Here is a 115,091-nt window from a genome sequence, read left to right on the forward strand (position 1 = left end):
CCCCGGGGCGGGGGGCGTCCGACGTCAGCGGGTCACCCTGGTCGGCGGCGGGTAGACGGATCCGTCCTGCGGGTCGAGCAGCAGCAGCCCGTGCTCACCGGCCAGCCGTTCGATGTCGAGCAGGACCTGGTCCGGGCAGGACTCGTCGAGGTTCATCTCCACGTGGTCCGGGGCGACGTGCAGCGGCGTCACCGCCCAGGGCGTCCGGGGGCCCGGCCGGTCCGGATAGCCGGCGGTCACCGCGCGGTAGAACGACAAGATCCTTGGCTCCGGGGCGCCGGCCACGTGGACGCCCTGCCGGCACCGGTTGTGGGCCGCCCGGACGTCCGCCGCCGAGGCGCCGTGCCGGAGGGCCCAAACGCTCAGATCAAAAGTCACGGTGGTACAGCGTGCCATCCCGGTGTCGGGTCGTTGCCGCATACCCGGCCGACACGCGGAACGGTGGCTCTTGCGGGGACTCACGTCCGGTCGATAGCGTATTGACGCGGATACCCGGCGAGTTCCTGGGCGTGGACTCGTCTTCGGGTGATGAGGCGTCGCGCCGGCCGGGTAGCCAGCACCCCCGTGTGCGCGAGCCACGCGCACTCGTCGCTGATCGGCCCCCGCGATCGTTGCCGAGACCGCGGGGGCCGATCGCGTCCGCCGGGGCGACCATCAGCCGGTGCGACCGGCGTCCGGGCAATCGTCGGCCGGTGCGACCGGCGTCCGGTCGCGCGCATGATTCACCCGGTCGCGGGGCATCCGGTGCCCGTCGGTCCCGGGTGGACGGTGGACGGTGGACGGTCAGCGTGGGGCGGCGAAGAGCACCCGGTAGCCGTCGCGGGTCGGAAACCAGTCGAGTCCGGCCTGGCCGGCGGCGTAGAGTGCGGTGGCGTACCCGTCGGCGACGGTCAGGTCGGGGCCGGTCACGGTCGCCGCGGCCAGACGGTTCGCCGGCTCACCCGTGTGCGGGTCGACCACGTGGTCACGCCGGCCGGCGACGCCGGAGGTGCCGACCGCACCCGAGGTGAGTTCCAGCAGCATCGGTGGGCGGGCGCCGTCGGTCGGGTGGTGCACCGCGATCCGCCACGGTCCGCCGTGCGGCGCGTGTCCCCGTACCGTGAGGTCGGCTCCGCTGACCACGGCGTAGTTCCCGACACCGGCGGCGCGCAACCGGGCCGCCGCCCGTTCGACCGCCCAGCCGCCCAGCAGCCCACCGGGGTCGAAGCCGCCGGGGACCGCCCAGGCGTCGAACCAGCCGTCGGTCGCGGCCCGCATCGCCGCGCAGCGCGCCACGATGTCGGCCAACGGCGGGTACGCCTCGGCGGAGACCTCACCCCGGCGGAGCCGGGAGACCAGGCTCGCCGGCCGGGCCGGACTGTAGGTGAGGTCGATCGCCCGCAGTTCGGCGACCGCGTCCTGGAGTGCGTCACTGATCTCCCGCCGGTCGACCACACCGGCGCCGTTCAGGATCATCGTGTACTCACCGATCGAGGTCTGCACGGTGTGCCGGGCCACCACCCGGTCGGTCAGCGTCGCGCCGGGTCGTTCGTGGCGTCGGCCGACCCCGAGCCGTAGGTCCGGCCGGCCGCGCCCGCCGAGCGGGGCCGGAAGACCGTTACGGCGGCGTTGGTCACGGCCGCGTCCACCACCGCCCGGGACCCGCATGTTCGCCCCCTGGAACCGCATCTTCCCCCCTGGATACCAGCTCGGCCGGCCCCCTGGCGGTCCTGCGTCGACCGGCCCCGCCGGGCCCCTGCGGCTCACCATAGGCAGCGAAGATGGTTGCCCCATGAGTGCTTCCTGAGAAGGTCCTGTGCGCAGGAATTCTCAGAATGTGAGAGCGTCGTACCGGGAGCCGGGACGGTACCTTAACGTTCCCTAGACACGTACGAGGCAGCGAAGGAGCTGGACAGTGGCGGTGGCCCGGATCGCGGTGGTGGCTGGTGACGGCATCGGGCCGGAGGTGGTCGCGCAGGCCCGCAAGGTGATCGACGCGGTGCTGCCCGGCGTCGAGGCCACCGAATACGACCTCGGCGCGGCGCGTTACCACCGGACCGGCGAGGTGCTGCCCGACTCCGTACTCGCCGAACTCGCGGAGCACGACGCGATCCTGCTCGGCGCGGTCGGCGACCCCACGGTGCCGCCGGGCGTCCTGGAGCGCGGCCTGCTGCTCAAGCTCCGCTTCGACTTCGACCAGTACGTCAACCTCCGGCCCGCCCGACTCTGGCCGGGCACCACCGGCCCGCTGGCGAGCGTGAAGCCGGGTGAGATCGACCTGGTGGTGGTCCGGGAGGGCACCGAGGGGCTCTACGCCGGCGCCGGCGGCACCCTGCACCGGGACACCCCCGCCGAGGTCGCCACCGAGGAGAGCCTGAACACCCGGCACGGCGTCGAGCGGGTGATCCGGGACGCCTTCGCCCGCGCCGCCCGCCGGGAACGCCGCAAGGTCACCCTGGTGCACAAGACGAACGTGCTGGCCAACGCCGGTTCGCTCTGGTCCCGGACGTTCGCCGCGGTCGCCGCCGAGCACCCGGACATCGAGACCGAGTACCAGCACGTCGACGCCGCCGCGATGTTCCTGGTCACCCAGCCCCAGCGGTACGACGTGGTGGTCACCGACAACCTGTTCGGCGACATCCTCACCGACATCGCCGCCGCGGTCACCGGCGGGATCGGTCTGGCCGCCAGCGGCAGCATCAACCCGGAACGGACCCGCCCGTCGATGTTCGAGCCGGTGCACGGCTCCGCCCCGGACATCGCCGGCCAGGGCGTGGCCGACCCGGCCGCGGCGGTGCTCTCCGCCGCGCTGCTCCTCGACCACCTCGGCCACCCCGAGGAGGCCCGTCGAGTAACCGAGGCGGTCGCCGCCGAACTGGCGTCCCGTACCCCGGGCACGCCGCGGCGTACCGCCGACATCGGAGACCGGCTCGCCGCGCACGCGTCGGCCTGACCCGTCACCCACGTCCGGGCCGAGCCGGCGTACCCGTCGTCCGGCCCGAGCCGGCGGGTGTCGACGGCCCTCGGCCGGCACCGCAAACCGCCGTTCGCTGACGGATCTGGGTGAACGTGCGCCTGGTGCGGGGTGGCCGGACGACCAGAGGGTCGAGGTGAACGACCGTTCGGGGTAAGTTTCAGGCACAATTCCACTCCGGCACGCCAGCCCGGGTGCCCGGATTCCTTCCTTGGAGGTCAACGCGATGAGCGGTGGTGACAAGCTCGACTTCGAGATCCGTCCGAATCCTCAGCCGGTAGCCGCCGCCGAGCGCGAGGCGCTCATGGCCAATCCGGGATTCGGCCGGGTCTTCACCGACCACATGGTCACGATCCGGTACGCCGACGGAAAGGGCTGGTACGACGCCCGGGTGGAGGCGCGGGCGCCGATCCCGATGGACCCGGCGAGCGCGGTACTGCACTACGCCCAGGAGATCTTCGAGGGGTTAAAGGCGTACCACGCCGTCGACGGCGGGGTGACGATGTTCCGGCCGGACGCCAACGCCGCCCGGTTCGCCGAGTCGGCCCGCCGGATGGCCATGCCGGCCCTGCCGGAGCAGGCGTTCCTCGACTCGCTGCGGCACCTGATCGAGATCGACCGGGCCTGGCTGCCCACCTCCGACGAGGGCAGCCTCTACCTGCGGCCGTTCATGTTCGCCAACGAGGTCTTCCTCGGGGTGCGCCCGGCCCGGGAGTACCTCTACGCGGTGATCGCCTCGCCGGTCGGGTCGTACTTCTCCGGCGGGGTGAAGCCGGTGGCGGTCTGGGTGTCGCCGACGTACACCCGGGCGGCGCCGGGCGGCACCGGCGCGGCGAAGTGCGGCGGTAACTACGCCGCGTCGCTGGCTGCCCAGGCCGAGGGGGCCGAACACGGCTGTGAGCAGGTCGTCTTCCTCGACGCCGTCCAGCGGCGGTACGTCGACGAGCTGGGCGGCATGAACATCTTCTTCGTCTACGACGACGGCACGCTTGTCACACCGCCGCTCGGCGGCACGATCCTGCCCGGCATCACCCGGGACGCCCTGATCACCCTGGCGCAGCAGCAGGGACGGGCCGTGGTCGAGCGGCCGGTGGCGTTCGACGAGTGGCGGGCCGACGCGGCCAGCGGACGGCTCCGGGAGGTTTTCGCCTGCGGCACCGCCGCCGTGATCACCCCGATCGGCCAGGTGCGGTTCCCGGACGGCGAGTTCACCATGGCCGACGGCAACCCGGGCGAGGTCACCATGGGCCTGCGCCAGCAGCTGCTGGACATCCAGCGTGGGCGGGCCGAGGACGTCAACGGCTGGATCCACCACATCGCCTGACCGGCGCCGACTCCCGGTGGCCCGCGGTCCGGCCCGACGACCGGACGGCGGGCCACCGGCCTGCGGCGGGGTGGTCGTTCAGCCACGGCGGGTCACCGGTTTGTGGCGCGCGCCTGTCGTGGGTGGGCGAGAGGTCAGCTGAGCAGGTGGGCGCGGAGCGCGTCGATCCGCTCCGGGGCGAGGCCGGCGCCGGTCAGATACCGCGCGACCGAGCCGTGCCGTTCGCGTAGTTCGGTGAGGAAGATCTGGATGGCCTCGGCCGGGCAGGCCAGGAACGGTGCCGGCACCGGGGTCCCCTCGGGCAGCGTGGTGGCGACCCACCTGCTGAACCGGGCCGAGGCCTCGGCGCTGAGCGCGTAGTCCGCCGCGATCTGCTCGTCGGCCACCCCGAGCAGGGAGAGGGTCAGGGCGCAGACCACGCCGGTGCGGTCCTTGCCAGCCACGCAGTGCACCAGCACCGGGGCGGCGTCGGCGTCGGCGATCACCCCGACCGCGTCGGCCAGCCCGGCGGCTCCGGTCTCGGCCAGGTCCCGGTACCGGTCGGCCAGGTAGCGGGCCAGCCCGAGTTCCTCGACGTACGCGGTCTCCTCCCAGAGCGCGTGCTCGGGGTGGATGTGCCGGTAGACCAGGCCCGGATGGTCCGGCACCCGACCGTCGCGGTGCACCTCGGAGGGGCGTCGCAGGTCGAGCACGGTACGGACACCGAGGGCGCGGAACGCCGTACGGTCGAGGTCGTCCAGCCGGTGGAGCGAGTCGGAGCGGTACAACCGCCCTCGGTGGACCGTACGACCGTCGTCCCCGGGGACACCACCGACGTCCCGGAAGTTGAAGAGCGTGCTGAAGGAAGCCGTAGGTGGTGCCGGTGCCACGTCCACGCCGATCACCCTAGCGCGGTCGGCAAGGGGCCCTGCCGATCCGGAGAACGGACCGGCAGGGCCCCGCTGCTTCGTACCGTCAGAGCGCGCGGCCCGGCGGGATCGTCCAGCCGGTGGCGCCGTACGTGCCGCCGTAGTAGCTACCGATCTTGTCCCGGTACGTCGGGTCCTCGTGACCGGTGTCGTCGAACTCCGGAGCGGCCTTGATCTGGTCCTTGCTCCGGTCGACGTACACCTTCCGGTCGTCGTGGTCGACGTGGTTCACCACGCCGGCCGGCAGCATGACCTTCTTGCCGAAGATCCACGGGCCGGTGTCGACGACGAGGTAGCTGGCATCCACCTCGTGGCTGGCGCTGTCGATCTTGCCGATGCCGCCGTCGGTCGCCTCGACCTTGTAGCCGACCAGGTCGGCGCCGGTCACCCCGGCATCGTCCCGGTAACGCCACGGGTCGAACTCGCCCGACGGCGCGCCGCCCAGGACCGCTCCGCCCGGGTCGGGCGCCAACGGATCCGTCGCGTACCGCTGCTCGGTCGGGTACTGCTGCGGGGGCTGCTCGGTCGGGTACTGCTGCGGGGTCGACTGAGGATCGAGCCTGTCCATGGGCAGTCACTCCTCTTCTCGACTGTTCGAGGTTGTTCTCCCTGTCCCGGAAGGTCGTACCCAGTCGGCTTGATCGACACACCACCGGTTCCGACACCACGGTCGGTCCCGGCATGTGGATTTTCCCTCCCAGATACTCGACAAGGTGGCAGAGTACGTTGCGTGACCTGCTCCGCACTCATTATTGGCAGCTAGCGCGCCGGCATCCTTCTCCGCCGAGCGCGCAGACCTCCCGCATCCGCGGGGGGTCATTTTGTTTGTCGGGCCGAACACGGTCCGCCGGGCGCAACGGTGCCCGCCGGACCGGAGGCGGGTTCGCGCCGGGGGCGACGGAGCAGGGGCTGCGCCACATCCGAAGGGAATCAGATGACGTACCAGGTCTACGACACGACGCTGCGGGACGGGGCGCAGCGTGAGGGGATCAGCTACTCGGTCGTCGACAAGCTGGCGGTGGCCCGGCTGCTCGACGAGTTCGGAGTCGGCTTCATCGAGGGCGGCTGGCCGGGGGCGATGCCGAAGGACACCGAGTTCTTCCGGCGGGCCCGTACCGAACTCGACCTGAAGCACGCCATCCTGGTCGCCTTCGGCGCGACCCGTAAGGCCGGCCTCGACGTCGCCGCCGATCCGCAGGTACGCGCACTGCTCGACGCCGAGACCCCGGCGGTCTGCCTGGTCGCCAAGTCCGACCTCCGGCACGTCGAACGGGCGTTGCGGACCACCGCCGGGGAGAACCTGGCGATGGTCCGGGACAGCGTGAAGCACTTCGCCGCCGAGGGACGCCGGGTCTTCATCGACTGTGAGCACTTCTTCGACGGGTTCCGCCATGATCCGTCGTACACCTCGGCGGTGGTCGAGACGGCGCTGGAGGCCGGCGCGGAGGTCGTGGTCCTCTGCGACACCAACGGCGGGATGCTGCCGTCCCAGGTGACGGCGGCGATCGGCGACCTGACCGAGCGGCTCGGCGTCCCACCGGCCCGGCTCGGCATCCACACCCAGAACGACACCGGCTGCGCGGTGGCCAACACGATCGCCGCGGTCGAGGCCGGGGTACGCCACTTCCAGGGCACCGCCAACGGCTACGGCGAACGGCCCGGCAACGCCGACCTCTTCGCGGTGGTCGGCAACCTGCAACTCAAGCTCGGGCTGCCTGTCCTACCGGACGGCTGCCTGGAACAGATGGTGCGCGTCTCGCACGCCATCGCAGAGATCGCGAACATCGCCCCCGACACCCACCAGGCCTACGTCGGGGCCGCCGCCTTCGCCCACAAGGCGGGGCTGCACGCGAGTGCGATCAAGGTGGATCCGCTGCTCTACAACCACGTGGACCCCGCGGTGGTGGGGAACGACATGCGGATCCTGGTGACGGAGATGGCCGGCCGGGCCAGCATCGAGCTGAAGAGCCGCGAGCTGGGACTGGATCTGGCCGGCCATCCCGACGCCGCCGCCCGGGTGACGAAGCGGGTGAAGGAACTGGAGGCCGGTGGTTGGTCGTTCGAGGCCGCTGACGCCTCGTTCGAACTGCTGGTCCGTAGCGAGCTGCCCGGGCAGGGCCCGGTCCGGCCGTTCGCGCTGGAGTCGTACCGGGTGCTGGTCGAGCACCGGGAGGACGGCGCGGTGGTCTCGGAGGCGACCGTCAAACTCCGGGTACGCGGCGAGCGGGTGATCGCCACGGCGGAGGGGAACGGCCCGGTCAACGCCCTGGACGAGGCGCTGCGGGTGGCGCTGCTCCGGCACTATCCGGAACTGCGCGGGTTCGAGCTCGCCGACTACAAGGTGCGGATCCTGGAGGGGAGCCACGGCACCGGGGCGATCACCCGGGTCCTGGTGGAGACGGCCGACAACGGGGGCCGGGACTGGACCACCGTCGGCGTACACCCGAACGTGGTGGAGGCGAGCTGGCACGCCCTGGTCGACGCCCTCACCTACGGTGTCGCCCGGACGGTCGCGGAGGTGTAGGCGGCAGGCGGCCCTGTGGACGGCCCCGTTCCCGGTTTTCGGCCGGTGAACGGGGCCGTTTTCCCGTACCGCTCGGGAACGCGAACGAAAAGTGAGATCCGAACCGAGATTCGCATTTTTGACGCTTGTCCGTCGCCTGTTGTCATCGGTTTCTCGGGCCCCTCGACCGGGTGATACCGCTATTGACCTGCGGGTTTGCTGAATGCTATGTTCCCTCATGGTTGTTGAGTGGCCACTCTGAGTAGTAACCGCTGGTAAATGTGATGACGGTCGGCGCCGATCGTACGTTCTCCAGCGGCCCTATCCCTGCACCGATCATTCAACTCAGTGCTCGCCAGTCCGACGGAAGACAACGTGGCCAAACCCTGTCGAATCACGGGGGAAAAGCTGCTGTCAATTTCGACCGGACTGGGCGTGAGCGTGCCGGAGCGGTCACAGGACAACGCCGTCGCAGGCAAGACCATCACCATTTCGGTCACAAGGAAAGAGATGACGTCATGGCCAAGAAGTTCGGGCGCAAGTCCATCCTGCTCGTCGTCGGAGCACTTGCGCTGACCCTCGTGGGCGGCAGCATCGCGGTCGCCGCACCGGGCGGCGGCGTCGATCCGTCCGCCGTCCGGGTCAACGGCAAGGTGGTCCAGCAGCCACCGGTCACCCAGGCCGACATCGACGCGGCGAAGGCCGCGGCGGCGAAGGCCGGCACCCAGGCGTCGAGCGCGCAGCTCTTCGCGGTGGTCAGCGCCAACGGCGGTCTGGTCCGCGGCAGCCAGGCCGTCTCGGTCACCCTGGTCGGCCTGGGGCAGTACCAGGTGGTCTTCAACACGCCGGTGGACACCGGCGCGTTCGTCGCCACCATCGGGCTGACCGGCAGCGTCGGGGTCTCGCCCTCCGGCCTGATCTCCGTGGTCGGCCGGACCAACCTGGCCCAGGGGGTCTTCGTGCAGACCTGGAACGCCGCCAACCAGCCGGCGAACCGGAGCTTCCACCTCGCGGTGTTCCTTCCCTGACCCTGGTTGACCACCGCCGGCCTCCGCGTCCGCCACGACGCGGAGGCCGGCGGCCGCAGGGAAGAGGCCCTATCGTGTCGCCGGAGCGGTGGCCGACGGCCCGGAAGAGCCCCTTCCGGGCCGTCGGGCGCCCCTCACCGGCCGCCAGGCGCGGGAAGGGTCAACTCGGCCAGCACCGGGCGGTGGTCCGAGCCGGGCAGCGGGAAGACGGCCACCCGTCGTACCCCGATCCGCCGGTCCACCAGCACGTGGTCGATGGTCACCGGCGGGATCAGGTCGCCGTCGTACGGGCCCCAGGTGCCGATGAGCCCGGACCCGACCGTGGCGGCGGCGTCGACGTACCCGGTGTCGAGCAGTGTCCGCAGCGGCTGGTGGTCGAGCGTGGCGTTGAAGTCCCCGGCCAGGATCCGCAGCGGCCCGTCCGGCGTCGCCGGCGGCTGCGCCGCCAGGTCGGTGCGCCACAACACAATGGTGCGCAGCGCGAAGGGCGCCATCGGGTGGACCGACTCGACCAGCACCGGTGGCCCGCCGTCCGGCCGGACTGTGCCGTACGCCTGGGTGAAGCCGCCGTGGTTGTGCCGCGTCCCGACATCGGCCAGCGGAAGCCGCGAGTAGAGCGCCGAACCGGTCGTGCCCACCTCGGGATTGACCTGCCGGTGCGGCAGCAGGTCGGCCAGGCCGAGCCGGTCCAGCGCCGCCTCCGCGCCCGGGGTGAACTCCTGCAGCGCCAGCACGTCGACCCGGTGGGTCCGGACCAGGTCGACCAGCGGTTCCGGCGCGGCGGCTCCGGCCAGCAGGTTCGCGGTCAGCACCCGCAGCCGTGGCCCGTCGGCGGCCGGTGCCCCGTCGGCCAGCGCCCGGGGCGCGACCAGGCCCAGCAGCACGATCGCACAGAGTGCCGCGACGCCCGCCGCCCACCAGCGCCGTACGGCGAGGGTCAGCCCGAGCAGCGGCAACGTCCACGCCGCCACGTACGGGGTGAAGGCCAGCAGCTGCACCAGGGGTCCCCGGTCCAGCCCGCCGACCCGGACCACCACCCAGCCGAGCGTCGGTACGACGAACAGCCAGCACAGCCCGGTCAGCCACCGGCCGCCGGGGCGCCCGGGACGGGTCGACGGTTCGGGACCGGGGTCGATCGCGAGATCCACGCTCATGTCGGCAGGCTAGCCGTCGACTGTGGAGGACCTGTGGAGAAGCCGTACGCGGACGGCGGCCGGCTCGGCCCGAGTCGGCCCGACGGCGGGCGGCCCGGGTCGGCTCGGGTCGACGGCGGGCGGCTCGGCCCGGCCCGACGGCGGGCGGTCAGGACCGGGCGAGCACCCCGGTCAGCGCGTCGTAGCGGTGGATGGTCGTCCGGTGGGGCGCGGTCGAGCCGGTCCGGCGGACCTGCACCACCAGTACGCCGAGCTTGACGTCGTCCCGGGTGGCGAACGAACGCCACGGCGTACCGTCGCGCAGGACGTCGACGCCGTCGCCGAAGTGCCCGTCCGGGGCGACGATCGAGTAACGCGGACCGTTCGGGGCGACCAGGTCCAGCCCGCCGTCCGCCCGGATGGTGAGGGTGAGGACCGGGTTGCCGGCGGCGTCGCGGATCCGGGCCGGCTCGCCCGCCCGGAACGCCTGTCGGCCCTGCCCCTGGACGTCCATGCCGTTGTAGAAGGTGCGACCCCGCTCGTCGACCCAGAGGTGCGGTACGTGTGCCCGGGGCGCGGACCGGTCCCGCCCGGGGTAGTAGGCCAGGTGCCAGTGCGGTGGATTGTCCGGGTGCAGCGGGTTGTTGGTCTCGAAGCCCATCAGGGAGAAGAAGTGTCCCCGGCGGCGGGCCTCGGCGATCAGCCCCGAATCCCGCAACACCGCCTCGGCGGCGACCATCCAGTTGACCACCGCGGCGGCCTGTGGCGCCGGCCACGGCACGTCGGCCCAGGGCCCGGCCGCCCGGTCCGGGTCGTTGTGTTCGACCCGCCAGTGCAGTCCGCTCGCCGTCGAACGGCTGAGCACACTCCACACCTGGATCGTCGCCTGGTTGGCGTCCGGGGACGACGAGACGACCGGGAGCAGGAAACCCACCCGGTGCGGATCGTCGGTGAAGCGGCGTACCGGAAGTCGGGTGTCGGTGGCGACGACCGAACCGACGTACACGTCGGGCCAGTGGACCGTGACCGGGACGCCGTGTTCGGCCCGCGGTCCCTTGACGAAGGCGGTGAACTCGGCGCGGCTCGCCACCTGGTGCCGGGCTCCGGCGACCAGGGTGTAACCGGGCGGCAGGGAGAACCGGGGGGTGCTCGGCTGGCCGGGAACCGCCCGGACGATCCGTACCCCCGCGTAGTGCGGCGCGGGACTGTTGTCCGGGGCCGCCGCGGCGGGGGTGCCGAACCGGCCGTCCCCGGCCACGCCGAACACCGCCGCGTCGACCGCCGTCGTGCCGATTCCGCCGACCAGTGCCGCGACCAGCAGTGCCGCCAGCGATCGTCGGATCCGCACCGGCGCCTCCCCGTTTCGACCGTCCCCGACCCCGGTGACGGTTTTGCCGTACCCGATTCTATTGGGACGGTCGAGGTGACCCGGTAGCTCTGTGCCGGGATGGACCGGCACCCGGGGGACCGGCCAGGTTTGTCGGGAACGAGGCCGGGAAGCCCGCACCGTGACGGACATGTCAGACACCGTGACCAGCCGCCCCAGGCCGGTCGAGAACGAGTCGGCCGGACCGGAGTTGGAGCAGGCGCTCTTCGAGGTCAAACGCGTCATCGTCGGACAGGACCGGCTGGTCGAGCGGCTCTTCACCGCGTTGCTCGCCGACGGGCACTGCCTGCTGGAGGGCGTACCGGGAGTGGCCAAGACCCTCGCCGCGCAGACCCTCGCCACCACCGTCGGCGGCAGCTTCTCCCGGATCCAGTTCACTCCGGACCTGGTGCCGTCGGACATCGTCGGCACCCGGATCTACCGGGCGTCCTCGGAGAGCTTCGACGTCGAACTCGGGCCCGTGATGGCGAACCTGGTCCTCGCCGACGAGATCAACCGGGCGCCGGCGAAGGTACAGTCCGCGCTGCTGGAGGCGATGGCCGAGCGGCAGGTCTCCATCGGCGGGCGCAGCTATCCGGTCCCGGAACCGTTCCTCGTGCTGGCCACCCAGAACCCGATCGAGTCGGAGGGGGTCTACCAGCTTCCCGAGGCGCAACGTGACCGGTTCCTGATGAAGGTGCTTGTCGACTATCCGAACGACGTCGACGAACTCGCCATCCTCTACCGGATGAGTGCGGAGCGGCCCCGGGCCCGCCAGGTCCTCGACCCGGACCGGCTGCGGGCGTTGCAGGAGCGGGCCGCCGGGGTCTTCGTCCACCACGCCCTCGCCGAGTACGTCGTCCGGCTGATCCTCGCCACCCGGGATCCCGCCCGGTTCGGCGTGCCGGACGTGGCGCCGTACCTGGCGTACGGGGCGAGTCCCCGGGCCACCCTCGGACTGGTCGCCGCCGCCCGGGCCCAGGCCCTGCTCCGCGGCCGGGACTACGTGCTCCCCGACGACGTACGGGAACTGGCCCCGGACGTCATCTCGCACCGACTGGTCCTCTCCTTCGACGCGGTCGCCGACGGGGTGCCCGCCGACTTCGTGGTACGTCGACTCGTCGACGCCGTGCCCCCACCCCGGATCGCGCCGAGCCGGGGCGAGCCGCACCGGGCCAACCTGGCGGTCGCGTGATCCGCCGACTCCACCGCGCCGGTCGGCGTACGGCACCCGCACCCCCGGCCGACGGTCGGAGCTGGCCGGGCCCGGGGGAGCCGACGCTGCGACAGTTGGCGCCCGAACAGCGCCTGCGCCGGCTGGAACTGCTGGTCACCCGCCGGCTCGACGGGCTGCTGCACGGCCAGTACCTGGGGTTGCTGCCCGGTCCGGGCAGCGAGTTCGCCGGCAGCCGGGAGTACCGCCCGGGTGAGGACGAGGTACGTCGGATGGACTGGGCGGTGACCGCCCGGACCACACTGCCGCACGTCAAGGAGGTCGACGCCGACCGGGAACTCTCCACCTGGCTGCTGGTCGACTCGACGCCGAGCATGGACTTCGGCACCGCCGAGCTGGAGAAGCGCGAACTCGCCGTCGCGGCGGTCGCGGCGGTCGGCTTCCTGACCGCCGGGATCGGCAACCGACTCGGCGCGTACCTGCTGGACGGGACCGGGCTGCGGCGGGTGCCGGCCCGCAGCGGCCGGGCGCACCTACTCGGCCTGCTCGGCACGCTGCTCGCCGCCCCGCGCGGCGAGGCCGGCGGTTACCCGCAGCCGCTCGCCGAGGCGGTCACCGCCCTGCACCGGGCCGCTCCGAAGCGGGGCCTGGTGGTGGTCGTCTCCGACTTCCTCGACGGCCTGCCGGACGACAGCACCGGTACGCCGGCCTGGGAGGTGCCGATCCGCCGCCTCGCCGCCCGGCACCAGGTGCTCGCGGTCGAGGTCGTCGACCCGCGCGAACTGGAGCTTCCGGACGTCGGTGTGATCACCCTGGTCGACCCGGAGACCGGGCGCCGCCGGGAGGTCGCCACCTCCGACCGGCGGCTCCGCCGACGGTTCGCCGAGGCCGCCGCCCGGCAGTCCGACCTGGTCCGGCACGCGTTGCGCCGCAGCGGCGCCGCCCACCTGCCGCTGCGTACCGACCGGGACTGGACCGCGGACATCGTCCGCCACGTCCACCTCCAGCGTCGACTCGCCGGCGCGCCCCGGGCCCCGGCCCGTCCGGCGGCGCCGAGGGGAGCGGCATGAGCGAGCGGAGCGAGGAGATGACGTGAGCGAGCGAATCGGCTGGTCGAAGGGGGAGGCATGAGCTGGGAGTCGCCGGAGCGGCTACTGCTGCTCCTCGGGGTGCTGGGGCTCGGCATCTGGTACGTCTTCCTCCAGCGGCGTCGCAGCCGGTACGCCGTACGGTTCACCAACCTGCGGTTGCTGGACCGGGTCGCTCCGGACCGGCCGAACTGGCGACGCCACCTGCCGGCGGGACTCTTCCTGGTCATGCTGGGGCTGCTCGTCGTCGGCTTCGCCCGACCGCAGGCCGACGTACGGGTGCCGAGGGAACGGGCCACCGTGATGGTGGCGGTCGACGTCTCCACCTCGATGCTCGCCACCGACGTGGACCCGGACCGGCTGGCGGCGGCGAAGGGGGCGGCCCACCGGTTCGTCGACAGTCTCCCCGACGAGTTCAACGTCGGGCTGGTCGCCTTCGCCGGCAGCGCGGCGGTGCTGGTGCCGCCGGGAACCGACCGTTCGACGCTGCACGCCGGGATCCGGCGGCTCGCCGAGGGGAGCACCGGGGTGCAGGGGACCGCGATCGGCGAGGCGATCGGCGCCTCGTTGGAGGCGATCCGGACGTTCGACGTACCGGGGGCGCAGGACCCGCCGCCGGCCCGGATCGTGCTGCTCTCCGACGGGGCGAACACCTCCGGGCGGGATCCGATGAGCGCGGCGGACGAGGCGGTGCAGGACGGCGTACCGGTGCACACCATCTCGTTCGGCACCCCGTCGGGGTACGTGGCCCGGGGCGGTCGGCCGATCCGGGTGCCGGTCGACGGCCAGACCCTGCGGGCCGTCGCCGAGCAGACCAAGGGCGGGTACCACGAGGCGGGCAGTAGCGAGGAGTTGCGGGCCGTCTACGAGGACATCGGCACCTCGGTCGGCTACCGGACCGAGAAGCAGGACATCTCCGCCCGGTTCATCGGCATCGGGCTGCTGTTCGCCCTGGCGGCCGCGGGCGGCTCGATGCTCTGGTTCTCCCGGTTGCCGTGACCACCGCCGGCGCATCCGGTGGATCCGACGAGCTGTCGAGTTGCCTGACCCGACGAGGAGCGAGCTGACGAGGAGTGAGTCATGGCAGTGCAGACCGGGCTCGGTGAACCCCGCGGCCCATGGTTCATCTCACCGGATCTCGGCCCGAACGGGCGGCCCGGCGGCGTACCCGAGGGGTCGTTCGACCCGACCAGGCCGCCGAATCGGCGGCGCTGGCTGCTCGCCGCGCTCACCGTGGTCGCCCTCGCCATCGTCTCCGGCGGGCTCGCCGGCGGCTACGTCGCCAGCCGGGAACTGCCGGGCGAGCAGACGAAGGCCCAGGCTGCCGTACCGGCCGACCTGGTCGCCGCCGCCGCGCAGGTGGTCCCGGGCGTGGTGTCGGTGATGGTGGCCGGCGGCGGGAAGTCCGCCGGCGGATCCGGCTTCGCCCTCGACGACCTGCACCACGTCGTCACCAACGACCACATCGTGGCCCGGGGTGGCGGCGGGGAGAGCGGCGGCGCGGTGATGGTGGAGACCTCGGACGGACGGCAGTTCCCGGCCCGACTCGTCGGCCGGGACTCCCGCAGCGACATCGCGGTGCTCCGGGTGCCACCGGCCGCCAACCTGACCGCACTGGTGCTGGCCAAACCGGGCACCACCCGGGTCGGCGAGCCGGTGTTGGCGGTCGGCTCCCCGCTCGGGCTGAACGGCACGGTCACCGCCGGGATCGTCAGCGCCCTGGACCGTGAGGTCCGGCTCGGCAACAACCGGCACACGGCGGTGCAGACCGACGCCTCGATCAATCCCGGCAACTCCGGCGGACCGTTGGTCAACGCCCGTGGCGAGGTGGTCGGGGTGAACACCGCGATCGCCACCATCGACGGCAGCGGGTCGATCGGGATCGGGTTCGCCATCCCGATCGAGCAGGTGCAGCACACCGCGGACACCATCATCGGCAAGGGCGGCTGAACGCCGTACGGTGACCACATGGTTGTGACCATCCGACCGGGCCTCGTCATCCCGGACGCCGAGCTGAACTGGCGGTTCTCCCGGTCCAGCGGGCCGGGCGGGCAGGGCGTGAACACCACCGACTCCCGGGCCGAGCTCTCCTTCGACGTGGCCCGGTCGGCGGTGCTGCCGGAGCGGCTGCGGACCCGCGCGGTGGAGCGGCTCGGCGACCGGCTGGTCGACGGCGTGCTGACCGTCACCGCCTCGGAGCACCGGGCCCAACTACGCAACCGGGAGGCGGCCCAGGCCCGGATGGCCGCCCTGCTGGCCGACGCGATCGCGCCACCGCCGCCGCCCCGGCGGGCGACCAAGCCGAGCCGGGGCGCGAAGGAACGGCGGCTGGCCGACAAGAAACGTCGGGGACAGATCAAGCAGATGCGTCGCGGGGACGCCGACTGACCCCGGGCGCCCTCAGCTCAGGGCGGCCAGCGCCAGGTCGACGTCGTGTTCGGTGCTGTAGAGGTGGAACGAGGCGCGGACCCGACCGGCCCGGACCGCCGCCCGGACTCCGGCGGCGGCCAGCCGCTCCGCCGCGTCCGGCACGTCGACGGTGACGATCGCACTGTCGCCGGGCGGCTGGCCGAGCCCGGTGCGGAACCGGTTCGCCAGTCGTACGTTGTGCGCGTACACCGCCGGCAGGCCGATCTCGACGAGCAGTTCCATCGCCGGTGCCGCGCCGACGAAACAGAACCAGGCGGGGGAGAGGTCGAACCGGCGGGCGTCGTCGGCGAGCCGCAGCGGCGGCCCGTAGTACGCGGCGTGCGGGTCCTGCCCGGCGTACCAGTTGGCGGCGTGCGGGATCATCCGCTCGCGGACCCGGGCGGAGAGGTAGCCGAAGGCGGCGCCGCGCGGTGCCATCAGCCACTTGTACGCGCCGACCGCGACCACGTCGGCCCGGCCCGCCTCGAACGGCAGCCAGCCGCAGGCCTGGGTGGCGTCGACCACCACCAGCGCGTCGTGCGGCTCGGCGGCGGCCAGGACGTCCGCGTACCGGGCGATCCGGCCGTCGGCGGACTGCACCAGACTGAACGCCACCAGGTCGGTGTTCCTGTCGACGGCGTCGGCGAGGTCGTCGAGGGGGACGGTCCGGACCCGTACCCCACGTCCGGTCTGGGCCAGCCAGGGGAAGAGGTTCGAGGTGAACTCGACCTCCGGCACCAGGACGGTGGCACCGGCCGGCAGGGCCGCCGCGACCGGGGCGAGCAGCTGGGAGACGGTGGCGCCGACGGTGACGTCGGTCGCCGCCACCCGGAGCAGGGCGGCGAAGGCGGCCCGGGACCGTCGGGTCGAGGCGTCCCAGCCCTCCCACGAGGTACGGCCGGCCCGCCAGTCGTCGAGCGCGTTCTGTAAGGCGTCCCAGGCCGGCCGGGGCGGTAGCCCGTAGCTCGCGGTGTTCAGCCAGCCCGGCTCCGGGTCCCAGAGGTCCTGCGCCGTCCCGAGATCCATCGGGCCAGGGTAGTTCGGGTGGTCGGGCAGGGCTTGCCCGGTCAGCCGAGGGCGCTGAGCAGGCGGGTACGCAGCAGGGCGGCCCGCTCGGCGAAGCCGCGCTGCGCGGCGGCGTACTCGGCCCGGCCTTCCGGGGTCTCGATCCGTACCGGCGGATAGCCGAGATCGGCGAGGTCGTACGGCGAGGCCCGCATGTCGAGGGTGCGGATCTGTCTCGCCAACTCGAAGCAGTCGGCGACGAGCTCCGACGGAATCAGGGGCGAGAGCTTGTAGGACCATTTGTAGAGATCCATGTTCGCGTGCAAACAGCCGGGCTGCTCGAAGGCGTGCTGGGTTTCCCGGGTCGGGACGAGCAGGTTCAGCGGCCGGGCCGGTGCGGTGAAGAACCGGTACGCGTCGAAGTGGCTGCACCGGATCCGGGCGTTCTCCACCACCTCGGCGGTCCGGTCCGGGTCCAGCCGCAGCGGCCAGGCGTTGTGCCGTACCTCCTCCTGGGTCTGCCGGTAGACCATCGCCCACTCGTGCATCCCGAAGCAGCCGAAGTGCCCGGGCCGCTGGGCGGTCCGGGTCAGCAGGGTACGGATCCACTCGACCGACTCGGCCCGCCGGGCGCGTACCGCCCCGGTGTCGAGGGTCAGCCCGGCGGGTCCGGCGGTGTAGTCGGCGCCGAACTCCGCCGGGTCGGCGTCGCGCAGCAGCACCCCGGCGCCCGGGTGCCAGCGGCGCAGCTGGGCCGGGCGGTGCGAGTAGTAGGTGAAGAGGAAGTCCTCGACGGGGTGTCGGACTCCGGCCCGGCGGCGGGCCAGGTGCGGGGTGAGCCACTCGTCGACGCGTCGTTCGTGGGCGGCCCGCCGGGCCTGCCAGTCGGCCGCGTCGAGCACGGCGGGCGTGCCGTGGGCGAGGGCGCTGGTCACCGGTCAAGGGTACGACCGGCTTCCGGCTCTCCCGGCCGGTGGGGATCCGGCTCTCCCGGCCCGGCGGTGTCCGGTTTTCCCGGCCGGCGGGGGCGTCGTGCGCTAGGCGGGGCGGCGGTAGGCGCCGTGCCACCAGATCAGCGCGAGTTCGCGGGCGAAGGCCGCGTCGCCGCTGGTGTCGGGGCCGGTCGCCGCGACGTGTTCGGAGATGGCCCGGTCGCCGCCGAGCACGATGATCCGGGCGGCGTGCCCCGCGTCGAGGTCGGCGGGGACGGTGCCGGACTCCTGGTCGGCGGTCAGCAGCCGGACGGTGTTCTCGACGAACCGGTTGAGCGCGGCGGCCCAGAACTCCCGCACCGTCGGGTCGTACGACGCCACCTCGTTGAGCGCGGTGAGCACCGGCGCGTACTCGCGGTAGATCCCGACGATCTCGCCGAAGACCTCAGCCAGGCCTTGTGCGCCGGCCGTCGGGTTCCATTCGCTGGCGACGTCGAACGCGGTGGTCCGCATGGTGTTGGCAAGCCGCATCAGCAACTCGGACTTGTCCCGGAAGTGGGTGTAGAAGGTCGACCGGGCCACTCCCGCCTCGGTCGCGATCCGCTGTACTCCCAGGTCGGTGAAGCTCGTGCCCTGGGCGAGCAGGCGCTCCGTGGCGGCCAGGATCTGTGCCTCGACCAGGGCGTGGCGGGCAGGGTCGGGCGCACGGCGCCGGGTGACCGAAGGCATGTGCCGATCCTAGGGCGGCGGGTGGGACGAGCCGGCCGACCACGGTGCCGGCGCCCGGTCTGTCACTACCGGGGCACGTTGACGCTGACCCCGGCCGAGAAGACCGCGCTGCGCAGTTCGATCCGGTCGGGTGTGGTCGTCCCGGTCGGGGCGAAGACCACCGGCACGATCAGACGTTCCCCGGCGGGCAGCGGTTCGGCGAACGGGTCCCGGCCGGCGTTGGCGATCCGGGTGGCGGGTACGTCCGCGCCGACCCAGTCGCCGCCGGGCAGGTACGCCCGCTGGAGTTGGGCGTGCCAGCGCTGGCTCCTGTCCGTGACGTTGCGCACCCCGACGACCGCCTCACACCCCTGCGCGCCGGACGGGCAGCCCAACCGGTACACGGTGAACTCGAAGGCGCTCTCCCGCAGGCTGGTGCCCAGCGGTCCGGCCACCGTCCGGCCCACCCATGCCCCGCTGGACGGCTGTCGGTCGCCACTGATCGCGCTCACCTGGCTGGAACCGGTCCAGGCGGTGACGGTGGCCAGGGCGACGGCGGCCAGGGCGGCGATCCCGACCGCGGTCCAGGCGGGCGGTCGTTGTCGTCGTACGCCCTTGATCGGCGGCGACGTACGCGGTCGCGGTGCCCGTGCCGTCACCCGGCTCGGCGCCTCGACCGGCTCCTCCTCGGGCCGCTGATCCGTCGCCACCGTGTCGTCGGGCTCGTCCGTCGCCGGCTCGTCGTCGAAACCGGGCACCGGGGTACGGGGCGGGATCGCCGCCCGGCCGACGTACCGGGCACCACCGGCGATTCCCACCAGCCCACCCTCCTGACCGGCGCCGCTCCCCCGTTCCGCCGGGGCTGCCGCGTCTTTCCGGAGCACGTCGTCCCGGTCCGTGGTGTCCGAGCCCGGGGACGTGGTGTCCGAGCCCGGGGACGGAGCGTCCGAGCTTGGGGACGGGCCGCTCCGGTGGCCGGTCGTGGCCAGCACCTCGGCCGGGGCCGGGATCTTCGCGTCGCCCCGTACCCGGGCGGTGGCCCGGGCGATCGGTCGTCCCACCCGGCGGATGATCCGACTGTCCCGGGTGGTGGCGCGGCCGCTGCCGGTGTCGTCCGGTACGTCGCGGTTGACGTCCGCGGCGGCGCGGCGGCGGCGGAGCCGGCGGGCCCAGAACACCGCGGCGGCCACGCTGAGCAGCAGGAGCAGGCCGAGTCCGCCGCCCCACACGGTGGCGCCGCCCCACCAGGGGCCGGAGTCGGCCGATTCGGCCGCGACCCCGCCACCACCGGAGCCGCCCGCAGCGGCGCCGTCTGGGCGCCAGGTGGCGGTGGCGCAGTCGTACGGCAGGTTGCCGTTGGCGACGAACGCGCAGGCGGGGGCGCTGACGGCGGTGTTGCCGGGCGGCCTGGCGAGGGTGGTGTTCAGCGTCGCCACGGCCCGGGCGCCGAGCTGCACCTGCCAGACGACCTCGGTCCCGGTCCGGCCCGGGCCGGGTGGGCCGGCCTGTCCGCCCTCGCTGACACTGGCCGGGACGGTGCCCGGCGGCAGGTCCTGCCGCACGGTGGTCTTGACGGTGCCGTCCGTTTCGTTGGTCACCCGGATCTCGTAGCGTGGCGCACCCGTTCCGGAGCTGGCCATCGCGACGCTGATCGGTGGGGTGTCGGCGAGCGCGGGTGCGCCGGGCGTGGCGGTGGCGAACAGGCAACCGGCGAGCACCGCTCCGGCGGTGCGGAGTGGGGTCGATGCAGGCATCACGAGGACTCCTCCCATTTCTCCCGCTTCCGACGCTAGGCGGGCCGTCGCGCGGGACGGTGGGGAAGGAACGAATCGCTGACCGGGGACGCCACCTGCGGTATCGTGCGCCGCCGGCGGATAGATTGGCCGGGTGCGTATCGCTCGTTTCGCTCATGGAAAAGGAATGTCGTTCGGCGTCGTCGAGGGTGACCCGGACGCCGGCCCGGAAGGTTTGACGGTGGCCGAGATCGACGGTCATCCGTTCGGTCAGATCCGGTTCACCGGTGGTCGGTGGGCGCTGGCGGACGTCCGGCTGCTCTCGCCGATCCTGCCCAGCAAGGTGGTCTGCGTCGGCCGCAACTACGTGGAACACGCCGCGGAGCACGGGGCCGAGGTGCCGGCCGAGCCGCTGCTCTTCCTCAAGCCGTCCACCTCGGTGATCGGCCCCCGGGACGCGATCCGGTTGCCGTTGCAGTCGAAGCGGGTCGAGCACGAGGCCGAGCTGGCCGTCGTGATCGGCCCTCCCGGTGCCCGGCGGGCTGACCGGAACCAGGCCGCGCAGGCGATTTTCGGCTACACCTGCGCCAACGACGTGACCGCGCGGGACCTGCAGCGGTCGGACGGGCAGTGGACCCGGGCCAAGGGCTTCGACTCGTTCTGCCCGATCGGGCCGTGGATCACCACCGGGATCGACGTCAGCGACCTGGAGGTCCGCTGTGAGGTGGGTCGCAACGCCGACGAGATGGAGGTACGCCAGCTCGGGCGGACCAAGGACATGGTCTTCGACGTTCCGACCCTGGTGTCCTACATCTCACACGTGATGACGCTGCTTCCGGGTGACGTGGTGCTGACCGGAACGCCGGCGGGGGTTAGTCCGATCGTCGCGGGGGATACCGTCACGGTGCGTGTCGAAGGGGTTGGCGAACTGTCGAATCCGGTGGTCGCGCTGGACTGAGTTGTGGTGCCGGAGCGGGGCTTTCCGCCCCGGCACCCACCTGATTTGGTCTCCACCACCGGGTCCGGTAAAGTTCTCTTCCGGTGCGACAAGCACCGATGGGGTATGGGGTAATTGGCAGCCCAACTGATTCTGGTTCAGTTAGTCTAGGTTCGAGTCCTGGTACCCCAGCTTCCGATGCCCGAAAGGGTGTCGGCTGCTGGATCTGGTAGAGTTCAGCTCCGTTGGCCGCCAAGGTCAACAAGGGCTGGATCTGGTAGAGTTCAGCGCGGTCGACCGAGAGGTCGACAAAGGCAACAAAGGCAACAAAGGGAAGTTCCTGGCCCCGTCGTCTAGCGGCCTAGGACGCCGCCCTCTCAAGGCGGTAGCGCCGGTTCGAATCCGGTCGGGGCTACAGACAGCGGCCCGCGTCACCAACGGTGACGCGGGCCGTTTGCCGTCTCGGCGGACGTTCCGCCGGGCCGGCAGGGTTCCTGTCCGACCGGTCACCTCCGCCGGTCACCGCGCCGGGTCTGCGCCGGCCCGGGGCGCAGTCGGGGGCGGTTTCTCACTCGCTGCGGTTACCGCCTGAGCATGGCACACCGAGGCGGGACCGACCGGCGAAACGGAAGACTTCCGGCCAGGTCGGGCCAGCACAGGTCGGCACACGCCACGGCCGGGCCAGGCCGGGCCAGGCCACGCAGCAAACGTCATCGCCAGACCGGCACACCCGCGCCAGGCCGGTCACCGGCCGGCGAGGTACTCACCGGCCGGTAGCGGCGGGAGTGGGTGGCGGTCGCCCGCCCGGACCACCGCCTCCGGCCGGCGGCCATGGCTCACCACCGCCCCGGCCGGAGGGTACGGCTCACCACCGCCCCGGCCGGAGGGTACGGCTCACAGGCCGGAGAGGCGTTGCCCGGCCCGGACCACCGCCATGGCGTGCCGGTCGCCGGGGCGACGGCCGAGACGCTCGATCGGGCCGGAGATGCTGATCGCCGCGATGACCCGGCCGGTCCGGTCCCGGATCGGTGCGGAGACGCTCGCCACACCCGCCTCCCGCTCGGCGACGCTCTGCGCCCAGCCACGCCGGCGTACCTCGGCCAGGGTGCGGCCGGTGAACTTGCAGCGGGGGAGCAGTGGCATGACCGCCTCCGGCGGCTCCCAGGCGAGCAGGATCTGCGCGGCCGAGCCGGCGGTCATCGGCAGCACCGAACCGACCGGCACGGTGTCCCGCAACCCACTGGCCCGCTCGGCGGCGGCGACGCAGATCCGTTCGTCCGCCCGGCGCAGATAGAGCTGGGCGCTCTCACCGGTGGCGTCCCGGAGCGCGGAGAGCAGCGGCTCGGCCGCGGTCAGCAGTACGTCCGGGGCGGCGTTCGCCAGCTCACCCAGACGAGGGCCGGGGCGCCACCGCCCCTGGGTGTCCCGGACCAGCATCCGGTGGATCTCCAGGGCCTGGGCCAGGCGATGTGCCGTGGCCCGGGGAAGCTTGGTGCGATCGACGAGTTCGGCCAGGCTGGCGCCATCGACGCAGGCCGCGAGGATGACCACCGCCTTGTCGAGAACGCCGACACCGCTCATACTGTGTCCCACAAGCCGAAACCTACCTCCCAGAATTTAGGATGTCCAGATGGTGGGAGTCACTCCAGAGCCGTCCTCGCCGAGGACCTTGGCCGAGAAGGTCTGGGACGCTCACGTCGTGCGATCCGCTGACGGTGAGCCGGATCTGCTCTACATCGACCTGCACCTGCTGCACGAGGTCACCAGCCCACAGGCCTTCGACGGTCTGCGGATGGCCGGGCGCCCGGTCCGCCGCCCCGACCTCACGCTCGCGACCGAGGACCACAACACCCCGACCGGGTACGACGACCCGTCGTTTCGGTCCCGGCGCGGCGACCTGCTCACCATCGCCGACCCGACGTCCCGGACCCAGATCGAGACGCTGCGTCGCAACTGCGCCGAGTTCGGCGTCAAGCTGCACCCGCTCGGCGACGACAACCAGGGCATCGTGCACGTGATCGGGCCCCAGCTCGGGCTCACCCAGCCGGGTCTGACGATCGTCTGCGGCGACTCGCACACCGCCACCCACGGCGCGTTCGGCGCGCTGGCGTTCGGGATCGGGACCAGCGAGGTCGAGCACGTCCTCGCCACCCAGACCCTGCCGCAGAGCCGGCCGAAGACGATGGCGGTCACGGTCACCGGCGAACTGGCTCCCGGGGTCACCGCCAAGGACCTGGTCCTGGCACTCATCGCCCAGGTGGGCACCGGCGGCGGACGCGGCCACATCGTGGAGTACCGGGGCGAGGCGATCAGCCGACTCTCCATGGAGGGGCGGATGACCATCGCCAACATGTCCATCGAGTGGGGTGCCAAGGCCGGCATGATCGCGCCGGACGAGACCACCTTCGCCTACCTCAGGGACCGTCCGTACGCCCCCAAGGGCGCGGACTGGGACGCGGCGGTGGAGTACTGGCGCACCCTGCCGACCGACCCGGGCGCGACGTTCGACACCGAGGTGCTGCTCGACGCCAGCCGGATCACCCCGTTCGTCACCTGGGGCACCAACCCCGGGCAGGGCGCGGCGCTCAGCGAGGTCGTACCGGACCCGGAGGAGTTCGTCAGCGAGGCGGAGCGGACCGCCGCCCGTCGCGCGCTGGAGTACATGGACCTCAAGCCCGGCACCCGGCTGCGGGACGTACCGGTGGACGTGGTCTTCGTCGGCTCCTGCACCAACGGCCGGCTGGAGGACCTCCGGTCCGCCGCCGACGTGCTGCGCGGGCACAGGGTGGCCGACGGGGTACGGATGCTTGTCGTCCCCGGTTCCGCCGCGGTGCGCGAGGCGGCCGAGCAGGAGGGCCTCGACAAGATCTTCACCGAGGCCGGGGCGGAGTGGCGGTTCGCCGGCTGCTCCATGTGTCTCGGGATGAACCCGGACACCCTCAAGCCGGGGCAGCGCTCGGCCTCCACCTCCAACCGAAACTTCGAGGGCCGGCAGGGCCGGGGTGGGCGTACCCATCTCGTCTCGCCACCGGTCGCCGCCGCCACCGCAGTGGCCGGCCGACTGGCCGCTCCCGCCGACCTGTGAAGGGGCTGACCTGACATGGAGAAGTTCACCGTGCACACCGGTACGGCGGTTCCGCTGCGCCGGTCCAACGTGGATACCGATCAGATCATTCCGGCCGTGTACCTCAAGCGGGTGACCCGAACCGGCTTCGCCGACGGCCTCTTCAGCGCCTGGCGAGAAGACCCGACATTCGTTCTCAACGATTCTTCATATTCTGGGGCGTCGATTCTTGTCGCCGGTCCGGAGTTCGGTACGGGGTCGTCTCGGGAGCACGCGGTGTGGGCCCTGAGGGACTGGGGGTTCCGGGTCGTCATCGCCCCCGGCTTCGGTGACATCTTCCGGGGCAACGCCCTCAAGGAAGGGCTCCTCCCGGTTGAGCTCGAATTGAAGGCCGTCGAGACTCTGTGGGAGTTGGCGGAGTCCGACGCGACCGCCTCCATCGATGTCGACCTGACCGCCCGGGAGGTCCGGGCCGGCGGGCACACCTGGTCGTTCCCGCTCGACGACTTCAGTCGGTGGCGCCTCATGGAGGGCTTGGACGACATTGGACTGACCCTCCGCCATGAGGCGGAGATCACCGCGTACGAGGGACAAAGATCACCCTTCCGGCCCGTGGTGGCATAGCCAGAACGCCAGCCCGTACAGTCGTTTTCGCCCCCGTCGGTTCGCCGACGGGGGCGAATCCGTTGCGACACAATGGGTTTTTTCCAGCAGATGTTTGTGTCCCGGTGGCACAGGGCATACCGTGCGCGCAGAATGGCTCGCGTTGAGTCCAGTTGCACATTGGGAGGGAAGTCGTGAACAAGGCCGAGCTCATCGAGGCTCTCGCCGCTCGTCTGGGAGACCGGAAGACGGCGACGTCGGCGCTCGACGCGGTCCTCGCGGAGGTCCAGGCGGCGGTCACCAAGGGGGATCGGGTGGCCATCACCGGGTTCGGGGTGTTCGAAAAGCGCGTACGCGGTGCCCGAACAGCCCGCAACCCTCGCACCGGCGAGTCGGTGAAGGTGAAGAAGACATCCGTTCCGGCCTTCCGGCCGGGGGCCGGGTTCAAGGAGATGGTCGCCAGCGGTAAGGCCCCGAAGAACACGGTCGCGGCGAAGAAGACCGCCACGACCACGGCCACCACCACGAAGGCGGCGCCGGCCAAGAAGGCGGCGACCAAGAAGACGGCGCCGGCCAAGGCCGCCACGGCCAAGAAGACGGCTCCGGCGAAGAAGGCCACGGCGACCAAGAAGGCGACCACGGCCAAGGCGACCACGGCCAAGGCGACCACGGCCAAGGCGACGGCGGCGAAGAAGTCGGCCGCGGCCAAGAGCACGTCCACCCGCGCGACGGCGACCAAGAAGGCCACCACGGCCAAGAAGGCCCCGGCCAAGAAGGCCGCCAAGCGCTGACACCACACCGCTGAGGGCGCTCTCCGTTCGTACCGGAGGCGCCCTCAACGCTGTCCGGGCCCGGACCGGCGGATCCGCGACGGGATCCGCCGGGCCCGCGTCGGGTCAGCGTGCCGCCGGCTGGAGGTCGGAGCCGTCCAGGTGGCTGAGCGCGACCAGTCGGTCGCCACTGAAGGCGAGCAGCCAAGCCGCACCCTTGGCGGTCCGGAAGCCGTTCCCGGCGTCCACGTCCGCGAACCGGGGCCCGTTCCGGGCGCTCAGCCGCACGAGCGCGGGCGAAATCACCTTGCCCTGACTGCAGACCACGGTCGGGGCGCCGGCGGCCGCCAGGTCCAGCAGGCGTCCGGCGGCGACCAGGGCGTTCTCCACCGGATCCTGACCGGGCAACGGCTCGGTGAAGGCGGAGTCGACCTCGACCGGCTGGTCGAGCAGCTCGGCGAGCGGCTGCAACGTCTGCACACAGCGCCGGGGTCCGGCGGCGAGCAGACGTACCGGGCGGATCAGGGCGAGCAGCCCGGCCAGCGACCGGGCCTGACCCCAGCCGTCGTCGTCCAACGGGCGGGCGTCATCCGGCCCCGACCAGGTGCCACGCTGACCGGCGTGGGCGTGCCGGACCAGCCCCAGCACCGCCGTCACCGGTGGCAGCGCGGCGAAATCCCGCAGCACCCGGGCGTCGTGCGGATAGCTGACCCGTCCGAGCGCCTCGTCGAGCGGCAGCCACCGTACGTCGTCGACCTCGGTGTCCGGCTGGAAACCACCGGCACCGGCGGCCCGCATCGACCAGAACTCGACCACCTTCGGTACGCCGTCGCGCATCAGGTACCGCACCGGGGGAAGGCGTACCTGCGGCACCGCCCGGACGTCGGACTCCTCGGCGACCTCGCGTACCGCCGCGGTCAACGGGTGTTCACCCGGATCCAGCTTGCCCTTCGGCAGCGACCAGTCGTCGTACCGGGGACGGTGCACCACCGCCACCTCGACCCGGTCGCCGGAGTGCCGCCAGACCACCCCACCGGCCGCCCGGACCGGCCGTCCCGCCGCTCCGCCCGCCGCCGCCCCGTTCGCCGCAGCCCCGTTCGCCGTCACCGTAACCACGCCGTCCGACGTCCGCGCACCGTCCGGCGCCACGCTCGTGGGAAGGCGGCCCGGGCGGCGCGTACGCTCGCCCGTTCCCGTTCGACGAGCCGCCCGGCGGTCACCGCCAGTTGGTGGTCGCCCGGATCCGACGCCGCGATCGACAGCCAGGTCTCGGCGGCGACCGCCGCGTCCTGGTGCTCGCCGAGCAGTTCCTGCACCTTCGCCAGCGCCCGGGCCAGTTTCGCCGCGTCGCCGCCGAGCACCGGGGCGACCGCGTCCAGGGCGTACCGGGCCCGTTTGCCGTTGATCCGCACCGCGTGCCACCGTTCGTCCGGTGCCGCCGGGTCCAGGTCCCCGGCGGCGTCGACGGTGTCGTCGCCGTCGGTGAGCCGGTGCCACGGCCGGGCCACCAGCCGGGGCAGCACCCGGGCGGCCGGGCGTTCCGCCCGGGCGGTCAGCTGCGGCTCACGCGTCGCGTCCAGCAGCGTCTCGACCAGCGCCAGGTAACGCGGCGAGCGGAGCGCCTCGTCCACGGCGGCCAGCGCGGTCTCGTGCCGGTCGGCGAGGACCCGGTCGATCCGGTCCACCACGGCCGTGTCGAGCGGACTGACCGGGTCGGCCGCCGCGGTCCGGCGCAACCGTTTCCGCAGCACCTCGACGTCGCGGGCCTGGCCGAGCACGCCGGCGAGCCAGCGCAGTTCGTCGCGGACCGGCCGGGCCCACTCCCTGCGGACCAGTGGCCCGAACGTCCGCAGGTCACTGCGGAGCCGCCGGCAGCCGACCCGCATCTGGTGTACGGCGGTGTCGTCGCGGCCGACCGGGGCGCGGAGCCGGACCAGCGGATCGTGGGCGAGGATCCGGCCCGCGGAGCGGCGCACCGCGGCGACGACCACCTCGCCGGCGGTCGGCCGGTCGGGCAGGTCCCCCGGGGGGACCAGGTCGGGGGCGGCGCCGGCGGCCGCGCCGAGCGCCCGGACGTGTTTGGGGACGAACTCCCCGGTCCGGGCTCCCGCCCCGGTCAGCGCGGTCGCCAACCGGTCGAGCAGCTTCCGGTCGCCGGCCTTCCGTTCGACCTCGATCTCGCGGAAGGTCGACCGGATCCGCTTGCCGTCCAGCACCGACACCGCGTCGTCGGCCACCTCGGCCAGCAGCCGGTCGGCGTCGTCGCGTACCTCGTGGATCCGGCGCACCGTGCGGACCACCGTCGCCGGTCGCAGTCCGGCGCCGCGGGTGACAGCGGTGAGCAGGGCGACCAGGTCGTCCGGCGGGTGCTTCGCCCGGCCGGCCCGGGAGATCTCGTGGCGCACACCCGGGGCGTCGGTCGGCAGCTTGACCGTCCACGGCAGGTCGTCGCCCCGGCGGTGCCGGAACGACGCACCGGCCCGGGCCAGCCGGAGGTCGGCGGTGTCGAGGTACGTCGCGGTGAGCGTCACCGGGGGGAGCTCCACCACCCGCCCACCGGGTGGGGCGAGGTCGGCGAGGTCGGGCAGCACGAACTCCGGTGGTACGTCGTACTTGCGCTCCTCCTCGACCATCGCGCCAGCCTAGTCCCGGGACCGGTCCACGCGTCGGTGCCGCGGTCCGGACGGCGTGGCCGTACCGCGCGTCCTCCGGTGTGCCACCGGCCGGTCGGCCCGGGGCGTCCCGGACGGGCCGGCGGTCACTTCGCGGTCCCGGCGAACCGGCCCAGCAGCGCCTCCTGCAGGTGCACCAGCGGCTCCCCCGAACCGCCGGTACGTCGACTCCAGCAGCCGTCCGGGGCCAGTTCGAACGCCTCGACCTCGTCGCCCATCGAAGTCGTCAGCAGGTCGTCGAGTTCCGCCCGGGCGGTCGGGTCGGTCACCTGCACCAGTGCCTCCACCCGACGGTCGAGGTTGCGGTGCATCAGGTCGGCCGAGCCGATCCAGAACTCGACGCCGTCCAGCCGTCCCCGCCCGTCGGCCCCGGCCGTCCCGCCGTGGCCGAACCGGAACACCCGGGAGTGCTCGAGGAACCGGCCCAGGATCGACCGCACCCGGATGTTCTCGGACAGCCCCGGAACGCCGGGCCGCAGGGTGCACATCCCACGGATCAGCAGGTCGACGTGCACCCCGGCCTGGGAGGCCCGGTAGAGCGCGTCGACGATCGCCTCGTCGACCAGAGAGTTGACCTTGAACTGCACCAGTGCCGGTCGGCCCTGCCGGGCGTGCGTCATCTCCCGTTCGATCCGCTCGATCAGCCCACGCCGGATCCCCTGCGGCGCCACCAGCAACCGGCGGTACGACGTCTGCCGGCTGTAGCCGGTGAGGACGTTGAACAGGTCGGTGAGGTCGGCACCGACCTCCGGGTCGGCGGTGAGCATGCCGAAGTCCTCGTAGAGCCGGGCGGTCTTCGGGTGGTAGTTGCCGGTGCCGATGTGGCAGTAGCGGCGGATCTGGTTGCCCTCCTGCCGGACCACAAGCGCGGTCTTGCAGTGGGTCTTCAGACCGACCAGGCCGTACACGACGTGGCAGCCGGCCCGTTCCAGCATCCGTGCCCAGCCGATGTTGGCCACCTCGTCGAACCGTGCCTTGATCTCCACCAGGACCACCACCTGCTTGCCGGCGGCGGCGGCGTCGATCAGCGCGTCCACGATCGGCGAGTCGCCGCTGGTGCGGTAGAGGGTCTGCTTGATGGCCAGCACGTTCGGGTCGGCGGCGGCCTGCTCGATGAACCGCTGCACGCTGGTGGCGAACGAGTGGTACGGATGGTGCACCAGGATGTCGCCGTCGCGCAGGGTGGCGAAGACGCTGCGCGGCACCTCGCCCTCGACCAGCCGGGGGTGGGTCGCCGGTACGAACGGCGGATCCTTCAGGTCGGGCCGGTCGCACTCGTTGTAGACCTGCCAGAGCGCGGTCAGGTCGAGCAACCCGGGCACCCGCAGCACGTCCTGGCTGTCCATGTCGAGTTCCCGGGTCAGCAGCTCCAGGACGTGGTCGGAGGCCGAGGCGGCGACCTCCAGGCGTACCGGGGGGCCGAACCGGCGGCGGGCCAGTTCCCGTTCCAGGGCCTGCAGCAGGTCCTCGTCGCGGTCCTCGTCGACCTCGACCTCGGCGTTACGGGTCACCCGGAACAGGTGGCACTCGACCACCTGCATGCCGGAGAAGAGCTGGTCGAGGTGGGCGGCGATCAGCTCCTCCACCGGCAGGAACCGGGCACCGGGCGCGTCCCGGACCACCCGGACGAACCGGGGTACGTTGTTCGGCACCTTGACCCGGGCGAACAGCTCCGAGCCGGCGTCGGAGTCCCGGACCACCACGGCCAGGTTCAGCGACCGGCTGGAGATGTACGGGAACGGGTGTGCCGGGTCCACCGCCAGCGGGGTCAGCACCGGGAAGATCTGGTCCCGGAAGTAGGCACTGAGCCGGTGCCGTTCCGGCTCCGGCAGTTCGCCCCAGTGCAGCAGTTCGATGTTCTCGCCGGCGAGCTTCGGCGCCACCTCGTCGACGAAGCAGGCGGAGTGGCGGGCGACCAGTTGGGCGGCGGTCTCGGAGACGAGTTCCAGCTGGGTGGTGAGCGGCATCTGGTCGCCGCCGCGGACCGGCAGTCCGGCCTGCAGCCGGCGTTTCAGCCCGGCGACCCGGACCATGTAGAACTCGTCGAGGTTGTTCGCGAAGATGGCCAGGAACTTGGCCCGTTCCAGCAGCGGGGTGGCGGGGTCCTCGGCCAGGGCGAGCACCCGGGCGTTGAAGTCCAGCCAGGAGAGTTCCCGGTTGAGGAACCGGTCCGCCGGCAGCGGCTCCGTGGTCCGGCTGTCGCCGGTCCGGCTGTCACCGACCCGGCCGTCGCGGGTGCGGGAGGGGATGCCGGTGTCCGGGGCGGCGCTGCCGGGTGCGGCGGCGGAGATCCCGGGTCGTTCCGCCAGCGGGTTGCGGCCCGGTTCGGTGAGCGGAGCCCGGGGCGACCCGACGGGTCCCTCGGAGACCGTCTCCGGCAGCCGTTCCGAATCCGCCGTGCGATCCGCGTCGGCCGCCGTCCCGGCGTCGTCGCTGGTCGGGGTGGGCGGGGCGGAACGCTTCGGGGCACGGGACCGGGTGCTGCGGGGGGACGCGGGGCGGCGGGACGAAGGGCTGCTCACACCCTCATCATTCCCCGGGTCGGGTGAACGGAAAATGAACTTGCCCGGACCGGATCACTGGAAGGTGGGCAACGTTATCCGTACCAGCGCGCCGGCCGCGTCGTGTTCGAGACGTACCCGTTGACCGAGGCGGAGCAGCCGTAACCCGGAGGCGTCGAACGCCTCGGCCGGGAAGGCGACCCTGCTGCCGTCGTCGAGCAGCAGCGTGCCGGTCCGGGTCCGCGGATCGTAGTCGGCCACCGTGCCCTGCATGTCCAGCACCGTACACCGGCCCGGCCCCCGGTCCGCTCCCGGAGGGACCGGGGCGGTGTCGACGGGTGGCCGTCAGGTCGCGGCCGGTGCGTGGCGTCGGGTCAGCGCGGCGGTGTGCGGGCCCAGGCCGAGCACGGTCGCGGCGACGAGGTCCGCCGGGGTGTCGACGTCCCGACGCAACGTCGGCCAACCAGCGGTGAGTGGACGGGCCCCCGAGGCGGCGTGCGCGGCCGCCGAGCCCGGGCCGAACCGGGGATCCAGTGCGACGGTGGGCGGCGCGGTGAGCAGCACCGTGCCGGTGCCGGGGGCGTCGGCGACGAATCGTCGTACCGGACCGTGGTCGGGACCGGCGTCCGGGGGGAGGGCGTCACCGATCGGTTCCGCGGCGGCCCGCAGCGCCTCGGCCAGCTCGGCCGGACGCAGGGCCGGCAGGTCCGCGGTCAACGCGGCCACCCATCCGGTGCCCGACCGGCCGGCCCCGTGCACGAACGCGGGGTTCAGGCCGGCGACCGTCGGCTCCGGCACGATCCGGGCCCCGAGCCGGGCCAGCACCCGGCGCGCCTCGGGGTCGCCGGTCACCACCAGCACCTCGGCCACCACCGGGCAGTCGAGTACGGCGTGCACGGTGTCCGTCGCCAGAGCCAGGGCGAGCGCCTCGTGGCGTACCCCGGTCAGCGCCCCCCGCAGCCGGCTCTTGGCCCCGGTCAGGCGCTTGACCGGGACCACCACGGTCCAGTTGGGGTCAGGCACACGGCAATCCTGCCAGCCGTCCGGGGGCGGCGGCGTGTGGCGTCGCCGCCCCCGGCGCACCCCTCGCTGGTAGTACCCCGGACGAGCAGGCATGATTTCGCTGCGGGCGGTGAGGCGCCGGCCGGTCGGCGAGCACCGGCCGGGCCGGGGCGGGAAGTACGAGGAGGCAGAGTGGCGCGGCGCAGGCTGGGATTCTGGCGACGGTTCGCCGTCTCCGTGGTGAAGCCGGTGATGAAGGTCTGGACGCGCCGGGACTGGCGGGGCATGGAGAACGTACCGGCCTCCGGCGGGGTGATCATCGTCCCGAACCATCTCTCGCACGCCGACCCCCTGGTCTCCGCGCACTTCATCTACGACTCCGGACGCTGGCCGCAGTACCTGGGCAAGGCGAGCGTGTTCCGGGTCCCGGTCGTCGGCCGGATTCTGCTCTGGTGCCGGCAGATCCCGGTGGAACGGGGCACCGTCGACGCGGCCCGGTCACTGGAGACCCTGGAACGGGCGATCCGGGACGGTGGCGCGGTGGTGATCTACCCGGAGGGCACCACCACCCGGCAACCCGACATGTGGCCGATGCGCGGCAAGACCGGAGCGGCCCGGCTGGCGCTGGCCACCGGTGCCCCGGTGGTCCCGGTGGCGATGTGGGGGCCGCAGGAGATCTTCGACCCGCGTACCAAGAAGGTCGGCCTCCGGCCCCGGATCCCGGTGACCGTGGTGGCCGGGCCACCGGTCGACCTGAGCCGGTGGGCCGGTGCGGCGCCGAGCCGGGCGGTCCTGGACGAGATGACCGAGACCATCATGCTCCGGCTGCGTGACATGCTCGCGGAGATCCGCGACGAGACCCCGCCGCCGCTCTGGTCGGCCCCGGCGAAGCGCGGCGGGCAGAGGTCGTGATCCGGTCGATCGGGCGGGACGGGACGAGGGGCCGGGACGCCGGCGGGCGCAGCGAGGAGAGAACATGACGCACGCGGTGGTGCTCGGCGCCGGTTCCTGGGGTACGGCGTTCGCGAAGGTGCTCGCCGACGCCGGCCGGGAGGTGGTGATCTGGGCCCGCCGACCGGAGGTCGCCGAGGCGCTCGACCGCACCCGGACGAACCCCGACTACCTGCCGAACCTGCGGCTGCCGGCGACGGTACGGGCCACCGCCGACGCCGCCGGGGCGCTCTCCGGTGCCGACCTCGTGGTGCTGGCCGTGCCGTCACAGACCCTGCGCGGCAACCTCGCCGACTGGGCCGGTCACCTTGCCCCCGACTCCACCCTGGTCTCCCTGATGAAGGGGATCGAGCTGGGCACCACCAAGCGGATGAGCGAGGTGATCGTGGAGACCGCCGGGGTCGCGGCCGACCGGGTGGTGGTGGTCACCGGACCGAACCTGGCTCCGGAGATCGCCGACGGGCAGATCGCCGCGACCGTGGTGGCCTGCACCGACATGGACCGGGCGACGCTGGTGCAGTCGGCGATCAGTACGCCCTACCTGCGGCCGTACACGAACGACGACGTGATCGGGTGCGAGCTGGGCGGGGCGGTGAAGAACGTGATCGCACTGGCCGCCGGGATCGCCGCCGGGATGGGCCTGGGCGACAACACCAAGGCCACCCTGATCACCCGGGGGCTGGCCGAGACCGCCCGGCTCGGGGTAGCGCTCGGCGCCGACCCGCTCACCTTCGCCGGCCTGGCCGGGATGGGTGACCTGGTCGCCACCTGCACCTCGCCGCTGTCCCGGAACCGGACCTTCGGTGCACACCTGGGCCGCGGCGAGACCCTGGAGCAGGCCCAGCGGGCGACCCGGCAGACCGCCGAGGGCGTGAAGAGCTGCCTCGCCATCCGCGACCTGTCCCGGGCGCACGGCGTGGAGATGCCGATCACCGAGCAGGTCGAGCGGATCTGTCACGAGGGCGCCGACCCCCGCGCCGCGATGGCGGTGCTGATGAGCCGCAAGCCCCGGCCCGAGTAGCCCCGCAGTATCCGAGGAGCACGATGTCCGACGAGTCGAAGTTCGGCGACGGTACCCGGTCCGTCCACGCCGGGCTGCCGGAGCCGACGCCCGGTGAGCCCTTCCTGCCCGGCCCGGTTTTCGCCGCCCCGTACCACCTGGATCCGGTGCGCGGCCCGGAGGCGACCCCGAACGGGTACGGCCGACCGGACAATCCGACCCGGCGGCGGCTGGAGAGCGCCATCGGCGAGCTGGAGGGCGGTGACGCGCTCGCCTTCGCCACCGGGCAGGCGGCGATCACGGCGGTGCTGCTGCCGCTGCTCCGCCCCGGGGACACCGTGCTGCTCCCCACCGACGGCTACTTCCCGGTACGGGCGTTCGCCAGCGAGACCCTGGCCGGACTCGGGGTGAACGTCCGGTTCGTACCCACCGCCGGACCGTATCCGGCGTTCGACGGCGTACGGCTGGTCGTGGTCGAGACGCCGGCCAACCCGGGCCTGGACGTCTGCGACGTGGCCGGGTTGGCGGAGCGGGCACACGCGGCCGGCGCGCTGCTGGCGGTCGACAACACCACCGCCACCCCGCTCGGACAGCGACCGCTGGACCTCGGGGCCGACCTGGTCGTCGCCTCCGGCACCAAAGCGCTCACCGGCCACTCCGACCTGCTCCTCGGTTACGTCGCCAGTCGTTCCGCCGAGTTGCTGGAGCCGATCCGGGGCTGGCGGACCACCACCGGGTCGGTGCCGGGCGCCTTCGACGCCTGGCTGGCCCACCGCTCGCTGGCCACCCTGGACCTGAGGCTGGCCCGGCAGAGCGCCAACGCGGCGGCGGTCGCGGCCGCGTTGGCGGCCCGTTCCGACGTCTCCGGTCTACGGTGGCCGGGGCTTCCGGACGACCCGGCGTTCGCGGTGGCGAGCCGGCAGATGCGACGTTTCCCGGGGCTCGTCTCGTTCGACCTCGGCAGCGCCGACCGGGTGGCCCGCTTCCTCGCCGCCAGCGAACTCGTCTTCGCCGCGACCTCCTTCGGCGGGCTGCACACCACCGCCGACCGGCGGGCGCAGTGGGGGGACGACGTCTCCGCCGGCTTCGTACGCCTCTCCTGCGGCATCGAGGACACCGCCGACCTGGTCGCCGACCTGACGACGGCGCTGGACGTCGCCGCTGGGAAGTGAGCCGGGCGCGGTGCTGGGAGCAGCTGGGCTGAGGCGGTCCTGCGCGATGGGTGGATGCGGGATTCCCCGAGGTGCGGAAGGGTAAGGAAATCCGGCTCGACGGTGGTTGTCGGGTCCGGTTCCGGCTCGTGCCGACCGTCGTACCGGGGAGGCAGGACAATGGCGAACTCGGACATACCGGTCGTCGTCGGACTCGACAACGGCGGTAACAGCAACAACGCGACCGTGCTCGACCTCAACGGGCGGTTCCTGGTCGACACCCTGGTCGAAACCCCGTGCCAGGTGCTGAAGGGGCCGGAGGCGGCGGTCGAGGCGCTCGCCGACGCGCTGGCGCAGGTTCTCGCCCGCACCGGCACCCCCCGCGACCGGGTCCGGGCGGTCGGCCTCGACACCCCGGGCCCGGCCAGCGCCACCGGGGTGATCTCCTCGCGGGGGTCGACAAACTTCTCCCAGCCCGGCTGGCGTGGTTACGACATCCGGGGCGCCCTGGAACGCCGGCTCGACCTGCCGGTGGTCTACCACAACGACGGCAACGCGGCCGCGCTCTACGCCCACCACACCTACTTCCAGGACGAGGCGATGCACCGCTCCTCGGTCTCCGCCATCGTCGGTACCGGGCTCGGCGGCGGCGTGGTCGAACGCGGACAGGTGGTGACCGGCGCGGCCGGAATGGCCGGCGAACTCGGCCACGTGCACATCCCGCTCTTCGGCCTGCTCGCCGAGGGGCAGCCGGTGCCGCTGTGCAACTGCGGGTTCGTCGGGGACGCGGAGAGCGTCGCCTCGCTCACCGGGATCCGACGCAACCTGCTGCCGTACTGGCTGACCCGGTTCGTCGGGCATCCGCTCGGTGACCTGGACCCGGTCGAGGCGGCCAGGCAGGTCCGCTCGTACGGTGTGGACGGCGACCCGATGGCAGTACGGATCTTCGAGCAGCAGGCGATGGCGCTTGGCCGGCTCTTCACCATCGTGGCCAACTTCACCGACCCGGACGCCTACTTCGTCGGCGGTGGGGTGGTGGAGGCGTCACCGGAGTTCCGGGAGTGGTTCCTGGCCACCGTCCGGGCACACACCACGCTCCGTACCGAGCAGGAGGAACGGGCCCGGTTCGCGCTGGTGCCGGACCTCGACATGGCCGGTGCGCGCGGCTCCGCCATCGCCGCTCTGACGTTCGTGAACGGCCGGGGCGACGCGGGCTAGCACTCCGGCCGACTCCGCCGCGTACCGATCACCACCTACGGCCGGCCGCGGTCGCCGTGCGGCGGGCCGTCGGCGGACCGCGATGTCTCCGTGTCGCCTCTGCTTCGTGCTCTACCGCCATGTGGGGTTGGCACGGGCGCCTGCCGGTACTCGATCGCGCTCGCCATCCCCATGCCGAGCAGGATGACCACGACGACGATGGCCACCGTGACCGGAGGCAGCAGGGCAGTGGCCGGTGCCAGGCCGCCGAGCAGCACCAGCGCGCCGACCAGGGACCAGTTGATCTGGGTGAACACGACGTACGCGAGCGCGACGCGGCCGATCAGGAACACGGCCGGGCCGCCGATGATGACCGCGGCCCAGGCGGTCGGGGTGTCGCCGAAGGGACGATCGATGACAAGCCGACTGGTGGTGGCCATGCCGACGATGCCGGCCACCATGACCAGGTGCAGGAAGGCGGTGATCTTGTTGAGTTGGGCCGGGTCGGCGGAGCCGGCGATGGTGGTGGCCATCATCTCACCCGCGCGGTAGCTGTAGATCCGCCATATCAGCACCTTGATCAGGAAGACCGCGACGAGTGCCTCGGCGTGCCCGATGGTGTGCTCGGGGGTCCGGGCGTAGGCGTTGCCGGTGACCAGGATCGACACGCCGAGCGCGATGATGACGAACTGCCGGTAGCGCTCGGCGACCCGCTCACCGACGATCCGCTGGTCGCGCCCGGGGAGCGGGCGCCAGGACCCGGGCGCGGGCCAGTCGAGAATCGTCCCGACGTACTCCAGCACGATCGCCGCCGCCCACAGCACCTCACGGGTGGTGCCCGTCTCGACTCCTCCGACGAGCCAGCCCACCCCGGTGAGGGCGAACCAGAACAGGATCCGGAGGTTTCGGGTCCGCAGCGTGGGAGGGGCGAAGAGCAGCATGTAGAGACCCGTGCCGAGGTGGATCGCCACGTACGTGAGCGCGAACTGCAGGCCCCGCGACCCGTACGCCTCGCCCGCCATGGCGCCCATCACCAGCACGCCCACCATGACCCAGAGGACCCGCGGCAGGAGGATCGTCGGACCCACCAGGTCACCCGCCCACGAGGTCTGCGCCCAGAGCAACGTGAACGCGAGCAGCAGCACCAGGGTCTGACCGGCGCCCGACCAGCTCAACTGAGCGAACAACTTCTCCGCCAGCGCGGTCAGCACGAAGACGAACGCCAGGTCGAAGAAGAGTTCCAGGAACGCGGGCCGGTTCTGCGCCTCGTGTGGGTCCGCCGATCCGCCGCCCTTGTCCGCCGCCATTGGTCAGCCCATCTCGATCCGCGCACCCACGGGAGAGCCGGCGCGGCCGGGCGGGAGGTGGGCCGCGCCCCGCCCACGCGCCACGCGAGCACCGGTACGACGCTCCGCACGCCTCGTTCACTCCGAGGGTAGGAGGTCGGCAGGGGGACGCACCGGCGTTTGGCCGCCGAACCCGGCCCCGTTTTGTACCGTTCAGGAGACAGGTACGCAGGAGGCCGAAGCCGTGACGACCGCCGAGTTGCCCCGGATCCTCCGTAAGCCCGGCGAGCCCCAGGTTCCGGCCTTCCTCGAACTCTTCTTCGACCTGGTCTACATCTTCATGCTCTCCCGGCTCGCCGCCGGGCTGGCCGACGACCTCAGCGCCCGCAACCTGCTCCAGACCGCGGTGCTGCTCTCCGCCGCCTGGTGGGTCTGGGTGCTGACCGCCTGGCTCACCGACATCTTCGACCCCCGGTTGGCGATCATCCAGGCCACGACGCTGGCGGTCATGTTCGGCGCCCTGGTGATGGCGATCGCCGTGCCGCACGCCTTCGGCGCGCAGGGCTATCTCTTCGTCGCGGCGTACTTCGCCATCCACGTCGTCCGGGACGCGGTGCTCGTCCCCGGCACCCGGGTCAACCGGGACGTCCAGGCCCGGAGTGCCCGGGTCTTCTTCTGGTTCCTGGTCACCGCCCCGCTCTGGGTCGCCGGGGTCTTCGTGGACGGGACCGCCCGGCTGGTGTTCTGGGCGGTCGCGGTGGCGATCGACCTCGGCTCGGCCCGGCTCGGGTGGCCCACCCCGAGACTCGGCCGCACGGAACTCGCCAGCCGGGTCTTCACCCGGGAGCACCTCTCCGAACGGCACCGGCAGATCTTCGTCGTCGCGCTCGGCGAGCTGGTGCTCACCGCCGGCACCGGACTTCAGGCCCGGGACTTCGCCGGCGTCGTGGTGGCCACCGGCGCGGCGGGGTTCGGCGGCGCGGTGCTGCTGTTCCTGCTCTACCTCTTGCGGGTACGGCGCCTGATCGGGCCGGACGGGGGCGGTCCGGTGGACCGGGTACGGCCGAGCATCTACACCTCGTACACCCACCTGGTGATGGTGAGCGGGGTGTTGCTGATGTCCACCGGTACCACCCTCGCGGCCGACCGCCCGTACAACTACTCGCGGGTCTCCTGGGTTCTTGTCATCTTCGGCGGCCCCGCGCTCTTCCTCCTCGGCAGCTGCCTCTTCGATCACCTGGTGACCGGTCGGTTCCTCTGGCCCCGGGCGATCGCGATCGTCGTCCTGGTCGCGATCGGGCCGGCGATGCCGCTGCTGTCACCGTTGAACGTCATGCTCGTGGCGAACGTGGTTCTGCTGGGCACCCTCGGCGTCGAACTGGTCGGCGGCCGGCGACGCCGCGCCGCCCGCCGGTAGCGCGGCGAGACCGGCGGCCGGCGGGGTCAGCCGGAGCACGGCCGGTGGAGGTAGCCCCACCCTGAGCCGGCTCAGGGTGCCGGAACTGGGGGAGGGGTCGGGGATCACGCCGGATTCCCTGTCCCCGGTACGCGACCAGGCTGGTCGCATGGCCTTCCCCTCCGCACGCTCGTCGCCCACCACCCGCCCGTTCACCCTGGTCGCCGCCGGCGGGCTGGGCCTGACCGCGTTCCTCGGGGTCGTCGCCCACCTCGCCCCCGACCCCGGGATGAGTCCGTTGTCGCTGACCATCAGCGACTACGCCGTCTCGAACAACGGATGGCCGATGAACCTGGCCATCTTCGTCCTCGGGGCCAGCTCGCTCGCCGTACCGCTGGCGCTGCGGGCGGCCCGGGTCGGCGCGGGGCGGCTCGTCGAGGGCCTGCTGCTGGTCTGGTGCCTGGGACTGGTCGCCTCGGCGCTGGTGCCGACCGACCCGATCGGCACGCTCGAACTGACCACCCGGGGATACGTACACCGGTACGTCTCGGTCGCCGCCTTCGTCGCCCTGCCCGTCGCCGCGTTCCTGGCCGCACGGCGGCTCGCCGCCGACCCGCGCTGGCACCCCACCGTACGCCGGTTGCGGCTGCTGGCGGCGGTGAGCGTGCTCGGTCTGGCGGGGCTCTACTACGTCGCCTTCCCCGGCGAGCGGGTGATGATGGGCCTGGTCGAACGGATCCTGGTCGTCACCGAACTGGCGCTGCTCGCCGTCCTCGTCGGACAACTGCGTCGGCTGGCCGTGGCCGACCTGCCGGCCCGTACCCCGGTTGGAGCGGTGGCGGAGCCCGGCTGCGGGCGCGCGGCGGCCCGCTCAGTCCTGGCCGGTCGCGATCCGTTCGACCAGGTCGCGGTAGTCGCCCTTCATCGGTAGTTCGCGGTCGACGACGAGCCGGCGACGGGTGCTGGTCACCTCGAGACCGTGCACCGGATCCCGGCCGGTGTGCGGGTACGACTCCCAGCGCAGCCCGATGCCGCGACGCTGCCAGGTCGGCAACCCGGCGAAGTTGATCCCGTGCCGGAACAGCAGCTCGTTCTTGTCCGAGGTGCTGGTCCCGGCCAGGGCACGGCTCGCCTGGCTGGCGGTGTGCCCGCCGTGCCGCAGGGTCCAGTAGCACCAACCGTTCAGCGCGCACCGGGCCGCGTCCGACTGCCGCCAGGAGAAGTAGTCCACCACGTCGGTGACGCCGGTGCCGAGCCACAGGCGGGAGTCGAAGTGCGCCGCCTCGCCGCACGCCCGGGTGAACGTCGCGCTGGCGATGCCGGCCGAGATGGAGACGAGCTTCTCCACACCGCGTCCGAAGAGGTGGAACCCGGGATCGAGCAGTACGGAGATCTCGTCGCTCTCGGTGTACGCGTACCGGCCGCCGAGTTCGGTGAGCAGCGCGCCGGTGGCACGGTCAGCCCGTGGAAGTACTCCCGGGCCCGTTGCCGGGCCTCGAACTCGTCGCTGTGCACCGTCAGCCGGCCACGGTGGGGTAGCGGGCCTGGAAGGCGAGTCGGGCGTCGGCGTCCTCGGCGATCCGACCGACGACGTCGTCGAGGGCGAGGAACGCCTGCCACGGCTGTTCGTCGCCGGCGGCGGCGAGCCGCTCCACGACCAGCTGTTCGAGGTCCGGCACCCGGGCGCCCTTCCAGATCTTGTCGGCGAGGCTGACCAGGAGTTCCTCGGTGCTCGCCTCGGGATGGTCCCAGTTCGCGTGGCTCCCGGCGAACCGGGCGAACTCCTCGCCGACGCCGTACGAGAGCAGGAGCCGGTGCCCGGCGGACTCGTGCCGGCTGCCCGGGCCGGAGAGTTCGGCCGGATGCTCGATCTTGCCGATGTCGTGGGTGGCGGCCCCGAACAGCACCGCGACCGGGTTCACGGCCAGCCGGGGATACCGTTCGGCGAGCCAGTCGAGCAGTTGGGCGGCGACGTCGTGTACGGCACGCAGGTGGGCGGCGAGTCGGGGTGGGGCGGCACAGGCCAGCAGCAGTTCGGCGGCGGGGGCGGGAAGCGGCCGGAGCACCGGGTCGCCCTGGTCGGTGAGGGCTCGGTGCAGCGCGCTGGTCGTCATGCTGAGCAACGGTAGCGGTGGCGGCGTACGGCGTCGCCGCTGCGGACCCGCCACGCCCCCTGTCCGCCGACCCGGACCGGCGGAGCAGGGGACGTGGGGCACCGTGGCTGGGCGGGCCGAGCGTTGCCGGGGGACGCGGCTCGGGACCGCCAACCTCCCTTCGGTCAGGGGAGAATGGGGGAGGCGGGCAGCGCGGTGGTGAATGCGGTCCAGGCGGTCGGTGCGAAGAGCAGCACCGGGCCGGCGGTGTCCTTGGAGTCGCGGATCGCGATGGTGCGGGCGGTGCCGTCGTGGGCGAGCAGGGCGAACTCGACACAGGCGCCCTGGTCGCCGCTGCGGGTGCTCTTGCGCCAGCTGGCCCGGGCCAGCAGCGCGGTCGTCTCCGGTGACATCTCACAGTCCTTTCAGGAGGCGGTTGATGGTGTCGCGGCTCTCCGCCGGGCTCAGCGCGACGGCCCGTAGGTGTTCCATGATCTTGGCGCAGGTCCGCAGGTCGTACGGCCGGTCGAGGATCAGCTGACCGGCGACGGTCTCGACCGAGGCGAGGATCGGGTCCTCCGGGTCGGCGAACTCGAGGATGTGCAGTGAACCGCGGGTGCCCCGGTGGTAGCCGGCCCTCAGCGGGACGACCTGGATGGTCACGTTCGGCAGTTCCGAGGTTTTGAGCAGGGCGTGGAGTTGCGCGGCCATCACCGGCTCCCCGCCGACCGGACGCAGCAGCGCGCCCTCGTCGACGATGGCGTCGTAGATCGGCGGGTCGGACTCCTTGAGGCGTTGTTGTCGGCCGAGCCGGATCTGCACCCGCTGCTCGACCTCGTCGTCGCCGAGGGTGTGCGGGCCTCCGCGCATGATCGCGCGGATGTACTCCGGGGTCTGGAGCAGGCCCGGCACCACGGACGGCTCGAAGTTGGCGATCGCCGTCGCCTCGGCCTCGACGGCGATGAAGTCGATCGTCCGGCGGTCCAGGATGTACGAGTAGGAGACCCACCAGCCCGGTTTGCGGGCCTCCTTCGCGAGTTGGACCATGTCCTCGATCTCGCTCTCCGGTCGCCGGTAGAGGGTCAGCAGTGCGCGTACCGAGGCGGGACTGACCATGGTCTGCGCGTTCTCGTAACGGGAGAGCGTGCTGCGGGTGCTGTTGATCTCGTCAGCTGCCTGCTCGAGGGTGAGCCCGGTCGCCTCGCGGGCATGGCGCAGAGCGATGCCGAGTCGGCGGGCGCGGAATGACTTCGGAGCCATGCATCGATCCTGTCATATGGAGACGGGAATGCGTGCATGAGAGAAGACCCATGAGAGTTGCATTCACGCGTTCACAACTGGCAATCTGTTGTCACGTCCTCACTGCCGGTGGTCGTGTCGACGGTGGCTGTGGGTGACCGAAGGGGAATGAGGCGCACGGCGATCGGACCTTCCCGTACCCGATCGCCGTGTTCCTTCCGCCAGCTGCGGACCTGGAGGCGACAGATGACCGCGACCCCCTGCTGGCCCCGGATCTCCCGATGTCGCTGGTGCGCCCGACCGGTGCTCCGGGACAACGACGGGGCGTGGATCCACGCCGACCTGGCCTACGTCTGCCGGGACCGCGGAGGTGGACTGGCCGGCACGACCGCCGAGCCGGAAGCAGCCCGCCGTGTGGGCTGACGTGTGGGCTGACGTGTGGGCTGACGTGTGGGCTGACGGGTCCACGGGGTGTCGCCGGGACGGAGGCGACAGCCGTCACCCCGACCGGTGGCTGGGACTGTCCTGATGACCCGCTACCTCGTTGTCCTCACCGATGTACGGCCGCTGACAAAGGAGGGTCGGGACGAGCGGATCGAACCCGAGCGGCGGCGTCAGGTGGTCGGCGCGACCAGCCGCGAGGCGGCGGACCGGATCGCCGCCGCCTTCGCCGCGCTCGGCATGGTCCGGGCGGGCCGACAACGGGTCAAGGTGCTCGCCGTCGGCCGCCGCCGGGCCGAGGTGTGAGGAGGGACCTGCGGCGCCGGGGCTCGACGAATTGCGGTGCAACCGGAATCAGCCGGGCCTCGACGAACGGCGGTGCAACCGGAACCAGCCGGGCCTCGACGAACGGCGGTGCAACCGGAACCAGCACCGACGTACCAACCAGAGGAACTCGCGGACGGGCCGGCTCCACCAGCGGAGCAGCAGGGTCGTCAGCATCACCGTGAAGAGGATCGAGCCGACCTCCTCGACCTCCTCGGGCAGATACCCGCCGAGGCTGATCAGCGACGCTCCGACGACCAGCGCCGCGAGCCGCAGCGGGGCCGCGACGACGCCGGGCCGGTAGCGGTCCGCCCGGAGCGGGGCGCGGATTGGTGCGGGCAGCCTGGCCAGTTGCCGGCGGAGCAGTACGGCGACGCCGGCACCGGCCGTGACAGTCACCGTCATCCCGAGGGCCGTCGCGAGGAGTCCGGACGGGAGCAGTTCCGCAATCGTCACCACGACGAGGTTCGCGAGCAGGAGCAGCACGCAACCGAGGTCGGTGAGCAGCCAGAGCGTCTGCCGGGCGCCGACCGCCGCGGTTCGTGACGCGCCCGGGGCGTTCGGTACCGCCTGGAGCACCCCGCCCAGAAACGGAGTGCCGCGTGCCCACCGCCCCCGCTCGGCGTCGAGCTTCGCCAGGCCGTACAGCGCCTGCGGGTTGTCGGGAGCGAGGCGTAGGGCCTCCAGGTACGCCGTCCGGGCCCGCCCGAACTCGGCCATCCGGTGCTGCACCCTGCCCTCGGTCACCTGCGCCCAGACACTCTCCGGGTCGAGATCCCGGGCCCGCCCGGTGGCGGCCAGCGCGGCGAGTACGGCCCGGGTGCCGCGCTGGCACAGCAGCGCCTCGGCCCGGATGAGCTCGTAGTCGGCGTCGTCCGGGGCGAGCCTGCGGCCCTGTTCGGCGGCGGCCACCGCCTCGGGGATGCGGCCCAGTTCGCGCAGCGCGACAGACCGGTTGCCGTGGACCCGAGGGTTGTCCGGAGTGCGTGCAGCGGCCAGGTCGAGCGCGGTCAGCATCTCGGACCAGCGGGCCTCCAGCTGGTGGCAGTGGGCGAGCACCTGAAGGGCGTCACTGTCCTCCGGGTCCTCCCGCAGCGCCTCCGCGACCAGCCGGTACGCCGCCTCGACCCGATCGACCTGGGTTAGCTGCAAGGCCCGGTGGAGCAGGGCCGTCCGGCCGCTTCCGGCGGTGCCCGTCCCCGCCGCACCGGTCCCGGCCCCGCCACCCGCCCCGTCGGCCATCAGAGCAGCTTCCGCCGCTTCAGGTACGCCACCAGGTCGTCGTACGCGCCACCCTCGTTGGCGAACATCGCCACGTTGCGGGCGGTGGCGAACCACGGCTTCGTCGACGGACGGATCTCCTTCAACGCCCGGTCGAAGTCGCGCTGCTCGATCATGCGTACCTCGCCCCGGCGGATCGAGTCGGCCATCGCGTACTCGGCCGCGGACTCGCAGAGGTGGGCCAGGTCGGCGCCGGAGAAGTCCTCCGTGCTCTTCACGATCCGCGGCAGGTCGATGTTGGCGATCGGGCGCTCCCGCAGGTGGTACTGCAGGATCGAGGTCCGGGCCGGGGCGTCCGGCGGCAGCACCAGCACCACCCGGTCCAGCCGGCCGGGCCGGCGCAGCGCCGGGTCGACGTCCCACGGCGTGTTGGTCGCGGCGAGGACGAAGACCCCCTCGTTGTTGCCCTCCACGCCGTCGAGTTCGGCCAGCAACTGGTTGCCGATGGTCCGCATGTTGCTCGACGTGACCTTGGAACGCTTGTGCCCGAGCGCGTCGACCTCGTCGAGGAAGAGCACACACGGCGCGCTGCGCCGGGCGGCCTCGAACAGCTCGTGCAGGTTCCGCTCCGAGTTGCCGATCCACATGTCCAGCACGTCCACGATGGAGAGCGAGATGAACTTTGCCCCCATCTCGCCGGCGATCGCCCGGGCCAGGAAGGTCTTGCCGCAGCCCGGCGGCCCGTACAGCATCAGACCGCCGCGCAGGCTCTTGCCGTACAGCTTGCGCAACTCCGGGTTGCGCAGCGGGCCGAGGAAGGCGAGCTCGAGCCGTTCCTTGACGTCGGTCATCCCACCGACGTCGGCGAGCCGGATCGTGGAGGTCTCCACGTCGAACATCCGGTCCGCCTCGCCGGCCACCGGCTCCGGCTCGTCCCCGGCAGCGAACCGCGGCGGTACGACGTCCGCGAGTTCCTGCTCGTAGGCGGCGAGCGGATCGTCCGCCGACGACCCGGCGGAGGGCGCCGACGGCCCGGTGGAGGGCGCCGACGGCGGCCCGGCCGGCTGCCCCGGCCCCGAGGTCGCCGGCGTGCCGGAGGAGGCGGCGTCCGCCGCGTCGGGCGCCGGGGTGGTGGCGGGTGCCGGGTCGGCCGGCGGTACCCCGAGCGCCCGCTGCATCAGCCGCTGCGCCTCCTGGTCCGAGGGGTTCCGGGCGAGCGCCTGCCCGATGTGCGCGATCGCCTCGCCGGACCGGCCCCCGTCCAGCAGCAGCCCGGCCAGGTGCAGCCGCAGCGGTACGTCGTCCGGATTCGCCTCGACGGCGGTGGTGAGACTGGTGATGACCGAATCGGAACTCACAAGACGTGCAGCCTAGACGTCGACCGCCACACTGGCGACGCCTCGCCACCCGACCCCTCGTCAGCCACTGCCGTCACCGCGATCCCGCTGTCACCGACCGTATCCGGGATGCTTACCCCGTCGAGGTTTCCCATTGCTGAAAAGGGGTGTGGACCCGGACGGTGGCCACGCAGAGTAGGGTCACCCGGAAAGGCGCAGGCGGTGCCCGGGCGGCGGTTCCTCCCCGTCGCGCCGGTGGCCGGGCGCGGCCGGGACGCGGGAGGTACGGTGCCGCGAACGAACGGTGACGCGAAGGAAAGGTGACCGAAGTGACCACCCCAGGCAAGACCCGCGTGGCCGTCGTCTTCGGCGGTCGCAGCACGGAACACGCCATCTCCTGTGTCAGCGCGGGAGGCATTCTCGGCGCCCTCGACCCGGACGAGTACGAGGTGGTTCCGGTCGGCATCACCCGGGCCGGCCAGTGGGTGCTGACCGACGGCGATCCGAGCGTCTTCGCGATCGCGGACCGTCGACTGCCGGAGGTCACCGCCGCTGCCGGATCCGCGGTCGTACTGCCGGCCGACCCGACCGGCAACGGGCTGATGGTGCTGGACCCGACCGAGGGGGCGCAGGCGCTCGCCGACGTCGACGTGGTCTTCCCCGCCCTGCACGGCGCCTACGGCGAGGACGGCACCATCCAGGGGCTGCTGGAAATGGCCGGCATCCCGTACGTGGGGGCGAACGTCTTCGCCTCGGCGGCGGCGATGGACAAGGAGTTCACCAAGAAGCTCGCGGCCGCCGAGGGGATCCCGGTCGGCCCGTACGTCGTGCTGCGCAGCGGGGTCAGCCTGACCGAGGAGGACAAGGAGCGGCTCGGGCTGCCGGTTTTCGTCAAGCCGTCCCGGGCCGGTTCGTCGGTCGGCGTGAGCAAGGTCTCCGACTGGGCCGACCTGGAGGCGGCGGTCGCCGCCGCCCGGCAGATCGACCCGAAGGTGCTGGTCGAGGCGGCGATCGTCGGTCGTGAGGTGGAGTGCGGGGTGCTGGAGGCGGAGGCCGGCGGCGGTCCCGAGGCCTCGGTGCTGGCCGAGGTCCGGGTCGCCGAGCACGACTTCTACGACTTCGAGGCCAAGTATCTCGACGACGACTGCGAGTACGACATTCCGGCCGACCTGCCGGAGCGGGTCACCCGCCAGATCCAGGAGTACGCCTGCCGTACCTTCACCGCGCTGGACTGCGCCGGCCTGGCCCGGGCCGACTTCTTCGTCACCCCGGAACTGGACGTCTACCTCAACGAGATCAACACCATGCCCGGCTTCACCCCGAGGTCGATGTTCCCGCAGATGTGGGCGGCGAGCGGCCTGGAGTACCCGAAGCTGGTCAGTCGACTGATCCGGACCGCGTTGCGCCGGGGCACCGGCCTGCGCTGACGGTGACCCGGCGCGACGAGGATCAGCGGCGGCCGGCCGGCACCCGCGGCGTCCCGCGCCAGCCGGCCAGCGGGCGCGGCGTGCGGTCGGCCGGCAGGCGCGGGGTTCAGTTGGCCGGCAGGCGCGGCGCTCAGCCGCAGCCGCCCGGCGCCTCCGGCAGCGACGGCACCGAGGCGACGATCGACTCGGAGACCGGTGCCGCCCACTCCACCGTCTGGGGCTGGCCGGTCGGCACGGTGAGCCGTACCGGCACCTCGCGGTCCACGGTGGTCAGTGCGAGGCTGCCGGTGGCCTGCTCGGGCAGCCAGCAGACGCCGTTCACCACGAAGAGTTCGACGTCCGGCGGGACGGTCGGAGTCTGCGCGCCGCAGGCCAGGGTGACCGCCGGGTCGCCGTACGCGGCGTTCTGCTCGGCTCCGGCGGTGACCGGTCGCTGGTCGAGGCCGCGCAGCGTGGCCGGCAGTTGGGAGAGCAGCGCCCGGCAGACGGTGGCCGGCCGTTCGGCCAGGGCCGGTGCGGCCATCTGCACCGGGGCGGTGGACTGTGGCCGGGCGGCCGTCGGGGTGGCGGTCGGGGTGGTCGCCGCCGGGTCCGGCCGGAGCTGGCCGAAGACGAGTACGCCGACGATCAGCGTCAGGGGCAGCGCGACGACCGTCGCCCAGAGTGCCGCCTGGCGGGTGGTCCCCCGGTCACCGGGGCCCGGAGCGGGCGACCCGGTCGGCGTGTCGGCCCTGGCCGAGGTGGTCGACTCCCGGGTGGTGTCCCCGGTGCCGGTGGACGCCGTGGTGTCCCCGGTGGTCGACTCCCGGTCGGTGCCCGACCTGCCTGTCGTGTCCGACTTGTCGGGCCTGGTGATGCCGGCCATCTACAGCCGCACCACGGAACAGGTCACGGTACGGGTGATGCCCGGCACCAGTTGCACCTTGCTGACTATCATCTTGCCCAACTCGTCCACGGTGTGCGCCTCGCTGAGTACCACCACGTCGTACGGTCCGGTGACCGCGTCGACGCGGACGACCCCCGGAATATCCGCGATGCGTGCGGCCACGTCACGTGCCTTTCCGACCTCAGTCTGGATGAGGATGTACGCCTGGACCACGATCCGCCTCCCGTCCGCCGCCGATCGGCTCGACCGTGAAAATACCGTACGGAGCAGGTCGGATCTCGATGGGTGGTCGGAGGGGACACGATGAGCGATCGAATCGGCCGGCTCGACGGGTACGACGGGAGGTCTGGGTGAGCGTCACGCGGGCCGGTGAGTTCGGGCTGATCGCCCGGGTGACGGCACGGCTGGGGACCGGGGCGGCGACCCTGCTCGGACCGGGTGACGACGCGGCCGTGGTGCACGCCCCGGACGCCCGGGTGGTCGCCTCGACCGACGTCCTGGTCGACGGGCGGCACTTCCGGCGTGACTGGGCGAGCGCGGTGGACGTCGGCCACCGGGCGGCGGCGGCGAACCTGGCCGACATCGCCGCGATGGGCGCCGTGCCGACCGCGCTGCTGGTCGCCCTCTGCATGCCGCCGGACCTGGAGGCGCAGTGGGCGGAGGAGTTGGCCGACGGCCTGGCGGCGGAGGCGGCCAAGGTGGGGGCGAGTGTGGTCGGCGGCGACATGTCGGCGAGCCCGACTCTCACCATCGCGGTCACCGCCCTCGGTGACCTGGGTGGTCGGGCTCCGGTGGTCCGCAGCGGGGCCCGGGCCGGGGACATCGTCGCGCTCGCCGGCCGACTAGGGTACGCCGCGGCCGGGTACACCGTACTGTCCCGGGGGTTCCGCACCCCGAAGGTGCTGGTCGAGGCGTACCGGCGGCCGGAGGTCCCGTACGGGGCGGGTCCGCAGGCGGCCCGGCTCGGCGCCACCGCCATGATCGACGTTTCGGACGGGCTGATCGCCGACCTGGGGCACATCGCGGCGGCCAGCCGGGTCGGGATCGACCTGCTCGGCTCGGCGTTCGAGATCCCTTCCCAGATGCGGGACGCGGCCCACGCGCTCGGGGTCGACCCGTACTCCTGGGTGCTCGGCGGCGGCGACGACCACGCCATCGCCGCGACGTTCCCGGAGGATCTGCCGCTGCCGTCCGGCTGGCGCCGGGTCGGGCACGTGGTGCACGGGGTCGGGGTGACCGTGGACGGGCGGCCGTACAAGGGGCCGGCCGGCTGGGACCACTTCCGCTGAGTCCGGGCCGGCGCTGCCGCGGAGCCCCGAGGCCGGCGCCGGCGTGCTGCCGGGCCCCGGCCGCCCCGACGGGGTCTTCGTCACATGATCGCGCCGGAGAAGGGACGCCGGCCCTACCCTGGTGCGCGTGAGTGACCTGGAAATTCGGGACGAACCATACGATTCCCCTGCGGCGCAGCGCCTGGTCGCCGCCACCCTGGCCGACCTGGCCGCCCGGTACGGCGGCAGTGGTGACGAGACCCCGGTCGCACCGGCCGAGTTCGCGCCGCCGAACGGGACGTTCCTGGTGGCGTACCTGGACGGGGAACCGGTCGGCTGCGCCGGTTGGCGCTCACACGGCGACACCGGCGAGGTCGCCGAACTGAAGCGGATGTACGTCTCCCCGGTCGCCCGTGGCCGGGGAGTCGCCCGCGCCGTGCTGGCCGGGATCGAGGAGTCCGCGCGCAAGCACGGTCGCCGGCGGCTGGTGCTGGAGTGCGGCGACCGGCAGCCCGAGGCGGTCGCGCTCTACCAGAGCAGCGGATTCGAACGGATTCCGGACTTCGGCTACTACCGCGACGAACCGGGCGTGCTCTCCTTCGGCCGCTGGCTCTGACCGGTCTTCCGCCGCCGCGACAGCCGGAGATCGGGGCATGCGGAGATCGGGACATGCGGAAAGCCGCCGGGTACCCGCCCCGGCGGCTTTCACTGCGTCACGGCGTGCTCAGGCGCGGGCGACCTTGCCGGCCTTGATGCACGAGGTGCAGACCTGGAGCTTGCGGGTCGTGCCGCCACCGGCCGGGGTACGCACCGACTGGATGTTGGGGTTCCAGCGGCGGTTGGTCCGCCGGTGCGAGTGGGACACGTTGTGGCCGAAGCCAGGCCCCTTGCCACAGATGTCGCACACGCTAGCCACGGGATACTCCTGGAAATTGATCGTACGTAGGGCTGCCGACAGGGCGCTGCCAGGCAACCTGGTCAGGTTACCCGATGCCCGGGCCACCCGGCCAATCGGCTCCGACCGGCGGGAACCGGTGGATTGATCGTACGGCAGCCCGGGCGCGTGGTCGGTGGTCGCCAGTAGGCTTCTCGCCGTGCTGCAGACCCTCGACGCCGCCGCCCTGCGTCGGTGGTGCGCGGGTGGACTGGCCGTGCTCCGGCGCCACCAGCACGAGATCAACGAACTGAACGTCTACCCGGTGCCGGACGGCGACACCGGCACCAACCTGGTGCTCACCCTGGCCGCCGCCGAGGAGGCCCTGCACACCGAGGCGGACCCCGCTGCTCCGCCCGCCGCGTCCGGCGCCACCGGGTCGGCACACGGCCGGGTGCTGCGGCGGCTGGCGCGGGGCGCCCTGCTCGGCGCCCGGGGCAACTCCGGCGTGATCGTCTCGCAGTTGCTACGCGGCCTCGCCGACGCGCTCTGTGACGTGCCGGTGGTCCGGGGACGGGCCCTCGCGGCGGCACTGCGGACGGCCAGCGCGGCGGCGTACGCGGCGGTGGCCCGACCGGTGGAGGGGACGCTGCTCACCGTCGCGGCCGCGGCGGCGACCGGTGCCGAGCGGGCGGACACCGACGACCTGCCGGTGGTGGCCCGGGCTGCCGCCACCGCCGCCGACCAGGCGTTGGCGCGTACCCCGGAGCAGTTGCCGGCGCTGGCCTCCGCCGGCGTCGTCGACGCCGGCGGACGCGGCCTCTGCCTGCTGCTGCACGCCCTCGTCGAGGTGATCACCGGTGACCCGTCCGTGGCACCGGCCGACGAGCCGGCGACCCCCGGCCGGGCGCCCCGGCCGGGTCCGCCCGCCCCGACCGTCCGGGAGACCGGCTCGGCGGACTTCGGCTACGAGGTGCAGTACCTGCTCGACGCCGAACCGGCGGCGGTGGACCGGCTCCGCACGGAGCTGGACCGGCTCGGCGACTCACTGGTGGTGGTCGGCGACGGGGCCGGGCCGGGGGAGACCGCCACCTGGAACGTGCACGTGCACGTCAACGACGTCGGGGCGGCGATCGAGGCGGGCGTGGTGGCCGGCCGGCCGTACCAGATCCGGGTGACCCGGTTCGCGGACCAACCGGCCGGGCCGGAGCCCGTGCCGCCGGTGCCGGCCGGCCGTCCCGAGCGGGCGGCCGTGGTGGTGGCGTCCGGCCCCGGCCTGGCCGCGATCCTCGCCGCCGAGGGCGTCACCGTGGTCGACGGGAACCCGTCCGCCGGGGATCTGCTGGACGCGATCCGGCGCACCGGTGCCCGGCAGGTGGTGGTGCTGCCGAACGACCCGAACACCCAGGCGGTGGCGGGACTCGCCGCCGAGGAGGCCGAGGCGGGCGCGGCCGGACCTGGGGTACGGGTCAGCGTGGTGCCGACCCGCTCCCCGGTGCAGGCGCTCGCCGCCCTGGCGGTCCGGGACCCGGCCCGGCGGTTCGACGACGACGTGATCGCGATGGCCGAGGCCGCCGGCGCCTGCCGGTACGGCGAGGTCTGCCACGCCGGCCGGGAGGCGCTGACCGTCGCCGGACGGTGCCAGCCGGGCGACGTGCTCGGGCTGGTGGACGGCGAGGTGCACGTGATCGGTGCCGAGCTGGTGTCGACCTGCGCGGGGCTGCTCGACCGGATGCTCGGCGGCGGCGGCGAGCTGGTGACCCTGCTGCTCGGCGCGGACGCGCCGACCGACCTGGCCGACGTGCTCCGGGCCCACCTGGCCCAGCGGTGGCCGTTCGTCGAGGTGCACCACTACTCGGGCGGTCAACCGTTCTACCCCTTGCTGGTGGGGGTCGAGTGACGGCGCAGTCGGGTACAGCGTGGTTCGGCACAGCGTGGTTCGGGACGGGTGCGGCGTGGGAGGGGCGGGATGACAGGGGCGACGGATCCGGTCGGGGTGGACACCCCGCTGCGGAAGCTGATCGGCGACAAGACGGCGAAGGCCCTGGCCAGCCACCTCGACCTGCACACCGCCGGTGACCTGCTCTACCACTTCCCGCGCCGGTACGACGAGCGTGGCCAGCACACCGACATCCGTTCCCTGGAGGTCGGCGAGCAGGTCACCGTCCTCGGCCAGGTGCGCAAGACGACGGTACGTCCGATGCGGCAACGCCGCGGCAACCTGCTGGAGGTGACCGTCGGCGACGACTCCGGCGGGCTGCTCACCCTCACCTTCTTCGGCAACCAGGCGTGGCGGGAGCGTGACCTGCGACCCGGCCGGTGGGGACTGTTCGCCGGCAAGGTCACCGAGTTCCGGGGCAAACGCCAGCTCAACGGCCCGGAGTACGTCCTGCTCGCCGATCCGTCTTCCGCCGACGGTGCCGACGGCGCCGGTGGGGAGGGCGGGGCGGGCCGGGCTGCGGAGAGCGCCGCCGGCCCGGTCACCGGTGACGAGATCGAGGAGTTCGCCGGTGCGCTGATCCCGGTCTACCCGGCCGCCGCGGCGGTACCGACCTGGGTGCTCGCCCGGTGTGTCCGGGTGGTGCTGGACACCGTCGAGGCGCCGGAGGACCCGCTGCCGGCGACGGTCCGGGCCACCCGCAACCTGATCGGGCTCGGTGCCGCCCTCCGGGACATCCACCGGCCGGCGACGAAGGAGGAGCTGTTCCGGGCCCGGCGCCGGCTGAAGTGGGACGAGGCGTTCGCCGTACAGCTGACCCTGGCACAACGGAAGCGCCGGGCGGCGGACTGGCCCGCCCGCCCCCGCCCCCGCCGGGACGACGGGCTGCTCGCCGCCTTCGACAGCCGGCTGCCGTACGAGCTGACCGCCGGGCAGCGGGAGGTCGGCGAGGAGATCGCCGCCGACCTCGGCACCCCGCATCCGATGCACCGGCTGCTCCAGGGCGAGGTCGGTTCCGGCAAGACGGTCTGCGCGCTGCGGGCGATGCTCCAGGTGGTCGACGCGGGCGGGCAGGCGGCGTTGCTCGCCCCGACCGAGGTGCTGGCCGCGCAGCACTACCGGGGCATGCTCGACCTGCTTGGCCCGCTCGGCCGGGCCGGCGAACTCGACGGCGACCCGAACGGCACCCGGCTCGCCCTGGTCACCGGCTCACTCGGCGCGGCGACCCGCCGCCGGACCCTGGAGACGGTCGCCGCCGGCGAGGCCGGCATCGTCGTCGGCACCCACGCCCTGCTCTACGAGGGGGTCGACTTCGCCGACCTCGGTCTGGTCGTCGTCGACGAGCAGCACCGGTTCGGGGTCGAGCAGCGGGACGCGTTGCGGGCCAAGGCCGAGCAGCCGCCGCACACGCTGGTGATGACCGCGACCCCGATTCCGCGTACGGTCGCGATGACCGTCTACGGCGACCTGGAGATCTCCACCCTGTCGCAGTTGCCCCGGGGGCGCTCGCCGATCGCCTCGCACGTCGTACCGGTGGCGGAGAAGCCGGCCTTCCTGGACCGGGCCTGGCGCCGGCTGCGCGAGGAGGTCGCGGCCGGCCACCAGGCGTACGTCGTCTGTCCCCGGATCGGCGACCAGGCGGCGACCGCCGAGGAGGTGGCCGGCTCCGGGGAACCGGGTGAGGACGGCCGGCGCCCACCGCTGGCGGTGACCGAGATCGCTCCGCTGCTCGCGGACGGGCCGCTGCACGGGCTGCGGATCGGGGTGCTGCACGGGCGGCTGCCGGCCGACGAGAAGGACACCGTGATGCGGACCTTCGCCGCCGGGCAGCTCGACGTGCTGGTGGCGACCACGGTGATCGAGGTCGGGGTCGACGTACCGAACGCCACCGTGATGATCGTGCTCGACGCGGACCGGTTCGGCGTCTCGCAGCTGCACCAGTTGCGTGGCCGGGTGGGCCGGGGTTCGGCGGCCGGCCTCTGCCTGCTGGTCACCGAGGCGGTCGAGGGTACGCCCGCCCGGGAACGTCTGGACGCGGTCGCCTCCACCACCGACGGCTTCCGGCTCGCCGAACTCGACCTGGAGCAGCGGCGGGAGGGTGACGTGCTCGGGGCGACCCAGTCCGGGCGCCGCTCACACCTGCGGCTGTTGTCGTTGCTGCGTGACGCCGAGCTGATCCGGGACGCCCGGGTCGAGGCGCTCGCCCTGGTCGGCGAGGACCCGGAGCTGGACCGCCATCCGGCGCTGGCCGCCTCGGTGGCCGCTCTGGTTGACGAGGATCGTGCCGAATACCTCGAAAAGGGCTGAAGCCGAAGGCTGTGGCGAGCTGCGGTTCCGGCCTCCGGGTGACCGGCGGCGGCGCGGTCGGGGGTACCCGCCGGTTGCGGAAAGCTCCTAAGATAGATCTCTGTCTAGGCCTTGTGGCTCGACGTCGGTACGGTCGTGCCTCTGGAAGGGCTGGTGGCGTTATGTCCGACGACCAAAACCAAGCCCAACCAACCGATGGCCGCCGGCGGGGGCTGAACTGGCAGCGGATCGGGGCGGTCGCCGGTGGCGCCGTGGCGTTGCTGGTGGCTGTCGGGGCCTGGGTGGTCCCGGAACCACTGGACCTGGTCTGTGACTTGACCGGTCACCGCCCGCCTGGCTGCAACGACGTGCCCGGCGACTATCTCGGCGAGTGGACCGGCACCGAAACCTGCCATTTTGCCTGCGTGCGGTCGGAGTACCAGCTGACCCTGACGATCCGCCGCGGACAGGTGGACGCGCCGGTGGTGACCAGCCGGTCCAGCGCGGGTGAGAGTGCGCTGTGCGAATCGTCCTGGGTCCTCAAGCGAGCTGGCGACGACGCACTGGAGCTGTACGTCGAACACAGCCGTTTTGTCGGCGCAAAGGACCATCCTGGGGAGCCGGTCGGCTGCCCAAGCGATCTCACCGTCTGGCTTCATCGGACCGAGCAGTCCGCGCTAAAGGTCGAGATCCGGTCCGGAAGCGACGACGGGCTGTGGGTACCGCCAGGGACCCTGTTGTTCACGGCGACCCTACAGAAGCAGTGAGACCTGTCGGATCCTGCGCTTCGAACCGACGTAAACAAACCTGTCGCCACCTGTTCCGGTGCAATCCCTGCGGCGTCTCCGGCTGCGATTGCCGGTACGAACGCTGAGGGCGCGCCGACCGTTTCGGTCGACGCGCCCTCAGACGCTTTGTTCAGTTGTCGTGACTGTTGCCGATCAGGCGGTGAAGGTCACCCGGCGACGACGGGCCACGATGTAGAGCACCACACCGGCACCGAGCAGCAGCACGGCGCCAGCCGCGATGCCACCGGCGGCGGCACCGGTCAGCGGCAGGTCACCCTCGCCACCGCCACCACCCGGCGTGCAGTCCTCGGGCTTCTCGTAGGCGAGCGGGTCGCCGTCGATGCCGTCACCGCTCGGGGTGATGACCAGGCCTTCCTTAGCCGGGAAGGTGACGCTGCCGGTCTTGCCCGGCTCGACGGTGAGGGTCTGAGCCTCACCCTCGTTGGGGGTGAGGACGATGCTGACCGTCTCGTCGGTCGGGTTCTCCACCGTGATGATCACCTCGTCACAGGTGAACTCGTAGGTGCCGACCGGCTCCACCGGCTCGGGCGTCGCCGACGGGGTCGGCTCCGGGGTCTGGGTGGCCGGCGGGGTCGTCGGCGGGGCGGTCGTCGGCGGCGTGGTCGGCGGCTCCGTGGCCGGCGGGGTCGTCGGCGGGGCGGTCGTCGGCGGGGTGGTCGGCGGCGGGGTGGTCGGCGGGGTCTTCTTGCAGAAGCCCTTGTCGACCGCCTTCACCGTGCGCTCTTCGGTGATGATCCGCTTGTCGCGCTTCCACTGCGCCTCGACCGTCAGGTTCTTGGCGAGCGCCTGGCTGTTGGCCGCGGTGCGGGTTTCGGTGCCGCTGAGCGGGGCGCTGGGGTCACCCTTCGCCGGGAGGGTGGCACCGACCTGGATCGCGCCGACGGCTCCGGGCAGCACCTTGGTAATGGTGCCCGGGATCGTTTCGCTGTTGTAGACCGTCCAGGTGAACTCGTAGTTGTTGCTTCCCTTGACCAGGCAGTACTTGCCGTAGATCTCGGGGTGGTGGGCACTCGCCGGGGCAGCGAACGCCATGACGCCGGCGGCACCGATCAGTGCGCCGGCGGCGATGGCGATGGCGCGCCGCATCGGGGACTTTGGACGGATCACGCGTGCTCCTGAGGGATAGGGCGTCACGACAAGACGTGAAAGGGGCGGTGAGAGGGGCGTCGGTAATGGCGCGCGACCCTGCGAAAAACCGCCCTCCGACGTCTCAGGCCGGCAAACCGCAGCCGGCACAGCGCCAGACCTTATCGATTGCGGTGGTACGAGAACACCTTTCAGGTCTTACTAACGATGATGTTGTAAAGTCGAGATGATTGATACACGGCAAGTAACTGACATATCTCCCTGCGTGTGCTCGCCGTGGCTCTTTGTCGGATCTTGCTTGTCTGACTGGCCAACCAATCTGGTGCGGGTGGCCGGTTATCCGCCTGGCCGGCCGGTTATCCGCCTGGCCCGGCCGTTTCCTGACCGGCCCGGAGCGGCCGGGGAACCGTCGCGTAGCGTCGGGGCGTGCGTGGGGAGGGGAAATGACCCGGATCGTCGCCGGGGTGTTCGGAGGTCGACGGATCTCCGCGCCGCCGGGCTCGTCGACCCGGCCGACCAGTGACCGGGTCCGGGAGGCGTTGTTCAACGCGATCGAGGCGAGTTTCGACCTCGACGGGGCCCGCTTCGCCGACCTCTACGCCGGTTCCGGCGCGATCGGCCTGGAGGCGCTGTCCCGGGGCGCCGCCCAGGTGCTGCTCGTCGAGTCCGACGCCCGGGCCGCCCGGGTGATCCGGGAGAACCTCCGCGCACTGCGCCACCCCACCGACCCGGCGACCGGCACCGCCCGACTGGTGACCGGCAAGGTCTCCCAGGTCCTCGCCACCTCGCCCGAGGACGGCCCGTACGACGTGATCTTCGCCGATCCGCCGTACGCCGTACCGGACGCGGAGCTTGTCGCGGTGCAGGAGGCGCTGGTCGGCAACGGCTGGCTGACCGGGGACGCCCTGGTCGTGCTGGAGCGGTCGAGTCGTACCGACCCGGTCACCTGGGTGCGGGGACTCACTGCACAGCGATGTCGCCGTTACGGTGAGACCACTCTTTGGTACGGTCGCCGATCATGAGACGCGCGGTCTGCCCTGGCTCGTTCGATCCCGTCACCAACGGCCACCTCGACATCATCGGTCGGACGAGCCGGTTGGCCGACGAGGTGATCGTCGGCGTGCTGATCAATGAGTCCAAGCGTGGACTGTTCACCGTCGACGAGCGGATCGACATGCTCCGCGAGGTGACCGCCGGCTACGGCAACGTACGGGTCGCCTCGTTCCAGGGGCTGCTGGTCGACTTCTGCAGGGCGCAGGAGGCCATGGTGGTGGTCCGGGGCCTGCGCGCGGTCAGCGACTTCGACTACGAGCTGCAGATGGCCCAGATGAACATCGGGCTGGCCGGGGTGGAGACCCTCTTCATGCCGACCAGTCCGGCGTACTCGTTCCTCTCCTCGAGCCTGATCAAGGACGTGGCGAAGTGGGGTGGCGACGTCTCGCCGCACGTACCGGACGTGGTCCGGGAGCGGCTGCGGGAGCGGCTGGTCCGACCGGGGTCCTGACCCCCGGCGCCGACCCGCCGGGTGAACCGGCTGGCTCCCGACGCGGTGACCAGCGGTTCGGGTACGGCGACGCGCCGTGCCCGGGGTGATCAGACCCCGGTTCGCGCCCGCACCGCATCATGGGTTGAGCAACAACCCGGTCCGACACCCCATCATGTATGTCGACCGAAGTAACGACGGGAGTGAGGTACCGGTGGACCCGCTCGATCGCATAGACGAGATCATCGCCATGGTGGAGACGGCGCGTTCCGTCCCGATGTCCCGCAACAACGCCATGGTCGACCGCGCCGAGATGATCGGTGCCCTTGAGGAACTGCGCGTCGAACTTCCGGTTGACCTGCGCCGGGCGGCGGCGCTGCTGGAGGAACGCGACAAGATCGTGGACGCCGGCAAGCGCGAGGCGGACCGGATCATCAGCGAGGGCGAGGCGGAGCACGCCCGGCTGGTCTCGGTGAACGAGATCACGGTCTCCGCCGAGCACGAGGGTGCCCGGATCATCGCCGAGGCCCGGGCCGAGGCCCAGCGGCTCCGGGAGGAGGTCGACGACTACGTCGACACCGCGCTGGCCAACTTCGAGCAGTTCCTGACCCGGGCGCTCGCCTCCATCGAGCGCGGCCGGGACAAGATGCACGCCCTGCGGGAGATCGGTACGTTCGTGGGGGAGGAGAACGAACGACCGTTGCCGTTCTGACCCCGCCCGTCCGGTTCGCCGCCGCCGGACGCCCCGGCCGGATCCGCCGGATGTCCCCGGGGATGCCCGGGACGTCCCCGGCGAGTGCGCCGGAACGTCCCGGTCGACACCTTCGTCCCGCCCGGAACAACCCACCCGTACGCCCCCGGTTCGACGGTAAGCCTGCTGCTCAGGTAACCTGCTTTGTCGGCCGCGCACAGGCCGGAGTCTGACTATGCCCAAACATCTGCCGACCCACCTCGATCCCAGGTCGCCCCTGGTCCTCGACACGACGGACCTGCCGCGCCGACCTGGTGTTCTGCGTACGGTCGAACGGACGGTGCCGGCACCGGCGGACCTCGGCGTGGAGCTGATCGGCGTGCCGGAGGGCGCGGACCTGAGCCTCGACCTGAGGCTCGAGTCGGTGTCCGAGGGTGTACTCGTCACCGGGACCGCCTCCGGTCCCGTCGAGGGCGAGTGTGGCCGCTGTTTGCGCCCGATCACGGACTCGGTGGTCGTCCCGATCCAGGAGCTGTACGCCTACCAGCACAGCGCCACGGACGAGACCGCCGACGAGTTCGAGGTCGGCCGGATGGAGGGCGACCTGATCAACCTGGAGCCGGCGCTCCGGGACGCGGTGGTGCTCGCACTGCCGACGAACCCGGTGTGCCGCCAGGACTGCCCAGGCCTGTGCCCCGAGTGTGGGGTGCAGTGGGACGAACTGCCGGCTGACCACAGCCACCAGCAGGTCGATCCCCGCTGGTCGGGCCTGTCGCAACTGACCCGTCAAGAAGAGTAGGAAGTACCGTGGCCGTCCCCAAGCGCAAGATGTCGCGCAGCAACACCCGGTCTCGCCGGGCGAACTGGAAGACCACGGCGGTCGCGACCGTGGCCTGCCCGCAGTGCAAGTCGCCGAAGCTGCCGCACGCGGCCTGCAGCGTCTGCGGCACGTACAACGGCCGCCAGGTCATCGAGGTCTGACCCGGACCTCGCGTGACGCCCCCGGCCTCCGGTCGGGCGGCGCACCCGCCCTGGCGACTGCCCGGTGCACCGGCTCCCGCCGACGCCGACCGCTCTTCGACGGTCGACGTTCCCGTGGAGCCGGGCACCGTGCGGATCGCCGTCGACCTCCTCGGCGGGGACGATGCTCCCGCCGTCGTGGTTGACGGCGCTCTGCGGGCGCTCGGCGCCGACCCCGATCTCTCCCTCCTGCTCGTCGGTCCCCCCGAGGTGGCCGACGAGTTGGTCGCTGTGCTCCGCCCGGCCGACCGGGACCGGGTCGCGGTCCGGCCGGTCCGCGACGCCGCGGCGCTGACCGCGAACCCGGCGACCCTCGCCCGGGCCGACAGCACCGTCTCCGCGGCGGTCGCCGCCGTGGTCGAGGGCGCCGCCGACGCCGTCGTCTCCGCCGGGTCGACCGCCGCGACCGTGACCGCCGCCGTGCTCGGCCTGGGCCGCTGGCCCGGCGTACGTCGTCCGGCGCTGGTCGCCACCCTGCCGGCGCTCACCGGCCCGGTGGCGCTGCTCGACGTCGGCGGCTCGTTGGAGGCCAGACCGGCGACCCTGGCCCGGCACGCGGTGCTCGGGGCGGCGTACGTCGCGGTCACCCACGGGCTGCTCCGGCCCCGGGTCGGCCTGCTCTCCATCGGCACCGAGACCGGTAAGGGCGACCGGGCCCGCCGCGCCGCCGACCCCGTCCTGGCCGAGCAGGCGCTGCCGGCCGGCGCCCGCTACGTCGGCCTCGTCGAGGGGTACGACGTCGCCACCGGTGCCCGCGCGGACGTCGTCGTCACCGACGGTTTCACCGGCAACGTCCTGCTCAAGGGGATCGAGGCCGCGTACCTGATGGCCGGTGGGCCACCGGCCAGCGGCGGGGCGCCCCGGGCCGCCGCCCTGCTGGGCGTGGCCGGCACCGTGGTGGTCGGCCACGGCGCCGCCCGGGACGACGACGTCGCCTCGGGCATCGCACTCGCCGCCCATCTCCACCGCCGCCGGGCGGTTCCGGCGATCTCCGCGCTGCTGACCGGGTTGACCGCCAACAGCCACATCACCGACACCGAGGTAACGGCATGACCAAGGACAAGCGGCGGCGACCGCCGGTGACCCACCTGGAGGCGGCGTTCGGAGTCGCCTTCGACCCGGAACTGCTGGAGAGAGCCCTCACCCACCGGTCGTTCGCGTACGAGAACGGTGGCCTGCCGACCAACGAGCGGCTGGAGTTCCTCGGCGACTCGGTACTCGGTGTCGTGATCACGAGTGCCCTCTTCCACAACCATCCGGACCTGCCGGAGGGGCAGCTGGCCAAGCTGCGGGCCAGTGTGGTCAACATGCGGGCGCTGGCCGACGTGGCCCGCCGGCTCGGACCGCTCGGGCTCGGGCCGTACCTGCTGCTCGGCAAGGGCGAGGAGAGCACCGGGGGCCGGGACAAGGCGAGCATCCTCGCCGACACCCTGGAGGCGCTGCTCGGCGCGATCTACCTGCAGTACGGGCTGGACACCGCCGCGATCGTCATCCACCGGCTCTTTGACCCGTTGATGGCGGAGTCGGCCGGCCGGGGCGCCGCGCTGGACTGGAAGACCAGCCTGCAGGAGTTGACCGCGGCGCTCGGGCTCGGCGTTCCGGAGTACCGGATCGACGAGGCGGGGCCGGACCACGCCAAGACCTTCACCGCCTGGGTGGTGGTGGCCGGCCGCAAGTACGGCGGCGCCGACGGCCGCAGCAAGAAGGAGGCCGAGCAGCGGGCCGCCGAGGCGGCCTGGCGGACCCTCTCGGAGCCGGCCACGGACCAGGACGCGGAGCAGGGCGCCGGACCGGGACCGGACCGGACCGCAGCCTCGCCGACGGACCCGACCGTCGACCCGACCACGGACCCGACAGTGGTATCGACCGTCGACGCGACCACGGACCCGACAGCGGTATCGACCGTCGACCCGGACGCGGAGCCGGCGGTCGACGGCGGCACCGGACCGGAGGCCGGCACCGGACCCGACGGCGACCCGCGGCCGGCCGGCTGAGCCGGGCACGAACCGAATCCACCATCGACCGGCGGACCGCGTCGCGGGCCGGCCGACCGGCCGACCGACGCTGACAGGAGGCACGTATGCCCGAACTGCCCGAGGTGGAGACGGTCCGGGACGGTCTGGCCCGCTGGGTGACCGGCCGGCGGATCGGTGCCGTCGAGGTACGTCATCCGCGTGCCGTCCGCCGGCACATCGCCGGACCGGAGCACTTCGCCGCCGTACTGACCGGGCGGACGATCCTGGGCGCCCGGCGCCGGGGCAAGTACCTCTGGCTGCCGCTGGACAGCGGTGACGCACTCGTCGGGCACCTCGGGATGTCCGGGCAGCTGCTGGTCCAACCGGCCGGGGCCGCCGACGAGACACACCTGCGGGTCCGGTTCACCCTCGACGACGAGGGCGGTTCGCAGCTGCGCTTCGTCGACCAGCGCACCTTCGGCGGCCTCTCCGTCTCCGAGGGCGGGGCGGTGCTGCCCGCCGAGATCGCGCACATCGCCCGGGACCCGATGGACCCGGAGTTCTCCGACTCCGACTTCGTCACCGCGGTACGCCGACGGCGTACCGAGATCAAGCGGGCGCTGCTCGACCAGACCCTGATCTCCGGGGTCGGCAACATCTACGCCGACGAGGCGCTGTGGCGGGCGAAGCTGCACGGGGCCCGGCCGACCGAGGCACTCACCGGGCCGGCGATCACCCGGCTGCTCGGACACGTCCGGGACGTGCTCGGCGAGGCGATCGCCCAGGGCGGCACCAGCTTCGACGCGCTGTACGTGAACGTCAACGGGGAGAGCGGCTACTTCGACCGGGAACTGAACGTGTACGGCCGGGAGGGGCTGCCGTGCCGCCGCTGCGGAGCCCCGATCCGCCGGGAGCCGTTCATGAACCGGTCGTCGTACAGCTGCCCGCGCTGCCAGCCGCGCCCGCGGGCGGTACGCCCACCGACCCCCTGATCGGCTGATCGACCTGACCGGCTGACCGGCTGATCCGCCGGCCCGGTCAGGTCGGGCAGACCTCCCGCCCGGCGTCGAGACCACGATCCTTGCGGATCGAGGTGAAGCCGTAGCCGAGCGTCGTGGTGCAGAACTCGTCGGTGGTCGAGTCGTACTCGACGTGGAACACCGTCTTACCCGCCTCGACGAACGGCAGCAGCCGCTGGCACTCCGTACGCCGGAAGCACTCCTCGGTGACCGCGAAGTCGAAGTACGGCTCCAGGGCCAACGCCTGCTCGACGTCGTTGGTCAGTCCGGGGGCGAGCTGGTGCTCGCGGGCCAGCGCGGCCACCCGGCGGTTGAAGGTGAGCTGGTCGTCGAAGGTCAACGGGAACCCGGACCGGTGCCGGTAGCCGTCCATCCCGACCGGCAGCAGGGCGACGAAACCCTTGCCCCGGCACAGTCGGAACCGGTCGGCCAGCACCGGTTCCAGCACCGACCAGCGTCGGATGTCCAGCCAGCGTCCACCCGGGGCGCCACCCGACTGTCCGGGCACCCGGACCCGTCCACCGAGTACGTCGGCCGGGAACCGTCCGGCGTCGGGACGCGACTCCTGGTGGATGCCGACCTCGACGTGGCACATCAGCCGTCGGTCGGCGGCCCGGAGCCGTCGGGCCTCGTCCAGCGCGGTCCGGAAGACGTCGAGCGCGTACACCTGGGCCTCGACGCCCGGGTCGAGCGGACCGGTCAGCTGCCACTGCCAGCTCGGGGCGGGGCCGCCTGGCCAGGGTGGGACCGGTGCCGACCGGTTCGGCAGGTACCGGCATCCGGCGCCGGGGACCAGCAGGCCGAGGACGAGGAGCAGGCCGAGGGCGCGACGTGGCCGGCCGGTGACCGGTCCGCGGTCGGCCGGGGGTCGGCGCCGGACACGGGGCCATCGGATCGGGCCGCCTCGGCCCGGCACGTCAGTGGGCTGCGGTGGTCACCGGCCGCGCACCTCCTCGTCCTGGAAAACGAGGCAGCCGGCGGCGGAGGAACGGCCCTGGTCCGGCCCGGGTACCACCGCGTGCCGTGCCGGGTCAGGCGGTGGAACCGAAGACCTGGGTCCAGTACAGTCGCCCGTCGGCGCCGGTGGCCACCCCGACCCCCATCGCCTTCGCGTCGCAGTTGAGGATGTTGGCGCGGTGTCCGGAGCTGTTCATCCAGCCGTCCATCACCGCGGCGGCGGTCGGATAGCCCATCGCCACATTCTCGCCGATCGGGCTGGCGTAGCCGGCCTCCCGGGCCCGCTCGACGAAGTCGCTGCCGTCGCTGCCGGTGTGCGACATGTTGGTGTGTTCGCCCTGGTCCTGGCTGTGCAGCCGGGCCGCCTCGGCGAGCTGGCTGTTCATCACCACCGGGTCGCAGCCGTTCGCGGTGCGCTCCCGGTTGACGATCTCCAGCACCTGGGCCTCCCGGCTGTCCGCGCCCGGATTCGCCCTGGTCGGCGTCTTCGTGGCGGTGCGGCGCGGGGTCGGGCTGGTGGTCCGGGGCCGGGTGGTGTTGGGGGTGGCCCGGGGTTTCGGGCTGGGCCGGGTGGTGCTGGGAACCGGGCTGGGTGTGGTGGTCTCCGCGTCAACCCCGGTGGGTGACGTCTCCGGGACCGTCGTTCCGTCCGACGGCTCGACGGCCGTGTCCGGGGCCGGCTGTTCCGCGCCGACGCGGGGCGCGCTGGTCAGGGCCGGTGGAAGTAGGGCCGCGCCGACCCCGAGCAGGCCCAGCAGCGCGGTGACGGCGAGCCCCAGGCCGATCGGACCCCGCAGCCCGCCCTGCCGGCGGTGCCGGCCGCTGTGCCGGTTGTCCGCCCCGTCGCCGTTCCGGCCTCCCCCTCGTCCGCTGTTCCGGCTTCCCGGCCGGGCGCCGCCCGGGCGCCGACGATCCGTGCTCCGGCTGTCCGGTCGGCTCCGGGTCGGTTCCGCGGTCGCGCCGGCCCGGACCCGTCGGGACGGTACGTCGTCGTCCCACTCCGGGCCCAGTTCGAAGAAGCCCAGCTCCGCCGGGTGCTCTCCCCGCGAGGACGGCTGCCCGGCGCGGGAGGGTGGGTGCTCTTCCCACGAGGACGGGTGCCCCTGATCCGGCGGGCCGGGCCAGCCGGCGTCCTCGTCCCGGTCGATCGGGTCGTTCCACCCGTGCACGTTCCACGCCTCCCACACAGCCCCGGTCACCGATCGGGTCGATCAGGGCTGTCATTCGTCGGATTCCGGACGTCGTCCGTCGGACCCTCGCGGTCCCCTGGCCGACCCGGGCCTTCGACAGTCACCCGCGATCGCCGTCGTCCGGACGCTACGCGGGGGCTCTGGCCTGGGGCAACGCGGCTAAGGAAGATATAAGACGGGGTGCGACCAGGGTCACCTGGCCGTTGGCCAGGGGCGATACCCGAACGGACATCGACTGTCGATACACTCGGCCAGGGCCGGACAGCGACCTGGTTCGTGCCCATGACAGCCTCCGGTCCGGCGAGCGGCCGACGACACACATGCCGGATACCCGGTGGAGCTTGACTCAGCCGGGACATCGGCACACTATGTAAGTGTCGCCAGTCGCGCCCGACCATGCCCCCGTTCTGTTTGCGGGCAGGCAGTCGCGTACGAGTTGGGCGCGCGTTGGCCGGCCTTTCCGGCAGCGCATTACAAGGAGACGATATGGCGAAGGCCCTCTACGGCCACGTCGGCGCGGCGCCAGACCGGCGTCTTCTCGACGAGGTCACCCGACTGCGTGCCAGGGTACAGGCACTGGAGTTCGAGACAACGCGGTTGCGTGCCGAGAACGATCGGCTCGCGGCGGCGGTCGCCGAGGCAGACGATCTGCTGCGGCTGGCCGAGCCCGCGCTGACCTGACCTCCCGGGCGCCGGGCGACCGGCGCCCCGCCTGAACAACTGAATCGCACCCAGAAATCGCGCGCCGACACATCCGTGGCGGCGCGCAGTTTTGTCCCGGGCCAGGTCGGAGGCGGTCCAGCAGGCCGAACCGTCCGGGGTGATCCGATACGCTGGTCGGCGCGCGCCGGGTCGTGGCCGGCTCCGACCCGGGTTACCCTGCGGGTTGACCAGGGGCCCACCGCAGGCAGCGGACCACGGCGGGGAGCGGACACCGCGGGCCGACCATCCGGGTACGGCACGTCGGACGAGGATAACGAGCGTGTATCTCAAGAGCCTGACGGTGAAGGGCTTCAAGTCCTTCGCCTCCAGCACGACGTTCCGGCTCGAGCCGGGGATCACCTGCGTGGTGGGGCCGAACGGCTCGGGCAAGTCGAACGTCGTGGACGCCATCGCCTGGGTGCTCGGCGAGCACAGCGCCAAGGCGCTGCGGGGCGGCAAGATGGAGGACGTGATCTTCGCCGGCACCGCCGGCCGGGCCCCGCTCGGCCGGGCCGAGGTCACGCTCACCATCGACAACACCGACGGCGCGCTGCCGATCGACTACACCGAGGTGTCGATCACCCGCCGGATGTTCCGTTCCGGCGAGAGCGAGTACGAGATCAACGGCGACTCCTGCCGACTCCTCGACATCCAGGAACTCCTCTCCGACTCCGGCATCGGGCGCGAGATGCACGTCATCGTCGGCCAGGGCCAGCTGGACGCCGTACTGCACGCCAAGCCGGAGGACCGGCGGGCGTTCATCGAGGAGGCGGCCGGCGTACTGAAGCACCGCAAGCGCAAGGAGAAGGCGCTGCGCAAGCTCGACGCGATGCAGGTCAACCTCAATCGGCTGACCGACCTGACCGCCGAGCTGCGCCGCCAGCTCAAGCCGCTGGGCCGGCAGGCCGAGGTGGCCCGGCGGGCCCAGGGCATCCAGTCCGACCTGCGCGACGCCCGGCTGCGGCTGCTCGCCGACGACCTGCACACGCTCCGCACCACGCTGGACAAGGAGATCGCCGACGAGGCGGCGCTGCGGCAGCGGCGGGAGGAGGTCGAGCGGGAACACACCGAGGTGCAGACCCGGCTCGCCGAGCTGGAGGCCGAACTCGCCGAGGAGGCCCCGCTGCTGGCCCGGGCCCAGGACACCTGGTACCAGCTCTCCGCGCTCACCGAACGGTTCCGCTCCACCGAACAGCTCGCCCGGGAACGGCTGCGGCACCTCAGCGCCACCCCGGACGACGAGCGGCCCGGCCGCGACCCGGAGCAGCTCGAGGCGGAGGCCGAGGAGGTACGCGAGCAGGAGGAGGAGCTGCGCGCCGCGCTCACCGAGGACCAGATCCGGCTCGCCGAGGCGGTGGAGAGCCGCCAGCAGCTCGAACGGCAGCTCGCCGAGGCGGAACGGGCCCTGGTCGCCGCCGCGAAGGCGATCGCCGACCGGCGGGAGGGGCTGGCCAAGCTGACCGGCCAGGTCAACTCGGCGCGGGCGCGTACCGGTTCGGCCGCCGAGGAGATCGAACGGCTCGCCGCCGCGCACGCCGACGCCCAACTGCGAGCCGAGGCGGCCCAGGCCGAACTCGACGCGGTCGCGGAGCAGTCCAGCGAGGCGGACCGGGACAACGCGGAACTGGACGCCCGGCACGCCGAGGCGGTCGCCGCCCAGGAGGCGGCGGCGGCGACGGTGCGTACCCTCTCCGACGCGGAACGGGCGGCGGAGAAGGACGCGGCCACCTGGAAGGCCCGCGAGGAGGCGCTGGCCATGGGCCTGCGCCGCAAGGACGGGGCCGGCGCCCTGCTGGCCCGCGCCGACCAGGTCCCGGGGCTGCTCGGCGGCCTGGCCGGGATGCTCACCGTCGCGCCCGGCCACGAGGCGGCGCTGGCCGCCGCGCTCGGCGGCCTCGCCGACGCGGTCGCGGTCGCCGGGGTCGATGAGGCGGCCGAGGCGATGCGCTGGCTGCGGATCTCCGACGCCGGACGGGCCGAGTTCCTGGTCGGCGGCCAGGCCGGGCCGGGCATGATCGGCAGCGCCGACACGCTCCGCCCGGCGCTGCCCGCCGGCGCCCGCTGGGCACCCGATCTGGTCGGCTGTTCCGACGAGGTACGTCCGGCGGTGCACCGGGCGCTGCGCGACGTGGTGCTTGTCGACGACCTGGCGGCGGCGACCCGGGTGGCGGCGACCAACCCCGAGCTGCGGGCGGTCACCCCGGACGGTGACGTGGTCGGCGGCTACGTCGCGGCCGGCGGGTCCGCGAAGGCGCCCAGCTATCTGGAGGTGCAGGCCGCCGTCGAGGAGGCCCGGGCGAACCGGTCCGCCGCCGAGCAGACCAGCGCCGAGCTGCGGGACCAGCTTGCCGCCGCCCGCGAGGAGGTGGCCGACCGGAAGGCGGCGGTCACCGCCGCGGCGGCGGTCAAGCGGGAGGCGGAGGGGCAGCGCAACGCCGCCGCCCGGCGGCTCGCCGAACTCGGCGCCGCGGCCCGCTCGGCGAAGGCCGAGACGGACCGGCTCGCCGAGTCCCGGGACCGCGCCGAACAGGCCCGGGAACGTGACCTGACCAGCCTCGCCGAGCTGGAGGAGCGGCTGCGGCTCGCCGAGGCGACCCCGATCGACGCCGAACCCTCCACCGAGGAGCGCGACGAGATCGCCGCCTACCTGCCACAGGCCCGGCAGAACGAGATGGAGGTCCGGCTCGCGGTCCGTACCGCGGAGGAGCGGGTCGCCTCGATCGCCGGCCGGGCCGACTCGCTGGCCCGGCAGGCCCGGGCCGAACGGGCGGCCCGGGAGCGGGCCGCCGCCCGGCGCGCCGCCCGCGCCCGGGGCGCGACCATCGCCCGGGCCGTCGAGCTCGGCGCCCGGGCGGCGCTGACCCGGCTCGCTGTCTCGCTCGCCGCCGCCGAACAGCACCGCGACGAGCTGGCGAAGGCGCGGTCCGCCCGCGAGGCCGAACTGCAGGAGGTACGCGGGGCGGCCAAGCGGCTCGGCGCCGACCTGGACCGGCTGACCAGCGCGGTGCACCGGGACGAGGTGGCCCGGGCCGAGCAGCGGATGCGGATCGAGCAGTTGGAGGCGAAGGCCGCCGAGGACTTCGCGCTGGACGTGGAGACGCTGATCGCCGAGTACGGCCCGCGGCAGCCGGTCCCGCCGACCCAGGCGGAGGTCGCCGCCGCCGAACGGGACGGCCGACCGGCGCCGGAACCGGTGCCGTTCGAACGGCCGGTGCAGGAGAAACGGGCGGCGAAGGCGGAACGCGAACTGGCGCTGCTCGGCAAGGTGAACCCGCTGGCCCTGGAGGAGTTCGCCGCGCTGGAGGAGCGCTACAAGTTCCTCTCCGAACAGCTGGAGGACCTCAAGGCGACCCGGCGGGACCTGCTCACCGTGGTCAAGGACGTCGACGACCGGATCCTGGAGGTCTTCGCCAGCGCGTACGCCGACACCGCGAAGGAGTTCGAGCAGGTCTTCACCGTGCTCTTCCCCGGCGGGGAGGGGCGGCTGGTGCTGACCGACCCGGACGACCTGCTCACCACCGGGGTCGAGGTCGAGGCCCGCCCACCGGGCAAGAAGATCAAGCGCCTGTCGCTGCTCTCCGGCGGCGAGCGGTCGCTGACCGCGGTCGCCATGCTGGTCGCGATCTTCCGGGCCCGACCCAGCCCGTTCTACATCATGGACGAGGTGGAGGCGGCGCTCGACGACGTGAACCTCGGCCGGCTGATCACCCTGATGGCCCAGTTGCGGGCGAAGAGCCAGTTGATCATCATTACCCACCAGAAGCGGACGATGGAGGTGGCCGACGCCTTGTACGGCGTGACCATGCGCAACGGCGTCACCCAGGTGATCAGCCAGCGGCTCGGCAACGAGGAGGACTGATGCGGCGGGAACGGCCGACGGCACTGCTGGTCGACCTGGACGGCGTACTGCGACGCTGGGATCCGGAGGTGGCCGCCGAGGCGGAACGCCGGCACGGCCTGCCGGTCGGCGCGCTGGTCGAGGTCGCGTTCGACTGGCCACTGCTGCGGGCGGCGGTCACCGGGCAGCTCAGCCACGCCGAGTGGATGACCGCCGTGGTCGACCGGCTCACCGAGCGGGCCGGTGGCCGGGAGAGCGCCCAGGCGGCGGTTGACGAGTGGCAGGCGTACCGGGGCGAGGTGGACCCGGACGTACTGGCGCTGGCCCGGGACGCCCGGGCGGCCGGCGTACGCGTCGGACTCGCCACCAACGCCACCGACCTGCTCGACGCCGACCTCAAACTGCTCGGGCTGACCGACGAGGTCGACGCGGTGGTCAACTCGTCGAGGCTCGGCGTGCACAAGCCGGCGAAGGAGTACTTCCCGCAGGCGTGCCTGGCGGTCGGCGCCCCGCCGGCCCGGGTGCTCCTCGTGGACGACGACGACCGGTCGGTACGCGGGGCCCGGGCCGCCGGGCTGTCGGCGTACCGGTGGAACGGGCCGGACGACCTGCGTTACCTGCGGGCGGCGCTGGCGCTCTGACCGACGCGGTGCCGCTGTGATGCCCGAGCCGGCGACGGTCGGGCAGCACAGCGGTCGCGCGCGATGGCGGCTCAGTCCTCCAGCGTGGGCTTCCCGATTAGATCAACGTGTGACTCGAAGCGCCGTCCTGAGCGTCATGCTGCTTCACCGGCACTACAGCTAGCTGTACCTCATCTCCGGTGGTAGGCGGTATCGGCCCAGGCTGCCGCCGTTCCTAGCATCGGACGGCATGAGATCCAAGAGGGCCCGGTCGAGACGGCGCGGCCCGCACGCTGGGACCACCGCGACCGGCTCGCTGCAGAATCCGGCGATGCCGGCAGTTGGGGTATCACCCTACGCGGTGCGTTTGGAGTCGGTATCGAAGGAGTACGGGTCGGGCAAGAACGCGGTACGGGCTCTCGACGCGGTGACAGCCGACTTCCCGCACGGTACGTTCACCGCCGTCATGGGCCCGTCCGGGTCCGGCAAGAGCACATTTCTGAACTGCGCGGCCGGTCTGGACCGGCCGACGTCGGGCCGGGTCATGCTGGGTGACACGGAGCTGTCCAGCCGGTCGGAGACCGAGTTGACCGAGCTGCGACGGGACCGGGTCGGGTTCGTCTTCCAGGCGTACAACCTGCTGGGGGCGCTGACCGTCGAGGAGAACGTCACGCTGCCGCTGCGGCTGGCGGACCGGAAGACCGACCAGGCGTTCCTGCGAGAAGTGCTCACCGCGGTCGGCCTCGGCGAGCACGTCACGCGGCGGCCGAGCGAACTGTCCGGCGGTCAGCAGCAGCGAGTCGCGGTCGCCCGTGCACTGATCACCCGCCCGGAGGTAGTGGTCGCGGACGAGCCGACCGGAGCGCTGGATACCCGGTCCAGCAGGCAGGTTCTGGAACTGCTGCGACACGTCGTGAACGACATGGGCCAGACGGTGCTGATGGTCACCCACGACCCGGTCGCCGCCTCCTTCGCCGACTCGGTCGTGTTCCTCGCCGACGGCAGGATCGCGGGCGAGCTGACCCGACCCACTCCGGAGCAGGTGGCGTCGCACATGACGCACCTGGGGGAGTGGTGATCCGGCGCATCCGGCGGCTGGTCCACCTTGTGGTGCCGTACCGCAAAGATCTGTCGCTGGCGTGGAGCACGATCAAGGGGCGCAAGGGCGGCTTTGTCGGCTCGTTCATCGCGATCGCCGCGGGCTCGGCGGTGATCACCGCCTGCGGGACGCTGCTGGTGTCCGGGCTAGGCACCGGGGTGACCCCCGAGCGCTACTCGGGGACGGCGGTGGTCCTCGGCGCTCAGCAGTCGTTCTGGCTGGACGAGTCCGCCGAGGTCCGCTACAGCGAGCGCGTCACGCTGCCCGCCGACAAGGTCGCCGCCGTCGCCGCGGTGCCCGGTGTGCAGTCGGCCATCGGAGACGTCAACGTCGAGGTCAGCGTGCTGACCTCGGACGGCGACGCGGTGGCTGGCCCGGACGGCTTCCCGGTGTTCGGGCACGGCTGGTCCGCAGCGGCGCTCGCGCCGTTCCTGGTCCGCGAGGGCCGCGCACCCGCCGCGCCCGACGAAGTCGTGCTCGACGCCGACCTCGCCGCGCGCGGCGAGGTGTCGCTCGACGCGACGGTGCGCCTCGTGGTCGGCTCGATCCCGTCGTCCTACCGCGTGGTGGGCATCACCGTCGCGCCGGGAGATGGGTTGGACCGGCAGTCCGCCGTGTTCGTCACCGATGCCCAGGCGACCAAGCTGTCCGGCCGTCCGGACCGGGTGGACGCCATCGGTGTGCTCGCCGCGCCCGGTGTCACACCGGATCAGTTGGCCGAGCGCATCATGATCGCTGTGCCGGGCGTGGTGGCCCACACCGGCGTGGGACGCGGCGACGTGGAGTTCCTGGACGTGGGCGACGCCCGCAGCCTGGTAGTCGAGACGGCGGCGTCGTTCGGCGGCACCATGGTGCTGATCGTGGTGTTCGTGGTGGCCAGCACCCTCGCCCTGTCGGTGCGGCAGCGCAGGCGCGAACTGGCCCTGCTGCGCGCCATCGGCGCGACGCCTAAGCAGATCCACTGGATGATCGGTGCTGAGATGACCCTGGTGTCGTCGGTGGGCGCCGTGGTCGGTGCGGTTCCCGGTGTCGCGATCGCGTTCGTGATGCGCGGCGTGTTCGTCCTCGCGGACGCGATGCCCCCGGACTTTCAGATGCGGGTGGGGTTGTTGCCCGTCCTGGCCTCGCTGGTGCTGTGTATGACCAGCGCCCGGCTTGCCGGCTGGCTGGTGGCGCGACGGGTGGCCAAGGTCAGCCCGGTCGAGGCGCTCGGAGACGCCGCGGTCGAGCCCAAGAGGCTCGGCTGGGTCCGGTTGACCATCGGCGTCCTACTCATCCCGCTCGGGCTGCTGTTGACCTTGGGCAACGTCGCGTCGCCAGGCGACTCGGCCGCCGACACCGCGGGGAGCGCGGTCCTGCTGTTTGTCGTAGCGCTCGGGTGTCTTGGACCCCTGCTGTTTCGAGGCGCCATCGTGCTGTTCGGCTCGCGCCTGAACCGGCAGTCCACGGCCAGCGGCTTCCTCGCCCAGGCCAACGCGCGGGCCAACTCGCAGCGGCTCAGTTCGGCCACCATGCCGCTGGCCATGGGCGTGACCCTGGCCGCTGTGCAGGTGTTCGGCGCCTCCACGACGATCGCGGGGGCGCAGCACCAACTCGAGGACGGCCTGCGGGCCGACCACGTGCTGACCGCGTCGTCCGGAGCCGGAGTGTCCCCGGAGGTCGTGGACGCCGTGCACGACGTGCCCGGCGTCACCGTGGCGACGCCGGTGGCACGGATGCAGGTGCTGTTGACCTTCCCGTCCGAGGACAGCACCGCGACCAAGGTCTTCGCCGCCCAGGGCGTGGCGCCCGAACGGCTCTCCGAAACCATGGACCTCGCGGTCGACCAGGGCGACATCGCGGAACTGCGGGGCGAGGCGGTGGCGCTGAGCCGGGTCGTCGCGCAGACCGTCCGGGCGAAGGTCGGCGGGACGATCGAGCTGCGGCTCGGCGACGGCACGGTGGTCAAGCCACGGGTGGTGGCGATCTACGAAAACGGTTTGGGCTTCGGAGATGTCACCCTGCCCAACGACCTCGTCGTCGCCCACACCACCGCGCGGGTGGACACCGCGGTGCTGATCAGATCGGTGGACGGGACCGACCCGGAGGCGCTCGCCGGCGCGCTGCGTGGCGCCGTCGCGCGTTACCCGACGGTCCAGATCGGCGACCGGCAGACGTTCCTGGCCGCACCCGGGTCCGGCGGCTCGGGTGACTGGGCGCTGAACCTGCTGTTCCAGACGGTACTGCTGGGCTACATCGCCATCGCCGTGGTGAACACTCTCGTGATGGCCACGACGGCGCGGGTCCGCGAGTTCGCGATGCTGCAACTCATCGGCGCCCGCCGAGACCAGGTCCGCGCAATGATGAACGGCGAGGCCAGACTCGTGGTCTTTTCGGCACTGCTGTTCGGCTTGCTCGCGGCGATCCCGCCGCTGATCGGCATCAGCCTCGGACTGACGAAGTCGCCCGTTCCCAACATCTCCCTCGCCGGGCTCATCGCGATCGTGACGCTCACCATCGCACTCTCCTGGGGTGCGATCAGGATAGCCACCCGGTACGCGATGCGACCCGCGCCGGTCGACGCGATCGGCGTCCGCGAGTGATCGACGACAGAGACGGGGCCAGATCAGCGACCGCTCATCTGGCCCGCGGCGTTGAGGTAGGCAAGGACGGCGAGGACGCGGCGATGGCCGCTGTCGGTCACGGCGAGGCCGAGCTTGGCGAAGATGTTGCCGATGTGCTTGTGGACAGCGTTGTCAGTGATGACCAGCTGCGTAGCGATCGCGTTGTTGTCGTGACCCTGTGCCATCAACGCGAGCACCTCGCGTTCGCGGGGGGTGAGAGCGGCGATCGGGTTGCCGGCGCGTTGGACGAGCTGCGCGATGACCTCGGCATCCATTGCGGTACCACCGGCCGCAACACGGCGTAGCGCGTCGACGAACCCGTCCACCCGGCTGACCCGGTCCTTCAGGAGATAGCCGACGCCACCTCCGGCGGTGGAGAGCAGCTCGGCGGCGTACTGCTGCTCGACGTACTGCGACAACACCAGGACTGGCAGGCCGGGATGCTCCCGGCGGGCCTGCAGGGCGGCTCGGATGCCCTCGTCGCGAAACGAGGGCGGCAGCCGTACATCGACGATCGTGACGTCCGGCCGGTGCTCCCGCACGGCGGCGAGGAAACCCGCCGCATCCTCGGCGACGGCGACTATCTGGAAGCCCACGCGGCCCAGCAGCAGTTCCAACCCGGTGGACAGCAGCACGTTGTCTTCGGCGATCACCACCCGCACGGCAGCTCCACGGTGATGGCCGTCGGCCCGCCGGCCGGGCTGTCGACCTCGACGGTGCCGTCAAGCGCCAGTACCCGGCGACGAATGCCAGCTATGCCGGTGCCCCGCCGATCGTCGGCGCCGCCGGTGCCGTTGTCAGTGACCAGCACCGACAACCGGTCCGCGGTGCGGCTGACCCGTACGCCGGCCGCGGTCGCCTGGCTGTGTTTGGTGACGTTGGTGAGTGCCTCCGCGACAGCGAAGTAGACGACGGCCTCCACGGCGGGCGGCACCCGTTCGAGTTCGCCGATGTCCAGCCGAGTTGGCACCCCGCAGCCGGTGGTCACGGCGGTCAGGGCTCCGTCCAGGCCCCGGTCGGCGAGAATAGGCGGATAGACGGATCGGATCACCTCGCGCAGTTCGGTCATCGCCTCTTCGGTTCCTTCGTGTGCGTCCCGAAGAAGTCCTTCCACGAACTGCTCGTCTCGCGGATGGTCGGAGAACGCCTGCCGGGCCACGGCCAGCCGCATCGCGATGGCCACCAGCCGGGCCTGGGTGCCGTCGTGCAGATCGCGTTCGATCCGGCGCAGCTCCGCGCCGTGAGCGTCGAGCACGTCCGCGCGGGTGCGAGTCAACACAGCTACACGTTCGGCAAGCTGTTCGCTCGTCGAGTGCGACAACACCACCAGGCAGATCCGGGCATGCGCGCGAGCGATCGGCGGGAAGCCCACGTACGCCAACGCGGTGAGCAGGAGGATCTGCAGTGAACCGAGGGTGAGGGCAGTCGTCCAGCCGGCCACCGGAACGTCGATAAACAGCCGTGGTCGATCCTCCAGCCTGAACACCCACCATAGCGGCGTGGCGATCACGGCGACGACGATGTTGCCCACGCACAGCAGCGCGGGCAGGCCAAGCACCACCCCGGTCATCACGTTCACCGGCAGCCACAGCAGGGCGCGGGAGGTACGGACCGTGGCCGCATCGGCCCATGCCCCGCGTCCCGTCGCGCGCAGAGCAGGACGCGACGCCAACGGCGCACCGAGCAGCCGGCCGGCGCGCTCACGGTGCCAGTTCGCCCAGTGCCGGGCGAGCCGCGGGATCCACAGCAGGGGCAGCGCGAGCACCGTCACGACCCCGGAGAGTAGCGAGCCCAGCAGGTACACCCCGCTCCGCCGCACCTGCACCAACCGTCGACCCGACGTCACAGGATGTCGTTTTCCTGTACCCGCCGAGGAAGCTCGCCTTGCCCACACGGCGTCGAGTCTGCCCGGCGGCCACCGCCGATGCCATGACAGTCAGTCAGCGACACAGCAGATCGGTGAGCGATGTAACGAAGATCGCAGCTCAATTGGTTCGGCATCATCCACCGCGATAACCCACAGCGCCAGCCAAACGCGAGCAGGCGAGCCCCGCCGCCAAGATCAGCTCGTCCTTCTGTCGCGATCCGGTGCCCGACCGACCCTACCGATGACTCACCGTGAGCATCGGAAACGAAACGGCGCGGGCGTTCGCCGCAGGATATCGGCGCGGTTGACGCTCTGACGCGTGTGCGTCTGGCGTACCTGGTCCTGCACCGGGAACCGTACGCCGACAACCGGACGACCTGCGGTACCTGCGGGCGGCGCTGGCCCTCTGACCGTCGCGGTGCCGCCGTGGTGCCCGAGCCGGTGACGGTCGGGCACCACAGCGGTCGAGCGCGATGGCGGCTCAGTCCTCCAGCCGGTCGTCCCGGCATTTGCGCGGGGCGGAGACCGGGTTGCACCGTACCGCGTTCCCGCCGGGCAGTTGGGCGACGAAGTCGCTGTCGTAGCGGGCGGCCATGCCGACCGACGGGAAGTCGGTGGTCACCAGTTGCGCACCGCTGGCCAACGCGGTGTCCAGCCGACTGAACTCCTCGTTCTTGACCGTGCTCAGCGGCTCGTCCGACCGGGTACGCACCAGGTAACCCCGACTGACCAGATCGCGGATGACGGCCTCGTTGGCGCCGCGCGGGTCGTTCACCATGGTGATCGCCGCGTCCGGGTCGCCGGGGTTGCCCCGGGTGAAGACGGCGCGTCCCGCCAGGTTGGGGTGCCCGGCCAGGTACATGTCCCGGATCGGGCCGGGTCCACCGTTGTCGAGGAAGAACATCACCTTGCCCCGCGCCCAGTCCAGGGTGGGCCAGCCGTACCGCAGCACCGACTGCTCCAGCGTGAGGCCCGGCCGGCGCAGGTCGTCGGCGGTGATCAGCGCGGTCTCGGTGAAAACGGAACGGATCTCCCGGTCCAGGTCGTCGAGGAGGGCGGGGGTCCACGCCGGGCTGACCGCGCCGCCGGCCTGCTCCAGCCGGTCGTCGGTCTGCTTCAGTTCGAGCTGGAGCAGGATCGGCGAGTGGTCGGGGTTGGCCCTGGACCACTGGCGTACCTGCTGGAGGCAGGCGACGAACGTCCGGCAGGTCGTGTTGTAGTCGATGTCGGCAACGTGCAGCACCTTCATGCCTGGTGCGGCCATCGCCGGGTCGTCGATGGGGCCGAGCCCGGCGAGCTTCCGGGCGAGCGGGTGACGGTAGAGCCCGCCCTGCGGGTCGGGCAGCAGGTCCAGTTCGAGGCCACGCATGTGCTGCGCACCGAGCAGGTCCGGGATGGCCGCGTGCGAGTAGAAACCCCAGGTCGGATACGTCGGGTCCATGGCAACCGACGAGGCCAGCTCCGCGTCCTGCATCTCCCGGTGGTACGCGTTGTGGGCCCCCATGAACTGGAGCTCGTTCATTCTGACGTCGCCGGCCTTCGCGGCGGCGGAGGCGGAGCCCGCCCCCTGTACGACCCCGGTCAGGGCACTCGCGGTGACGGCGGCGGCCACGACGGCGGCGGCGACGGCACCCAGTCGGCCCACGGACGTCAGACGTTGTTTCCAGTGACTCATCGGCCCAGACTGGGTGATTTCGGTGTCTCCATAGTGACCGGTAACCACAGGTCGACCGGACACCTCATGAACCTTGGACGGTGAGCGGCAGCGTCCGCCGGGTCTGCCCAAGCGCTCTGACCATCGTCCCCGATCGTCGCGCGACGGGGACACGCACCTGGCGCCCCGGCGGTATCGTGGTCGGCCGTGACCTCCGTCAGGCGTGTGGTGTCCATTGTTGTCGTGGTGGTGGTGCTGGCTGTCGCCGCCGTGGTGGGTGCGGTGCTGATCCGGCGGCAGGTGGTCTACGGAACCGTCCTTGACCGCTCGTCGACGTCTGCCACCGTGGAGGTCGGCGACCGGTTCACGCTCAAGGTGCGGGACCGTGGACCGTCGGTGGGGGACAGCTGGTCGGCGACGACCGAGCCCGGCGACGTGGTGACGCTGGTCGGTGACGAGCTGATTTCGGACAGCCCGATTGACCGGATTTTCGGGGCGAACGATGGCGGCGGGGCCGGCCAGCACTACTTCCGGTTCGACGCGGAACGGGCCGGACAGGTGACGATCACCCTGACCAACTGTGTCCGTGGCTGCCAGACCGAGCGGACCAGGGCGGCGTCGGAGACGCTCACCTGGACGGTGACGGTCTCCTGAGGCTCAGCCCGGGTGCTGAGGCTCAGCCCGGCCTGCCCGCTCCCGCCTGTCGGCGGGCGGCCAGCACCATCGCGACGTTCTCCAGCCAGCGGGCCACCGTCTCGTCGTGGTCCGGGCCGGGATCCTCGACCGAGGCCGCCGCGAGCAGCCAGGTCGAGGCGAGGGCGGCCTGTTCCGGCGTCGGCAGCGGCTCCGGCAGGGTGACCGCGTAGCCGATCCCGCCTCTCCGGACCACCTCGGCCAGGAAGGTCAGCGACCGGGGCAGGGTGCCGACCCGGTCCGCCGCCAGTGCGGCGGCCACGGTCGTCTCCCCGGCCGGGCTGCCACCCGCCGTCAGTCCGGCGACGAGCGCCGCCGGCACGTCGATCGTCCGGAGCTGGTCCTCGTCCAGCCGTTCCGACGTCATCGGATCCCTCCTCACTCGGGCAGCCGGACGCTGGTGAGCTCGTTCGGCACGCCGTTGCCGATCGAGTCGAGCCGGCCGTTGACGAAGTCGTCCTCGTTGACCCAGACGGTGTAGCCCCACGGGTTGTAGACCTGGAGCCGGTCGCCGTCGTGCCCGATGACCATCATCTGGTGGCCGCCGTCGTCGTCGTGCGTGGAGAACGGCACCGCATGGCCCTCGTCCACGGCCCGCTCGATCTCCGGGAGCACCGCGCGCCGCTCGTCGGCGTTGTCGACCGCCCGGTTCTCGTAGTTCGCGCCGGTGTACGCGCCGATCTCCTCGTCGGCGATGGTGGCCGACTGGTCGTTCCGCATTCCGTCACTGCCGATCAACGGCAGGTCCTGATACCAGGAGCGGCCGCCGTCGTAGACCCGGACCTGTTCGTCCCGGAGCCGGTCGGCGAAGGCCTGGCCGTTGTCGTACGCGGGGTCGCCCGGGTGGCCGCCGGTGGTGAGTTGCAGCGCGTACAACGGGTCGACCTGGGCCCGGGCGGTGACGGTCGAGGAGGCCACGCAGGTCGGATACTGTCCCTGCGTCCACTCCTGGCCGTCGAACGTGGTGCTCTGCTGCCCCGGGGCCATCGGGCCGCCACCCAACGGGTTCAGGTGTGCGGCGAGCCAGGCCGGGTCGTCGCCGTACGGGCCGATCAACTGGTTGAACTCGGTGATCTTGTTGATGTCGTGTCCGGCGGCCAGCGCCCGCATCAGGTACGCGCGGTGTTCGGGGCTGCCCGCAGCGGCGAGCAGTTGCGTCATCCGGGCCCGGTCCGCCTCGCTGAGCCCGGCGAGATTGTCGGCCGCCCGGTCGGCCATCGAGGCGGAGAGGATGGCCGAGTCCACGCTGTCGCCGGTGCTGCCGGCGTCGGCGAGCACCAGCTCGTCCAGGGGGGAGAGCGGAGAGTCGGACAACCGCTGCAACCGGGCCTGCGAGGCGAGGTCGTGGAAGGTACTGGCGACCTCGCGGGACGTCTCGGCGAGGGCGCTGTGGGCGGCGACCCGGTCGCCGATCCCGCCGATGGCGAGCTGCTGCGCCCGGTGCATCTTGTCGCCGTCGTAGTTCAACGGGTCGATGAACGGGCCGGCGGTGATCTCCTCGGTCAGCCCGTACGCCTCCTGCAGCGGCGGTATCCCGTCGCCGTCCCGTTTCTGCGCGACCTCCAGGGCGTCGGCGAGCCTGAACAGCTCCTTGGCGATCCGGCCCAGTGCGCCGACGCCACGCTCCAGTCCGCGTTCGGCGGCGGCGAGCGCATCGGTCGCGGCGACCTGGGTCTCGCCGGCCCAGACCGCGGGCAGCCGCTGCCGCCGGATCTCACCGACCACCATCAGCGCCGCGTCGAGGCTCTTCTCGGCCCGACTGAAGTCGCCGGCAAGTGACTCCAGACCGGACGGGTGGCCGCTCGGCCCCGGCACCTGGATCGCGTTGCGCAGCGAATAGTGCAGGGCGCCCGCGTTCCACATGCCGTTCTGGTCGGCGATGTCGTCCTGGAGTTGCTTGAGTCGGGGCAGCGGGGTGTCGTCCGTCATCGCGGGCCTCCACCGAACCGGTCATCGGCGTTCTGGTCGGACCGCTCGTAGTTGGCGGCCGCCTTGTCCATCGCGTCGGCGAGTTGCCGGAGGACCTCGACGAAGTCGCCCAGTTCCGCCCACCAGTCCCGGGAGACGGCGACGTAGCCGTCGAAGCTGCCGTACTGGTCGAAGCCGAGGGGCTGGCTGCTGGACTGGGTGGCCAGGCTGTTCTCGATCGCCTCGAGGACACCACCCGCCGCTTCGTCCCGTAGCCGTTGCGCCGCCGCCCGCAACTCGGTCGTATCCACCCTGACCATCCGGCCGCCTCCCCTCGTCCGGTGAGCACGATAGCGCCCGACGGCACTCCGGTGGGGCCCCGCAGATGTCTGCGGGACGGGAAACCTATTGGCCGGTTGTCCCGTCGATCCGTTCCCGGATCAGGTCGGCGTGGCCGTTGTGCCGGGCGTACTCCTCGATCATGTGGACGTAGGCCCAGCGCAGGCTCAGCACGACGGTGCTGCCGTCGTCCCGGGTGCGGTGGAAGGTCTCGTCGAGGTCGCGGTCGGCGGTCGTCCGGCGGCTCGCCTCGACCTCGGCCAGGAAGGTGGCGAAGTCCGCCTCCGGATCGGCCCCCGGCACGTCGTCGAAGTCGCCGTCCGGGTTGTCGTCCGACCAGTAGAGGGTGTCGATCGGCTCGCCGGCGAAGTGGATCCGGAACCACCAGCGTTCCACCTCGGCCATGTGTCGGACCAGTCCGAGCAGGGTCAGGTTGGCGGGTTCGACGCTCGCGGTCTTCAGTTGCTCGGCGGTGAGGCCGGCGCACTTGAGCAGCAGCGTCTGTCGGTGGTAGTCGAGCCAGCCGTCGAGCATGGCGCGCTCGTTGCCGACGTACGGAGGGCTGGTGCGGGTGATGGCCGGTGCGGTCCAGGTCATCCGGCCATGATGGCGGCTGACCTTTCGGACCGCAATCGACTGTCGACTGTGGGCGGTTGTCCGGACGGGGTCGCGCGGAGCATCCGGTTTGTGATAGTTCTGTGGCAGGCCGGTAAGGCGGGTCCGGTCCGACCCGCAGATGAGGCCCGGTTCCGGGACAGAGCCCGGACACCTTCACCTGTGGGCTTCATTGACAAGCCTGTCCTGGTCGCGATGTGACGTACGGCGATCACGCGACCACACTCGCCCGCGCCCCGAGCTGGGAGCAACGGTTCCCGGGGCGCCCAGTGGACAGGAGTGACCCATGCACTCATCACATCCGAGCAAGGTCTCCACGCTGCGCGGACAGCTTCTCGGCCAGCAGTTACGGGCCCTGCGGGAGGAGATCGGGCTGACCCTGGAGGAGGCCGCCAGTTATCTCAACCGCGACCGGTCGGCGCTCGGCCGCTTCGAGCGGGCCGAGTGGCCGTTCCCGCGTCCGGACGTCCGGCTGCTGCTCGACTTCTACGGCGTGGTGGACCGGGAGATCCGGGAGCACTTCATCCGGCTCAGTGAGGAGGTCGGCCGACGTCACGAGTGGGAGACCGAGTTCGACGACGCGATCTACGACCGGAGTTTTGTGGACCTGCCGTGGCTGGAGGAACGGGCGAAGGCAATCCGGACCTTTGACGTCAGCTACCTGCCGGGCCTGCTCCAGACTCCGGCGTACGCCGCCGCGATCCTCCGCGTGGTGGAGGGCGACCAGCCGACCGATACGCAGATCGACCGCTGGGTGGCGATGCGGCTGGCCCGGCAGACCGTGCTCACCGGGCCGAAGCCGACAACGCTGACGGCGGTGGTTGCCGAGGCGGTGCTCCGGGCCCGGATCGGCGGCGACCAGGTGACCCGGGGCCAGCTCGACCACCTGCGCCACCTGGGCCGGCAGCGCAACGTCGAGGTCCGGGTGCTGCCGCTCGCGCTAGGCGGTGACGCCGGGGCATTCGGTCCGTTCCAGCTCTTCGAACTGCCCAACCCGTTCCCGCCGGTGGCCTATGTGGAGCATTTGGGAGGCCGACTCTTCCTGGAATGGCCAAAATCGACCAAGTTCGTTCAGGCGTACGATCGGCTCCGTGAGGTCGCGCTCCCCGAGCGCGAGTCCACCGAGCTGATCGCGGCGATCGCGGAGGAGATCTGATGGACGACCTGACCGGGGTGAAGTGGCACATCAGCACCCGCAGCAGCGGCGCCGGCGGCAACTGCGTCGAGGCCGGTCCACTGCCGGACGGCACTGGCCGGGTGGCGGTCCGGCACAGCCGGGACCGCGACGGTGCGGTGATCGTCTACACCCGGGCCGAGTGGGACGCCTTCCTGGCCGGCGCCAAGGACGGCGAGTTCGACTTCTGATCATCCCGATCAACGTCGAGTCGGATACCCGACGGGATGCGGCGCAGGCCGGTCCCGTCGGGTATCCCCGGCTGTGGGGCGCCTGGACGACAGGACGCTGAGCCAACCGATCCCGGGAAGGGCTGATCGGGTGTCGCTGACGCTGCGCGCGACGGACGTCGCCGGACCGACCCGCTGGCGCTGGCTGCTGGTCGACACCAACACCGGCCGGTCCCTCGCCGACCACCAGGTCAAACTCGACCCACACGCTACGGAGTACGAGGCCTTTACCGACCTGGCCGGCTACCTGCGCCGCAACCGACTGCCAGACGACCGGATCGGCAGCGAGACGGCGATCGTCTCCCGGATCAGTCGCTGGATCGGCGAGCAGGTGCTCGGCGCCGGGCTCGGGCGCCTGCTGACCGGCACCGTCCGGGTGGTGGTCCCGCCCGAGGCGGACTTCCTGCTGACCCGACCGCTGGAACTGGCCGAGGTCGAGGGTCGGCCACTCGCCCGGCGCGGAGTCAGTCTGGTCTTCGAACTGCCCGGCGGTGAGCCCCCGGTGGCGCACGGCAGACAGCCGGTCGGGGAGACCCTGCGGATCCTCGCGCTCTTCTCGCTGCCGAGCCGCCACGCGGTGCTCGCCCTGCGCCGCGAACGCTACGAACTGACCCGTACCGTGCGGGAGATCGCCAGCCGGTCCCGGAAGGCGATCGAGCTGCGGGTGCTGCAGTACGGCGTCACCCGGGAGCGGCTCGCCGAGACGGTCGAGGAATATCCGGGCTGGGACATCCTGCACGTCTCCGGCCACGGCGCGCTCGGCACCCTGGCCCTGGAGCAGGCGGACGGCAGCCCGGACGAGATCAGCACCGCCGAGCTGGTGGAGCTGCTCCGCCCGGCCCGGGAGCGGCTGAAACTCGCCGTACTCGCCGCGTGCAGTTCCGGGGCGGACGTCGCGGCGAGCACCCTGCGGATGCTGAACCTCGACGCTGCCGCCGACCAGGTCGAGGAGGCGGGCGGGAGTGGCCAGGGCGGCGAGGCGGGCGCCACCGACCAGGTCGAGGAGGTGGGGGAGACCGCCGGTGACCGGCCGGAGCAGACGGTCGCGGTCGGACTCGCCCGAGGGCTGGTCGAGCAGCTCGGGGTCGCGGTGCTGGCGATGCGCTACCCGGTCGCCGACACGTTCGCGGTCGAGTTGAGCCGGGAGCTGTATCCGCGACTGCTCGGTGCCGGGCAACCGGTGGACCGGGCCACCGCGATCGCCCTCCCGAGGGCCGCCGGACAGACCCCTTCCCTCGTACGGCCACCACTCTCGATCGGCATTCCGGCCCTGTTCGGCGCCACCGCGGTCGGCCTGCGGGTGGCGCCACCGTCCGGCGAGGCGACCCTCGACCCGTACGCCGAGCGGATGGCGGGTTTTCCCGACGAGCCGGAACGGTTCGTCGGTCGTACGCCCGCACTGATCGCGGCCAGCGGGGCGCTCGCCCCGCGCAGCGGCCGGTCCGGGGTGCTCTTCCTCGGCATGGCCGGAGCCGGCAAGACGTCCTGCGCCTTGGAGTTGGCCCACCAGCACCGGGACCGGTTCCAGCGGCTGGCCTGGTGGCAGGCACCCAGTCAGCCGGACGCGTTCGGCCAGGCGCTCAGCAGTCTCGCCTACGCGGTCGAGAGCCAGTTGGGCATCCCGATGGTGCACGCGGTCGGCAGCGAGACCGAACTGCGCCGATATCTGCCCCGGCTGCGGACGCTGCTGCGGGACAACGCCCTGCTGCTGGTGTTGGACAACCTGGAGACCCTGCTCTCCGAGTCCCGGACCTGGCGGGACCCGAACTGGACGCCGCTGGTCGAGACGCTGCTCGGGCATGGTGGGCTCTCCCGGGTGGTGCTCACCAGCCGGGTCGTACCGGCGGGCCTGGACGGCACCGACCGCCTGCTGAGGCTGCCGACCCACGCGCTCACCCTGGCCGAGTCGGTACTGCTGGCCCGGGAGCTGCCACACCTCGGCCGGCTGCTGCACGAGGAGCCGGTGCCGGACCGGTCGGCCGCCGAGGTGGCGGCGGACCGGGAACTGGCCCGTCGGGTGCTCGACGTGGTGCAGGGGCACCCGAAGCTGCTCGAACTGGCCGATGCGGCGGCGGCCGATCCGGCAGGGCTGGCGGTCCGGCTCGCCGCCACCGAGGCCGCCGGCCGGGACACGCCGATGGCCGCCTTCTTTTGCACCGGGACCAGTGAACTGGGCGGGGACGAGTACGTCGATCTGCTCGGCGCCTGGACCCGGTCCGTACTCGCCGACCTGCCGCCGCCGGCCCGTGGCCTCGCCGAACTGCTGGCCCTGGTCGAGGACGACGACCGCTGGTCGTACGTCGTCGAGTCGGTCTGGGCGAGCCTCTGGGAGCGGCGTCATGGCGGCGAGGCGGCTTCACTGGACGAGGCGGTGGCCGTGCTGACTGACGCCGCGATGGTGGCGGCGGAGTCCAGCGACCCGGAGTCGGCGGAGGATTCGGAGTCGTCGGTCAGCTACCGGCTGCATCCCGGGGTGGCCGAGGCGATGCGGGCCGACGCCGACCCGGAGCTGCGGGTGGTTGTGGACGACCTGCTCGCCACCTTCTGGGAGCGTGTCTGCGGGCAGGCTATGCGGATGGAGCGCCGAGGAGAAGAGGCCAGCTCGCTCGTGGTGCGGGCCGGACTGGCAGCCACGCCCTACCTGCTGCGCCAGGGGCGCTGGTCGACGGCAATTTACTTCGTGGAGCAGGTTGGCATGCGGGACGAGTCGCCGGCCACCAGCCGCCGGCTGCTTGGTTTCTCAGCAGAGATTCTTGCTGGGGAGGCCGACCCTGACCAGCGGCGGAGGCACGAGTTGGTTTTTGCCAAACTGCTGGTTGGGGTCGATCCGCCGGCGGCGCGGGTGCTGCTGCAGCGTGCCGTCGGCGCGGCCCGGGCCGCTGGAGACTTCGAGGCAGGCTCCGTAGCTGCCGGCGACCTGGCCAACCTGCTGCGGGACAGCGGTGATCTTACTGCGGCGTTGTCGGCGGTCGCCGAGCAGACGGAGCTGACCCGACTCGCGGGGTTGGGACCGTGGACCCGAGCCTCTGACGAGGGCCACCGACTACAGCTCCTCAGCCTGTCCGGGCGGTACCAGGAGGTGCTCGACCAGATAGAAGAGCTGCTCACCCGGCTCGACACTCTCCCTGTTGAGCCGGACCGCGCCGAGCGGGTTCACCCGTTCAACGTCCGGGAGGCAACCCTGGACGTCGCCTTCGACGCGGCTTGCGGATTGGCGGACTGGGAGGGGGCGCTGGCCTTTCACCGGCGGAGGTTGGACAGCATGCGGGCCCGGGGCGCGGACCCATATCACCTCGCCCGGATGGCTTTCAACGGATACGGCCCCCTGTCGCGGCTACGCCGGTTCGCCGAGGCTGAGGAGCTGTTGCTGCACTGCATGGCAATCTTCGAGGCGGTCGACGACATCTACCGCCTGGGGGTGGTGGCAGCGGCCCGGGCCGACCTCGAGGACGCCCGTGGCCGCGCCGGCGAAGCGGTGGCGAGGTCCCAGACCGCGCTACGCCTGCTCTATCAGCGCCCGGAACCAGGTCACCTGGCGGTCAGCCACTTCAACCTGGCCAACTACCTCAGCCGAGCAGCCGGACAGTCACCCGCTGACGTGGTGGCGCACCGGCTCGCCGCCGCGCTGCTCGAAGGGGCCAGCGGCCGGTCCGGCGGCTACCAGGAAAGCGTGACGTGGCTCGCCCAGGAGCTTGCCGAGTACGGCGAGGCGATGCTGCCAGGAGATCTGACGGAGCTGACCGCGCGGGTGGAAGACGTCCCGGGGGTCCGGTTCGGCGCGGTCCTCGCCGCGCTCATCTCCGAGCCGGAGCGGCGGGAGATGCTGTTCGCCGAGATGATCGAGGCTGTCCGCCGGTATCCGGTCGAGGATCGAATCGCACCGCACCTGGAACGTTGGGCGCCCCACATTCCGGTCGTGGTGGGAGCGGCACGGGGCAACGAGGAGGCGGTGCAGACACTGCGTCCGTTCCTCGACAACCTGGCTGCTACGCGGGACTGGGCGGCGCTGGTCGCCGTCGTACGCCGGATCATCGAGGGGGAGCGGGACGAGGGTCCGCTGCTGGACGGCCTGGACCGGATCGACACCGCGATCGTCCGGGCCATCCTGACCGAGTTGCACGGCGGCTCGCCCAAGGCGCCAGGCGCGCTGGCCGAGCCACCCCAGGCGTCACCCGCGCACGACGAAGGCCCAGCCGGAGCGTCAGGCTGACGGCGGGGCGGCGACGGCCTTGCGCAGGCTGCGTAGGCAGAGGTCGAGCGCGCGGTGCTTGGAGACGCCGTTCTCCCGGGTGTGCTGCCACGCCGCGTAGAGCAGCGCCCAGAGCGTCTGCACCACCCACTGTGGACCGAGGGCGGGGTCGAGGCTGCCGTCGGCGTGGCCGCGTTCGACGAGCCGGAACAGGGCCCGGTCGGCCTCGCTGTACTCCTCCCAGGCGCTGGTGTTCACCAGCTCCGGCTGGCTGAAGACGCACATCAGGACGTCGCCGAGTTCGAAGTACTCCTGGCAGATCCGGTCCAGCGCGTCCGGGGCCGGTCCGTCGTCGGGCCGGGCCCGGACGGTCGCCGCGTCGATCCGGGCGAGTACGTCCTCGCCGAGCGCGGTGAGCAGGTCGGCCCGTTCGGCGAAGTACCGGTGCAGGGTGGTGCGTCCGACCCCGGCCGCGTCGGCCACGTCGCCGAGGGAGGCGGCCGGGTGCTGGGAGAGCACCGTGACGGCGGCGTCGAGGATCGCCCGTCGGGTACGGGCCCGCGCCCGACTCTCGACGTCGACACCCACCCGGTCAGCCATGTCGGCGAGTCTAGACAGCAGGCATTCGTTGTGGAATATCGATTGCCTGTAGTGGAACATCTGTGCTCCACTATCGGACATGGCTGTCGCGGAAGAGATTGGCAATGATCAACTTTCCTGGGCCAGGTTGAGGATCCTCTGGTCGTTCGCCCGACCGCACACCGGCAAGCTGGTGCTGGGTCTGACCCTGGCCCTGATCGGGTCGGCCATGGGACTGGCCTCGCCGATGGTCACCAAGTGGGTCCTTGACTCGCTCAACGGCTCGACGTCTCTGACCGGGCCGGTGACCGCGCTGGCCGTACTGCTGGTGGTCGGCAGTGTGATCTGGCTGTGGCAGTGGATCCTGCTCGGCACCCTCGGCGAGCGGATCGTGCTCGACGCCCGGGAGTCGATCGTCCGACGACTCTTCCGGGCCACCGTGCCCGAGGTGACCCGCCGGCCGAACCGCGAACTCGTCGCCCGGGTCACCTCCGACACCGTACTGCTGCACCAGGCGACCTCGTCGAGCCTGATCGGCCTGATCAACGGCACGGTGATGATGGTCGGCACGCTGGTCCTGATGGGGGTGCTCGACCTGGTGCTGCTCGCCACCACCGTCGGCTCGGTGGTCGTCGTCGCCGTGCTGTTCGGCGTGCTGATGCCGTCGATCGCCACAGCGCAGGAACGGGCCCAGGAACACCTGGGCCGGCTCGGCGGCGTACTGGAGGGCGGGCTGCGGGCGATCCGGACCGTGAAGGTGAGCCGTGCCGAACACCGGCAGTCCGAGCGGATCCTCGCCGAGGCCCGGCAGGTGGCGACGTTCAGCGTCCGGGCCGCCCGCCGCGAGGCGACCGCCTGGACCATCGTCTGGTCCGGCATCCAGCTCGCCATCATCCTGATCCTCGGCATCGGCGCCTGGCGGGTCGGCGCCGGGCACCTGGAGGTCTCCAGCCTGATCGCCTTCCTGCTCTACGCGTTCGGCCTGATGGGCCCGATCACCGAGGTCAGCCAGAACGTGACCGCCCTGCAGTCCGGGATCGCGGCGGCCGGCCGGATCCGCCAGGTGGAGACGATCGAGCTGGAGGAGCCGGAGGAGACCGGGCCGGCGGCGCCGACGGTGGCCGGGCTGGGCCCGGACAGCACCCCGCTGCTCGAACTACGCGGGGTTTCCGCCGCCTACGGCCCGGACGCCGCCCCCGCCGTCCGGGACGTCAACCTGACCATCCCGCGCCGTGGCCACACCGCGATCGTCGGGCCCTCGGGAGCCGGCAAGACGACCCTCTTCTCCCTGATCCTGCGCTTCCTCGAAGCACAGCAGGGCGAACTGCTGCTCGACGGCCGGCCCTACCGGGAGTACCGGCACGCCGAGGTCCGGCAGCGTCTGGCGTACGTCGAACAGGAGAGCCCGGTCGTCCCTGGCACCATCCGGGAGAACCTGCTCTTCACCCACCCCGACGCCACCGAGGAGGAGCTGCGGGCGGTGCTGGCACAGGTCCGGCTCACCGAGAAGATCGACGCGCTGCCCGAAGGGTTGGACACCGACCTCACCTCGTCCTCGGTCTCCGGCGGCGAGCGGCAGCGGATCGCGGTGGCCCGGGCCATCCTGCGTACCCCGGACCTGCTCCTGCTGGACGAGGCGACCGCGCAGATCGACGCGCTCACCGAGGTCGCGATCCACGACGCGGTCCAGGCCCGGGCCGCCGAGTCGGCGGTGGTCACCGTCGCACACCGGCTCTCCACGGTGATCGACGCGGACACCATCGTGGTGATGGAGGCCGGGCGGATCCGGGCCCGGGGCAGCCACGCCGAGCTGCTGGCGACCGACGACCTCTACCGGCAGCTGGTCGAGGCGCTGCGGATCGCCGCCGAGTCCGGTGCCGACACTGATGCGGAGCCGGCAGAGAACGCGGAGCCGGTGCCGGCGGGGGCGGTCAGCGGGTGAGGGTACGCCGGGCCACGGTCAGCAGCGTGCCGTCGGCCCGGGTCCCCTCGATGGTCACCTCGGCGTTCCGCCCGTCGTGACACAGGGTGCTCACCGCGTTGCCGAAGTACGGCCCGTCGAGCCTGCGCCACCGGACCGGCGGACGACGTACCCCGGCGGTCCGGGCCAGTGCCTGGGCCACCACCGACACTCCCCGCCACCAGCCGACCCGCAGCAGCGGACGCATCAGCGCCGGGATCTGGTTGTGGATCGGCGAACAGGTCAACTGGTGCACCGGGGTGGCCAGTCCGCCGGGGAACCGGGCCCGGGCCACGTACGAGTGGTGCACGTCGCCGGAGAGCACGCTGATCGACGCCGGCGGCGGGTACGCCGGACCGGTGCCGACCCGGTCACCGGCTCGGCCCGGCTCGCCCGCGCCGAGCCGGGCGAAAACCATCGCGAGGGCGTCGAACGACCGGCGGAACGCGGCCCAGTGCTCCAGGTCGAGGGCCCGGCGCAGCCGTTCGGAAAGCGCCGCCACCCGGGGGCGGGACGAGTCGGCGAGTCGCTCGTTCCACGACTCCAGGTGGTGGATGCCGGGCGGGAGCAGCCACGGCAGCGACGAGCCGACCACCAGGTGGTCGTAGTCGCCCTGCACCTGGTTGGTGAACCAGGCCCACTCAGCCGGCGGCAGCATCGCCCGGTGCGTGCGGTCCAGTACCCGGCTGCCCCGGTTGTCCAGCACCACCAGCCGGGTCCGGCCGACGTCCAGCGAGTAGCTCCACTGGTAGCGCCCGGCCTGCGTACGCTCGTCCGGCCGTTCGCCCCGGCCGAGCGCGGCGTCGTAGCCGAGCGCCTCGGCGTCGACCTGCTCGCCGAACGCCCGCAGCACCTCGGTGGCGTCGCCGGCGGCGACCACCTTGGCGTAGACCGGGTCGGCGGTGATCTCCTCCGGTTCGAGGTTGCCGAGGTGCTGGTAGACCCAGTACGACGCCAGTCCGCTGGCGATCCGCTCCGACCACCAGGGCTGCCGGTGCACCTCGGTGCGCCACGGCGCGGAGGTGTTCCAGTCGTCGATGATCTCGTGGTCGTCGAAGATCATCACGCTCGGCACGGTGGAGAGGAGCCAGCGGATCTCCGGATCCCGCCACGACTCCAGGTACAGCTTCGTGTACTCGTCGAAGCTGACCACCTGGTCGGCCGGGGCGTCCGTACTCCGGTTGCGCCGCCGCCGTAGCAGCTTGCGCACCGTCGGCGAGGTCTGGTCCGCGTACACCTGGTCGCCGAGCAGCACCAGCAGGTCGGGCCAGTCGGCGGTCTCGTCGGGCGCGGCCATCATCCGCCGGGCGTACGCGTCGAGCGCGTCCGGCGGCAGCCGGCGCGCGGTGGCGTGCTGGGTGGTCTCCCGGCAGGAGCCGAAGACCAGCCGCACCGGCGGGTCGTCCTCGGCACGGGTCCGGATCACACTCGGCGGAAAGCGGGACTCCGGCTCCGGCCAGACCGGCTCGTCGTCGAGGAGCACCTGGTACGTGCTGGTCGTACCGGGGCGCAGACCGTCCACCACCACGATCGCGTAGTGGTGGTCGAAGGCGGAGAAGGTGGTCGCCGCACCGGCCGCCCCGTCCGGGGTACTGACCCGGACCACGGTCGGTGCGCTGGTCTCCACCCAGACGGTGGCCCGGGTACCGACGACCCTGCGCAGCACCGGGCCGATCAGCAACCGGGGAGCTGGCCGGGAGCTGGACATCGACGACCTCCGAGCGGACGAGGAGTGGTGGACGCATCCTCCTACCCGGCCCGCCCGTGGCGCTACCGGTGATCAACTGGTGATCTACGTCGCCACCGGCGGCGCCGCCCGGGAACCACGGCACGGCACCGCCGGTCAGCCTACCGGCGGCGGATCGGCACCGGACGGGTACGGCGATCGCGCCCGGACGTTCGGCGCCGGACCGGATCTGACAGGATCGGCCGTATGGACAACCTCCTCGTCATGTCGATCGTGATCGCCGTACTGGTGATCCTCGCGGTGGGCCTGACGGTCGGCGCGGTGGTGACCCGGCGTGGCCGCCGGGCGGCTCCGCCGCTGCCGCCGATTCCCCCGGCGCCGCCGGTGCCGCCGGTACCGCCGAGCGAGACGGCGGCCCCGCCGGCCGAGGCGCACGCGCCCCCGGTCGAGGCGCCCACGGCCCCGCCGGTCGAGGTACCGACGGTCGAGGCCCCGCCGGCTCCCGCGCCTCCGGTACGGGAGCGGCCGGAGCCGACCGCGGGCCGGATGGTCCGGTTGCGGGCCCGGTTGTCCCGGTCCCAGAACGTCTTCGGCAAGGGGCTGCTCAGCCTGCTCGCCCGCGACCACCTCGACGAGGACGTCTGGGAGGAGATCGAGGACAGCCTGATCGGCGCCGACGTCGGGGTGGAGGCGACCCGGGAGATCGTGGACCGGCTGCGGGAACGGGTCGCCGTGCTCGGCACCCGGACCGCCACCGAACTGCGTACCCTGCTCGCCGACGAGCTGGTCACCGTGCTCGACCCGAGCCTGGACCGGAGCCTGCGGGCGACCCGGGACGGTGGCACCCCGGCCGTGCTGCTGGTCGTCGGGGTGAACGGCGCCGGCAAGACCACCACCTGCGGCAAGGTCGCCCGGGTCCTGATCGCGGACGGTCGTACCGTGCTGCTGGGCGCCGCCGACACGTTCCGGGCCGCCGCCGCCGAGCAGCTCACCACCTGGGCCGGCCGGGTCGGCGCCGAGGTGGTCCGGGGCCCGGAGGGGGCCGACCCGGCGAGCGTCGCCTTCGACGCGGTCCAGCGCGGCATCGAGACGTCGGTCGACACGGTGCTGATCGACACCGCCGGCCGGCTGCAGAACAAGGTCGGCCTGATGGACGAGCTGGGCAAGATCAAGCGGGTGGTCTCCCGGCACGGGCCGGTGGACGAGACCCTGCTGGTGCTGGACGCCACCACCGGGCAGAACGGCCTGGAGCAGGCCCGGGTCTTCACCGAGGTGGTGGACGTCACCGGCGTCGTGCTGACCAAGCTCGACGGCACCGCCAAGGGCGGCATCGTGATCGCCGTACAGCGCAAGCTCGGCATCCCGGTCAAGCTGGTCGGCCTCGGCGAGGGCCCGGACGATCTCGCCCCCTTCGATCCGACCCAGTTCGTCGACGCGCTCCTCGGCACCGAGCCGCTTGGCGTCGACGCGTAGTCTCGGGGGACTCCACAAGCCACGCGCCGGCTCCGGGCCGGCGGGTGGCGAGTGAACACCCGCCCGCCCCGGGCGGGACCGTGGTCAGTGCACTTGCCGCTTCCTGCCGCCAGGCGGGACCGTGGTGGGTGGGAACCAGCGCCGCTCCTCGGGAGAGACGTACGTGACATCGCAGGAGATCCCGCTGCACGGCGGGAACGTCAGCACTGTCGTGCGGGTGGGCGACACGGTCCGGCGCAACGTCGGACCGTGGACGCCGTCGGTGCACGCCCTGCTGCGCCACCTCGAGTACGTCGGCTTCACCGGGTCGCCGCGCGCCCTGGGAATGGACTCCCGTAACCGGGAGGTGCTGTCGTACCTGGAGGGGGAGTGCGGGGAGTACCCGCTCGCCCCGCACTGGGTCACCGACGAGGCGCTGGTGACCGTCGCCACCATGCTGCGGATGTTCCACGACGCCCAGTACGGCTTCCAGCCGCCGCCGAACGCGGTGTGGCGCTCGTTCGGCCCGCCGCCGCCGGACACCGAGGTGATCTGTCACCACGACGCGGCGCCGCACAACGTGATCTGGCGTCCGGACGGCACCCTGGCGCTGATCGACTTCGACCTGGCCTCGCCCGGGGCGCGGATCTACGACGTGGCGTACGCGGCCTGGACCTGGGTGCCGCTCTTCTCCGACCGGGACTCCTACACGCTCGGCTGGAAACGGCCGAACCGGCCGCGTCGGCTGCGGCTGTTCGCCGACGCGTACGGGCTGATCCCCCGGGACCGGCACCGGCTGGTCCGGACCATCCGCAAGCGGATCGTCGACCACGTGGAGGGGATCCGCCGGATGGCGGCGGCCGGCGACCCGGCGTTCGTCCGGATCGTGCACAAGGGGCACCTGCGGCGGCCGATGCGGGACCTCCGACTGCTGGACTACGAGCGCCACACCCTGGAGTACGCGTTGCGGTGAGCCGCGTCGCTGTCCGTACATGAGTGGTGGACTATTCGGCTGGTATGCCCCTGTCCGTTCCACCGACAGTGCGGACTTCTTCACACGTTGGAAACAACCCGTCACCCGGAAGAAACCGAGCGGGCACCACGGGTGAAACAGCCACGCACGAAGCTTCCGCGCAACCGGCGTACGGGCGATGCTGCCTCGGTGGGCCGGGAAGGAGGGTAACCAACCTTAGGAGGCCAGCGTGCCTGAAGCACCGACCGTCCACCCCGGCAACACAGTATGGCTGCTGGTGTCGACGGCTCTCGTGTTGCTCATGACGCCCGGTCTGGCGCTGTTCTACGGCGGCCTGAACCGGTCCAAGGGCGTGCTCAACATGATGATGATGAGCTTCTCCGCGATCGGGCTCATCTCTGTTCTGTGGTGGTTCTACGGATTCAGCGTCGCGTTCGGTTCGGACGTGAACGGTTTCTGGGGCAACATTTCGCAGTACCTCGGCACCAAGACCTTCCTGGCCGAGACGGACCTCTGGGGCGCGACCGCGGAGAACCCGAGCGGGATCGGCGTTCCGCTCTACGTCTTCATGGCCTTCCAGATGGTCTTCGCGGTGATCACCGTCGCACTGATCAGTGGCGCCATCTCCGACCGGGCCAAGTTCGCCGGCTGGCTGCTCTTCGCCTTCGGCTGGGCCACCCTGGTCTACTTCCCGGTGGCGCACATGGTCTGGGGCGGCGGCCTGATCGGTGGCGGTGACGGCAACATCAAGGCGCTGGACTTCGCCGGTGGTACCGCCGTGCACATCAACGCCGGTGCCGCCGCGCTCGGCGTGGCGCTGGTGCTCGGCAAGCGGCTGGGCTGGCCCAAGGAGGTCATGAAGCCGCACAACATCCCGCTGGTCGCGCTCGGCGCCGGCCTGCTGTGGTTCGGCTGGTTCGGCTTCAACGCCGGTTCGGAACTCACCGTCGACTCGGTCGCCGGCCTGGCCTTCATCAACACCCAGCTCGCCACCGCCGCCGCGGTGCTGGGCTGGATCTTCGTCGAGTGGATCAAGGGTGGTAAGCCGACCCTGGTCGGCGCCTCCTCCGGCGCCGTCGCCGGTCTGGTCGCGATCACCCCGGCCTGTGGCTTCATCGCCCCCTGGGCCGCGGTCCTGCTCGGCCTGGTCGCCGGTGCGGTCTGCGCGCTCGCGGTCAGCCTCAAGTACAAGCTCGGCTACGACGACTCGCTCGACGTGGTCGGGGTGCACTTCGTCGGCGGCTGGATCGGCTCGCTCTGGCTCGGCCTCTTCGCCACCAACAGCGTGAACGCCGCCATCGGCGACGTGATCGGCGCCTCCGACGGGCTCTTCTACGGCGGCGGCGCGACCCAGCTCGGCCGGCAGGCCCTGGCGGGTCTGATCGTCACCGTCTGGTCCTTCGCCATCGCCTGGCTGCTGGCCTTCATCATCGAGAAGACCATCGGCTTCCGGGTGTCGAAGGAGGCCGAGGTTGACAGCATCGACATCGCGGAACACGCCGAGAGCGGCTACGACCTCTCCACGGCCTCCGGCAGCGGCGGCGCCTTCGCCATGGCCGGAATCGGTACCCCGAACAGCAGCACGCCGGCCGAGGAGCCGGCCGCTCCGGTCAGCGAGAAGGTCGCCGGTTAAGTTTCTCCGATGGAGGGGTTGGACATGAAGCTGGTGACTGCGGTCATCAAGCCGTACCAGCTGGACGCGGTGAAGGAGGCCCTGCACGCCCTCGGCGTGGCCGGCCTGACCGTCAGCGAGGTCCAGGGGTACGGACGGCAGAAGGGCCACACCGAGGTGTACCGGGGTGCCGAGTACACCGTGGAGTTCCTGCCGAAGATCCGGGTCGAGGTGCTGACCGACGAGATCGACGTCGACAAGGTGGTCGACGCGGTCGTGACGGCCGCCCGTACCGGCAAGATCGGTGACGGGAAGGTGTGGGTGACCGCCGTCGAGGACGTCATCCGGGTCCGTACCGGTGAACGCGGCCTCGACGCGCTGTAGGAGACCAACTCGATGAGCAGGGGACCCGCGCCGGTGACCGCCGGTCACGTCGACCCCCGGCCCCCGCTCATCGCCGGCATCGGCGCCGCCGCACGCGCACAGCGTGCGGCGGCGCTCGACGTCTGGCTGGCCGGGCTGCTGAACAAGGGACTCGCCGAGGCCGGTCCCGGCGCGGCCGGCACCACCGGCGATCACGGTGACCCCGCCGACGTACGCGGAATCGCCCTGGTCGCGGTCGGCGGCCTCGGCCGGCGGCAGTGCGCCCCCTGCGGCGACCTGGACCTGGTCCTGCTGCACGCCGGGGTGCCCGGAATGGACGAGCTGGCCGCCGCCCTCTGGTATCCGATCTGGGACGCCCGGCTCGGGCTCGACCACTCGGTACGGACCATCCCCGAGGCACTCTCCGTCGCCCACGACGACGTGAAGGTCGCGCTCGGGCTGCTCGACGCCCGGTACGTCGCCGGCGACCGGGCACTCGCCGACCAGCTCGTCACCGCCGCCGCCGACCAGTGGCGGCGCACCGCCGTCCGGGTGCTGCCCAGGCTGCGGGAGATCACCACGACCCGCTGGTCGGCCCACGGCGAGCTGGCGTTCCTGCTGGAGGGGGACCTCAAGGAGGCCGCCGGCGGACTACGGGACGTCGGGCTGCTCCGGGCGATCTCCTTCGCCGGGATCAGCGACGCGCTCCGCCCGGCGGTCCGGGCCGCCCACGTACGTCTGCTGGACACCCGCGACGCGCTGCACCAGTCGGTCGGCCGACGAGTAGACCGGCTGCTCGCCCAGGAGCGGGCTGCGGTCGCGGCCCTGCTCGGACTCCGCCAGCCGTCCGGCCCGTCGTCACCCGGCGGAGCCGGCCCGTCGTCAGCCGGGGGTGGCCAGCTGTCGTCGTCCGGCGGCGACGTCGACCCCACCAGCGGCGACGGGGACGCGCTGCTGCGCCGGGTCGCCGGCGACGCCCGGACCGTCAGCCACGCCCTCGACGACGCCTTCCGGGCCGCCGACCGGCTGCGCTCCGGCCGCCGTCGCGGCGCCGACGGCCGGCCGCTGCGCCGCCCGGTCGCCCGGGACGTCGTCGAACAGGACGGCGAACTGGTCCTCGCCCGGACCGCCATCGGCGCCCGCCCCGACCCGAGCCTGTCGCTGCGGGTCGCCGCCGCGGCCGCCAGCGCCCGACTGCCGATCGCCCGGGCCACCTGCGAGTGGCTCGCCGCGTACTGCCCGCCGCTGCCGACCCCCTGGCCCCCGGCGGCCCGCGCCGCGCTGATCACCCTGCTCGGCGCCGGTGCCGGGCTGGTGCCCACCTGGGAAACCTGCGACCGGTACGGGCTGGTTGCCGGCTGGCTGCCGGAGTGGACCCGGATGCGCAGCCTGCCCCAGCACAATCCGGTGCACCGGTACACGCTCGACCGGCACCTGGTGCAGGCCGCCGCCGAGGCGACCGCGTACGCCCGGGAGGTGGACCGGCCCGACCTGCTGCTGCTCGCCGCCTTCCTGCACGACGTCGGCAAGGGCCTCGACGGCGACGGGACCGAGGCAGGTCCGGGCCGGTCGGAACAGCCCGCCGTTCCGGCGGACCACAGCCTGGTCGGTGCCCCGATCGCGGCCCGGATCGCCGCCCGGATCGGGCTGCCGCCGCCCGAGGTGGAGCTGATCGGAAAACTGGTCCGGCTGCACCTGCTGCTGCCGGAGGTGGCGACCCGACGGGACATCGGCGACCCGGTGACCATCACCGGGGTCGCCGAGGCGGTGCAGGACACCACCACCCTGGGCCTGTTGCACGCCCTGGCCCGGGCCGACGCGCGGGCGACCGGGCCGGCCGCCTGGTCGGACTGGAAGGCCCGGCTGATCGCCGAACTCGTCCGCCGGGTGCACACCCGGCTCGACACCGGTCTGCTCCCCGAGCCGCCGGTGCCGGATCCGGCGCTGGTGGCGGGACCGCTGCCCGCCGTACACCTGGAGGGGGACCGGGTGGCGGTGGCCGCCGCCGACCGGAAGGGGCTGCTCGCCGCGGTCGCCGGGTGCCTGGCCCTGCACCGGCTGGAGGTGCTGGCCGCCGACGCGTCGATGGTCGAGGACCGCGCCCTGGTCGAGTTCCTCGTCCAACCCCGGTACGGCACTCCGCCGGATCCGGTGGCGCTCGCCGCCGACCTGCGCCGGGCGGTCACCGGCGACATCTCGGTGACCCAGCGGCTGCGGGGGCGTGCCCTCGCCGCCCGGGGCGGCGGTTCCCCGCCCCGGGTGGTCTGGCACCGGGCCGCCGCCACCGACGCGGTGGTCCTGGAACTGCGGGCCGCCGACTCCGGTGGCCTGCTCTACCGGGTCACCACCGCCCTCGACGAGGCCGGTGCCCAGGTCCGGGCGGCCCGGATCTCCACGCTCGGCGGTGACGTGGTCGACGCGTTCTACCTGGTCGGTAGCTGGCCCGACCAGGCCGAGCGGGACCGGGTCGAGGCTGCCGTCCTGGCCGCCGCCGGTTGACCGCGGTCCTGGCCGCCGATCAGCCGCCGCCGGTTGACCGCCGTGGGTCAGCCGGCGGTCTGTCCGGGGACGTGCGCCGCCCGTCACTGACCGTGGGCGTTGCCGGATCGGCGTGCCTATGATCCGACGGTGTTCGATTCGCGGCATATCAGGACCTTCCACGAGGTGGTCCGGACCAGGTCGTACTCGGCGGCCGCGCAGGCCCTCGGCTACACCCAGCCGGCGATCAGCCAGCAGATGAAGGCCCTGGAACGCGAGGTCGGCACGCCGCTGTTCACCCGGGTCGGCCGGCGGCTGCGGCTGACCGAGGCGGGGGAGACGCTGGCCCGGCACACCGAGACCATCCTCGGCAGCATGACGGTCGCCCGACAGCAGATGGCCGCGATCGCCCGACTCCGTACCGGGCTGGTCCGGGTCTGCGCCTTCCCGAGCGCGAACGCCACGCTGGTCCCCGAGGCGATGGCGCTGCTGGCCGGCCGGCACCCGGGGATCCGGGTGGAACTGCTCGAGGACGAGCCGCCCGACTCGCTGCGTCGGGTGGTCCAGGGCGAGAGCGACCTGACGTTGGCCTTCACCTATCCCGGGCTGCAGGAGGAGGTGCCCGAGGAGCTGGTCGAGGTGCCGCTGCTGGAGGACCAGCTCACCGTCCTGCTGCCGGCCGGGCACCCGATGGCCCGGCGCCGGGCGGTCGCGCTCGCCGACCTGGCCGAGGAGCGCTGGATCGCCGGCTGTCTGCGCTGCCGGACCAACTTCCTGCACGAGTGCGCCCAGCTCGGCTTCACCCCCGACATCGTGTTCACCACGGACGACAACCTCGCCGTGCAGTCACTGGTCGCCCAGGGCCTCGGCGTGGCGATGATGCCCGGGCTCACCCTCTCCTTCCTGCGCCGGGACAAGGTCCGGGGCCGACCACTGGCACCGGCCTCGACCCGCCAGGTCTCCGCGTACGTCCTCCGGGAGCACCTGCGCATCCCGGCGACCGCCCGGGTGCTGGAGGCGCTGGCGACGGTGGCCGGCCGGCGTACCGGCCGCCCGGACTGAGCGGGTCGGCGCTGCGGACCTGACCCGCGGAGCCGGTCTGCGAGCCCCGATCCATAAGCGCTTGTTTGGGTCAGGCGAAGAAACTGTTGTTGGACGTGATGGGTCGGTCGGGGTCAGGCTGGCGTCATGAGCACCTCGGCCGTCACCCCTACCGTCACCGTCAGTACGCCCCGCCTCGCCCGGCTGGCCGAGGAGGTACGCGACGTGGTGGACCGGGGACTGCCGCCGGACCTGACCGCGTACCTGGTGGGGGAGCGGCTCGCCCCGCACCTGGGCGCGACCGACCTGCTCACCCCGGCCCAGTGCGAGGGTGATCTGGACCACTACCGACAGCACCTGCTGCACGCGGAGCGTGACGGCAGCTTCTCGATCGTCGCGCTCGTCTGGCTGCCCGGCCAGCGCACCGCCATCCACGACCACGTCGCCTGGTGTGTCACCGGCGTGCACCAGGGGGAGGAGCACGAGCGGCGGTACCGGCTGGTCTCCGACGGCAGCCGGGCGCGGCTCGTCGCCACCCAGGACGTGGTCAACAAGCAGGGCGAGGTGTGCGGCTTCGCCCCGCCCGGCGACATCCACCGGGTCTGGAACGGCGGCACCGGTACGGCGATCTCCCTGCACATCTACGGCGCGGACATCTCCCGTCTCGGGTCGAGCGTCCGCCGGGTGTACGAGCAGCGGACCGACGAGTCGTGATCCGGCGCACGGGTGGCCGGACGACCCTGACCACGGCGGCCCGTCGCGAGTCCCGCCGGGGCGCCCGGCGCGCACCCACCGTTGCCGGAGCACCGCACGGTGCCGGTGCCCGCCCGGCCGGTGGCACCGGTGTGGCGCTTCACGAGGACGTACGCGTCGGCGCCGGCACGCAGGACGTGCCACCGGGACCGGTCGGCACCCGGGTCACCGCCCCGGCCCGGCCCAATCGCCTCGCCGTGCTGCCCGGGCTGCTGGCCGCCGGCTTTGGCGCCGCCACGGCCTGGGCCGTGCACCGGGTGCTGCCCGCCGTGCCGACGCTGACCGTGGCCATGGTGCTCGGCATCGCGGCGGCGCACCTGCCCGGGATCCGGGAGCGGGTACGCGGCGTGGCCCGCCTGGGACTGAGTCTTGCGGCGAAACGGCTGATGCGGATCGGCATCGTGCTGCTCGGGCTGAAGTTGAGCGTGCAGGACGTACGCGAACTGGGTTGGCCGACGACGCTGATGGTGTTCGCGGTGGTCGCCGCGACCTTCGGCGGCACCTGGTGGTTGGGGCGGAGGATCGGGTTGCGCGGTGACCAGCCGTTGCTGATCGCGGCCGGGTACTCGATCTGCGGTGCCTCGGCGATCGGCGCGGTCAGCGCGGCGACCGGCAGTGACGAGGAGGACGCCGCCGCCTCGGTCGCGCTGGTCACCCTCTGCGGCACGCTGGCCGTCGCGGTGCTGCCGCTGTTGCAGCATCCGCTGGGCCTGGACGACGTGCAGTTCGGCCGCTGGGCCGGGGCGAGCGTGCACGACGTGGGGCAGGTGGTCGCCACCGCCCAGTCCGCCGGGTCGGCGGCGCTCGGCGACGCGGTGCTGGTGAAGCTGATGCGGGTGGCGCTGCTCGCGCCGCTGGTCGCCGTGGTGGTGCTCGGGCTGGGCCGGCGGTGTGCGGCGGCCGGCGCGGACGGGCCGGTACGCCGGCCGTCGGTGGTGCCGCTGTTCGTCGTCGGTTTCCTCACCATGATCGCCCTGCGCAGCACCGGCTGGTTGCCGGAGAGCCTGCTCGCCGGGACCGCCCTGCTCCAGGAGATCCTGCTCGCGGCGGCGCTGTTCGCGCTCGGCAGCGCGGTGCACCTGCCGACGCTGGCGCGTACCGGGGGGCGGGCCGCCGCCCTGGGGCTCAGCGCGTGGGTGGTGGTCGCCGGCGTGTCGTACGCCGGCGTGCTGGTGACCACCTGAGTCGAGCCCGGCAGTCGGCCGGAGGGGGCGACCGGACGGAAGCAGCCCCCGGGTCGCCGATGCGACGGCCGGGTGCCGAACGCCGATGTGGCGCCGTGGCGGTCGGGAGGCGGGGACGGGTCAGCGCCGGGGCAGCCCCCGGGCGACCAGTTCGGTCGGGACCAGCACGTCGCGGGGCGCGTCACGGTCGCCCCGGATACGTCGGAACAGCAGCTCGGCGGCGGTACGCGCGAGCGTGTGGGTGTCGTACGCGATCACCGTGAGCGGGTACGGCAGCAGTCGGGCCGAGTCGAAGTCGTCGAAGCCCAGCAGGGTGGCGTCGCTGTCCCGCCGGTGCAGTTCCTCCACCGCGCCGAGTGAGATCCGGTTGTTGAGGCTGAAGAAGGCGGTCGGCGGGTCGGGCTGGTCGAGCAGTTCCGCGACGACCCGGGCGGCGGTGGCCGGGTCCCGGATCCCGTCCCGGACCAGCAGTGGGTCGTCCGCCGCACCGGCCTCGGTCAACGCGTCCCGGGCACCGGCCAGCCGTTCCCGCATGGTGTAGACGCTTGTCGAGTCGAGCAGGACCGCGATCCGGCGGTGACCGTCCGCGGTCAGTCGCCGGACGCCGGCCCGGGCGCCGCCGCGGTTGTCCAGCAGGACCGTGTCGGCCCGCAGCCCGCCCGCCGGCCGGTCCAGGAAGACCGCCGGGGTGCCGAGTTCCACCTCACCGGCCAGGAAGGTGTGGTCCTCGCCGGCAGGTACGACGAGCAGCCCGTCGACCCGTCGGGCGCAGAGGTCGCGTAGCAGCTGCTGTTCCCGGGCCGGGTCCTCCTCGGAGCTGGCGATGATGAGCATGGTGTCGTGGTCGGCGGCGACCTCGGCGACCGCGCCGGCGATGGTGGCGTAGAACGGGTTGGCGATCTCCTCGATGAGCAGCCCGATGGTGGCGGTGGCCTGGCCGGAGCGCAGCGTGCTGGCCAGGTGGTTGCGTCGGAAGCCGAGTTCGGCGACGGCGGCGAGGACCCGTTCGACCAGCTCCGGCTGCACGTAGGGCGCGTTGTTGACGACCCGCGAGACGGTCTTCACGCTGACCCCGGCCCGGGCGGCCACGTCCACCATGGTGGGGCGCCGGGTACGGCCGGGCGTGCTGGTCACGCGCAGCACCCTACCGTCCGGCCGGGAAACCCGGAGATCACGCGTCGGAAACGGAAGCTTGACACAAACGATCACGGTGGCGAGTATCTGACAACGTTGTCAGACCTCGGGAGGCATGATGTCCGAGTCGCCGTCCGTATCGCGGCGCACCCTTCTGTCCACGGGCGCCACGCTGCTCGCCTCGTTCGGCGTGACCGCGGTCCTGCCGGACGTCGCCCGCGCCGCGTCCGTCCGACCGGCCGACACGCCACCCACGCCCGACCTCGCGGTGTACCGGCCGGTGGCCGTCTCGTCGACGGACTACGCGCCGACGCCCGGATCGTTCGCCGTGGACGGACTCCCACAGTCCGGCGTACGCGGCAGCGGCTGGCGGGCCGCACCCGGCGATCCACAGTGGATCTCGGTCGACCTCCAGGCCCCGTGCCGGATCGAGGCGGTCACCCTGGTCTTCGAGGCCACCCTCGCCGACGGGCCCTTCGACGGGGACTACACCCACACCGACGGGGACGAGATCCTCTCCAGCGTCGCGGTCGCGTACCGGCTCGAGGTCTCCTCCGACGGGCAGACCTGGCGGTCGGTCCACGAAACCACCGACGGCCAGGGCGGCACCGAGACCGTCCGGCTCCCCGAACCGGTCACCGCCCGGTTCGTCCGGCTCACCGCCACCAAGCGGTCCAACAGCAACCCGGTCGGCCTCAACGGCTTCCAGGTCTACGGCACCCCGCTCGGCCACCGGCCGCCGGCGAAGGGCTGGACGAGCTGGGCGGGAGGCAACACCCGACCCGCGCCCGAACTGCGGGTCGCCGCCGACGGCACCGTGCCCCTGGAGTCCGGCTGGGCGCTGACCATGGACGACTTCGCCGGCACCGCCGACGGCGCGGCGCTGTCCGGGCCCGGGGTGGACGTCCGCGACTGGCTGCCGGCGACCGTACCGGGGACGGTGCTCGGCACCCTGGTCGAGCGGGGACACCTGCCCGACCCGGTCAGCGGCTTCCACAACATGCGGATCCCGGAGGCGCTGTCCCGGCACTCCTGGTGGTACCGGCGGGTGCTGCGGCTGCCGCGCGGACTGGACACCTCGCCCGGCCGGCGGGTCTGGCTCGAGTTCGACGGCATCAACCACGAGGCCACCATCTGGGTCAACGGCACCGAGGTGGGCACCGTCACACACCCCTTCGCCCGGGCCGCCCTCGACATCACCGCCGCGCTGGCCGGGCGGACCGAGCACGTCGTCGCGGTGCGGGTCACCCCGATGCCGCACCCGGGCACCCCGGGCGACAAGGGCACCGACGGGCGCACCTTCCTCCAGTCGGCGCGGCACTACCTCGACGCGCCGACGTACCTGGCGGTCTCCGGCTGGGACTGGATGCCGGCCGTCCGGGACCGGGTCACCGGCCTCTGGGACCACGTCCGGCTGCGCAGCACCGGCGCCGTGGTGGTCGGCGATCCGTACGTCCGGACCACCCTGCCGGACCTGCCGGCCACCGACACCGCCGAGGTGACCGTCGCCGTACCGGTGCGCAACGCGGCCGACACCGCGACCACGGTGACCGTACGCGCGCAGTTCGGCAAGGTCCGGCTCGACCGGACGGTGACCGTCGCCGCCGGCGCGACCGAGACCGTGACCTTCGCCCCGGACCGCTTCCCGGCGCTGCGGCTGCGCGACCCGAAGCTGTGGTGGCCCAACGGCTACGGCGAGCCCCACCTGTACGACCTGGCGGTCACCGCCACCGTCGGCGGCCGGCTCAGCGACCGGCGGGAGGTCCGGTTCGGCATCCGCGAGTTCGGCTACGACTGGCACCAGCCGGTGCTGGTCTCCCCGCCCGGCACGCCCCCGCTGGAGTTCGTCGACGGGGCCGCCACCCAGACCGTCACCTTCGCCCGCCAGCACGCCCAGTACGTCCGCATCCAGGCCGGCCAGCGGGCGACCGACTGGGGCGTCTCGATGTGGTCGCTGTCGGTGGCCGACGGCGACGGCGGCGCCGACCTGGCCCGGGGCCGGACCGCCACCGCCTCCTCGTCCGAGCACGACGGCAACGGACCCGGCAACGCCGTCGACGGCGACCCGGGCACCCGGTGGGCCTCGAAGTACGAGGACAACCAGTGGATCCAGGTCGACCTCGACGAGCCGACCGCGTTCGACCGGGTCACCGTGGTCTGGGAGCAGGCGTACGCGCTCGACTACCGGGTCCAGGTCTCCGCCGACGGCGACGACTGGACCGACGTCACGGCGGTCAGCAACGAGACCCCGCTGGGCAACCGGGCCACCCAGGTCGAGACCTTCCCCAGTCAGACCGCCCGCTACCTGCGTATCCAGGCCGGAACCCGGGCCACCTCCTGGGGCGTGTCGATGTGGACGCTCTCGGTCGGGCGGCAGGCCGAGCCGGATCTCGACCTGGCCCGGGGCCGGACCGCCACCGCGTCGTCGGCGGACAGCGACTCGACCGGGCCGGAGCGGGCCGTGGACGGCAACCCGCGTACCAGGTGGGCCTCGAAGCACGAGGACAACCAGTGGATCCAGGTCGACCTCGACGAGCCGACCGCGTTCGACCAGGTCACCATCGTCTGGGAGCAGGCGTACGCCCGCGAGTACGTCATCCAGGTCTCGACCGACGGGGACACCTGGACCGACGTGAAGTCCGTGAGCAACAAGATCACCGAGTTGAAGATCAGTGTCAACGGGGTGCCGGTCTTCGCCCGGGGCGGCAACTGGGGCTGGGACGAGCTGCTGCGCCGGGTGCTGCCCGACCGGCTCGCCGACACGGTCGAGATGCACCGCGACATGAACTTCACAATGATCCGCAACTGGCTCGGCAGCAGCAATCGGGAGGAGTTGTACCGGGCCTGCGACGAGCAGGGCATCCTGGTCTGGAACGACTTCTGGCAGGCCGGCCAGTTCCTGCCCGACCCGCCCGGCTACGTCGACATCGCCGCCGACACCATCCGGCGCTACCGCCACCACCCGTGCATCGTGGTCTGGTGCGGGGCGAACGAGGGGGACCCGCCGCCGATCGTCAACGCCGGGCTCGAGCGGGCCGTCGACACCGAGCACCCGGAGATCCTCTACATCCCCAACTCGGCGGCCGGCATCGTCAGTGGACGTGGCCCGTACCACTGGGTCGACCCGGCGACGTACGTCGACCGGACCGTCTACGAGGCGGACTCGTTCGGCTTCCACACCGAGATCGGCATGCCGGTCGTCCCGGTCGTGGAGAGCATGCGCAACCTGGTCGGTGACGAGCCGGAGTGGCCGCCGGGCGTGGTCTGGAACCACCACGACTGGTCGACGGTCGGCAACCAGCGGGTCGGCACCTACCACGAGGCGATCGACGCCCGGCTCGGCGGCTCCGGCTCGCTGGCGGAGTTCGCCACCCGGGCGCAGTTCGTCAACTACGAGAACCACCGCGCCATGTTCGAGGCGTGGAACGCCAACCTGTGGCAGGACGCCACCGGGCTGCTGCTCTGGATGTCCCACCCGGCGTGGCACAGCACGGTCTGGCAGACGTACGACTACGACCTCGACGTGAACGGCGCCTACTACGGTGCCCGCAAGGGCTGCGAGCCGTTGCACGTCCAGGCCGACCCCGGCACCTGGTTGGTGCGGGTGGTCAACCACACCGCCGCGCCACTGTCCGGGGCCACCGTCACCGCCCGCCGGTACGACCTCGCCGGCCGGCCGCTGGGCACGCCCCAGCGGCAGCGGGTGGACGTCGCCCGCTCGGCGACCACCGCCGCGTTCACCGTGCCGGCGCCGGCCGGGGCCGGACTGCACCTGGTCCGGCTGGAACTGCGGGACGGCCGGGACCGGCTGCTCTCGGAGAACACCTACTGGCGGTACGGCCGGGCCGAGGAGATGCGGGTGCTCAACAGCCTGCCCCGGACCCGGCTGGAGGTGAGCACCGGTGGCGTACGCGCCTCCGCCGGGCGCGACACGGTCCGCGCGACCGTCCGCAACCGGGGCGACGCGGTCGCCGCGCTGGTCCGGCTGGCGGTCCGCGACGCGCACGGCGACCGGGTCCTCCCGGCCCGGTACGACGACAACTACTTCTGGCTGCTGCCGGGGGAGACGCGGCAGGTGGCGGTCTCCTGGCGGTCCCGGCCGGAGGTGTCGCGCGGTGTCCGGGTGACGGCCGAGGCGTACAACTCGGCCGGCTGACGCCGGGGACGGCACCTGCCGGGCGGGTCGGTCGGGAAGGGCCGGCCCGCCCGGTGCGGTCGTCGGGTCGGTCGGGAAGGGCCAACCCATCCGGTGCCCTCGCCGGGCCGCGAGGTTCGTGGCCCGGCTGCTGGTCGCCGCCGGTCGTCGGTGGGCGGCCGCAGGTGGTTGGGCTGGCCGCGTCGGATGGGGCGGCCGGCTACCCTTGCGGTGGCCGGACACACGTGTCCCGGTCACGTCCTGCTCGGATAAATACGACAAACGGGATGTTGCGCCGTGTTTGACACTTTGAGTGACCGTCTTTCCGGGATCTTCACGAAGCTGCGGGGCAAGGGTCGGCTCACCGACGCCGACATCGACGCCACCGCCCGGGAGATCCGGCTGGCGCTGCTGGAGGCCGACGTCGCCCTGCCGGTGGTGAAGGCCTTCATCGCCAACGTGAAGGAGCGGGCCCGGGGTGCCGAGGTCTCCCAGGCGCTGAACCCGGCCCAGCAGGTCATCAAGATCGTCCACGAGGAACTCGTCGGCGTGCTCGGCGGCGAGGGCCGCCGGCTGCAGTTCGCCAAGCAGCCGCCCACCGTGATCATGCTCGCCGGCCTCCAGGGCTCCGGTAAGACGACGCTGGCCGGCAAGCTGGCCGGCTGGCTCAAGGGCCAGGGGCACCAGCCGCTGCTCGTCGCGGCCGACCTGCAGCGTCCCAACGCGGTCAACCAGCTCCAGGTGCTCGGCGGCCGGGCCGGGGTCGAGGTCTTCGCCCCGGAACCGGGCAACGGCGTCGGCGACCCGGTCCAGGTGGCCCGGGCCTCGATCGACCACGCCAGGCGGGCCGCCCGGGACATCGTCATCGTCGACACCGCCGGCCGGCTCGGCATCGACGCCGAGATGATGGCGCAGGCCGCCAACATCCGGGACGCGGTCGACCCGGACGAGGTCATCTTCGTCATCGACGCGATGGTCGGCCAGGACGCGGTCCGCACCGCCGAGGCGTTCCGCGACGGTGTCGGGATCACCGGTGTGGTCCTCTCCAAGCTCGACGGCGACGCCCGCGGTGGTGCCGCGCTCTCCGTACGGCAGGTCACCGGGCAGCCGATCCTCTTCGCCTCCACCGGTGAGAAGCTCACCGACTTCGACGTCTTCCACCCGGACCGGATGGCCAGCCGGATCCTCGGCATGGGCGACGTGCTGACCCTGATCGAGCAGGCGGAACAGGCGTTCGACGCCGATCAGAAAGAAAAGATGACCGCCAAGCTGATGGGCGGCGAGCAGTTCACCCTGGAGGACTTCCTCGACCAGCTCATCGCGGTACGGCGGATGGGGCCGATCGCCAACGTACTGGCGATGATGCCCGGAATGGGACAGATGAAGGACCAGCTGGCCGAGCTGGACGACAAGCACTTCGACCGGGTCACCGCGATCATCAGGTCGATGACCCCGGGCGAGCGGACCAACCCGAAGATCATCAACGGTTCCCGGCGGGCCCGGATCGCCAACGGCTCCGGGGTCACCGTGATGGACGTCAACCAGCTGCTCAACCGCTTCGCCGAGGCGCAGAAGATGATGAAGCAGATGGGCGGCATGATGGGCCTGCCCGGCGGCCGGCGCAAGGCGACCAAGTCACCGAAGAACAAGCGCAAGGGCACCAAGGGCGGCGGCCGGCCCCGGGTCGGCGGGCCGGCCGGTGGCTTCCCGGGCGGCATGCCGCAGCTGCCGCCGGGGCTGGACCCGAACGCGCTGGCCGGCGGCCAGGGCCTGCCGCCCGGCTTCAAGCTGCCGAAGCTCGACTTCAACAAGCTCACCAGGCGGGACGACAAGGACCGCTGACGCGCCGCAGGAGGCAGTGGGTCGCGGAGATCCACCGGACGTGATCCGGTAGGAATGTCCCCATGGCGCTGCACGTACGGGGAGTCGTCCTCCCTGACGACGAGGTCCGGGACCTGTGGCTGGTCGGGGACCGGGTCACCTTCACCCCGGTCCCCGGGGCGCAGACCGTCGCCGACCGGGGCTTCGTCCTGCCCGGTCTGGTCGACGCGCACTGCCACCCGGGCATCGCCCCGGGCGCGGTGCCGATCACCTCACTGGACCAGGCCCGCCACCTCGCCACCATCGACCGGGACGCCGGGGTGCTGGCGATCCGGGACGCCGGCTCGCCGTACCCGTACCCGGAGCTGGAGGACGAGCCGGACCTGCCCCGGCTGGCCCGCGCCGGTCGGCACATCGCGTCGCCCCGGCGCTACCTGCGGGGTATCGCCGTGGAGGTGGAGTCCGCCGACGTCCGGGCCACGGTGACCGAGCAGGCCCGGGCCGGGAACGGCTGGGTCAAGCTGGTCGGTGACTGGCTCGACCGGACCGCCGGTGACCTGGCACCGTCCTGGGACCCGGAGACCATGGCCGCCGCGGTCGAGGCCGCGCACGCCGCCGGGGCCCGGGCCGCCGTGCACACCTTCTCCGAGTCGGCCGTCGCGACGATGGTCCGGGCCGGGGTCGACTCGGTGGAGCACGGCACCGGGCTCAGCGTCGACCTGCTCGACGAGATGGCCCGGCGGGGGACCGCGCTGGTGCCCACGATGATCAACATCGAGACCATCTTCGGCGGGATCGCCGACCAGGCCCGGGAGAAGTTCCCCGGCTACGCCGCGCACATGCTCACCCTGCGGGACACCTTCCCCGCACTGGTCGGGGCGGCGTACGAGGCCGGGGTGCCGATCTACGTCGGCACCGACGCGGGCGGCGGCATCGACCACGGGCTGGCCGCCCGGGAGATGCTGCTGCTGCACGAGCGCGCCGGCATGTCGACCGTCGACGTCTTGGCCGCCGCCTCGTGGCGGGCCCGGGAGTGGCTCGGCTTCCCCGGACTGGTCGAGGGCGGCCTCGCCGACCTGGTGGTCTACGACGCCGACCCCCGGGCCGACCTGCGGGTGGTCCAGGCACCCCGACGGATCGTGCTGCGCGGCCGGGTGGTCCGCTGACCTCCAGGTGGTCGGCGCCACCGGGCCGGCTGGTGCGCCGGCCCCCGACCGGGCGGTCCGCTGGTGTCCCCGGCTGGGCGTGGCGTGGCGCTCAGCTCACCACCAGCAGGTAGTTCGCCTCCACCCAGAAGCCGTGTCCGTCGTCGCCGCCGAAGACGAGCCGGTATCTGCCCGGCGCCAGCGGAGCGAGCTGACCCCACAGCCCCCAGCAGCTCACCCGCATGGTGGGCGGCAGCCCGGTCACCGGATTGCCGAGCCGACCCCGGACCAGGAACGTCTCCGGGGTGCCGACCGGCCGCAGCGGAACCTCCTCGTCGTCGAGGTGGGCGTGGCCGGTGGCCTGCTCCATCACCGGAACGTCACCTGGTTCGACCCGGGACTGCCAGACGTTGAACGCCGGGAAGAAGATCGGGCGGCCGGCGGGCACCTGACAGCGGCGGGTCACCGCGCCGCCGAACGTACCGGCGAGGAACCAGACGTCCTCCGGTTGTCCGACGCCGGCGAACTCGCCGGTCGGGTCGGCGATCGGGGACTCCCGCTGCGACGAGTCGGCGACCCAGCGGACCCAACGGGCGACGAGTCCTTCCGGGGACATCGGGTCGTACGGCAGCGCCAGCGGCCGCGGTTCAGGTGAGCGGCCGAACAGACGGGCAAGCAGAGACATGCGCGGGATGGTAGCGGGACCGTCCCACCGGGTTCGCCCCGGCGACACCGCCGCAGCGCCGAGGCCTAAGATTGGCCCTCATGGCACGCGTGCTCACTCCCCGGGCGGAGGATTTCCCCCGCTGGTACCAGGACCTGATCGCCAAGGCGCAGCTCGCCGACAACGGGCCGGTGCGGGGGACCATGGTCATCCGACCGGCCGGCTACGCCATCTGGGAACGGATGCAGGCCGAGATGGACGCCCGGATCAAGACCGCCGGGGCGGAGAACGCGTACTTCCCGCTCTTCATCCCGGAGAGCTACCTGCGCCGGGAGGCGCAGCACGTCGAGGGCTTCTCCCCGGAGCTGGCCGTGGTCACCCACGGTGGCGGCAAGCAGCTCGCCGAGCCGGTGGTGGTCCGGCCGACCAGTGAGACGGTGATCGGCGAGTTCATGGCCAAGTGGGTCGACTCGTACCGCGACCTGCCGCTGCTGCTCAACCAGTGGGCGAACGTGGTCCGCTGGGAGCTGCGGCCCCGGATCTTCCTCCGGACCAGCGAGTTCCTCTGGCAGGAGGGGCACACCGCGCACGCCGACGAGGCCGACGCCCGGGCGTACGCCCGGAGGATCCTGCACGAGGTCTACGAGGACTTCATGGTCGGAGTGCTCGGCATCCCGGTGCTGACCGGCCTGAAGACCGCCCGGGAGCGGTTCGCCGGTGCGATCCGCACCTACACCCTCGAAGGCATGATGGGCGACGGCAAGGCGCTGCAGATGGGTACCTCGCACGAGCTCGGGCAGAACTTCGCCAAGGCCTTCGACATCACCTACACCTCGGCCGAGCGCAGCGTCGAGCACGCCTGGACCACCTCGTGGGGCAGCTCCACCCGGATGCTCGGCGGTCTGATCATGTGCCACGGCGACGACAACGGGCTGCGGGTGCCGCCCCGGCTGGCGCCGGTGCAGGCGTACGTCATGGTCGTCAAGTCCGGTGACGGGGTGACCGAGGCCGCGGTCAAGCTCCGCGACGCGCTGCGCGACGCCGGCGTGCGGGTCGGTCTCGACGACCGGGTCGACACCCCGTTCGGCCGCCGGGCCGTCGACGCCGAGCTCAAGGGCTATCCGGTACGTATCGAGGTCGGCCCCCGCGACCTCGCCGCCGGCAACGCGGTGCTGGTCCGCCGCACTGACGGCTCGAAGACCCCGGTCCCGGTCGCCGACGTGGTCTCGGCGGTGCTCGCCGCCCTCGACGCCGACCAGCAGGCGCTCTACGACGAGGCGCTGCAGATGCGGGAGTCCCGGACCGTCGACGTGACGACCCTGGACGAGGCGATCGAGGCGGCGGCGAACGGCTGGGCCCGGGTGCCGTGGTCGGTGGTCGGCGTCGAGGGCGAGGCGAAGGCGAACGCCCAGGGCGTCACCGTCCGCTGCCTGCGCCGGGCCGACGGCTCGGTGCCGGACTCGGAGGACGAGCCAGAGTTGGTCGCCATCGTCGCCCGTTCCTACTGACGTGGTCGAGCCTGGCAGGCCGGCCGGCGCCGTCAGCCCGGTCGACGTGGCGGCCGGCCCGCGGTTCGCCCGGGGTCGGGTGGTGCTGCACCGCAACGTCCGGCACGGTCGGATCGGCTGGGTCCGACCCGGCCGGGTGGTCAGTGACGACGACCGTGGCCTGCTGCTCTGGGTCGCCCGGGACACCCCGGTGGCGCACGAGGTCACCGAGGACGGCCGGGGCATGCGGGCGATGACGTTCGCCGAGTGGTTGACCCACTCGTACCGTCTCAAGGTCAGCCCCTGGAACGGCCCGCCGGTGCTGAAGTTCCTGCCCACCGGCGCCAACCACTCGGTCTGGCTCTTCCGCACCGGGGACGGCCGGTTCGCCAACTGGTACGTCAACCTCGAGGAGCACGGCATCCGCTGGGACGACGGCGAGGTGGCCGGCGTCGACATGGTGGACCAGGACCTCGACGTGGTGGTACGCCCCGACCTGAGCTGGTCCTGGAAGGACGAGGACGAGTTCGCCGAGCGGCTGGCGATCCCGGAGCACTACTGGGTGCCGGACCCGGCGGCGGTACGCGCCGAGGGGGAACGGGTGATCAAGCTGGCCGAGGCCGGCGAGTTCCCGTTCGACGGCACCTGGACGGACTTCGTCCCCGACCCCGACTGGTCGACCCCGACCCTGCCGCCCGGCTGGGATCGCCCGCCGGTCCGCTGACCCCGCGATCCTTCCCTCACCGTCCGTAGGGTTTGTCGGGGGAGTCCTCCCACTCGAGCCGGACCGGATCGGCGGGACTGGTGGGACGGGCAGGTCGGCTGGCCCTGGGCGGCGGGGTGGCCGCGATCGCCGCCCCGGGTTCAGGCGCCGGTGGTCAACGGCCGGTTGTCCTGGCGGGCGGGGGCGTAGGGGCGGCAGGAGGCGCGGATGACCAGCTCGGTGGGGAGCCGGATGTGCGTGTCGCGTTCGACTCCGCCGATCAGGTCGATGAGCAGGCGGAGTGCCTCGGCGCCCATCCGCTGCAGCGGCTGCATGATCGTCGTCAGTGGCGGATTGACCAGCGCCGATTCCGGAACGTTGTCGAAACCGATCACGGACAGGTCGTCGGGCACGGCGAGACCGAGGCTCCGGGCGACGTTGAGCGTGGAGATCGCGGAGAGGTCGTTCCCCGCGAAGACCGCGGACGGGCGGTCGGGAAGGGTGAGCAGTTCCGCGGCCGTACCGGCGGCGCTCTCGATCCGGAACCCACCGGTACGGACCAGCCGCTCGTCCACCGCGATGCCGGCGTCGGCCATGGCCTGGCGGAAACCGGCCTCGCGCAGACGTGCCGACTCGAGGTCGGCGCGCCCGCTGATGTGTCCGATGCGGCGGTGCCCGAGCGACAACAGGTAGTTGGTCGCGAGCATGGCGCCGGCGAAGTTGTCCGAGTCGACGGTGGGCAGGCCGGACGGGCCGGTGTGCGGGTCGACGGCGACCACGTGGAAACCCTGCTTGGTCTCGACGACGGTCGGCGTGACGATCACGGCCCCGTCGATCAGCGTTCCGGAGAGCCGGGCGAGCGAGCGCCGTTCCCAGCCGATGGCGCCGCGTTCGCCGTCGCCCCCCGAGTACGCCAGCAGTTGGTAGCCGGTGCCGGTGACCGCGCGGGAGGCCCCTTTGAGTAGTTCGGTGGAGAACGGCTCGAATTCGGCGACCAGGATGCCCAGCACGTTGGTGCGGTGGCTGCGCAGGCTCTGTGCGCCGAGGCTGGCTTCGTACCCGAGTTGGTGGATAACCTGCTGGACACGTTCGACGGTGGCCTGCGCGACCCCGTACCGACCATTCACCACTTTGGATACAGTCGCCACCGAGACGCCGGCCGTACGGGCCACGTCCGACATCTTGACACGCTGCGGAAACGCCACGTCGATGATGATAGAGGGCTTGTGACGCCCCCTGACAGCGGAGTCGAAAACGTTATCGACAACGGTTGACACCGAGTTACGGGGCTGTAAAACTCGCCGTTCGAAGCTGAGTACCGCGACTGACTAGTCGAGGAGACAATCGATGGCGATGAAGCGCCGCGCGGGAACAGTCCTAGCGCTGCTTACGACCAGCGCACTCCTTGCTGCCGGATGTAGCGGCGGTGAAAGCGAAGCGCCCAATGAGGACGAACTCTACAAGAACCCGGTGACCCTGACCTGGTGGCACAACGCCTCCCAGGACGGGCCCGGCAAGACCTACTGGGAGAAGGTCGCCAAGGACTTCTCCGCGCTCCACCCGACCGTCACGATCCAGATCGAGGCGATCGAGACCAACCAGCTTCAGCGCACCCGGCTCCCTGCCGCCCTCCTCACCACCGATCCGCCGGACATCTTCCAGGCCTGGGGCGGCGGCGAGATGCGCGAGCAGGTGGAGGCCGACTACCTCAAGGACATCACCGACCAGGTCAAGACCGAGGTTGCCAACATCAGCCCGTCGGTGGCCGAGATCTGGGCGGTGGACGGCAAGCAGTACGGCCTGCCGTACAAGATGGGCATCGAAGGCTTCTGGTACAACAAGGAGATGTTCGCGCAGGCGGGCATCGCCGCTCCGCCGACCACCTTCGACGAACTCAACGCCGCGGTCACCAAGCTCAAGGCGATCAACGTCATCCCGATCGCCCTCGGTGCCGGTGACAAATGGCCCGCCGCGCACTGGTGGTACAACTTCGCGCTGCGCGCCTGCTCGGTCGACACCCTGAAGAAGGCCTCCACCGAGAGGGTCTTCGACGACCCCTGCTTCGTCAAGGCCGGCGCGGACCTGAAGGCCTTCATCGACACCACGCCGTTCCAGAACAACTTCATCGCCACCCCGGGCCAGAACGACCCGACCAGCGCCAACGGTCTGCTCGCCAACGGCAAGGCCGCGATGGAGCTGATGGGCGACTGGAACAAGGGCACCCTGGAGACCGTCGCGGAGGACAAGTCGGCCCTCGCGAAGTTCCTGGGCTGGTTCCCCGTGCCGGCGATCGCCGGTTCGGCGGGCGACCCGAAGGCTGCCCTCGGTGGTGGCGACGGATTCGCCTGCGCCAAGAACGCCCCGGCCGAGTGCGTCGAGTTCCTCAAGTACATCGTCAGCCCCGAGGTGCAGAAGGGCTACGCCGCGCTCAACATCGGGCTGCCCGTGATCAAGGGCTCGGACGCCGACATCGTGGACCCCGCCCTGAAGTCGGTCCTGGAGGCCACCGCCAACGCCACCTACGTGCAGCTCTGGCTGGACACGGCGTTCGGTAGCACCGTCGGTGCCGCGATGAACGACGGGATCGTCGCCATCTTCGCCGGTAGCGGCAGCCCGCAGCAGGTCGTCGACGCGATGAAGGCGGCCGCACGCAAGTGACCACCAACCCAACCCTGAACCCCGCCGGCGGCGCGTCCGCGCCGCCGGCGGGACTTCGGCCCGGCCGGAGGCCGTCCTCCCGCAGCGCCGACAAGCGACGCAAGTGGTACGAGATCATCGGGCTCACGACGCCGGCGATCGTCGTCTACGTGATGTTCGTGCTCGTGCCGATGGGCTTCGCGGTCTACTACAGCCTCTTCCGCTGGCGCGGGGTCGGGCCGCCCACCGAGTTCGTCGGCCTCGACAACTACTTCCTCGCCTTCGAGGACCCGATCTTCCTCGACGCGCTGCGCAACAACGCCATCATCGTCTTCGGGTCACTGCTGATCCAGGGCCCCATCGCGCTGGGCGTGGCCCTGCTGCTCAACCGACGCTTCCGCGGGCGGACCGTGTTCCGGCTGCTGGTCTTCGTGCCGTACGTGCTCGCCGAAGTCACCGTCGGCATCATGTGGAAGCTGATCCTGACCGACGGTGGGACGGTCGACGCGCTGCTGCGGTCACTGGGACTGGGCAGCCTGGTCCAGGCGTGGCTCGCCGACCTCGACATCGTCATCTGGACGCTGATGTTCGTCCTCACCTGGAAGTACGTCGGCTTCGCCATCATCCTCCTGCTCGCCGGCCTGTCGAACGTGCCGCACGAGCTGACCGAGGCCGCCGCGATCGACGGTGCGAGCTGGTGGCAGGTCCAGCGGCACATCACGCTGCCGCTGCTCGGCCCGACGATCCGGATCTGGATGTTCCTGTCGATGATCGGCTCGCTGCAGGTCTTCGACGTGATCTGGGTGACCTCGGTACCGGCGGTGCGATCGCTCGGCGCGTCCGCCACCATGGCGACCTACATGGTGGACAACGGCTTCTTCGCCCGGCTCTGGGGCTACGGCAACGCGGTGGCCGTGATCCTGTTTGCCATCTCCTTCGTCGCGGCGCTGCTGTTCCAGCGTTTCCTCCTCCGTCGCGACATCGAGGGTGCCATCACCAGCAGAAGGGTGAAATGACCGTGGCCGCGAACGGTGTCCTCCGCCCACCGCCCAAGCGCCGCCCGGTGTCCTGGGGCAATCCGCTCACCTACGCGTTGGCGCTCGCGGTCGCGGCGGTGTCGATCGCCCCGGTGGTCTACGTGATCATCGGTGGCTTCCGGACCACCCCGTCGATCGTGGCGAACCCGGCAGGGCTGCCCGACCCGTGGGTCTGGGACAACTACATCCGGGTGCTGACGCAGAGCGACTTCTGGGGGCAGGCGTTCAACAGCGCGGTGATCTCCCTGGGTACGACGCTCGGCGTGGTGGTGCTCGGTGTCTGTGCGGCGTTCGTGCTCGCCCGGTACACCTTCCGGGGGCGCGAGGCGCTCTACACCTTCTTCACGCTCGGCCTGCTCTTCCCGGCCGGAGCGGC

101 protein-coding genes, 2 tRNA genes and 1 pseudogene (1 of these 104 running past the window's edge) are annotated in these 115,091 nt (G+C 72.2%); 63 read left to right on the forward strand and 41 right to left on the reverse strand.

Going from position 1 to position 115,091, the window contains the following annotated elements; genetic code table 11:
• Positions 1-24: 24 nt before the first annotated feature.
• Together ABGB05_RS14220 and ABGB05_RS14225 are read right to left on the reverse strand one after the other, a co-directional pair.
• The gene (locus ABGB05_RS14220; protein WP_347653756.1) at positions 25-378 is read right to left on the reverse strand and encodes a hypothetical protein; all 354 of its coding nucleotides are present in this window, start codon (positions 376-378) and stop codon (positions 25-27) included.
• A gap of 405 nt (positions 379-783) precedes the next feature.
• Complete coding sequence (locus tag ABGB05_RS14225) at positions 784-1,647, reverse strand: FAD:protein FMN transferase (protein WP_347653903.1); 864 nt, start codon at positions 1,645-1,647, stop codon at positions 784-786.
• Between the two features lie 253 nt (positions 1,648-1,900).
• On the opposite strand from ABGB05_RS14225, the gene ABGB05_RS14230 reads away from it, so the two are divergent.
• Both ABGB05_RS14230 and ABGB05_RS14235 read left to right on the forward strand, forming a co-directional pair.
• Positions 1,901-2,932, forward strand: coding sequence for a 3-isopropylmalate dehydrogenase (locus ABGB05_RS14230; protein ID WP_347653904.1), 1,032 nt, complete (start codon positions 1,901-1,903; stop codon positions 2,930-2,932).
• A gap of 247 nt (positions 2,933-3,179) precedes the next feature.
• Positions 3,180-4,277: a branched-chain amino acid aminotransferase gene (locus tag ABGB05_RS14235; protein ID WP_347653757.1), complete on the forward strand. Its 1,098-nt coding sequence runs from the start codon at positions 3,180-3,182 to the stop codon at positions 4,275-4,277.
• Positions 4,278-4,411: 134 nt separating this feature from the next.
• Here ABGB05_RS14235 and ABGB05_RS14240 read toward each other — a convergent pair whose 3' ends face one another.
• Both ABGB05_RS14240 and ABGB05_RS14245 read right to left on the reverse strand, forming a co-directional pair.
• A complete protein-coding gene (locus ABGB05_RS14240; RefSeq protein ID WP_347653758.1) occupies positions 4,412-5,152 on the reverse strand; it encodes a tyrosine-protein phosphatase in 741 nt (246 codons plus the stop codon).
• 79 nt (positions 5,153-5,231) lie between these two features.
• Positions 5,232-5,657 carry a PRC-barrel domain-containing protein gene (locus ABGB05_RS14245; protein ID WP_347653905.1) on the reverse strand — a complete coding sequence of 142 codons (426 nt, stop codon included), beginning with the start codon at positions 5,655-5,657 and terminating at the stop codon, positions 5,232-5,234.
• A 462-nt stretch (positions 5,658-6,119) separates the two neighbouring features.
• Here ABGB05_RS14245 and cimA point away from each other — a divergent pair, with 462 nt between their 5' ends.
• Entirely contained in the window at positions 6,120-7,709 is a 1,590-nt protein-coding gene (gene cimA / locus ABGB05_RS14250; RefSeq protein WP_347653759.1) for a citramalate synthase, read from the forward strand.
• 497 nt (positions 7,710-8,206) lie between these two features.
• Positions 8,207-8,716: a hypothetical protein gene (locus ABGB05_RS14255; protein WP_347653760.1), complete on the forward strand. Its 510-nt coding sequence runs from the start codon at positions 8,207-8,209 to the stop codon at positions 8,714-8,716.
• A gap of 134 nt (positions 8,717-8,850) precedes the next feature.
• Here the strand turns inward: ABGB05_RS14255 and ABGB05_RS14260 are convergent, their stop codons facing one another.
• The gene (locus ABGB05_RS14260; RefSeq protein ID WP_347653761.1) at positions 8,851-9,870 is read right to left on the reverse strand and encodes an endonuclease/exonuclease/phosphatase family protein; all 1,020 of its coding nucleotides are present in this window, start codon (positions 9,868-9,870) and stop codon (positions 8,851-8,853) included.
• A gap of 148 nt (positions 9,871-10,018) precedes the next feature.
• Entirely contained in the window at positions 10,019-11,197 is a 1,179-nt protein-coding gene (locus tag ABGB05_RS14265) for a hypothetical protein (protein ID WP_347653762.1), read from the reverse strand.
• 160 nt (positions 11,198-11,357) lie between these two features.
• On the opposite strand from ABGB05_RS14265, the gene ABGB05_RS14270 reads away from it, so the two are divergent.
• The 5 genes from ABGB05_RS14270 (at position 11,358) to arfB (ending at position 15,865) form a co-directional block, all read left to right on the forward strand.
• Positions 11,358-12,410, forward strand: coding sequence for an AAA family ATPase (locus tag ABGB05_RS14270; RefSeq protein WP_347653763.1), 1,053 nt, complete (start codon positions 11,358-11,360; stop codon positions 12,408-12,410).
• A gap of 86 nt (positions 12,411-12,496) precedes the next feature.
• Positions 12,497-13,459 (forward strand): DUF58 domain-containing protein, encoded by a 963-nt coding sequence (locus ABGB05_RS14275; RefSeq protein ID WP_347653906.1) that lies wholly within the window; start codon positions 12,497-12,499, stop codon positions 13,457-13,459.
• 57 nt (positions 13,460-13,516) lie between these two features.
• A complete protein-coding gene (locus ABGB05_RS14280) occupies positions 13,517-14,476 on the forward strand; it encodes a VWA domain-containing protein (protein ID WP_347653764.1) in 960 nt (319 codons plus the stop codon).
• Positions 14,477-14,557: 81 nt separating this feature from the next.
• On the forward strand, positions 14,558-15,427 hold the full coding sequence (locus ABGB05_RS14285; protein ID WP_347653765.1) for a trypsin-like peptidase domain-containing protein: 870 nt from the start codon (positions 14,558-14,560) through the stop codon (positions 15,425-15,427).
• An 18-nt stretch (positions 15,428-15,445) separates the two neighbouring features.
• Positions 15,446-15,865, forward strand: coding sequence for an alternative ribosome rescue aminoacyl-tRNA hydrolase ArfB (gene arfB / locus ABGB05_RS14290; protein ID WP_347653766.1), 420 nt, complete (start codon positions 15,446-15,448; stop codon positions 15,863-15,865).
• Positions 15,866-15,877: 12 nt separating this feature from the next.
• Here the strand turns inward: arfB and ABGB05_RS14295 are convergent, their stop codons facing one another.
• The 4 genes from ABGB05_RS14295 to ABGB05_RS14310 all read right to left on the reverse strand — a co-directional run bounded on the left by ABGB05_RS14295 (position 15,878) and on the right by ABGB05_RS14310 (position 20,285).
• Complete coding sequence (locus ABGB05_RS14295; RefSeq protein WP_347653767.1) at positions 15,878-16,912, reverse strand: aminotransferase class V-fold PLP-dependent enzyme; 1,035 nt, start codon at positions 16,910-16,912, stop codon at positions 15,878-15,880.
• Positions 16,913-16,953: 41 nt separating this feature from the next.
• Positions 16,954-17,826 (reverse strand): 3-methyladenine DNA glycosylase, encoded by an 873-nt coding sequence (locus ABGB05_RS14300; RefSeq protein ID WP_347653768.1) that lies wholly within the window; start codon positions 17,824-17,826, stop codon positions 16,954-16,956.
• A 102-nt stretch (positions 17,827-17,928) separates the two neighbouring features.
• Positions 17,929-18,552, reverse strand: coding sequence for a TetR/AcrR family transcriptional regulator (locus ABGB05_RS14305; protein WP_347653769.1), 624 nt, complete (start codon positions 18,550-18,552; stop codon positions 17,929-17,931).
• Between the two features lie 65 nt (positions 18,553-18,617).
• Positions 18,618-20,285 (reverse strand): hypothetical protein, encoded by a 1,668-nt coding sequence (locus ABGB05_RS14310; RefSeq protein WP_347653770.1) that lies wholly within the window; start codon positions 20,283-20,285, stop codon positions 18,618-18,620.
• 133 nt (positions 20,286-20,418) lie between these two features.
• Between ABGB05_RS14310 and ABGB05_RS14315 the strand changes: the two genes are divergently transcribed.
• From ABGB05_RS14315 to ABGB05_RS14325, 3 genes are all read left to right on the forward strand, one after another.
• Entirely contained in the window at positions 20,419-21,222 is an 804-nt protein-coding gene (locus ABGB05_RS14315) for a fumarylacetoacetate hydrolase family protein (protein ID WP_347653771.1), read from the forward strand.
• A 99-nt stretch (positions 21,223-21,321) separates the two neighbouring features.
• Positions 21,322-21,393 (forward strand) — tRNA-Gln (locus ABGB05_RS14320).
• Positions 21,394-21,543: 150 nt separating this feature from the next.
• Positions 21,544-21,616, forward strand: a tRNA-Glu gene (locus ABGB05_RS14325).
• Positions 21,617-22,095: 479 nt separating this feature from the next.
• Here the strand turns inward: ABGB05_RS14325 and ABGB05_RS14330 are convergent.
• A complete protein-coding gene (locus ABGB05_RS14330) occupies positions 22,096-22,782 on the reverse strand; it encodes an IclR family transcriptional regulator (protein ID WP_347653772.1) in 687 nt (228 codons plus the stop codon).
• Positions 22,783-22,831: 49 nt separating this feature from the next.
• Between ABGB05_RS14330 and leuC the strand changes: the two genes are divergently transcribed.
• From leuC to ABGB05_RS14345, 3 genes are all read left to right on the forward strand, one after another.
• The gene (leuC, locus tag ABGB05_RS14335) at positions 22,832-24,286 is read left to right on the forward strand and encodes a 3-isopropylmalate dehydratase large subunit (protein WP_347653773.1); all 1,455 of its coding nucleotides are present in this window, start codon (positions 22,832-22,834) and stop codon (positions 24,284-24,286) included.
• Between the two features lie 15 nt (positions 24,287-24,301).
• On the forward strand, positions 24,302-24,889 hold the full coding sequence (gene leuD, locus ABGB05_RS14340; protein ID WP_347653774.1) for a 3-isopropylmalate dehydratase small subunit: 588 nt from the start codon (positions 24,302-24,304) through the stop codon (positions 24,887-24,889).
• Positions 24,890-25,062: 173 nt separating this feature from the next.
• The gene (locus tag ABGB05_RS14345; RefSeq protein ID WP_347653775.1) at positions 25,063-25,659 is read left to right on the forward strand and encodes an HU family DNA-binding protein; all 597 of its coding nucleotides are present in this window, start codon (positions 25,063-25,065) and stop codon (positions 25,657-25,659) included.
• A 105-nt stretch (positions 25,660-25,764) separates the two neighbouring features.
• Here the strand turns inward: ABGB05_RS14345 and ABGB05_RS14350 are convergent, their stop codons facing one another.
• The 5 genes from ABGB05_RS14350 to ABGB05_RS14370 form a co-directional block, all read right to left on the reverse strand.
• Complete coding sequence (locus ABGB05_RS14350; protein ID WP_347653776.1) at positions 25,765-26,745, reverse strand: bifunctional NUDIX hydrolase/histidine phosphatase family protein; 981 nt, start codon at positions 26,743-26,745, stop codon at positions 25,765-25,767.
• Positions 26,742-28,271, reverse strand: coding sequence for a CYTH and CHAD domain-containing protein (locus ABGB05_RS14355; RefSeq protein WP_347653777.1), 1,530 nt, complete (start codon positions 28,269-28,271; stop codon positions 26,742-26,744). Before ABGB05_RS14355 ends, ABGB05_RS14350 begins: the two co-directional genes overlap by 4 nt.
• 125 nt (positions 28,272-28,396) lie before the next feature.
• Positions 28,397-30,559: an RNA degradosome polyphosphate kinase gene (locus ABGB05_RS14360; RefSeq protein ID WP_347653908.1), complete on the reverse strand. Its 2,163-nt coding sequence runs from the start codon at positions 30,557-30,559 to the stop codon at positions 28,397-28,399.
• 327 nt (positions 30,560-30,886) lie between these two features.
• Positions 30,887-31,084 (reverse strand): cold-shock protein, encoded by a 198-nt coding sequence (locus ABGB05_RS14365; protein WP_347653778.1) that lies wholly within the window; start codon positions 31,082-31,084, stop codon positions 30,887-30,889.
• 72 nt (positions 31,085-31,156) lie between these two features.
• Entirely contained in the window at positions 31,157-31,834 is a 678-nt protein-coding gene (locus tag ABGB05_RS14370; protein WP_347653779.1) for an NTP transferase domain-containing protein, read from the reverse strand.
• A 171-nt stretch (positions 31,835-32,005) separates the two neighbouring features.
• On the opposite strand from ABGB05_RS14370, the gene ABGB05_RS14375 reads away from it, so the two are divergent.
• From ABGB05_RS14375 to ABGB05_RS14390, 4 genes are all read left to right on the forward strand, one after another.
• Positions 32,006-32,725 (forward strand): lysophospholipid acyltransferase family protein, encoded by a 720-nt coding sequence (locus ABGB05_RS14375; RefSeq protein ID WP_347653780.1) that lies wholly within the window; start codon positions 32,006-32,008, stop codon positions 32,723-32,725.
• A gap of 64 nt (positions 32,726-32,789) precedes the next feature.
• The gene (locus ABGB05_RS14380; RefSeq protein WP_347653781.1) at positions 32,790-33,785 is read left to right on the forward strand and encodes an NAD(P)H-dependent glycerol-3-phosphate dehydrogenase; all 996 of its coding nucleotides are present in this window, start codon (positions 32,790-32,792) and stop codon (positions 33,783-33,785) included.
• Between the two features lie 23 nt (positions 33,786-33,808).
• Positions 33,809-34,936, forward strand: coding sequence for a cystathionine gamma-lyase (locus ABGB05_RS14385; protein WP_347653782.1), 1,128 nt, complete (start codon positions 33,809-33,811; stop codon positions 34,934-34,936).
• A 159-nt stretch (positions 34,937-35,095) separates the two neighbouring features.
• Positions 35,096-36,133, forward strand: coding sequence for an ROK family protein (locus ABGB05_RS14390; RefSeq protein WP_347653783.1), 1,038 nt, complete (start codon positions 35,096-35,098; stop codon positions 36,131-36,133).
• Between the two features lie 35 nt (positions 36,134-36,168).
• On the opposite strand, the gene ABGB05_RS14395 is transcribed toward ABGB05_RS14390, so the two are convergent.
• On the reverse strand, positions 36,169-37,419 hold the full coding sequence (locus ABGB05_RS14395; protein WP_347653784.1) for a low temperature requirement protein A: 1,251 nt from the start codon (positions 37,417-37,419) through the stop codon (positions 36,169-36,171).
• A 223-nt stretch (positions 37,420-37,642) separates the two neighbouring features.
• Here ABGB05_RS14395 and ABGB05_RS14400 point away from each other — a divergent pair, with 223 nt between their 5' ends.
• Together ABGB05_RS14400 and ABGB05_RS14405 are read left to right on the forward strand one after the other, a co-directional pair.
• The gene (locus ABGB05_RS14400) at positions 37,643-38,815 is read left to right on the forward strand and encodes a low temperature requirement protein A (protein WP_347653785.1); all 1,173 of its coding nucleotides are present in this window, start codon (positions 37,643-37,645) and stop codon (positions 38,813-38,815) included.
• Positions 38,816-38,963: 148 nt separating this feature from the next.
• Positions 38,964-39,725: a DUF998 domain-containing protein gene (locus ABGB05_RS14405; protein ID WP_347653786.1), complete on the forward strand. Its 762-nt coding sequence runs from the start codon at positions 38,964-38,966 to the stop codon at positions 39,723-39,725.
• Here the strand turns inward: ABGB05_RS14405 and ABGB05_RS14410 are convergent.
• The 4 genes from ABGB05_RS14410 to ABGB05_RS14425 form a co-directional block, all read right to left on the reverse strand.
• Entirely contained in the window at positions 39,666-40,235 is a 570-nt protein-coding gene (locus tag ABGB05_RS14410) for a tRNA(His) guanylyltransferase Thg1 family protein (RefSeq protein WP_347653909.1), read from the reverse strand. The two genes, ABGB05_RS14405 and ABGB05_RS14410, sit on opposite strands and share 60 nt — an antisense overlap.
• A gap of 76 nt (positions 40,236-40,311) precedes the next feature.
• A complete protein-coding gene (locus tag ABGB05_RS14415; protein ID WP_347653787.1) occupies positions 40,312-40,908 on the reverse strand; it encodes an HD domain-containing protein in 597 nt (198 codons plus the stop codon).
• A gap of 164 nt (positions 40,909-41,072) precedes the next feature.
• A complete protein-coding gene (locus tag ABGB05_RS14420) occupies positions 41,073-41,300 on the reverse strand; it encodes a DUF397 domain-containing protein (RefSeq protein WP_347653788.1) in 228 nt (75 codons plus the stop codon).
• Position 41,301: 1 nt separating this feature from the next.
• On the reverse strand, positions 41,302-42,147 hold the full coding sequence (locus ABGB05_RS14425; RefSeq protein WP_347653789.1) for a helix-turn-helix transcriptional regulator: 846 nt from the start codon (positions 42,145-42,147) through the stop codon (positions 41,302-41,304).
• A 225-nt stretch (positions 42,148-42,372) separates the two neighbouring features.
• On the opposite strand from ABGB05_RS14425, the gene ABGB05_RS14430 reads away from it, so the two are divergent.
• A complete protein-coding gene (locus ABGB05_RS14430) occupies positions 42,373-42,549 on the forward strand; it encodes a hypothetical protein (protein ID WP_347653790.1) in 177 nt (58 codons plus the stop codon).
• Positions 42,550-42,654: 105 nt separating this feature from the next.
• Entirely contained in the window at positions 42,655-42,873 is a 219-nt protein-coding gene (locus ABGB05_RS14435; protein WP_347653791.1) for a hypothetical protein, read from the forward strand.
• A 48-nt stretch (positions 42,874-42,921) separates the two neighbouring features.
• On the opposite strand, the gene ABGB05_RS14440 is transcribed toward ABGB05_RS14435, so the two are convergent.
• Together ABGB05_RS14440 and ABGB05_RS14445 are read right to left on the reverse strand one after the other, a co-directional pair.
• Positions 42,922-44,133 carry a tetratricopeptide repeat protein gene (locus ABGB05_RS14440; protein WP_347653792.1) on the reverse strand — a complete coding sequence of 404 codons (1,212 nt, stop codon included), beginning with the start codon at positions 44,131-44,133 and terminating at the stop codon, positions 42,922-42,924.
• On the reverse strand, positions 44,133-45,470 hold the full coding sequence (locus ABGB05_RS14445) for an ATP-binding protein (protein ID WP_347653793.1): 1,338 nt from the start codon (positions 45,468-45,470) through the stop codon (positions 44,133-44,135). The genes ABGB05_RS14440 and ABGB05_RS14445 overlap by 1 nt, the downstream gene beginning before the upstream one ends.
• Positions 45,471-45,778: 308 nt before the next feature.
• Between ABGB05_RS14445 and ABGB05_RS14450 the strand changes: the two genes are divergently transcribed.
• Positions 45,779-46,876 (forward strand): D-alanine--D-alanine ligase family protein, encoded by a 1,098-nt coding sequence (locus ABGB05_RS14450; RefSeq protein ID WP_347653794.1) that lies wholly within the window; start codon positions 45,779-45,781, stop codon positions 46,874-46,876.
• Positions 46,877-47,006: 130 nt separating this feature from the next.
• Here the strand turns inward: ABGB05_RS14450 and ABGB05_RS14455 are convergent, their stop codons facing one another.
• Positions 47,007-47,741: a DUF3515 domain-containing protein gene (locus ABGB05_RS14455; RefSeq protein ID WP_347653795.1), complete on the reverse strand. Its 735-nt coding sequence runs from the start codon at positions 47,739-47,741 to the stop codon at positions 47,007-47,009.
• Entirely contained in the window at positions 47,742-47,975 is a 234-nt protein-coding gene (locus ABGB05_RS14460; RefSeq protein ID WP_347653796.1) for an Lrp/AsnC ligand binding domain-containing protein, read from the reverse strand.
• A gap of 137 nt (positions 47,976-48,112) precedes the next feature.
• Between ABGB05_RS14460 and ABGB05_RS14465 the strand changes: the two genes are divergently transcribed.
• Together ABGB05_RS14465 and ABGB05_RS14470 are read left to right on the forward strand one after the other, a co-directional pair.
• Complete coding sequence (locus tag ABGB05_RS14465; protein ID WP_347653797.1) at positions 48,113-49,051, forward strand: thiamine-phosphate kinase; 939 nt, start codon at positions 48,113-48,115, stop codon at positions 49,049-49,051.
• A 127-nt stretch (positions 49,052-49,178) separates the two neighbouring features.
• Positions 49,179-49,646: a GNAT family N-acetyltransferase gene (locus ABGB05_RS14470; RefSeq protein WP_347653798.1), complete on the forward strand. Its 468-nt coding sequence runs from the start codon at positions 49,179-49,181 to the stop codon at positions 49,644-49,646.
• A gap of 108 nt (positions 49,647-49,754) precedes the next feature.
• On the opposite strand, the gene rpmB is transcribed toward ABGB05_RS14470, so the two are convergent.
• On the reverse strand, positions 49,755-49,946 hold the full coding sequence (gene rpmB / locus ABGB05_RS14475; RefSeq protein ID WP_123555573.1) for a 50S ribosomal protein L28: 192 nt from the start codon (positions 49,944-49,946) through the stop codon (positions 49,755-49,757).
• A 178-nt stretch (positions 49,947-50,124) separates the two neighbouring features.
• On the opposite strand from rpmB, the gene ABGB05_RS14480 reads away from it, so the two are divergent.
• From ABGB05_RS14480 to ABGB05_RS14490, 3 genes are all read left to right on the forward strand, one after another.
• Positions 50,125-51,804 (forward strand): DAK2 domain-containing protein, encoded by a 1,680-nt coding sequence (locus tag ABGB05_RS14480; protein ID WP_347653799.1) that lies wholly within the window; start codon positions 50,125-50,127, stop codon positions 51,802-51,804.
• A gap of 69 nt (positions 51,805-51,873) precedes the next feature.
• Positions 51,874-54,150 (forward strand): ATP-dependent DNA helicase RecG, encoded by a 2,277-nt coding sequence (gene recG, locus ABGB05_RS14485; protein ID WP_347653800.1) that lies wholly within the window; start codon positions 51,874-51,876, stop codon positions 54,148-54,150.
• Positions 54,151-54,311: 161 nt separating this feature from the next.
• A complete protein-coding gene (locus ABGB05_RS14490) occupies positions 54,312-54,896 on the forward strand; it encodes a hypothetical protein (protein ID WP_347653801.1) in 585 nt (194 codons plus the stop codon).
• Between the two features lie 174 nt (positions 54,897-55,070).
• Here ABGB05_RS14490 and ABGB05_RS14495 read toward each other — a convergent pair whose 3' ends face one another.
• Positions 55,071-56,045: a cell wall anchor protein gene (locus ABGB05_RS14495; RefSeq protein ID WP_347653802.1), complete on the reverse strand. Its 975-nt coding sequence runs from the start codon at positions 56,043-56,045 to the stop codon at positions 55,071-55,073.
• 422 nt (positions 56,046-56,467) lie between these two features.
• Here ABGB05_RS14495 and rsmD point away from each other — a divergent pair, with 422 nt between their 5' ends.
• From rsmD to mutM, 8 genes are all read left to right on the forward strand, one after another.
• Positions 56,468-57,046, forward strand: a complete 579-nt coding sequence (gene rsmD / locus ABGB05_RS14500; protein ID WP_347653803.1) for a 16S rRNA (guanine(966)-N(2))-methyltransferase RsmD — start codon at positions 56,468-56,470, stop codon at positions 57,044-57,046.
• Positions 57,043-57,528: a pantetheine-phosphate adenylyltransferase gene (gene coaD, locus ABGB05_RS14505; protein WP_347653804.1), complete on the forward strand. Its 486-nt coding sequence runs from the start codon at positions 57,043-57,045 to the stop codon at positions 57,526-57,528. The genes rsmD and coaD overlap by 4 nt, the downstream gene beginning before the upstream one ends.
• A 193-nt stretch (positions 57,529-57,721) precedes the next feature.
• Complete coding sequence (locus tag ABGB05_RS14510) at positions 57,722-58,219, forward strand: hypothetical protein (RefSeq protein WP_347653805.1); 498 nt, start codon at positions 57,722-57,724, stop codon at positions 58,217-58,219.
• A 214-nt stretch (positions 58,220-58,433) separates the two neighbouring features.
• Entirely contained in the window at positions 58,434-58,997 is a 564-nt protein-coding gene (locus tag ABGB05_RS14515) for a YceD family protein (protein ID WP_347653806.1), read from the forward strand.
• An 8-nt stretch (positions 58,998-59,005) separates the two neighbouring features.
• Positions 59,006-59,179: a 50S ribosomal protein L32 gene (rpmF, locus tag ABGB05_RS14520; RefSeq protein ID WP_192767583.1), complete on the forward strand. Its 174-nt coding sequence runs from the start codon at positions 59,006-59,008 to the stop codon at positions 59,177-59,179.
• A gap of 114 nt (positions 59,180-59,293) precedes the next feature.
• Complete coding sequence (locus ABGB05_RS14525; RefSeq protein ID WP_347653910.1) at positions 59,294-60,271, forward strand: phosphate acyltransferase PlsX; 978 nt, start codon at positions 59,294-59,296, stop codon at positions 60,269-60,271.
• Positions 60,268-61,212 (forward strand): ribonuclease III, encoded by a 945-nt coding sequence (rnc, locus tag ABGB05_RS14530; protein ID WP_347653807.1) that lies wholly within the window; start codon positions 60,268-60,270, stop codon positions 61,210-61,212. Before ABGB05_RS14525 ends, rnc begins: the two co-directional genes overlap by 4 nt.
• Before the next feature lie 86 nt (positions 61,213-61,298).
• The gene (gene mutM / locus ABGB05_RS14535) at positions 61,299-62,165 is read left to right on the forward strand and encodes a bifunctional DNA-formamidopyrimidine glycosylase/DNA-(apurinic or apyrimidinic site) lyase (protein WP_347653808.1); all 867 of its coding nucleotides are present in this window, start codon (positions 61,299-61,301) and stop codon (positions 62,163-62,165) included.
• 46 nt (positions 62,166-62,211) lie between these two features.
• Here mutM and ABGB05_RS14540 read toward each other — a convergent pair whose 3' ends face one another.
• Entirely contained in the window at positions 62,212-63,108 is an 897-nt protein-coding gene (locus tag ABGB05_RS14540; RefSeq protein ID WP_347653809.1) for an endo alpha-1,4 polygalactosaminidase, read from the reverse strand.
• 115 nt (positions 63,109-63,223) lie between these two features.
• On the reverse strand, positions 63,224-64,348 hold the full coding sequence (locus ABGB05_RS14545) for a CAP domain-containing protein (RefSeq protein WP_347653810.1): 1,125 nt from the start codon (positions 64,346-64,348) through the stop codon (positions 63,224-63,226).
• Between the two features lie 477 nt (positions 64,349-64,825).
• On the opposite strand from ABGB05_RS14545, the gene ABGB05_RS14550 reads away from it, so the two are divergent.
• The 5 genes from ABGB05_RS14550 to ABGB05_RS14570 all read left to right on the forward strand — a co-directional run bounded on the left by ABGB05_RS14550 (position 64,826) and on the right by ABGB05_RS14570 (position 73,180).
• Entirely contained in the window at positions 64,826-65,020 is a 195-nt protein-coding gene (locus tag ABGB05_RS14550) for a hypothetical protein (protein WP_101370286.1), read from the forward strand.
• Positions 65,021-65,321: 301 nt separating this feature from the next.
• Complete coding sequence (gene smc / locus ABGB05_RS14555; RefSeq protein ID WP_347653811.1) at positions 65,322-68,900, forward strand: chromosome segregation protein SMC; 3,579 nt, start codon at positions 65,322-65,324, stop codon at positions 68,898-68,900.
• On the forward strand, positions 68,900-69,520 hold the full coding sequence (locus tag ABGB05_RS14560; protein ID WP_347653812.1) for an HAD-IA family hydrolase: 621 nt from the start codon (positions 68,900-68,902) through the stop codon (positions 69,518-69,520). Before smc ends, ABGB05_RS14560 begins: the two co-directional genes overlap by 1 nt.
• 310 nt (positions 69,521-69,830) lie before the next feature.
• Complete coding sequence (locus tag ABGB05_RS14565; RefSeq protein WP_347653813.1) at positions 69,831-70,577, forward strand: ABC transporter ATP-binding protein; 747 nt, start codon at positions 69,831-69,833, stop codon at positions 70,575-70,577.
• Entirely contained in the window at positions 70,574-73,180 is a 2,607-nt protein-coding gene (locus tag ABGB05_RS14570) for an FtsX-like permease family protein (protein WP_347653814.1), read from the forward strand. Before ABGB05_RS14565 ends, ABGB05_RS14570 begins: the two co-directional genes overlap by 4 nt.
• Before the next feature lie 23 nt (positions 73,181-73,203).
• Here ABGB05_RS14570 and ABGB05_RS14575 read toward each other — a convergent pair whose 3' ends face one another.
• The 3 genes from ABGB05_RS14575 to ABGB05_RS14585 form a co-directional block, all read right to left on the reverse strand.
• On the reverse strand, positions 73,204-73,863 hold the full coding sequence (locus ABGB05_RS14575) for a response regulator transcription factor (RefSeq protein ID WP_347653815.1): 660 nt from the start codon (positions 73,861-73,863) through the stop codon (positions 73,204-73,206).
• Positions 73,851-74,972, reverse strand: a complete 1,122-nt coding sequence (locus tag ABGB05_RS14580) for a histidine kinase (RefSeq protein ID WP_347653816.1) — start codon at positions 74,970-74,972, stop codon at positions 73,851-73,853. The genes ABGB05_RS14575 and ABGB05_RS14580 overlap by 13 nt, the downstream gene beginning before the upstream one ends.
• Positions 74,973-75,549: 577 nt before the next feature.
• Positions 75,550-76,743, reverse strand: a complete 1,194-nt coding sequence (locus tag ABGB05_RS14585; protein ID WP_347653817.1) for a phosphatidylinositol-specific phospholipase C1-like protein — start codon at positions 76,741-76,743, stop codon at positions 75,550-75,552.
• Between the two features lie 186 nt (positions 76,744-76,929).
• On the opposite strand from ABGB05_RS14585, the gene ABGB05_RS14590 reads away from it, so the two are divergent.
• Positions 76,930-77,376 carry a protease inhibitor I42 family protein gene (locus ABGB05_RS14590; RefSeq protein WP_347653818.1) on the forward strand — a complete coding sequence of 149 codons (447 nt, stop codon included), beginning with the start codon at positions 76,930-76,932 and terminating at the stop codon, positions 77,374-77,376.
• 22 nt (positions 77,377-77,398) lie between these two features.
• On the opposite strand, the gene ABGB05_RS14595 is transcribed toward ABGB05_RS14590, so the two are convergent.
• The 4 genes from ABGB05_RS14595 to ABGB05_RS14610 form a co-directional block, all read right to left on the reverse strand.
• The gene (locus tag ABGB05_RS14595; protein ID WP_347653819.1) at positions 77,399-77,782 is read right to left on the reverse strand and encodes a hypothetical protein; all 384 of its coding nucleotides are present in this window, start codon (positions 77,780-77,782) and stop codon (positions 77,399-77,401) included.
• An 11-nt stretch (positions 77,783-77,793) separates the two neighbouring features.
• Positions 77,794-79,344, reverse strand: coding sequence for a hypothetical protein (locus ABGB05_RS14600; RefSeq protein WP_347653820.1), 1,551 nt, complete (start codon positions 79,342-79,344; stop codon positions 77,794-77,796).
• Positions 79,341-79,643 carry a type VII secretion target gene (locus ABGB05_RS14605; RefSeq protein WP_347653821.1) on the reverse strand — a complete coding sequence of 101 codons (303 nt, stop codon included), beginning with the start codon at positions 79,641-79,643 and terminating at the stop codon, positions 79,341-79,343. Before ABGB05_RS14605 ends, ABGB05_RS14600 begins: the two co-directional genes overlap by 4 nt.
• A gap of 85 nt (positions 79,644-79,728) precedes the next feature.
• Complete coding sequence (locus ABGB05_RS14610) at positions 79,729-80,259, reverse strand: DinB family protein (RefSeq protein WP_347653822.1); 531 nt, start codon at positions 80,257-80,259, stop codon at positions 79,729-79,731.
• 304 nt (positions 80,260-80,563) lie between these two features.
• On the opposite strand from ABGB05_RS14610, the gene ABGB05_RS14615 reads away from it, so the two are divergent.
• The 3 genes from ABGB05_RS14615 (at position 80,564) to ABGB05_RS14625 (ending at position 85,891) form a co-directional block, all read left to right on the forward strand.
• Entirely contained in the window at positions 80,564-81,433 is an 870-nt protein-coding gene (locus ABGB05_RS14615; protein WP_347653823.1) for a helix-turn-helix transcriptional regulator, read from the forward strand.
• Positions 81,433-81,642: a DUF397 domain-containing protein gene (locus ABGB05_RS14620; RefSeq protein WP_347653824.1), complete on the forward strand. Its 210-nt coding sequence runs from the start codon at positions 81,433-81,435 to the stop codon at positions 81,640-81,642. Before ABGB05_RS14615 ends, ABGB05_RS14620 begins: the two co-directional genes overlap by 1 nt.
• Before the next feature lie 130 nt (positions 81,643-81,772).
• A complete protein-coding gene (locus ABGB05_RS14625; protein WP_347653825.1) occupies positions 81,773-85,891 on the forward strand; it encodes a CHAT domain-containing protein in 4,119 nt (1,372 codons plus the stop codon).
• Here the strand turns inward: ABGB05_RS14625 and ABGB05_RS14630 are convergent.
• On the reverse strand, positions 85,883-86,470 hold the full coding sequence (locus ABGB05_RS14630) for a TetR/AcrR family transcriptional regulator (RefSeq protein WP_347653826.1): 588 nt from the start codon (positions 86,468-86,470) through the stop codon (positions 85,883-85,885). The two genes, ABGB05_RS14625 and ABGB05_RS14630, sit on opposite strands and share 9 nt — an antisense overlap.
• Before the next feature lie 127 nt (positions 86,471-86,597).
• On the opposite strand from ABGB05_RS14630, the gene ABGB05_RS14635 reads away from it, so the two are divergent.
• Positions 86,598-88,391 (forward strand): ABC transporter ATP-binding protein, encoded by a 1,794-nt coding sequence (locus tag ABGB05_RS14635; RefSeq protein WP_347653827.1) that lies wholly within the window; start codon positions 86,598-86,600, stop codon positions 88,389-88,391.
• Here the strand turns inward: ABGB05_RS14635 and ABGB05_RS14640 are convergent.
• Positions 88,381-90,117 carry an alkaline phosphatase D family protein gene (locus ABGB05_RS14640; protein WP_347653828.1) on the reverse strand — a complete coding sequence of 579 codons (1,737 nt, stop codon included), beginning with the start codon at positions 90,115-90,117 and terminating at the stop codon, positions 88,381-88,383. The genes ABGB05_RS14635 and ABGB05_RS14640 overlap by 11 nt on opposite strands.
• Before the next feature lie 225 nt (positions 90,118-90,342).
• Here ABGB05_RS14640 and ftsY point away from each other — a divergent pair, with 225 nt between their 5' ends.
• From ftsY to ABGB05_RS14680, 8 genes and pseudogenes are all read left to right on the forward strand, one after another.
• Positions 90,343-91,569 (forward strand): signal recognition particle-docking protein FtsY, encoded by a 1,227-nt coding sequence (gene ftsY, locus ABGB05_RS14645; protein ID WP_347653829.1) that lies wholly within the window; start codon positions 90,343-90,345, stop codon positions 91,567-91,569.
• Between the two features lie 121 nt (positions 91,570-91,690).
• Positions 91,691-92,521, forward strand: a complete 831-nt coding sequence (locus ABGB05_RS14650; RefSeq protein WP_347653830.1) for an aminoglycoside phosphotransferase family protein — start codon at positions 91,691-91,693, stop codon at positions 92,519-92,521.
• Positions 92,522-92,750: 229 nt separating this feature from the next.
• Complete coding sequence (locus tag ABGB05_RS14655) at positions 92,751-94,154, forward strand: ammonium transporter (RefSeq protein ID WP_347653831.1); 1,404 nt, start codon at positions 92,751-92,753, stop codon at positions 94,152-94,154.
• Between the two features lie 24 nt (positions 94,155-94,178).
• Entirely contained in the window at positions 94,179-94,517 is a 339-nt protein-coding gene (locus ABGB05_RS14660; protein WP_331216035.1) for a P-II family nitrogen regulator, read from the forward strand.
• A 75-nt stretch (positions 94,518-94,592) separates the two neighbouring features.
• A pseudogene (locus tag ABGB05_RS14665) lies at positions 94,593-96,995 on the forward strand ([protein-PII] uridylyltransferase); the annotation flags it as partial.
• 129 nt (positions 96,996-97,124) lie between these two features.
• Positions 97,125-98,036 (forward strand): LysR substrate-binding domain-containing protein, encoded by a 912-nt coding sequence (locus ABGB05_RS14670; protein ID WP_347653832.1) that lies wholly within the window; start codon positions 97,125-97,127, stop codon positions 98,034-98,036.
• A 126-nt stretch (positions 98,037-98,162) separates the two neighbouring features.
• The gene (locus ABGB05_RS14675) at positions 98,163-98,729 is read left to right on the forward strand and encodes a cysteine dioxygenase family protein (protein ID WP_347653833.1); all 567 of its coding nucleotides are present in this window, start codon (positions 98,163-98,165) and stop codon (positions 98,727-98,729) included.
• Positions 98,726-99,952, forward strand: a complete 1,227-nt coding sequence (locus ABGB05_RS14680) for a putative sulfate exporter family transporter (protein ID WP_347653834.1) — start codon at positions 98,726-98,728, stop codon at positions 99,950-99,952. Before ABGB05_RS14675 ends, ABGB05_RS14680 begins: the two co-directional genes overlap by 4 nt.
• A 120-nt stretch (positions 99,953-100,072) precedes the next feature.
• Here ABGB05_RS14680 and ABGB05_RS14685 read toward each other — a convergent pair whose 3' ends face one another.
• The gene (locus tag ABGB05_RS14685; RefSeq protein ID WP_347653835.1) at positions 100,073-101,095 is read right to left on the reverse strand and encodes a LacI family DNA-binding transcriptional regulator; all 1,023 of its coding nucleotides are present in this window, start codon (positions 101,093-101,095) and stop codon (positions 100,073-100,075) included.
• 109 nt (positions 101,096-101,204) lie between these two features.
• Here ABGB05_RS14685 and ABGB05_RS14690 point away from each other — a divergent pair, with 109 nt between their 5' ends.
• The 3 genes from ABGB05_RS14690 to ABGB05_RS14700 all read left to right on the forward strand — a co-directional run bounded on the left by ABGB05_RS14690 (position 101,205) and on the right by ABGB05_RS14700 (position 108,208).
• Positions 101,205-105,242, forward strand: a complete 4,038-nt coding sequence (locus tag ABGB05_RS14690) for a discoidin domain-containing protein (protein WP_347653836.1) — start codon at positions 101,205-101,207, stop codon at positions 105,240-105,242.
• A gap of 276 nt (positions 105,243-105,518) precedes the next feature.
• Complete coding sequence (gene ffh, locus ABGB05_RS14695; protein WP_347653837.1) at positions 105,519-107,063, forward strand: signal recognition particle protein; 1,545 nt, start codon at positions 105,519-105,521, stop codon at positions 107,061-107,063.
• A 62-nt stretch (positions 107,064-107,125) separates the two neighbouring features.
• A complete protein-coding gene (locus tag ABGB05_RS14700) occupies positions 107,126-108,208 on the forward strand; it encodes an amidohydrolase family protein (protein ID WP_347653838.1) in 1,083 nt (360 codons plus the stop codon).
• 91 nt (positions 108,209-108,299) lie between these two features.
• On the opposite strand, the gene ABGB05_RS14705 is transcribed toward ABGB05_RS14700, so the two are convergent.
• The gene (locus tag ABGB05_RS14705) at positions 108,300-108,872 is read right to left on the reverse strand and encodes a hypothetical protein (RefSeq protein WP_347653839.1); all 573 of its coding nucleotides are present in this window, start codon (positions 108,870-108,872) and stop codon (positions 108,300-108,302) included.
• Between the two features lie 80 nt (positions 108,873-108,952).
• On the opposite strand from ABGB05_RS14705, the gene proS reads away from it, so the two are divergent.
• Both proS and ABGB05_RS14715 read left to right on the forward strand, forming a co-directional pair.
• Positions 108,953-110,359, forward strand: a complete 1,407-nt coding sequence (proS, locus tag ABGB05_RS14710) for a proline--tRNA ligase (protein WP_347653840.1) — start codon at positions 108,953-108,955, stop codon at positions 110,357-110,359.
• 46 nt (positions 110,360-110,405) lie between these two features.
• Positions 110,406-111,062 (forward strand): DUF402 domain-containing protein, encoded by a 657-nt coding sequence (locus tag ABGB05_RS14715; protein ID WP_347653911.1) that lies wholly within the window; start codon positions 110,406-110,408, stop codon positions 111,060-111,062.
• Between the two features lie 140 nt (positions 111,063-111,202).
• On the opposite strand, the gene ABGB05_RS14720 is transcribed toward ABGB05_RS14715, so the two are convergent.
• Positions 111,203-112,246, reverse strand: coding sequence for a LacI family DNA-binding transcriptional regulator (locus ABGB05_RS14720; RefSeq protein ID WP_347653841.1), 1,044 nt, complete (start codon positions 112,244-112,246; stop codon positions 111,203-111,205).
• Between the two features lie 142 nt (positions 112,247-112,388).
• On the opposite strand from ABGB05_RS14720, the gene ABGB05_RS14725 reads away from it, so the two are divergent.
• The 3 genes in view from ABGB05_RS14725 to ABGB05_RS14735 are tightly spaced (each overlapping or abutting the next) and all read left to right on the forward strand, a layout consistent with a single transcriptional unit that may run on beyond the window.
• The gene (locus ABGB05_RS14725; protein WP_347653842.1) at positions 112,389-113,699 is read left to right on the forward strand and encodes an extracellular solute-binding protein; all 1,311 of its coding nucleotides are present in this window, start codon (positions 112,389-112,391) and stop codon (positions 113,697-113,699) included.
• Positions 113,696-114,694, forward strand: a complete 999-nt coding sequence (locus tag ABGB05_RS14730) for a sugar ABC transporter permease (RefSeq protein ID WP_347653843.1) — start codon at positions 113,696-113,698, stop codon at positions 114,692-114,694. Before ABGB05_RS14725 ends, ABGB05_RS14730 begins: the two co-directional genes overlap by 4 nt.
• A protein-coding gene (locus ABGB05_RS14735) for a carbohydrate ABC transporter permease (RefSeq protein WP_347653844.1) crosses the window boundary here: on the forward strand, positions 114,691-115,091 show its beginning. It continues 466 nt past the right edge of the window; the window shows 401 of its 867 coding nt (coding positions 1-401); the start codon lies at positions 114,691-114,693; the stop codon falls past the right edge of the window. The genes ABGB05_RS14730 and ABGB05_RS14735 overlap by 4 nt, the downstream gene beginning before the upstream one ends.

The sequence above is a fragment of the Plantactinospora sp. B5E13 genome (genome assembly GCF_039871775.1).
Lineage (GTDB): Bacteria > Actinomycetota > Actinomycetes > Mycobacteriales > Micromonosporaceae > Plantactinospora.

Bases quoted from the DNA above. Each gene is read 5' to 3' on its own strand.
- ABGB05_RS14225 (WP_347653903.1), bottom strand. From the start codon at position 1,647: ATGCGGGTCCCGGGCGGTGGTGGACGCGGCCGTGACCAACGCCGCCGT.
- ABGB05_RS14235 (WP_347653757.1), top strand. From the start codon at position 3,180: ATGAGCGGTGGTGACAAGCTCGACTTCGAGATCCGTCCGAATCCTCAG.
- cimA (WP_347653759.1), top strand. From the start codon at position 6,120: ATGACGTACCAGGTCTACGACACGACGCTGCGGGACGGGGCGCAGCGT.
- ABGB05_RS14255 (WP_347653760.1), top strand. From the start codon at position 8,207: ATGGCCAAGAAGTTCGGGCGCAAGTCCATCCTGCTCGTCGTCGGAGCA.
- ABGB05_RS14260 (WP_347653761.1), bottom strand. From the start codon at position 9,870: ATGAGCGTGGATCTCGCGATCGACCCCGGTCCCGAACCGTCGACCCGT.
- ABGB05_RS14280 (WP_347653764.1), top strand. From the start codon at position 13,517: ATGAGCTGGGAGTCGCCGGAGCGGCTACTGCTGCTCCTCGGGGTGCTG.
- ABGB05_RS14285 (WP_347653765.1), top strand. From the start codon at position 14,558: ATGGCAGTGCAGACCGGGCTCGGTGAACCCCGCGGCCCATGGTTCATC.
- arfB (WP_347653766.1), top strand. From the start codon at position 15,446: ATGGTTGTGACCATCCGACCGGGCCTCGTCATCCCGGACGCCGAGCTG.
- ABGB05_RS14295 (WP_347653767.1), bottom strand. From the start codon at position 16,912: ATGGATCTCGGGACGGCGCAGGACCTCTGGGACCCGGAGCCGGGCTGG.
- ABGB05_RS14305 (WP_347653769.1), bottom strand. From the start codon at position 18,552: ATGCCTTCGGTCACCCGGCGCCGTGCGCCCGACCCTGCCCGCCACGCC.
- ABGB05_RS14310 (WP_347653770.1), bottom strand. From the start codon at position 20,285: ATGCCTGCATCGACCCCACTCCGCACCGCCGGAGCGGTGCTCGCCGGT.
- ABGB05_RS14330 (WP_347653772.1), bottom strand. From the start codon at position 22,782: ATGAGCGGTGTCGGCGTTCTCGACAAGGCGGTGGTCATCCTCGCGGCC.
- leuC (WP_347653773.1), top strand. From the start codon at position 22,832: ATGGTGGGAGTCACTCCAGAGCCGTCCTCGCCGAGGACCTTGGCCGAG.
- leuD (WP_347653774.1), top strand. From the start codon at position 24,302: ATGGAGAAGTTCACCGTGCACACCGGTACGGCGGTTCCGCTGCGCCGG.
- ABGB05_RS14355 (WP_347653777.1), bottom strand. From the start codon at position 28,271: ATGGTCGAGGAGGAGCGCAAGTACGACGTACCACCGGAGTTCGTGCTG.
- ABGB05_RS14365 (WP_347653778.1), bottom strand. From the start codon at position 31,084: ATGCAGGGCACGGTGGCCGACTACGATCCGCGGACCCGGACCGGCACG.
- ABGB05_RS14380 (WP_347653781.1), top strand. From the start codon at position 32,790: ATGACGCACGCGGTGGTGCTCGGCGCCGGTTCCTGGGGTACGGCGTTC.
- ABGB05_RS14385 (WP_347653782.1), top strand. From the start codon at position 33,809: ATGTCCGACGAGTCGAAGTTCGGCGACGGTACCCGGTCCGTCCACGCC.
- ABGB05_RS14390 (WP_347653783.1), top strand. From the start codon at position 35,096: ATGGCGAACTCGGACATACCGGTCGTCGTCGGACTCGACAACGGCGGT.
- ABGB05_RS14395 (WP_347653784.1), bottom strand. From the start codon at position 37,419: ATGGCGGCGGACAAGGGCGGCGGATCGGCGGACCCACACGAGGCGCAG.
- ABGB05_RS14405 (WP_347653786.1), top strand. From the start codon at position 38,964: ATGGCCTTCCCCTCCGCACGCTCGTCGCCCACCACCCGCCCGTTCACC.
- ABGB05_RS14415 (WP_347653787.1), bottom strand. From the start codon at position 40,908: ATGACGACCAGCGCGCTGCACCGAGCCCTCACCGACCAGGGCGACCCG.
- ABGB05_RS14420 (WP_347653788.1), bottom strand. From the start codon at position 41,300: ATGTCACCGGAGACGACCGCGCTGCTGGCCCGGGCCAGCTGGCGCAAG.
- ABGB05_RS14425 (WP_347653789.1), bottom strand. From the start codon at position 42,147: ATGGCTCCGAAGTCATTCCGCGCCCGCCGACTCGGCATCGCTCTGCGC.
- ABGB05_RS14430 (WP_347653790.1), top strand. From the start codon at position 42,373: ATGACCGCGACCCCCTGCTGGCCCCGGATCTCCCGATGTCGCTGGTGC.
- ABGB05_RS14435 (WP_347653791.1), top strand. From the start codon at position 42,655: ATGACCCGCTACCTCGTTGTCCTCACCGATGTACGGCCGCTGACAAAG.
- ABGB05_RS14440 (WP_347653792.1), bottom strand. From the start codon at position 44,133: ATGGCCGACGGGGCGGGTGGCGGGGCCGGGACCGGTGCGGCGGGGACG.
- ABGB05_RS14455 (WP_347653795.1), bottom strand. From the start codon at position 47,741: ATGGCCGGCATCACCAGGCCCGACAAGTCGGACACGACAGGCAGGTCG.
- recG (WP_347653800.1), top strand. From the start codon at position 51,874: ATGACAGGGGCGACGGATCCGGTCGGGGTGGACACCCCGCTGCGGAAG.
- ABGB05_RS14490 (WP_347653801.1), top strand. From the start codon at position 54,312: ATGTCCGACGACCAAAACCAAGCCCAACCAACCGATGGCCGCCGGCGG.
- rsmD (WP_347653803.1), top strand. From the start codon at position 56,468: ATGACCCGGATCGTCGCCGGGGTGTTCGGAGGTCGACGGATCTCCGCG.
- coaD (WP_347653804.1), top strand. From the start codon at position 57,043: ATGAGACGCGCGGTCTGCCCTGGCTCGTTCGATCCCGTCACCAACGGC.
- ABGB05_RS14515 (WP_347653806.1), top strand. From the start codon at position 58,434: ATGCCCAAACATCTGCCGACCCACCTCGATCCCAGGTCGCCCCTGGTC.
- rnc (WP_347653807.1), top strand. From the start codon at position 60,268: ATGACCAAGGACAAGCGGCGGCGACCGCCGGTGACCCACCTGGAGGCG.
- mutM (WP_347653808.1), top strand. From the start codon at position 61,299: ATGCCCGAACTGCCCGAGGTGGAGACGGTCCGGGACGGTCTGGCCCGC.
- ABGB05_RS14550 (WP_101370286.1), top strand. From the start codon at position 64,826: ATGGCGAAGGCCCTCTACGGCCACGTCGGCGCGGCGCCAGACCGGCGT.
- ABGB05_RS14560 (WP_347653812.1), top strand. From the start codon at position 68,900: ATGCGGCGGGAACGGCCGACGGCACTGCTGGTCGACCTGGACGGCGTA.
- ABGB05_RS14565 (WP_347653813.1), top strand. From the start codon at position 69,831: ATGCCGGCAGTTGGGGTATCACCCTACGCGGTGCGTTTGGAGTCGGTA.
- ABGB05_RS14585 (WP_347653817.1), bottom strand. From the start codon at position 76,743: ATGAGTCACTGGAAACAACGTCTGACGTCCGTGGGCCGACTGGGTGCC.
- ABGB05_RS14595 (WP_347653819.1), bottom strand. From the start codon at position 77,782: ATGACGTCGGAACGGCTGGACGAGGACCAGCTCCGGACGATCGACGTG.
- ABGB05_RS14600 (WP_347653820.1), bottom strand. From the start codon at position 79,344: ATGACGGACGACACCCCGCTGCCCCGACTCAAGCAACTCCAGGACGAC.
- ABGB05_RS14605 (WP_347653821.1), bottom strand. From the start codon at position 79,643: ATGGTCAGGGTGGATACGACCGAGTTGCGGGCGGCGGCGCAACGGCTA.
- ABGB05_RS14610 (WP_347653822.1), bottom strand. From the start codon at position 80,259: ATGACCTGGACCGCACCGGCCATCACCCGCACCAGCCCTCCGTACGTC.
- ABGB05_RS14615 (WP_347653823.1), top strand. From the start codon at position 80,564: ATGCACTCATCACATCCGAGCAAGGTCTCCACGCTGCGCGGACAGCTT.
- ABGB05_RS14620 (WP_347653824.1), top strand. From the start codon at position 81,433: ATGGACGACCTGACCGGGGTGAAGTGGCACATCAGCACCCGCAGCAGC.
- ABGB05_RS14630 (WP_347653826.1), bottom strand. From the start codon at position 86,470: ATGGCTGACCGGGTGGGTGTCGACGTCGAGAGTCGGGCGCGGGCCCGT.
- ABGB05_RS14640 (WP_347653828.1), bottom strand. From the start codon at position 90,117: ATGTCCAGCTCCCGGCCAGCTCCCCGGTTGCTGATCGGCCCGGTGCTG.
- ftsY (WP_347653829.1), top strand. From the start codon at position 90,343: ATGGACAACCTCCTCGTCATGTCGATCGTGATCGCCGTACTGGTGATC.
- ABGB05_RS14660 (WP_331216035.1), top strand. From the start codon at position 94,179: ATGAAGCTGGTGACTGCGGTCATCAAGCCGTACCAGCTGGACGCGGTG.
- ABGB05_RS14675 (WP_347653833.1), top strand. From the start codon at position 98,163: ATGAGCACCTCGGCCGTCACCCCTACCGTCACCGTCAGTACGCCCCGC.
- ABGB05_RS14690 (WP_347653836.1), top strand. From the start codon at position 101,205: ATGTCCGAGTCGCCGTCCGTATCGCGGCGCACCCTTCTGTCCACGGGC.
- ABGB05_RS14700 (WP_347653838.1), top strand. From the start codon at position 107,126: ATGGCGCTGCACGTACGGGGAGTCGTCCTCCCTGACGACGAGGTCCGG.
- ABGB05_RS14705 (WP_347653839.1), bottom strand. From the start codon at position 108,872: ATGTCTCTGCTTGCCCGTCTGTTCGGCCGCTCACCTGAACCGCGGCCG.
- proS (WP_347653840.1), top strand. From the start codon at position 108,953: ATGGCACGCGTGCTCACTCCCCGGGCGGAGGATTTCCCCCGCTGGTAC.
- ABGB05_RS14725 (WP_347653842.1), top strand. From the start codon at position 112,389: ATGGCGATGAAGCGCCGCGCGGGAACAGTCCTAGCGCTGCTTACGACC.